The organism is Sphingomonas sp. CFBP8993 (assembly GCF_034044895.1).
In the GTDB taxonomy this organism is placed as follows: Bacteria; Pseudomonadota; Alphaproteobacteria; order Sphingomonadales; family Sphingomonadaceae; genus Sphingomonas.
Window position 1 is genome coordinate 170,962 of record NZ_JAXCWU010000001.1, and the last position, 114,510, is coordinate 285,471.

General features: G+C 66.4%; 99 protein-coding genes, 1 tRNA gene, 1 pseudogene and 1 riboswitch (2 of these 102 cut by a window edge). Of the genes and pseudogenes, 53 read left to right on the top strand and 48 right to left on the bottom strand.

Annotated features, from left to right (window positions below; genetic code table 11):
- The 4 genes from SOM26_RS00750 to SOM26_RS00765 form a co-directional block, all read right to left on the bottom strand.
- Positions 1 to 593: the 5' portion of an efflux RND transporter periplasmic adaptor subunit gene (locus SOM26_RS00750; protein ID WP_320450821.1), read on the bottom strand. 583 nt of this gene lie to the left of the window's left edge; the window shows 593 of its 1,176 coding nt (coding positions 1-593); its start codon is at positions 591 to 593; the stop codon falls past the left edge of the window.
- On the bottom strand, positions 586 to 3,807 hold the full coding sequence (locus SOM26_RS00755) for an efflux RND transporter permease subunit (RefSeq protein ID WP_320450822.1): 3,222 nt from the start codon (positions 3,805 to 3,807) through the stop codon (positions 586 to 588). The genes SOM26_RS00750 and SOM26_RS00755 overlap by 8 nt, the downstream gene beginning before the upstream one ends.
- A gap of 134 nt (positions 3,808 to 3,941) precedes the next feature.
- Complete coding sequence (locus SOM26_RS00760; RefSeq protein WP_320450823.1) at positions 3,942 to 5,276, bottom strand: sensor histidine kinase; 1,335 nt, start codon at positions 5,274 to 5,276, stop codon at positions 3,942 to 3,944.
- A gap of 7 nt (positions 5,277 to 5,283) precedes the next feature.
- Positions 5,284 to 5,955: a response regulator transcription factor gene (locus tag SOM26_RS00765; RefSeq protein ID WP_320450824.1), complete on the bottom strand. Its 672-nt coding sequence runs from the start codon at positions 5,953 to 5,955 to the stop codon at positions 5,284 to 5,286.
- Between the two features lie 133 nt (positions 5,956 to 6,088).
- Between SOM26_RS00765 and SOM26_RS00770 the strand changes: the two genes are divergently transcribed.
- The 8 genes from SOM26_RS00770 (at position 6,089) to SOM26_RS00805 (ending at position 13,523) form a co-directional block, all read left to right on the top strand.
- Positions 6,089 to 6,349: a hypothetical protein gene (locus SOM26_RS00770; protein ID WP_320450825.1), complete on the top strand. Its 261-nt coding sequence runs from the start codon at positions 6,089 to 6,091 to the stop codon at positions 6,347 to 6,349.
- A 174-nt stretch (positions 6,350 to 6,523) separates the two neighbouring features.
- Positions 6,524 to 7,651: a CaiB/BaiF CoA transferase family protein gene (locus SOM26_RS00775; RefSeq protein WP_320450826.1), complete on the top strand. Its 1,128-nt coding sequence runs from the start codon at positions 6,524 to 6,526 to the stop codon at positions 7,649 to 7,651.
- Positions 7,652 to 7,702: 51 nt separating this feature from the next.
- The gene (locus SOM26_RS00780; protein ID WP_320450827.1) at positions 7,703 to 8,650 is read left to right on the top strand and encodes a LysR family transcriptional regulator; all 948 of its coding nucleotides are present in this window, start codon (positions 7,703 to 7,705) and stop codon (positions 8,648 to 8,650) included.
- Positions 8,651 to 8,788: 138 nt separating this feature from the next.
- Positions 8,789 to 10,246 (top strand): aldehyde dehydrogenase family protein, encoded by a 1,458-nt coding sequence (locus SOM26_RS00785; protein WP_320450828.1) that lies wholly within the window; start codon positions 8,789 to 8,791, stop codon positions 10,244 to 10,246.
- 116 nt (positions 10,247 to 10,362) lie between these two features.
- Positions 10,363 to 11,574, top strand: a complete 1,212-nt coding sequence (locus SOM26_RS00790; RefSeq protein ID WP_320450829.1) for an iron-containing alcohol dehydrogenase — start codon at positions 10,363 to 10,365, stop codon at positions 11,572 to 11,574.
- Positions 11,571 to 12,497, top strand: coding sequence for a glutathione S-transferase family protein (locus SOM26_RS00795; RefSeq protein WP_320450830.1), 927 nt, complete (start codon positions 11,571 to 11,573; stop codon positions 12,495 to 12,497). The genes SOM26_RS00790 and SOM26_RS00795 overlap by 4 nt, the downstream gene beginning before the upstream one ends.
- Positions 12,497 to 13,093 (top strand): glutathione S-transferase family protein, encoded by a 597-nt coding sequence (locus SOM26_RS00800; protein WP_320450831.1) that lies wholly within the window; start codon positions 12,497 to 12,499, stop codon positions 13,091 to 13,093. The genes SOM26_RS00795 and SOM26_RS00800 overlap by 1 nt, the downstream gene beginning before the upstream one ends.
- Positions 13,094 to 13,103: 10 nt before the next feature.
- The gene (locus SOM26_RS00805) at positions 13,104 to 13,523 is read left to right on the top strand and encodes an ester cyclase (protein ID WP_320450832.1); all 420 of its coding nucleotides are present in this window, start codon (positions 13,104 to 13,106) and stop codon (positions 13,521 to 13,523) included.
- A gap of 110 nt (positions 13,524 to 13,633) precedes the next feature.
- On the opposite strand, the gene SOM26_RS00810 is transcribed toward SOM26_RS00805, so the two are convergent.
- Positions 13,634 to 13,912, bottom strand: coding sequence for a DUF6894 family protein (locus SOM26_RS00810; protein WP_320450833.1), 279 nt, complete (start codon positions 13,910 to 13,912; stop codon positions 13,634 to 13,636).
- Between the two features lie 101 nt (positions 13,913 to 14,013).
- Entirely contained in the window at positions 14,014 to 14,727 is a 714-nt protein-coding gene (locus tag SOM26_RS00815) for a Crp/Fnr family transcriptional regulator (RefSeq protein WP_320450834.1), read from the bottom strand.
- Positions 14,728 to 14,864: 137 nt separating this feature from the next.
- On the opposite strand from SOM26_RS00815, the gene SOM26_RS00820 reads away from it, so the two are divergent.
- The 3 genes from SOM26_RS00820 (at position 14,865) to SOM26_RS00830 (ending at position 15,719) form a co-directional block, all read left to right on the top strand.
- Positions 14,865 to 15,083: a hypothetical protein gene (locus tag SOM26_RS00820; protein WP_320450835.1), complete on the top strand. Its 219-nt coding sequence runs from the start codon at positions 14,865 to 14,867 to the stop codon at positions 15,081 to 15,083.
- Between the two features lie 146 nt (positions 15,084 to 15,229).
- Positions 15,230 to 15,409, top strand: coding sequence for a hypothetical protein (locus SOM26_RS00825; RefSeq protein WP_320450836.1), 180 nt, complete (start codon positions 15,230 to 15,232; stop codon positions 15,407 to 15,409).
- A gap of 88 nt (positions 15,410 to 15,497) precedes the next feature.
- Positions 15,498 to 15,719: a hypothetical protein gene (locus SOM26_RS00830; protein WP_320450837.1), complete on the top strand. Its 222-nt coding sequence runs from the start codon at positions 15,498 to 15,500 to the stop codon at positions 15,717 to 15,719.
- 1 nt (position 15,720) lies between these two features.
- On the opposite strand, the gene SOM26_RS00835 is transcribed toward SOM26_RS00830, so the two are convergent.
- Both SOM26_RS00835 and SOM26_RS00840 read right to left on the bottom strand, forming a co-directional pair.
- A complete protein-coding gene (locus SOM26_RS00835; protein WP_320450838.1) occupies positions 15,721 to 15,843 on the bottom strand; it encodes a hypothetical protein in 123 nt (40 codons plus the stop codon).
- Between the two features lie 147 nt (positions 15,844 to 15,990).
- Complete coding sequence (locus SOM26_RS00840; RefSeq protein ID WP_320450839.1) at positions 15,991 to 17,076, bottom strand: extracellular catalytic domain type 1 short-chain-length polyhydroxyalkanoate depolymerase; 1,086 nt, start codon at positions 17,074 to 17,076, stop codon at positions 15,991 to 15,993.
- A gap of 271 nt (positions 17,077 to 17,347) precedes the next feature.
- On the opposite strand from SOM26_RS00840, the gene SOM26_RS00845 reads away from it, so the two are divergent.
- Entirely contained in the window at positions 17,348 to 17,497 is a 150-nt protein-coding gene (locus tag SOM26_RS00845; RefSeq protein WP_320450840.1) for a hypothetical protein, read from the top strand.
- A 161-nt stretch (positions 17,498 to 17,658) separates the two neighbouring features.
- On the opposite strand, the gene SOM26_RS00850 is transcribed toward SOM26_RS00845, so the two are convergent.
- From SOM26_RS00850 to SOM26_RS00860, 3 genes are all read right to left on the bottom strand, one after another.
- Entirely contained in the window at positions 17,659 to 17,925 is a 267-nt protein-coding gene (locus SOM26_RS00850; RefSeq protein WP_320450841.1) for a hypothetical protein, read from the bottom strand.
- A gap of 39 nt (positions 17,926 to 17,964) precedes the next feature.
- Positions 17,965 to 18,093 carry a hypothetical protein gene (locus SOM26_RS00855; protein ID WP_320450842.1) on the bottom strand — a complete coding sequence of 43 codons (129 nt, stop codon included), beginning with the start codon at positions 18,091 to 18,093 and terminating at the stop codon, positions 17,965 to 17,967.
- Between the two features lie 469 nt (positions 18,094 to 18,562).
- On the bottom strand, positions 18,563 to 18,850 hold the full coding sequence (locus SOM26_RS00860; RefSeq protein WP_320450843.1) for a hypothetical protein: 288 nt from the start codon (positions 18,848 to 18,850) through the stop codon (positions 18,563 to 18,565).
- A gap of 13 nt (positions 18,851 to 18,863) precedes the next feature.
- On the opposite strand from SOM26_RS00860, the gene SOM26_RS00865 reads away from it, so the two are divergent.
- A complete protein-coding gene (locus tag SOM26_RS00865; protein ID WP_320450844.1) occupies positions 18,864 to 19,298 on the top strand; it encodes a hypothetical protein in 435 nt (144 codons plus the stop codon).
- Between the two features lie 10 nt (positions 19,299 to 19,308).
- Here SOM26_RS00865 and SOM26_RS00870 read toward each other — a convergent pair whose 3' ends face one another.
- Both SOM26_RS00870 and SOM26_RS00875 read right to left on the bottom strand, forming a co-directional pair.
- A complete protein-coding gene (locus SOM26_RS00870; RefSeq protein ID WP_320450845.1) occupies positions 19,309 to 20,190 on the bottom strand; it encodes a retropepsin-like aspartic protease in 882 nt (293 codons plus the stop codon).
- A 38-nt stretch (positions 20,191 to 20,228) separates the two neighbouring features.
- A complete protein-coding gene (locus SOM26_RS00875) occupies positions 20,229 to 22,895 on the bottom strand; it encodes a M16 family metallopeptidase (protein WP_320450846.1) in 2,667 nt (888 codons plus the stop codon).
- 277 nt (positions 22,896 to 23,172) lie between these two features.
- Between SOM26_RS00875 and SOM26_RS00880 the strand changes: the two genes are divergently transcribed.
- The 6 genes from SOM26_RS00880 to SOM26_RS00905 are packed head-to-tail and all read left to right on the top strand — an operon-like array spanning position 23,173 to position 36,462.
- Positions 23,173 to 24,618: a hypothetical protein gene (locus tag SOM26_RS00880; RefSeq protein ID WP_320450847.1), complete on the top strand. Its 1,446-nt coding sequence runs from the start codon at positions 23,173 to 23,175 to the stop codon at positions 24,616 to 24,618.
- Entirely contained in the window at positions 24,618 to 25,526 is a 909-nt protein-coding gene (locus SOM26_RS00885) for a DUF58 domain-containing protein (protein WP_320451256.1), read from the top strand. The genes SOM26_RS00880 and SOM26_RS00885 overlap by 1 nt, the downstream gene beginning before the upstream one ends.
- Positions 25,523 to 27,115, top strand: a complete 1,593-nt coding sequence (locus tag SOM26_RS00890) for an energy transducer TonB (protein WP_320450848.1) — start codon at positions 25,523 to 25,525, stop codon at positions 27,113 to 27,115. Before SOM26_RS00885 ends, SOM26_RS00890 begins: the two co-directional genes overlap by 4 nt.
- Positions 27,116 to 27,128: 13 nt before the next feature.
- Complete coding sequence (locus tag SOM26_RS00895; RefSeq protein ID WP_320450849.1) at positions 27,129 to 29,579, top strand: VWA domain-containing protein; 2,451 nt, start codon at positions 27,129 to 27,131, stop codon at positions 29,577 to 29,579.
- The gene (locus tag SOM26_RS00900; RefSeq protein WP_320450850.1) at positions 29,576 to 35,038 is read left to right on the top strand and encodes a hypothetical protein; all 5,463 of its coding nucleotides are present in this window, start codon (positions 29,576 to 29,578) and stop codon (positions 35,036 to 35,038) included. Before SOM26_RS00895 ends, SOM26_RS00900 begins: the two co-directional genes overlap by 4 nt.
- 23 nt (positions 35,039 to 35,061) lie before the next feature.
- A complete protein-coding gene (locus SOM26_RS00905; RefSeq protein ID WP_320450851.1) occupies positions 35,062 to 36,462 on the top strand; it encodes a sensor histidine kinase in 1,401 nt (466 codons plus the stop codon).
- Here SOM26_RS00905 and SOM26_RS00910 read toward each other — a convergent pair.
- Entirely contained in the window at positions 36,457 to 36,633 is a 177-nt protein-coding gene (locus SOM26_RS00910; protein ID WP_320450852.1) for a hypothetical protein, read from the bottom strand. The genes SOM26_RS00905 and SOM26_RS00910 overlap by 6 nt on opposite strands.
- Before the next feature lie 47 nt (positions 36,634 to 36,680).
- Between SOM26_RS00910 and SOM26_RS00915 the strand changes: the two genes are divergently transcribed.
- The 5 genes from SOM26_RS00915 (at position 36,681) to SOM26_RS00935 (ending at position 42,443) form a co-directional block, all read left to right on the top strand.
- Positions 36,681 to 39,791 (top strand): TonB-dependent receptor plug domain-containing protein, encoded by a 3,111-nt coding sequence (locus SOM26_RS00915; protein WP_320450853.1) that lies wholly within the window; start codon positions 36,681 to 36,683, stop codon positions 39,789 to 39,791.
- 73 nt (positions 39,792 to 39,864) lie between these two features.
- Positions 39,865 to 40,539 (top strand): response regulator transcription factor, encoded by a 675-nt coding sequence (locus SOM26_RS00920; protein WP_320450854.1) that lies wholly within the window; start codon positions 39,865 to 39,867, stop codon positions 40,537 to 40,539.
- A gap of 69 nt (positions 40,540 to 40,608) precedes the next feature.
- On the top strand, positions 40,609 to 41,613 hold the full coding sequence (locus SOM26_RS00925) for an AAA family ATPase (RefSeq protein WP_320450855.1): 1,005 nt from the start codon (positions 40,609 to 40,611) through the stop codon (positions 41,611 to 41,613).
- Between the two features lie 216 nt (positions 41,614 to 41,829).
- A complete protein-coding gene (locus SOM26_RS00930; protein ID WP_320450856.1) occupies positions 41,830 to 42,066 on the top strand; it encodes an acyl carrier protein in 237 nt (78 codons plus the stop codon).
- On the top strand, positions 42,063 to 42,443 hold the full coding sequence (locus tag SOM26_RS00935; RefSeq protein WP_320450857.1) for a beta-ketoacyl synthase N-terminal-like domain-containing protein: 381 nt from the start codon (positions 42,063 to 42,065) through the stop codon (positions 42,441 to 42,443). Before SOM26_RS00930 ends, SOM26_RS00935 begins: the two co-directional genes overlap by 4 nt.
- Positions 42,444 to 42,712: 269 nt before the next feature.
- Here the strand turns inward: SOM26_RS00935 and SOM26_RS00940 are convergent, their stop codons facing one another.
- Positions 42,713 to 43,900 carry a DUF2252 family protein gene (locus SOM26_RS00940; protein WP_320450858.1) on the bottom strand — a complete coding sequence of 396 codons (1,188 nt, stop codon included), beginning with the start codon at positions 43,898 to 43,900 and terminating at the stop codon, positions 42,713 to 42,715.
- A gap of 367 nt (positions 43,901 to 44,267) precedes the next feature.
- Positions 44,268 to 44,377, top strand: a riboswitch (TPP riboswitch).
- Between the two features lie 61 nt (positions 44,378 to 44,438).
- Here SOM26_RS00940 and SOM26_RS00945 point away from each other — a divergent pair.
- The 4 genes from SOM26_RS00945 (at position 44,439) to SOM26_RS00960 (ending at position 48,994) form a co-directional block, all read left to right on the top strand.
- Positions 44,439 to 46,721 (top strand): TonB-dependent receptor, encoded by a 2,283-nt coding sequence (locus SOM26_RS00945; protein ID WP_320450859.1) that lies wholly within the window; start codon positions 44,439 to 44,441, stop codon positions 46,719 to 46,721.
- Between the two features lie 47 nt (positions 46,722 to 46,768).
- Positions 46,769 to 47,878, top strand: coding sequence for a phosphotransferase enzyme family protein (locus SOM26_RS00950; RefSeq protein WP_320450860.1), 1,110 nt, complete (start codon positions 46,769 to 46,771; stop codon positions 47,876 to 47,878).
- Entirely contained in the window at positions 47,878 to 48,447 is a 570-nt protein-coding gene (pnuC, locus tag SOM26_RS00955) for a nicotinamide riboside transporter PnuC (protein WP_320450861.1), read from the top strand. Before SOM26_RS00950 ends, pnuC begins: the two co-directional genes overlap by 1 nt.
- A gap of 61 nt (positions 48,448 to 48,508) precedes the next feature.
- Positions 48,509 to 48,994 (top strand): cupin domain-containing protein, encoded by a 486-nt coding sequence (locus SOM26_RS00960; RefSeq protein WP_320450862.1) that lies wholly within the window; start codon positions 48,509 to 48,511, stop codon positions 48,992 to 48,994.
- Between the two features lie 44 nt (positions 48,995 to 49,038).
- Here SOM26_RS00960 and SOM26_RS00965 read toward each other — a convergent pair whose 3' ends face one another.
- Entirely contained in the window at positions 49,039 to 49,818 is a 780-nt protein-coding gene (locus tag SOM26_RS00965; RefSeq protein WP_320450863.1) for a phosphate/phosphite/phosphonate ABC transporter substrate-binding protein, read from the bottom strand.
- The gene (locus SOM26_RS00970; protein ID WP_320450864.1) at positions 49,815 to 50,696 is read right to left on the bottom strand and encodes a fatty acid desaturase; all 882 of its coding nucleotides are present in this window, start codon (positions 50,694 to 50,696) and stop codon (positions 49,815 to 49,817) included. Before SOM26_RS00970 ends, SOM26_RS00965 begins: the two co-directional genes overlap by 4 nt.
- Before the next feature lie 482 nt (positions 50,697 to 51,178).
- On the opposite strand from SOM26_RS00970, the pseudogene SOM26_RS00975 reads away from it, so the two are divergent.
- A pseudogene (locus tag SOM26_RS00975) lies at positions 51,179 to 52,417 on the top strand (MFS transporter); the annotation flags it as partial.
- Between the two features lie 53 nt (positions 52,418 to 52,470).
- On the opposite strand, the gene SOM26_RS00980 reads toward SOM26_RS00975, so the two are convergent.
- The 3 genes from SOM26_RS00980 to SOM26_RS00990 are packed head-to-tail and all read right to left on the bottom strand — an operon-like array spanning position 52,471 to position 57,169.
- Positions 52,471 to 53,448, bottom strand: coding sequence for a phospholipase C/P1 nuclease family protein (locus SOM26_RS00980; protein WP_320450865.1), 978 nt, complete (start codon positions 53,446 to 53,448; stop codon positions 52,471 to 52,473).
- Between the two features lie 23 nt (positions 53,449 to 53,471).
- Positions 53,472 to 54,620, bottom strand: a complete 1,149-nt coding sequence (locus tag SOM26_RS00985; RefSeq protein ID WP_320450866.1) for a YdcF family protein — start codon at positions 54,618 to 54,620, stop codon at positions 53,472 to 53,474.
- An 8-nt stretch (positions 54,621 to 54,628) separates the two neighbouring features.
- On the bottom strand, positions 54,629 to 57,169 hold the full coding sequence (locus tag SOM26_RS00990) for a TonB-dependent receptor (RefSeq protein ID WP_320450867.1): 2,541 nt from the start codon (positions 57,167 to 57,169) through the stop codon (positions 54,629 to 54,631).
- Between the two features lie 123 nt (positions 57,170 to 57,292).
- Between SOM26_RS00990 and SOM26_RS00995 the strand changes: the two genes are divergently transcribed.
- The 5 genes from SOM26_RS00995 to SOM26_RS01015 all read left to right on the top strand — a co-directional run bounded on the left by SOM26_RS00995 (position 57,293) and on the right by SOM26_RS01015 (position 60,887).
- A complete protein-coding gene (locus tag SOM26_RS00995; protein WP_320450868.1) occupies positions 57,293 to 58,426 on the top strand; it encodes an ROK family transcriptional regulator in 1,134 nt (377 codons plus the stop codon).
- A gap of 142 nt (positions 58,427 to 58,568) precedes the next feature.
- Positions 58,569 to 58,889, top strand: a complete 321-nt coding sequence (locus tag SOM26_RS01000; RefSeq protein ID WP_320450869.1) for a hypothetical protein — start codon at positions 58,569 to 58,571, stop codon at positions 58,887 to 58,889.
- A 61-nt stretch (positions 58,890 to 58,950) separates the two neighbouring features.
- Entirely contained in the window at positions 58,951 to 59,223 is a 273-nt protein-coding gene (locus SOM26_RS01005) for a hypothetical protein (protein WP_320450870.1), read from the top strand.
- Between the two features lie 90 nt (positions 59,224 to 59,313).
- Complete coding sequence (locus SOM26_RS01010; RefSeq protein WP_320450871.1) at positions 59,314 to 60,402, top strand: SPL family radical SAM protein; 1,089 nt, start codon at positions 59,314 to 59,316, stop codon at positions 60,400 to 60,402.
- Positions 60,399 to 60,887 (top strand): metallophosphoesterase family protein, encoded by a 489-nt coding sequence (locus SOM26_RS01015; RefSeq protein ID WP_320450872.1) that lies wholly within the window; start codon positions 60,399 to 60,401, stop codon positions 60,885 to 60,887. Before SOM26_RS01010 ends, SOM26_RS01015 begins: the two co-directional genes overlap by 4 nt.
- A 6-nt stretch (positions 60,888 to 60,893) precedes the next feature.
- Here the strand turns inward: SOM26_RS01015 and SOM26_RS01020 are convergent, their stop codons facing one another.
- The 5 genes from SOM26_RS01020 to SOM26_RS01040 all read right to left on the bottom strand — a co-directional run bounded on the left by SOM26_RS01020 (position 60,894) and on the right by SOM26_RS01040 (position 66,094).
- Entirely contained in the window at positions 60,894 to 61,466 is a 573-nt protein-coding gene (locus tag SOM26_RS01020; protein ID WP_320450873.1) for a 3'-5' exonuclease, read from the bottom strand.
- Positions 61,463 to 61,747: a hypothetical protein gene (locus tag SOM26_RS01025; RefSeq protein ID WP_320450874.1), complete on the bottom strand. Its 285-nt coding sequence runs from the start codon at positions 61,745 to 61,747 to the stop codon at positions 61,463 to 61,465. The genes SOM26_RS01020 and SOM26_RS01025 overlap by 4 nt, the downstream gene beginning before the upstream one ends.
- A 135-nt stretch (positions 61,748 to 61,882) precedes the next feature.
- On the bottom strand, positions 61,883 to 63,343 hold the full coding sequence (locus tag SOM26_RS01030) for a TolC family protein (RefSeq protein ID WP_320450875.1): 1,461 nt from the start codon (positions 63,341 to 63,343) through the stop codon (positions 61,883 to 61,885).
- Positions 63,340 to 64,425, bottom strand: coding sequence for an efflux RND transporter periplasmic adaptor subunit (locus SOM26_RS01035; RefSeq protein ID WP_320450876.1), 1,086 nt, complete (start codon positions 64,423 to 64,425; stop codon positions 63,340 to 63,342). The genes SOM26_RS01030 and SOM26_RS01035 overlap by 4 nt, the downstream gene beginning before the upstream one ends.
- Positions 64,409 to 66,094 carry an ATP-binding cassette domain-containing protein gene (locus SOM26_RS01040; protein ID WP_320450877.1) on the bottom strand — a complete coding sequence of 562 codons (1,686 nt, stop codon included), beginning with the start codon at positions 66,092 to 66,094 and terminating at the stop codon, positions 64,409 to 64,411. Before SOM26_RS01040 ends, SOM26_RS01035 begins: the two co-directional genes overlap by 17 nt.
- 185 nt (positions 66,095 to 66,279) lie before the next feature.
- Between SOM26_RS01040 and SOM26_RS01045 the strand changes: the two genes are divergently transcribed.
- Both SOM26_RS01045 and SOM26_RS01050 read left to right on the top strand, forming a co-directional pair.
- Entirely contained in the window at positions 66,280 to 67,185 is a 906-nt protein-coding gene (locus tag SOM26_RS01045; RefSeq protein ID WP_320450878.1) for a LysR family transcriptional regulator, read from the top strand.
- Between the two features lie 441 nt (positions 67,186 to 67,626).
- Positions 67,627 to 68,793, top strand: a complete 1,167-nt coding sequence (locus tag SOM26_RS01050; protein WP_320450879.1) for a carbohydrate porin — start codon at positions 67,627 to 67,629, stop codon at positions 68,791 to 68,793.
- Between the two features lie 29 nt (positions 68,794 to 68,822).
- Here SOM26_RS01050 and SOM26_RS01055 read toward each other — a convergent pair whose 3' ends face one another.
- Positions 68,823 to 69,632, bottom strand: a complete 810-nt coding sequence (locus tag SOM26_RS01055) for a glycerophosphoryl diester phosphodiesterase membrane domain-containing protein (protein WP_320450880.1) — start codon at positions 69,630 to 69,632, stop codon at positions 68,823 to 68,825.
- 135 nt (positions 69,633 to 69,767) lie between these two features.
- Between SOM26_RS01055 and SOM26_RS01060 the strand changes: the two genes are divergently transcribed.
- Genes SOM26_RS01060 through SOM26_RS01085 form a run of 6 tightly spaced genes read left to right on the top strand, consistent with a single transcriptional unit; the run spans position 69,768 to position 75,842 of the window.
- Entirely contained in the window at positions 69,768 to 70,496 is a 729-nt protein-coding gene (locus SOM26_RS01060; protein WP_320450881.1) for a DUF4129 domain-containing protein, read from the top strand.
- Positions 70,493 to 71,722: a DUF4350 domain-containing protein gene (locus SOM26_RS01065; protein ID WP_320450882.1), complete on the top strand. Its 1,230-nt coding sequence runs from the start codon at positions 70,493 to 70,495 to the stop codon at positions 71,720 to 71,722. Before SOM26_RS01060 ends, SOM26_RS01065 begins: the two co-directional genes overlap by 4 nt.
- Positions 71,719 to 72,675, top strand: coding sequence for an AAA family ATPase (locus SOM26_RS01070; RefSeq protein ID WP_320450883.1), 957 nt, complete (start codon positions 71,719 to 71,721; stop codon positions 72,673 to 72,675). Before SOM26_RS01065 ends, SOM26_RS01070 begins: the two co-directional genes overlap by 4 nt.
- Entirely contained in the window at positions 72,672 to 73,982 is a 1,311-nt protein-coding gene (locus SOM26_RS01075; protein ID WP_320450884.1) for a DUF58 domain-containing protein, read from the top strand. Before SOM26_RS01070 ends, SOM26_RS01075 begins: the two co-directional genes overlap by 4 nt.
- Positions 73,979 to 75,001, top strand: coding sequence for a stage II sporulation protein M (locus SOM26_RS01080; protein WP_320450885.1), 1,023 nt, complete (start codon positions 73,979 to 73,981; stop codon positions 74,999 to 75,001). Before SOM26_RS01075 ends, SOM26_RS01080 begins: the two co-directional genes overlap by 4 nt.
- Entirely contained in the window at positions 74,979 to 75,842 is an 864-nt protein-coding gene (locus SOM26_RS01085; RefSeq protein WP_320450886.1) for an RDD family protein, read from the top strand. Before SOM26_RS01080 ends, SOM26_RS01085 begins: the two co-directional genes overlap by 23 nt.
- A 22-nt stretch (positions 75,843 to 75,864) precedes the next feature.
- On the opposite strand, the gene SOM26_RS01090 is transcribed toward SOM26_RS01085, so the two are convergent.
- Complete coding sequence (locus SOM26_RS01090) at positions 75,865 to 76,035, bottom strand: (2Fe-2S)-binding protein (RefSeq protein ID WP_320451257.1); 171 nt, start codon at positions 76,033 to 76,035, stop codon at positions 75,865 to 75,867.
- A 79-nt stretch (positions 76,036 to 76,114) separates the two neighbouring features.
- Complete coding sequence (locus tag SOM26_RS01095) at positions 76,115 to 77,353, bottom strand: DUF418 domain-containing protein (RefSeq protein WP_320450887.1); 1,239 nt, start codon at positions 77,351 to 77,353, stop codon at positions 76,115 to 76,117.
- 83 nt (positions 77,354 to 77,436) lie between these two features.
- Here SOM26_RS01095 and nhaA point away from each other — a divergent pair, with 83 nt between their 5' ends.
- Positions 77,437 to 78,837, top strand: coding sequence for a Na+/H+ antiporter NhaA (gene nhaA, locus SOM26_RS01100; RefSeq protein WP_320450888.1), 1,401 nt, complete (start codon positions 77,437 to 77,439; stop codon positions 78,835 to 78,837).
- A gap of 4 nt (positions 78,838 to 78,841) precedes the next feature.
- On the opposite strand, the gene purL is transcribed toward nhaA, so the two are convergent.
- Positions 78,842 to 81,067: a phosphoribosylformylglycinamidine synthase subunit PurL gene (purL, locus tag SOM26_RS01105; RefSeq protein WP_320450889.1), complete on the bottom strand. Its 2,226-nt coding sequence runs from the start codon at positions 81,065 to 81,067 to the stop codon at positions 78,842 to 78,844.
- Positions 81,068 to 81,128: 61 nt separating this feature from the next.
- On the opposite strand from purL, the gene SOM26_RS01110 reads away from it, so the two are divergent.
- Positions 81,129 to 82,103 carry a hypothetical protein gene (locus SOM26_RS01110; RefSeq protein ID WP_320450890.1) on the top strand — a complete coding sequence of 325 codons (975 nt, stop codon included), beginning with the start codon at positions 81,129 to 81,131 and terminating at the stop codon, positions 82,101 to 82,103.
- A gap of 73 nt (positions 82,104 to 82,176) precedes the next feature.
- On the opposite strand, the gene SOM26_RS01115 is transcribed toward SOM26_RS01110, so the two are convergent.
- Together SOM26_RS01115 and map are read right to left on the bottom strand one after the other, a co-directional pair.
- On the bottom strand, positions 82,177 to 83,688 hold the full coding sequence (locus tag SOM26_RS01115; protein WP_320451258.1) for an ABC1 kinase family protein: 1,512 nt from the start codon (positions 83,686 to 83,688) through the stop codon (positions 82,177 to 82,179).
- Positions 83,689 to 83,695: 7 nt separating this feature from the next.
- On the bottom strand, positions 83,696 to 84,523 hold the full coding sequence (gene map / locus SOM26_RS01120; protein WP_320450891.1) for a type I methionyl aminopeptidase: 828 nt from the start codon (positions 84,521 to 84,523) through the stop codon (positions 83,696 to 83,698).
- A 50-nt stretch (positions 84,524 to 84,573) separates the two neighbouring features.
- Here map and SOM26_RS01125 point away from each other — a divergent pair, with 50 nt between their 5' ends.
- Both SOM26_RS01125 and SOM26_RS01130 read left to right on the top strand, forming a co-directional pair.
- Positions 84,574 to 85,344 carry a competence/damage-inducible protein A gene (locus tag SOM26_RS01125; protein ID WP_320450892.1) on the top strand — a complete coding sequence of 257 codons (771 nt, stop codon included), beginning with the start codon at positions 84,574 to 84,576 and terminating at the stop codon, positions 85,342 to 85,344.
- Positions 85,345 to 85,451: 107 nt separating this feature from the next.
- Entirely contained in the window at positions 85,452 to 86,432 is a 981-nt protein-coding gene (locus tag SOM26_RS01130) for an SDR family NAD(P)-dependent oxidoreductase (RefSeq protein WP_320451259.1), read from the top strand.
- Between the two features lie 56 nt (positions 86,433 to 86,488).
- Here the strand turns inward: SOM26_RS01130 and SOM26_RS01135 are convergent, their stop codons facing one another.
- Entirely contained in the window at positions 86,489 to 87,619 is a 1,131-nt protein-coding gene (locus SOM26_RS01135) for a transglutaminase-like cysteine peptidase (protein WP_320450893.1), read from the bottom strand.
- 300 nt (positions 87,620 to 87,919) lie between these two features.
- Here SOM26_RS01135 and SOM26_RS01140 point away from each other — a divergent pair.
- A tRNA-Gly gene (locus tag SOM26_RS01140) sits at positions 87,920 to 87,993 on the top strand.
- A 119-nt stretch (positions 87,994 to 88,112) separates the two neighbouring features.
- On the opposite strand, the gene SOM26_RS01145 is transcribed toward SOM26_RS01140, so the two are convergent.
- The 4 genes from SOM26_RS01145 to acs all read right to left on the bottom strand — a co-directional run bounded on the left by SOM26_RS01145 (position 88,113) and on the right by acs (position 94,177).
- Positions 88,113 to 89,087: a DUF6607 family protein gene (locus SOM26_RS01145; RefSeq protein WP_320450894.1), complete on the bottom strand. Its 975-nt coding sequence runs from the start codon at positions 89,085 to 89,087 to the stop codon at positions 88,113 to 88,115.
- A gap of 16 nt (positions 89,088 to 89,103) precedes the next feature.
- Positions 89,104 to 91,233, bottom strand: coding sequence for a TonB-dependent hemoglobin/transferrin/lactoferrin family receptor (locus SOM26_RS01150; RefSeq protein WP_320450895.1), 2,130 nt, complete (start codon positions 91,231 to 91,233; stop codon positions 89,104 to 89,106).
- 368 nt (positions 91,234 to 91,601) lie between these two features.
- The gene (locus SOM26_RS01155; protein WP_320450896.1) at positions 91,602 to 92,234 is read right to left on the bottom strand and encodes a response regulator; all 633 of its coding nucleotides are present in this window, start codon (positions 92,232 to 92,234) and stop codon (positions 91,602 to 91,604) included.
- On the bottom strand, positions 92,231 to 94,177 hold the full coding sequence (gene acs / locus SOM26_RS01160) for an acetate--CoA ligase (protein WP_320450897.1): 1,947 nt from the start codon (positions 94,175 to 94,177) through the stop codon (positions 92,231 to 92,233). Before acs ends, SOM26_RS01155 begins: the two co-directional genes overlap by 4 nt.
- A 165-nt stretch (positions 94,178 to 94,342) precedes the next feature.
- Between acs and SOM26_RS01165 the strand changes: the two genes are divergently transcribed.
- From SOM26_RS01165 to SOM26_RS01175, 3 genes are all read left to right on the top strand, one after another.
- A complete protein-coding gene (locus SOM26_RS01165) occupies positions 94,343 to 95,767 on the top strand; it encodes a DcaP family trimeric outer membrane transporter (protein WP_320450898.1) in 1,425 nt (474 codons plus the stop codon).
- 19 nt (positions 95,768 to 95,786) lie between these two features.
- Positions 95,787 to 97,451 (top strand): MFS transporter, encoded by a 1,665-nt coding sequence (locus tag SOM26_RS01170; RefSeq protein ID WP_320450899.1) that lies wholly within the window; start codon positions 95,787 to 95,789, stop codon positions 97,449 to 97,451.
- Positions 97,452 to 97,540: 89 nt separating this feature from the next.
- Positions 97,541 to 100,855: a hybrid sensor histidine kinase/response regulator gene (locus SOM26_RS01175; RefSeq protein WP_320450900.1), complete on the top strand. Its 3,315-nt coding sequence runs from the start codon at positions 97,541 to 97,543 to the stop codon at positions 100,853 to 100,855.
- A 14-nt stretch (positions 100,856 to 100,869) separates the two neighbouring features.
- Here the strand turns inward: SOM26_RS01175 and SOM26_RS01180 are convergent, their stop codons facing one another.
- Genes SOM26_RS01180 through SOM26_RS01190 form a run of 3 tightly spaced genes read right to left on the bottom strand, consistent with a single transcriptional unit; the run spans position 100,870 to position 102,772 of the window.
- Positions 100,870 to 101,505: a L,D-transpeptidase family protein gene (locus tag SOM26_RS01180; RefSeq protein ID WP_414711995.1), complete on the bottom strand. Its 636-nt coding sequence runs from the start codon at positions 101,503 to 101,505 to the stop codon at positions 100,870 to 100,872.
- 36 nt (positions 101,506 to 101,541) lie between these two features.
- A complete protein-coding gene (gene dmeF / locus SOM26_RS01185) occupies positions 101,542 to 102,462 on the bottom strand; it encodes a CDF family Co(II)/Ni(II) efflux transporter DmeF (protein WP_320450902.1) in 921 nt (306 codons plus the stop codon).
- Between the two features lie 34 nt (positions 102,463 to 102,496).
- A complete protein-coding gene (locus SOM26_RS01190) occupies positions 102,497 to 102,772 on the bottom strand; it encodes a metal/formaldehyde-sensitive transcriptional repressor (protein WP_320450903.1) in 276 nt (91 codons plus the stop codon).
- A gap of 110 nt (positions 102,773 to 102,882) precedes the next feature.
- Between SOM26_RS01190 and SOM26_RS01195 the strand changes: the two genes are divergently transcribed.
- Positions 102,883 to 103,758, top strand: a complete 876-nt coding sequence (locus SOM26_RS01195; protein ID WP_320450904.1) for a PEP-CTERM sorting domain-containing protein — start codon at positions 102,883 to 102,885, stop codon at positions 103,756 to 103,758.
- On the opposite strand, the gene SOM26_RS01200 is transcribed toward SOM26_RS01195, so the two are convergent.
- The 4 genes from SOM26_RS01200 to hppD form a co-directional block, all read right to left on the bottom strand.
- Entirely contained in the window at positions 103,748 to 104,107 is a 360-nt protein-coding gene (locus SOM26_RS01200) for a Rieske (2Fe-2S) protein (protein ID WP_320450905.1), read from the bottom strand. The two genes, SOM26_RS01195 and SOM26_RS01200, sit on opposite strands and share 11 nt — an antisense overlap.
- Positions 104,104 to 104,736, bottom strand: a complete 633-nt coding sequence (gene maiA, locus SOM26_RS01205) for a maleylacetoacetate isomerase (protein WP_320450906.1) — start codon at positions 104,734 to 104,736, stop codon at positions 104,104 to 104,106. Before maiA ends, SOM26_RS01200 begins: the two co-directional genes overlap by 4 nt.
- Positions 104,733 to 106,010, bottom strand: a complete 1,278-nt coding sequence (hmgA, locus tag SOM26_RS01210) for a homogentisate 1,2-dioxygenase (protein ID WP_320450907.1) — start codon at positions 106,008 to 106,010, stop codon at positions 104,733 to 104,735. Before hmgA ends, maiA begins: the two co-directional genes overlap by 4 nt.
- A gap of 118 nt (positions 106,011 to 106,128) precedes the next feature.
- Positions 106,129 to 107,190 carry a 4-hydroxyphenylpyruvate dioxygenase gene (gene hppD, locus SOM26_RS01215; RefSeq protein ID WP_320450908.1) on the bottom strand — a complete coding sequence of 354 codons (1,062 nt, stop codon included), beginning with the start codon at positions 107,188 to 107,190 and terminating at the stop codon, positions 106,129 to 106,131.
- Positions 107,191 to 107,253: 63 nt separating this feature from the next.
- Here hppD and SOM26_RS01220 point away from each other — a divergent pair, with 63 nt between their 5' ends.
- On the top strand, positions 107,254 to 107,724 hold the full coding sequence (locus SOM26_RS01220; RefSeq protein ID WP_320450909.1) for a MarR family winged helix-turn-helix transcriptional regulator: 471 nt from the start codon (positions 107,254 to 107,256) through the stop codon (positions 107,722 to 107,724).
- Here the strand turns inward: SOM26_RS01220 and SOM26_RS01225 are convergent.
- The 4 genes from SOM26_RS01225 to SOM26_RS01240 form a co-directional block, all read right to left on the bottom strand.
- Positions 107,703 to 108,710: a glycosyltransferase family 4 protein gene (locus tag SOM26_RS01225; RefSeq protein WP_320450910.1), complete on the bottom strand. Its 1,008-nt coding sequence runs from the start codon at positions 108,708 to 108,710 to the stop codon at positions 107,703 to 107,705. The genes SOM26_RS01220 and SOM26_RS01225 overlap by 22 nt on opposite strands.
- Positions 108,707 to 110,296, bottom strand: coding sequence for an alpha-amylase family glycosyl hydrolase (locus tag SOM26_RS01230; protein WP_320450911.1), 1,590 nt, complete (start codon positions 110,294 to 110,296; stop codon positions 108,707 to 108,709). Before SOM26_RS01230 ends, SOM26_RS01225 begins: the two co-directional genes overlap by 4 nt.
- On the bottom strand, positions 110,293 to 111,408 hold the full coding sequence (locus SOM26_RS01235) for a glycoside hydrolase family 130 protein (RefSeq protein WP_320450912.1): 1,116 nt from the start codon (positions 111,406 to 111,408) through the stop codon (positions 110,293 to 110,295). Before SOM26_RS01235 ends, SOM26_RS01230 begins: the two co-directional genes overlap by 4 nt.
- Before the next feature lie 64 nt (positions 111,409 to 111,472).
- Positions 111,473 to 112,105, bottom strand: a complete 633-nt coding sequence (locus SOM26_RS01240; protein WP_320450913.1) for a TetR/AcrR family transcriptional regulator — start codon at positions 112,103 to 112,105, stop codon at positions 111,473 to 111,475.
- A gap of 410 nt (positions 112,106 to 112,515) precedes the next feature.
- On the opposite strand from SOM26_RS01240, the gene mtnP reads away from it, so the two are divergent.
- A complete protein-coding gene (mtnP, locus tag SOM26_RS01245) occupies positions 112,516 to 113,394 on the top strand; it encodes an S-methyl-5'-thioadenosine phosphorylase (RefSeq protein WP_320450914.1) in 879 nt (292 codons plus the stop codon).
- 4 nt (positions 113,395 to 113,398) lie between these two features.
- Here mtnP and SOM26_RS01250 read toward each other — a convergent pair whose 3' ends face one another.
- Positions 113,399 to 114,510 carry the 3' portion of an MFS transporter gene (locus SOM26_RS01250; protein ID WP_320450915.1) on the bottom strand. The gene runs 181 nt beyond the window's last position, so only the last 1,112 of its 1,293 coding nucleotides appear in the window; the start codon falls outside the window, past its right edge; its stop codon occupies positions 113,399 to 113,401.

Consider the following 114,510-nt stretch of genomic DNA (forward strand, 5'->3'; position numbering starts at 1 on the left):
CGGACGACCGCATAGCGTTTCATCGCCTCCAGCCGCGACAGGGCGGCGCGCGCCTCGGCGACGCCCGCCGCCTTGACCGCCAGGTCGCCATTCTTCTCGTCGACCTCCTGCCGGGATACCGAGGAGGTGGTCAGCAGGTCGCTCCAGCGGGCGGCCGTACTGCGCGCCAGCTTTTCATGCGCAACGGCACTGGCCAGCGCGGCGCGGGCCTGGCCGATCTGTTCGTCGAGTTCGGGCGTATCGATGACGCCGAGCGCCTGTCCGGCGGCGACATGCGCGCCGATGTCCTGCGACCAACTATGCACATAGCCGCCGACACGCGGGAACAGCCGCGCGGCCTCCCAGGCCTCCAGCGTCGCGGGCAGGTCGAGCGCCTGGCTTGCCGCACCGCCCTTGACGGGGATCAGGTGGACGGTCGGAATGGCGTTGGTCGTGGACCAGCTGGCCGCCGCTGCGACGTCATGGCTTCGGGTCGAGATCCCGACACCGACCGTGCCGATCGCCAGGACGACGGCGGCAAGGCCGGCGATCTTCAGGCCCTTGGGCGTGGGCGTGTCGGCCGACACAGCGGGGGCCGGGGCGGCATCATGCATGTTTGGCTTCTCCGATGGGCATAAGGGGGGTGGGCGTGGTCGCCTTCCGGCGGCGGTGCGCAATGGCGAAGACGACGGGCACGAAGACGAGGGTGGCGAGCGTGGCGCACAGCAGGCCGCCGATGACCGCACGGCCGAGCGGCGCATTCTGCTCGCCGCCTTCGCCCAGGCCCAGCGCCATCGGGGCCATGCCGATCATCATCGACAGCGCGGTCATCAGCACCGGGCGGAAGCGGGTGGCACCCGCCTCCATCGCGGCCTGGATCGCGTCGCCGCACGCCGCCAGCCGCTCGCGGGCGAAGCTGACCACCAGCACGCTGTTCGCGGTCGCCACGCCCATGCACATGATGGCGCCGGTCAGGGCGGGCACGCTGAGCGGCGTATGGGTCGCGAACAGCATCCACACGATCCCGGCCAGTGCGGCGGGCAGGGCGGACACGATCACCAGCGGATCGATCCAGCTCTGGAAGTTCACGACGATCAGAAGGTAGATCAGGATGACCGCACCCGCCAGGCCAAGGATCAGGCCAGTGAAGGCGGTGTTCATGGTTTCCACCTGCCCACGCATCGCCACGGTCGCGCCCTTGGGCAGCTGGCTTTTGGTCTGGGCCAGCACTTTGTTGATGTCGGCGGCGACCGCGCCCAGGTCGCGACCCTGCGGCGTCGCATAGACGTCGAACACCGGCTGCACCGCATAGTGCGAGACGAGCGCGGGGCTGGGTTCGCGGTGCAAAGTGCCCAGCGCCTGCAGCGTCTGAAAGCTGCCGGGCGTGGCACCGGTGATCGGCAGGTTGTCGAGCTGTTCGATGGTGCTAGCGCGATATTGCGGCGATTGCACCACGATCGGATAGGACACGCCGTTCTTGGGATTGAGCCAGAAGGTCGGCGCGACCTGCGCGCTGCCCGCCAGATTGACGGAGAGACTGCGCGTCACGTCGTTCTCGGTGATGCCGAGGCGGCTGGCCTGCGCACGGTCCACGTCGACCGCATATTCGGGATAGTTGGACGCCTGTTGCAGGCGGACGTCGGCGAGGCCGGGGATCTTCGACAGGCGGGCAACGAGCATCCGGGCATAGGCCTCGTTCCCCTTTGTATCGGGGCCTGCGACCTGCACGTCGATGGGGGCGGGCGAGCCGAAGTTCAGGATCTGGCTGACGATGTCGGCGGGCAGGAAGGCGAAGGACGAGCCGGGGAAATCCTGCGGCAACTGTTCGCGCAATGCCTTGACGAAATCGGCGGTCGGGCGGTGGCCTTCCTTCAACGTGACCAGGATGTCGCCGTCCTGCGGGCCCACGCCGCCGGTGTTGGAATAGGCGCGGTTGATGCCGCTGACCGGCAGGCCGATATTGTCGACGATGGTGTCTAGCTGATCGGGGGGAATGACCTGTCGAATGCGGTTCTCGATATGGTCGAACAGCGCGGCCGTCTCTTCAATGCGGGTGCCGACGGGTGCACGGACATGCAGGCTGATCTGGCCCGCATCAACGGCGGGGAAGAAGTTACGGCCGAGCATCGGCACCAGCGCGAAGGACATCAGCACCACCACCATGAAGCCGATGACGAATGGTCGCCGGCGGGCGAGCGCGAAGGCGAGGAGGCCGGTATAATAGCTGCGCACCGCCTCGAACCGACGCTCGAAACCATGCTGGAACCGGCGTAGCGGATTGCGGCTTTCCGGCCGACCGGCCTGCGCGTCATGCGTCGCCATCACCTCGGCGGTGTGGGCGCTGCCATGATCGCGCAGCAGGTAATTGCCCATCGTCGGCACCAGGGTGCGCGACAGGATGAAAGAGGCGATCATGGCGAACACCACCGCCATCGCCATCGGTGCGAACAGGAAGCCGGCGACCCCCGGCAGGAAGAACATCGGCACGAAGGCGATGCAGATGCACAGCAGCGACACAAAGGCGGGGCCGACGATCTGCCGGGCACCGTCCAGGATCGCGTCGCGCACCGACTTGCCCTGTTCCAGGTGCCAGTTGATATTCTCGATGGTGACGGTGGCGTCGTCGACCAGGATGCCGACCGCCAGCGCCAGCCCGCCCAGCGTCATGATGTTCAGCGTCTGCCCGGCGAGCGCCAGCCCGGCGATGGCGGCCAGGATGGCGAGCGGGATCGACGCGGCAATGATGACGGTCGAGCGCCACGAGCCTAGGAACAGCAGGATCATCAGGCTGGTCAGCGCGGCGGCGATCACGCCTTCGCGCATCACGCCGGATACCGCCGCCTTCACGAACATCGACTGGTCGGACAGCAGCTTGACGTTCAGCCCGGGCGGCAATGTCGCCTCCAGCTTGGGCATCAGTGCCTTGACCTGATCGACGATGGCGATGGTCGAGGCCGAGCCGCTCTTCAGCACGGTCATCAGAACCGAGCGAGCGCCGTCGACTCGCACCTCGTTGCGCTGCGGCGGCGATCCGTCGCGGACATGCGCCACGTCGCGCATCAGGACGGTCGTCCCGTCGATGGTCTTGATCGGCAGGTCGTTGAGTTCGTCGATCGCGTCGGGGCTGTTGTTCAGGCGGAGATTATATTCATACTGGCCGATCTTCGCGGTGCCGGCGGGCACGATCTGGTTTTGCTGCGCCAGGGCGCTTGCGACGTCAGTCGCCGACAGCCGGTGGGCCTGAAGCGCGGCGGGGTCCAGGTCGATCTGGATCTGGCGTTCCTTGCCGCCATAGGGCGATGGGATCGCCGCGCCCTGCACCGACGCCAGCGCCGGGCGGATCATGTTCTGGCCCAGGTCGTAGATCTTCTGCTCGGACAGGCCCTTGCCCGACAGGGCGAGCTGAAGGATCGGCACGGTCGAGGCATTGTAGTTCAGGATCAGCGGCGGCGTGATGCCCGGCGGCATCTGCTTCAGAACGGTCTGCGATGCGGACGTCACCTGCGCGGTGGCGGTGCGGATATCGACGCCGGGGCGGAAGAAGATCTTCACGATACCGACGCCCGACAGCGACTGGCTCTCGATATGGTCGATGTCACCGACCGTGGAGGACAGCGAGCGTTCGTAATAATAGATGACGCGCCCCGACATGTCGCGTGGCGGCAACCCGCGATAGGTCCAGACCGCCGCGATCACCGGGATGCGGATGTCGGGAAAGATGTCGGTCGGCGTTTCCACCGCCGCGATACCGCCGACCAGCACGATCAGGATCGCGAGGACGACAAAGGTATAGGGCTTGGCGAGGGCAAGCTTGACGAGCTGAAGCATGGGCGTCCCGGTGACCGTCGGATATGGGCGGTGTCGGCAACGGCGCGGGGATCAAGGGGGGTGGGGAACCCGCTGCGCGTCGCCGACGGGGCCTCCATCGCGCCATTCGGGGGCGCAGGCGACTTAAATGAATTTCACTCCGGACGGGGCAGCGCGATCCGCACGCACAGTCCCGGCCCGGCATCGGACAGGCTGAGGCTGAGGCCATGCAGGTGCAGGATCGCGACGACCAGGCTGAGGCCCAGGCCGCTGCCCGCAATGTCCTGCGCCCCCTGGCCCCGGTGGAACCGGCGTAGCACCGCATCGCGTTCCCCGGCTGCGATGCCGGGTCCGTCGTCACGCACCTCGATCGCGCGCCCGTCCGGGCCTTCGGTCAGTGCGATCGCGACCCGACCGCCGGGCCGCCCGAACTTGATGGCATTGTCGAGCAGGTTGCTCAGCGCCTCGAACAACAGCTTGTCGTCGCCTTCCACCGACCATGACCGGGTAGCCACCGACAGGGCAATACCCCGATCCTCGGCCAGTGGTTCGTAGAGGTCGGCGACCTGTGTGACGAGGGTGCCCAGGTCGAGCTTGCTAAACCCGGCACGGCGGCGTCCCGCTTCCAGTTCGGAGATGCGCAGCAGGGCGGCGAACCGCTCCAGCACCAGGTCGAGGTCGCCGGTCGCCTGCCGGATGCCCGCCGCCACTTCGTCCGCGTCATGGGGGTGGTGGCGCAGTGCGTTCAGGGTCGCGCGGACGCGGGTGAGGGGGGTACGGAGATCATGGGCGATGCCATCGGTCGCGCCCTTCACCTGCGCGACGACGCGGCCGACCTCCTCGACCGTCGCGTTCACCGTCGTCGCGAACTGGTCGAGTTCGTCATGCCGCCCGGCGATCGGCATCCGAACGGAGAAATCGCCCGCCGCGATCTCCCGGCTGGCGCGTTGCAGGGCGCGCACGCGGCGGAGCGGTGCGCGGCTGAACCAGATCGCCGCCGCCGCCACGCAAAGCAGGGTCAGCAGGCCGCTGACGATCAGCGTCTCCAGGATGGTATGGCGCAGGTCGCGCAGCAGGCTGATGTCGCGCCCGACGAGCAGCGTTTCGCCCTCGCGGGTGCGCAGCGCGACCAGGCGGAAGGGGCCGCGCGATCCGTCCTCGACATCGACGGGATGGCCGGGGGGCAGGGGGCGCAACAGGCGGACATTGCCGACGATCGGGGTACCGTCGGCCGCGATCAGTGCCAGATAGTTGAAACCGGCCCGGTCGCGCCGCATCTCGTATCGCACGCGGTCGGGCAACTGGTCCGCCGGGACCTGCAACAGGCGCTGCGCGGCGGCATGGAGGATGCGGTCGCTGCGTGCGGTCAGGTCGCGGGCGGTGGCGGCATAGACCACGCCCAGCATCGCGATCAGCCCGACGACGAACACCGCCCCCAGCATGGCCGAGAGGCGGAAGGTGCTGATCCCGATGATGTCGCGCCAGCGCAATGGCGCGTCAGCTCTCGAAGAGATAGCCCTCTCCCTTCACCGTCTGGATCGGCGACGGTCGGCCCGGCCGGTCGATCTTCTTGCGCAGCCGGGCGATATGGACGCTGATCAGATTGGCGCCGGGATCGAAATAATAGCCCCAGACCCGCTCGAAGATGATCCGCCGGGTCATGACCTCGCCCTGGTTGCGCATCAGGAACTCGAGCAGCCGGAACTCCATGTGGAGCAGCCGGGTCGGCTCGCCGTCCACCTTGACCGTGCGGCGGACGAGGTCGCATTCGATCCCGCCGCCGCGAAGCACCACCGCCTCGGCCTGTTCGCGCCGCCGCAGCAGCACCTCGACCCGCATCGCCATTTCGGCGAAGTCGAAAGGCTTGGTCAGGTAATCGTCGCCGCCCGCGCGAAGCCCTGCGATCCGCTCGTCGACGTCGCTCAAGGCGCTGAGCATCAGGACCGGGATGGTGATATGCCGCTCCCGCAGGCGCGCGACCAGGGTCAGGCCGTCCAGTCCGGGCAGCATCCGGTCCAGGGTGATCGCATCGAACGCTTCGCGGGTGGCAAGGTCCAGCCCGCTATCGCCGTCCGCGGCCCGACTGGCGACATGCCCATGACGCGCCAGTTCGGCCATGATGGCCGCAGCGGTGGCGTCGTCGTCTTCGATGACCAGAATATCTGCCATGACGTGCGGCATAACCGCACACCCGCATGGCGGCCAAGACGCATCGCCGCAGGTTAAATTCATTTAAGTCGGCAGACGCGGCCTTCGGGGCGACAATGGGGGCATCTCACGGTCTCGGTTCAAAGGGTTTCACATGCGCCGCCCCGATTTCTGGACGATCGCTCTTCCGCTCGGCCTGGTCGCCGTCCCTGCGCTGGCCGCCCAGAGCCAGCGCGACATGAGCAACGACTGCTTCGACGTGGCGGCGCCCATGGCGGACGCCACGCCCTGTTTCGAACCTGGCCGTCACGCCCACCACCACCACCATGCCCATCACGATCGCAACGAGACCAAGATCGCCGCAAAAAAGGTCCGTGCGGCCAGCGGCGACACACCGAAGCGCCTGCTCAGATAGGCTGACGGTGCCGACGATCGAACCAGCGGGCACATGTTCGTGTCTTGGCCACAGCCTGCGATACGGTGGCCCACAAAGGGCATAGCGGGATGCGATGACAGTATGACCGCGACGCTATTTGCGCCCCTGATCGGCGAAAGCCACATCCGACGATGCACTCAAATCGAGGATGGGATGATGGGCGAGTTGGCGGGGTTGACGGTGGTGTCGGTCGAACAGGCTGTGGCGGCACCCTATCTCACCAGCCGGCTGGCGGACGGCGGCGCGCGTGTCATCAAGGTCGAACGTCCGGAAGGCGATTTCGCGCGCGGTTATGACCATCTGGTTCATGGCGAGAGCGCCTATTTCGTCTGGCTCAATCGCGGCAAGGAATCGGTGCGCCTCGACCTGAAGCAGGAGGCCGATCGTGCGATCCTGGCGCGGATGATCGATGGCGCCGACATCTTCGTTCAGAACCTGGCCCCCGGCGTCATCGACAAGCTGGGCTTTGCGCCTGCGGCTTTGCGCGCGCGTGATCCCCGGCTGATCACCTGTTCCATTTCCGGTTATGGACTGGAGGGGCCGTATCGCGACCTGAAGGCCTATGACCTGCTGGTTCAGGCCGAAAGCGGGCTGTCCGCGATTACCGGCAACGACCATGGCATGGCGCGGGTGGGCGTGTCGGTCTGTGACATTTCGGCAGGCATGACCGCATATCAGGCGGTGCTGCAGGCGATCATCGGGCGGATGCGCAGCGGCGAGGGGCGGCATATCGACGTGTCGCTGTTCCACGCGCTCGCCGACTGGATGAACGTGCCCTATCTGCAATATGTCTATGGCGGTAAGGAGCCGGCCCGTTCGGGGCTCAACCACCCGACGATCGCGCCCTACGGGGCCTATACCTGCGGTGACGGCTCGGCCGTGCTGTTCTCGATCCAGAACGAACGCGAATGGGCCAATCTGTGCCGCGATGTCCTCCTCCAGCCGGAGGTCGCGACCGATCTGCGTTTCGTCGGCAACAGCGCGCGGGTGGCGCATCGCGACGAGCTGGACGCGATCGTGTCGGCGGCCTTTGCGGCGGCGACACGCGACGAGATGATCGAACGGCTGGAGCGGGCGCGGATCGCCTATGGCCGGGTCAGCTCGATGGCCGATCTGGCCGCGCATCCGCAAAATCGCTACGTCACGGTCGACACGCCATCGGGACCGGTCCGGTATCTGGCCCCCGGCGCACGCATCAACAATCAGGACCCGGCATTCGGGCCCGTACCGGCCCTGGGCGAGCACGACGCAGGCTTGCGCGCGGAGTTCGCCGCCGGGTGACGTGTCGCGGGCGGCGCGCTATGCGCGGCGGCGGAGAGAGAGGACCCGCCCTTGGACGTCAGACAGCTGCGCTACTTCATCGCCATCGTCGAAAGCGGTTCCATCTCGCGCGCGGCGCAACGACTGAACGTCGCGCAGCCCTCGCTCAGCCTGCATGTCCGCAACATGGAAGCGGATCTGGGGGTCGCGCTGCTGTTTCGGACGGCACAGGGCGTCCAGGCGACCGAGGCGGGGGCGACGCTGCTTGCCCATGCCCGCGACATCGTCGCCCGTTTCGAGGAAGCCGAGCGCGCCATTCGCGATACCGATGCCGAACCGGCGGGAGAGGTGGCGATCGGCCTGCCGTCCTCTATCGCGCAGGTGCTGGGCGCGCCGCTGGTCCGCGCCGCCCGTGCCGAGTTGCCGCGCGTCCGCCTGCGGGTGGCCGAGGCGATGAGCGGCTATGTCTTGGACTGGCTGCGGCAGGGGCGGGTCGATCTGGGCCTGCTCTACGCCTTTGTCGAGGATCGTGAGCTGCGTTCAACGGGCATCCTGACCGAGACGCTGGTCCTGTTTGGCGCGCCCGGGGAGCCGGAAATCCATGCCATGTCCCCGCCCGGCCGGTCGGTCGGGATGGCGCAGTTGGCCGGGCTGCCCTTGATCCTGCCCAGCCCCGGCCATGGCCTGCGCGATCTGGTCGACGATCAGGCGGCCCGTGCCAAGGTCTCCCTGACCACGGGGTGGGAGATCGACGCCTATGGCGCGATCAAGTCGCTGGTGGCGGACGGGCTGGGCTTTTCCGTCCTGCCCGATCATTCTGTGGCCGCCGAAGTGGCGGCCGGGGCGCTCCGGTCCTGGGCGTTCGAGCCTGCCTTCCAGCGTACCGTCCATATCGTCGAGCCTGCCGACCGCCCGCTGACCACCGCGATGCGCGCGGTCGAGCGGCTGTGTCGACGGACCTTGCGCGACTTGGTGCGCGCCGGGGCGTGGGGGCAGGCGCGGATGCGGGTCAGTGTCTGATCGGGCATAACGACGCCCTATGGGCGCCAGCGCAAAAGCATCTTGGCGATGCGTTCGGCGAGCCAGCACATCCTGGATCAAGATCGCGGCTTTGACGGTTAACCCTGAAAGCCGCCGCAAGCAGAGGATGTTCAGCGCATGACCAAGGCCGCCATCTTGCCCGCCAAGGGTGTCTTCATCGACAATGAATGGGTGGCATCCGCCTCCGGCGGCACGATCGACGTGATGGCCCCGGCCGAGGGCGTGAAGTTTGCCGAGATCGCGGCGGGCAACAAGGCCGATGTGGACCGGGCGGTGGCGGCAGCGCGCGCTGCGCTGGCGGGTGACTGGGGCAAGTTGTCGGCGACCGAGCGTGGCCGCCTGCTGACCAGATTGGGTCTGCGGATTACCGAGGTCGCCGAGGAATTGGCGCAGTTGGAAAGCCGCGACACCGGCAAGCCGCTGACCCAGGCGCGCAACGACATGGTCGCGACCGCGCGCTATTTCGAATATTATGGCGGCGCGGCGGACAAGGTCCACGGCAACACCATCCCGTTCATGCCCGGCTATTTCGTCACGACCGAGCATGTGCCGCACGGCGTCACCGGTCATATCATCCCCTGGAACTACCCGGCGCAGATGTTCGGCCGCACGGTCGGCCCTGCGCTCGCCATGGGCAATGCCTGTGTCGTCAAGCCCGCGGAGGATGCGTGCCTGACCCCGCTGCGCCTGGCCGAACTGGCGGCCGAGATCGGCTTTCCCAAGGGCGCGATCAACATCGTGCCGGGGCTGGGCGAGGAGGCGGGCGACGCGTTGTCCAATCATCCGGGGATCGACTTCATCTCGTTCACCGGCAGCCCGGAGGTCGGCACGCTGATCCAGACGGCGGCGGCCAGGAACCATATCGGCGTCACGATGGAGCTGGGCGGCAAGAGCCCGCATGTCGTCTTCGAGGATGCCGACATTGCCACCGCCGCCAAGACGATCGCGCTGACCATGGTGCAGAATTCGGGGCAGACGTGTTCGGCGGGCTCGCGTGCGCTGGTCCAGGCGTCCGTCTTTGATGCCGTGACCAAGGCGCTGGCCGAGGAATTTGCGAAGCTGACGGCGGGCACGCCGGAGATGGATCATCAGCTGGGCCCCGTCATCAACGCGACCCAGAAGAAGCGGATCGAGGGTTTCTTCGAACGCGCGCAAAGTGCGGGCGTCCCGGTATTGGCGGAAGGCAAGGTCGCCGAAGGGGTGCCGGAGGGCGGCTATTTCGTCGCGCCGCGCATCTATGGCCCGGTCCCGCGAGAGCATGAACTGGCGACGCAGGAAGTGTTCGGCCCGGTTCTTGCCGTCCTGTCCTTCGAGGACGAAGAGGATGCCGTGCGCCTCGCCAACGACACCGATTACGGCCTGATGGCGGCGGTGTGGACGCTCGACGGCAATCGTGCGCTGCGGGTCTCGCGGCAGATCCGGGCGGGACAGGTCTATATCAACGCCTTCGGCGCGGGCGGCGGCATCGAACTGCCCTTCGGGGGCATGAAGAAGTCCGGCCATGGCCGCGAAAAGGGCTTTGCGGCATTGCACGACGCCTCGACGATCCGCACGACCATCTTCAAGCACGGCTGAGCCATAACGACAGGCGATGGCGGCGCGACAAAAGCCCTATTGGCGCCGCATGACCCCTAGACCGCAACATCGACGAACAAGGCGATCCGGCAGAGTATCGGATCGCTCGAGGAGAGATGGTCTTGGTCACCAATTTCTACATGCCGACCCGCGTGATCGCCGGATCGGGATCGCTGGCGACGATCGGCACGGTCGCGCGCGATCTGAAGATGAGCCGCGTGCTGGTCGTTTCCGATCCCGTCATCTCGGCGCAGGGTTTTCATGCCGCCGCCCTCGATGCGCTGGCCGAGGCGGGGATCGCGACCGAGCGTTTCGACGAGGTCGGCATCGACGCACGCTGCTCGCATATCGACCAGCAGGGCGGGCGGGTTCGCCGCGCCGCGATCGACGGCGTCATCTGCATCGGCGGCGGATCGGTGATGTGCACCGGCAAGGGGATCGCGATCGTCGCGACCAATGACAAGCCGATGGCGGAATGCACCGGCGTCGGCAGTTTCGACAAGCGCGCCCTGCCGATGATCATGGTCCCGACCACGGCGGGCTCGGGGTCCGAGGTGTCGCAATGGACCATCGTCAAGGACGAGGAACGCCACCTCAAGCTGCTGGGCGGCGGGCCACTCAGCTTTCCCGATGCGGCGATCCTCGATCCCGTCACGCTCGCCTCACTGCCGATGCGGGTAGCGGCGCTTCCAGCCGTCGACGCGCTGACACACGCGGTCGAGGCTTATGTCAGCGCCATCGGATCACCGATCACCGACGCGCTGGCGATCGCGGCGGTGCGGTTGCAGCACGGTTCGCTGCGCGCCTCGATCAATTCGGATGACGAGGGCGCGCGGGCCGACAATCTGATCGCGTCGTGCATGGCCAATATTGCCTGCGGCAACGCACGACTGGGCCATGGCCATGCGCTGTCGCTGCCGATGGAGGGGCATCTCGACCTTCCGCACCCATATGGCGTCGGCATCCTGCTGCCCGAGGTGCTGGCTTTCGATCTGGCGGTGCTGCCGCACAAGGTCCGCCCGCTGGCCGAGGCGCTGGAGGTCGACACGACCGGCCTGTCCCGCGCGGAATGCATCGCGGCGGCTTCGGACGCCGTGCGTGATCTCTACCGCGACATCGCCTTTCCGCTGAAATTCACCAGCCAGCAACTGCCGCGCGACCGGGTGGCGGAAATGGCGCGGCGCGCGGTGCCCGGCCTGTATGCGGGCATCGCCGCTCGCGATTACGACCCGGCGACGGCGCGGCCCGATACGATCATCGCCTGCCCCTCGGCCCGCAAGATGACAGTCGCCCAGGCCGAGGCGATGCTGTCGGAGCTTTGCGCATGACCACGCCCATCCTGCACCATTACGACCTGTCGCCCTTTGCCGAGAAGGTGCGCACCGCACTGGGGCACAAGGGTGTGGTCTGGGCGTCGGTCGAGACACCCGTCTGGCCGCCGCGCCCGCATACCGTGCCGCTCACCGCGGGCTATCGCCGGATTCCGGTTCTGCAATTCGGCGCGGATATCTATTGCGACACCGCGCTGATCCTCGACGAGCTGGATCGCCGCTATCCGGATAAGCCGCTCTACCCGACGGAGCAGCGCGGTGCGATCATGGCCTTTGCCCGCTGGGCGGATATGGCCGGGTTCATGCCTGCGGCGACGCTGACCACGTCGATCATCGGCGACGGCGTACCGGCCGAGTTCATCGCAGACCGTATCGCGTTCATGCACCACGACTTCTCCCGCACGGCGAGCATGAAGACCGCGCCGCTCGACCGCCAGCGGGTGGCAAGCCTCATCGACCTGCTTGCGCAGATGCTGTCGGATGGCCGTCCTTTCCTGTTCGGCGAGAGGCTGACTGCCGCCGATCTCGCGGCATGGCACCCATTGTGGTTCGCGCGCAGCAATGGCGGTGCGGCGATCGAGGCGCTTCTGCCGTTCGACAACCTGTCGGACTGGATGGGGCGTATCGCCGCCATCGGGCATGGCCAGCATAGCGCGATGGCCCCGACCGATGCCCTTTCGGTCGCGCGGGACGCGCAGCCCATTGCGACGACCGGCGTCCGCGATACCGACCCCAGCGGTCTGGCCGAGGGCGATCCCGTCCTCGTCATCGCGGACGAGGCCAACGACCCGATCCGTGGCACGCTGGTCGCGGCGGACACGCGCGAGCTGGTCATCGCGCACGTCACCGGGGCGGCGGGCACGGTTCATGTCCATCTCCCGCGCCTGGGGTTCAGCGCGGTTCGCGACGAGGACGCCTGATGCGTATCCTGACCAACACCACTTCGCCCTATGCCCGCATCGCGCGGATCGCCTTGGGTGAAAAAGGCTTCGACCTGTCGGCCACCGAAATCGTCAATCCCTGGAACGATGATGCGGCTCTGCTGAAGCTCAACACTGCCGCGCGCGTGCCCACGCTGGAGATAGAGGGCGGCCTGCCGCTGACCGAAAGCCTGTTGATCCTGTTGTGGCTCGAGCGAACCCGGCCCGAGCCGTCGCTGCTGGCGGGCGATGTCGACCGGATCGTCAGCCTGGCGGGTCGTGCCATGGGGGTGATCGATGCCCAGGCGAATATCGTCACCAACCGGATGCAGATCGATCCCGACTTTGCCGAGCACCGGGTGGGGCAGCGGCGCATTCGGACAATCGTTAACGGTCTGGCCGCGCTGGAGGCCGATCCACCCGCCTATCACGGTGACACGCCCGACATCGCGGTCATCACCGCGGTGGTAGCGCGGGACTATCTGGACCTGCGCTTTGCGGGTGAGCCGTGGGTGGCAGCGATGCCCCGGCTCGACGCGCTGGTCACCGCCACCGCCGATCGCCCCGCCTTCCGCGACACCAAGCCCTATCTTTGAAAGGACGCTCATGACCGACATGTCTGCGAACGCGCAACTGGCCCGCGATTACTTTACCGCCTTCGCCGCGCGCGACGAGGCGTGGTGGAAAGAGCATATCGCCGACGACTTCGTCCGCCACGATCCGGGCCTGCCGTTCGTCGTGCGCGGGCATGACGGGATGCGTCAGCTTGGCGAATTCCTGCACGGCAATTTCAGCCGGATCGAACTGCCCATCCTCGATTCCGTCGCTGAGGGGGACAAGGTGTTGATCCATCTGCGGATGAAGGCGATCCATTCGGGCGACGGGCTGGGTGTGCCCGCCACGCACAAGCCGGTCGATTTCGTCGTGATGGACCTGTTCCGCTTCGAGGGCGGCAAGCTGAAGGAACATTGGGCGCTGATGGACAATCTGGGCATGCTCAAGCAGATCGGCGCGGTGGACGCCTGATGCCGTCTGCCCACGTTCGTCTTCGCCTGCCCGAACTAATCTCTGCCCGGCTATAGGATCGGGTCGTCAGCGACCCTCTACTGTGACCTGCAAGCCTTGCCCTTCTTCGATCAAGGAAGAAGGGAGGAGACCGACATGCACACGATGGCACGACGCAGCGGCGTGCCATCGGCCCGTTCGACCCGCACCTCGATCGCCGCATTTGTCTGGCCTTTGTGGATTTCATCGACGGCAAGCGCCGCCGCACTATGGATCGCGGAGGTGAGGGCGCTTTCGCTGGTATCGAATTCCGTCCCGTCGTCGCGGGTTTTGAGCCTGGAATCGATGGCGTGGATAAAGAATTTGGGCATGGCGCTGGCCTCATCAGAGGCGCAGGCCTTTTCGCCCACAGCCGTCAGCGCCTCGGAGCATCAGCCGACGATCTATGGTTCATGCCCCATATATCTACCGGCGACAATATAGGCAGTTAAGGTAAGCCGTGTGCTGGTGCCTATTTCATTCTCTTGTAAAGGTAATTGGCATCGAAACCGGATATGTGGGTCAAGGCCGCCGGGTCGATGATCCGCAGGACGCCCCGGCTCAGCTCGATCGCCCCCGACCGACGCAGCTCTTGCAGGATGCGATTGATATGAACCGGGGTCATGCCCAATGCGTCGGCTAGCACCACCTGCGGCAGCGGTAATTCCATGCGCGTCCCGTCGCTCAGCCCGATGCGGACCGCGCGCAGGAACAATTCCAGGATCAGATGGGCAACGCGCTCGACGCTGGAGCGGCGGCCCAGGCTGACGATCCAGGCGCGAAGGGTCCCTTCGTCGACCAACTGCGCGATATACATGGCCGTTGCGATGCGAGGATAGGACCCCATCAGTTCGTTCATGTCCGAACGGCTGATGGTCGCCACCGAAGCAGCGGTTACGGTCTGGATGCTGTGATCCATCTCGGCCAGCATTTCGGTGTGCAGGTCGCAGGCATCACCCGGCATCAGAAACGCCGTGATCTGGCGGGTGCCGCTCGGCAGCACTTTATAGCGGTATGCCCAGCCTTCCAGCATGACGAACACCGGGCCGGGGGGGTCTCCTTCGCGGATCAGATCCTTTCGGGCTGTGATGGCCTTGGGACGGGCTGTGAGGCGCTCCAGCGCGCTTATCTCTGGCTCGCCGAGATCGGCAAGCCCGCGCAGCTTGGTGATGAACCGATTACCCATGCAACCGGCTTAGCTATGAATTATCAAACTTTATATTGCCGTTCTATATTGTCTACAATTAACAAGATTATGCTCGTCGTGGGACTATCGACGGTTCACATTAGGCACCTGTTTTTGTCGGCAATAGGTGGCTACGCATGACCCGCGACTCGTCGATGGAAACGCTTTGGGAAGTTGTGCAGGCATTGGATGGTCATCTGGCGCGACTGGATCAGGCACAGCTGGGTCAACTCGCGGCGTGCTATCTGAAACAGGCCAGCGACATCCTTAAAGACGAAGCATTGGGTTTTTCCCATGGCTGTAAGGACGGTTCGCAGCCACCCATGCCGAATTCTTCCCGATCCTCGATATCGTAACGGTAACATGCGATAACATAGCGGTTTATCACGCGCATCGTCAAATACCGCTAGTGCATGACGCGACGTTTGCATGGTGTCATGTCGTAACATTGGCTCGTCATCGAGCGAAGTTCTGCATGTGCACCAAATAGGGGTGCGCGGTCATGAGCAGGGAAGACGACGCAAGCTATTATGAGCGACGCGCCGAGCAACAACTCGAGATTGCCCGCGCCGCCGTTGATCCGGCGGTAAAGACGATCCATCTGGATCTGGCGTCACGTTACGCGACGTTGCGCGAAATCTGCGCTCATGCGCAAACGCCGGCGATACCCGAAAAGATGTAAGCGGCATCGTTCGCCTTTCGATACTCGGATCGGGGTGGGTCCTTAGGTCAGGCCGATCGTTCCAGACGTTAGCCCCAAGGAGAATAGCATGACGAATGGTCAGAAAGGCCCGGCGGATGGCCCAGCCACGGATGCGGGCGGCAAGGCGGGTCGTGAGGGGGCATCGCCTCGTTCCGATCAAGGCAAGAATGCCGAGATGCTCGAAAGCGATGACGAGAATGGCGGCGGCGAGGACGACGCCAGCACCGAGAAGAATGGTGACGACAGCCACCTCCATGACGATCAGAAATCGCGGACCTTGAAGAACTGATTCATCGTTCTCGCGGCGACCGCCACAGGACGGCCGCGTCCTGATCGATGCGGCGGACCGTGACATCGACCGTCATGCCGGCGGCATCTTCGGCGGTGCCGATATAGCCGCCGGTCACGGGCATGATCTGTGCGTTGGAACGGCCGGTCGCGACAGGACACGGAGTTCATACGTATCGCGCGGTGCCCGCATCAGCCAATGCGGCTAAAGACGTACCGCCCGGCTGTACAAATAACGGGTCTGGTGCCGGATATGGAGCTGCACGGCCGGACTAGCGGATCAGTCCGGCGGTACGCAGCGCGTCCTCGATCACTTGTCCGACCGCGCCGCCCGGTGAAGGCCAACGCTCCGCGCCTGTGGGCACACCCGGTCTGTTCGGCGCCTTCGGGGCAGCCGGCGGGCTGGCGGCGATATGGTGGATGTCGGCCTCTTCGCCTGCTGGGATCAGCCCCCAGAAGCGGCAGATATGCCGCGTGGACGAGATATGGGCCTCGAGCATGAAGGCCGTCGCCGTGCCGCAGCCATCGGCACCCCGGGTATCGAGCGGCGTGCCATGCCCCATGCCGGTAATGCTGAATTCCTCGATGACGTCGCGTCCATCGGCATTGCGCCAGATCCGCCGGGGATAGCCATCCACCGCTTCGACCCGGTCCGGTTCGGCCCCGACACCGTGCAGCGAGCGCCACTGCGCGATGATCGCCCCGGCATTGCTGGGGTTCACCGTCGTGTCGCCGCTACCCTGCCAGATCGAAAGGGTGGGCCATGGCCCGTCATGGCCGGATGCGTTGCGAACCAGCGCGGCCAGTTCCCCGTGGGTCGGAAGGCCGCGTCCGCGCATCCGGTCGAACGCTTCGGGAATGGTCGCCGCGCAACCAAAGGGCAATCCGGCGATGATTGCACCCCCGGCGAATATCTCAGGGTAGGTGGCCAGCATGATCGACGCCATCGCGCCGCCCGCCGACAGCCCGGTCACGAAGATGCGGGCAGGGTCTATCGGATCTGCGGCGGCAACCGCCGCGACCATCTCACGGATCGAAAGCGCCTCGCCCGATCCCCGGCGGCTGTCGTCGGGATTGAACCAGTTGAAGCATAGATTGGGATTGTTCGCCCGCTGCTGCTCGGGAAAGAGCAGGGCAAAGCCGTGCCGATCTGCCATCTGCGACCAGCCCGAGCCCGTGTCATAGCCGCTGGCGGTCTGGGTACAGCCATGAAGGACGACGACCAGTGCCGCATCGGCGGCAAACGATGCCGGGCGATAGACATGGCCAACCAGATTGCCGGGGTTGGTCCCGAACTGCTGGAGCGTGGTCCACTGGCCATTTCCCGCAAATCGATCCGCTTGGTCGACATGGCGCATAGTGACTGGGGGGATCATGAGATGGGGCAGCTTCGGCATCGGCAGCATCCTTGACGGGGGTCTGCACAGACATGGTCTCCACCATTTTGCTGCACTGCACAATATATGATGGTGATGCGCCGGATTGCAAGACACGCCGATGCCGGCAAGTCACTCGATCGGGTGGATATTCCGCGTGGACGCGGACAAAGTGACCGATGCAGGTTAGCCTATCCGGCCGGACGGAGCCGATCCTGCGGCTGTGCCGTTGATCCTTCATAGGAGAGACGCGATGCCCGATACGCCAGACAAGAGCCCGAACCCGAACGGACAACCCCCAGAAGGCGCGGACGCCGATGACGTCGCGAAGAATGATCCGCACAAGACCGAGAAGCTGACCAAGGCGGGACGGAGCATGGACCCCGACGAGGGCTCGGACTGACGCTCGACCGGGGCGATCCGGTGCGGCACCTAGGATGAAAGGCAGGCTCGCTCGATCATCCCCGATCCATGTGCCTGCGCAGCCCGATCGATGCGACCCACGCACGTTTCCGGTCGGGGTTGGTCACATATCTGACCGACTGGCCCGACCGGCTGGCGGCCTCATCCGGCGTCGGCATGGGCCCGGTCGGCATCCTCGGCAAGATCGCCCCACCCGGCGGAGGTCGGTTCGTCGCCTCGCGGCTGTCCTTCCGCAAATTGGCGCGTGCGCAATTTGCGGTCTTCGCGCATTCCGGCGGCTACCCCCTCCTTGGCCCAGGCGGCGGCGGCCGCGTTGGCGACGACCCGGATATTGTCGAGCGTGGCGGCTCGCGAGATGGCCAGATGATGTTCTTCGCGTGCGCGACACAGGATCAGCGATGGCTGCATGAGACCGGCCTTTCTAAGGTAGAGAAATAGGGCAGGGCGTCAGCCCTTCTTTGGCGGCGGAGTCTGGGGCGTGCCCTTCAGCGAAGGATTGGACGCGTTCTGCTTGGGCGGTTCCTCCTTCTTCGCCTTGCGTGCTTCGCGATTGCCGCGCTGTTGTCCCTTGGCCATGTCATGATCCTTGTAAAATGGGGGGCAATTCGGCCCCCGGGGCGGCGGTCAGCGCCGGATCGACGCGGAATGAGGGTGAGAGGTAAGATCGGCGGTAGAGCCGTCCGTCGGAAGCGGCGGGTCGCCGCGCCTGAGGGCTGCCGCTGTCATCGTAGAGTCGCACATCCGAGCCGCTTCATCATGGCCGCGACATCGTCGACGCTTCGGTCCACGGCGGTCGCGATCGCGTCAGGGGCTTGGCCGTCTGCCAGGCGACTGCGAAGGTCCGTGATGCACGTCTGTTTCCAACGTCGATGCGCGTTCATCCCGGTCTCCATGAGTCGATGGGCTGCCCGATCCGAACGAGGCGGAGGCGGCAGCGGAACAGGCGTCATATCTCGCGGCCAGTTCTCCATGCGCGAAGGCGCTGGCCGGATCGGGCGCGGCGGCCTGCGCGGCGCGACAGTCGGCGGCGCGAGAGGCGTAATATTCAGCCTTTGAGGGGAAGGGCATTTGCTGGCGCTCCTTCGCTTGCGGCGCGGTCATATGCCGTCGATGTGGCTTGCCCCCCATCGTCCTCCCACCTGTTGATGTCGTCCAACGGCGCGGGCCTGAACTGGAGGGCAATGGGGATGCGGTGGGGAAAGGAGCTGTCGATCAACAGTTGACCATAAGCGGTCGCCAACCCCTGGTGCGCAATCCGGGCTGGCGCGGACGCCGCCACCGAAGCCCTGTGAAGGGAAACCTGCTCACGGCTGAGAATATAGTTGATGTCCATATGCGCTATCCCGATGAGCGGGAGCGACAGGGCTCTCAGTCGCGCGGCGCTCAGGCAGTTGCGCGATAATCTCTATGTGGGGACGCGACGGCGGATTTACCACCTGTCTATTGATGGCGCGATCCTTTCGATGGAATGGATGGAGGCCGTATGGGACGGGTACGTCACGGGAGCGCAGCGTCCAAGCGAGCCGTCGGAGCAGCAATACGGCGTCAAACGCTTCCGTTACGAAGGCCGCGACGAGATGCGAACGCACCTCGCCAACTTCATGACGCCTTATGATTATGCCTACGCGGCCAAGGCGCTGAGCGGTTTCATGCCCTACGGATGCATCGCAAAAATCCGGATGTCAGAGCCGGATCGGTTCATCGTCGACGCGATCCATCAAATGCCGCGACTGTACACAAGCCAACATGCACGGCGAAAGTGCATATCCGAAACTGAATAATTGTCGGGTCTTACCTTTTGGCAGGTAGCTTGATCTGCAGCTGTGCGAGCGGAAAATCGACGGCGTATCCGGGGAAAAGATTCAACAGATCATTGCCCAGGATTATCGAAGGCTTGGTGTCATCGTCGTTCGAAATGGCGATCGGCACGTTCGAAAGCCCGATTCCGCCTATCGACAATTTGCCGATCCGCGCGATCCGAATCTTCTGCCCCTCGGCCGAGGTGCCGCGGATTTCCCCGCCGTCGCTCAGACGCGGATCGCTATCGCTCCAGCCGAGCAGGCGGAACGCGGCGGTGTTGATGATCGTGACCGCCGCTCCGGTGTCGATCAGCGCGGGGATGCGGACACCATCCAGCGTCAAGGGGATTTGGACGAAGCCCTCGCCGGTCCTGACGCCCGCGATCGTCGCAAAGCCGGGTCCGGCCGGAGCAGAAGGTTCGGCGGCGATACGGTTCGTGCTGCGATCGATCAGTAGCTTGCGTTGGGTGAAGAACTCCATGCCGATGATGCCGCGTGCATCGGTCACGCCGCCATTGGTCAGTTCGACCATCGCGACATAGCGCGCATCGAGCAGCGGGTTGGTCATGCGGTCGACGGGATAGAGCCGGGCCTGTTCGCTGCCTGTCGCACCGTTCACGCCGATGCCGCCGTTCAACGGCTTGAGCGCCAGTTCCGTCGCCAGGGTCCGGCTCAGCAGGCTGGTCTGCGCCGCCGTGTCGACCACCATGGGGAAGGGGCCTTTGCCATTGATCTGTACCGTCATGACCGGCCGCCCGCGCGTATCATGCAATAGCGGTGCCTGGGCCGGGGCGATCGCGGTGACGGGAGGCTGAGGCGAGGCTGGGGCGGTGGGATTGGCCTGGGCCAGGGCGATGGCGGCGAGAAGAAACATGGGCGGGTCCTGACGAACGATAAGGGGGAAGGAGCGGATCAGCGCAGCTTGCGGCCACGAACATCCCACACCTCGACCGGAGCAAGGCCCAGTGCGCGGATTTGGGGTTCGATGGTCCGCAGGTCGCCGATCACGACCCAGGTCAGCGCATCAGGGCGCACAAGGCGGCGCGCGCTGTCCTGCACCTCGCCGAGCGTCACCGCGTTCAAACGCTGGGCCAGCGTGTTCGGGCGATCATAGGGCAATTTGTAGCTGCCCGATGTTTCCAGCGAGTCCAGAAACGCCTCGTTGCGCGAGTAGCGCAGCGTGGCGGCGCGGATCATCATATTGCGCTGGGCATCCAACTCCGCCTGGGTCGGCGGGCGGGTCGCGGCGAAATCGGAAAACTCGCGGCGCAGTTCGGCCAGGCTGTCGGCGGTGCGGTCCGCCTGCACGGTGCCGCGCGCGACGAACAGGCGGTCGCCGCTCGGGGCATCCTGTATCTCGCCGCCGAAGCCATAACTCCAGCCCTTGTCCTGTCGCAGATTGGCGTTGAGCCGTCCCGAGCCGATATTCGCAAGCGTGGCGGCGGTGATGGTCTCGATCGCCGAGCGATCCTTGTCGAAGGGCGGGATGAGGGTGCCGACGGCGATGCTGCTCTGTGGCGCGCCGGGGGCGTCGACCAGGATCAGATGGGGGCCTTTGGCGTCGGTCGGTGCTACCGGGACAGGGAGGGAGTCATGCGTCGCCGGGCCGGTCCAAGTGCCGAAATATCGCTCGGCCAGGGCCTTGGCCCGGTCGGGCGTGACATCGCCGACGACGTAGAGCGTCGCATCGCCGGGCACGATGTGATGGGCCTGGTAATCGACCAGGTGCTGGCGCGAAATCGTATCGGCATCCTGCGTCGTCGGGACGTGGCCGCGTGGATCGTGATCACCCCAGATCGCCCGGTTGAGCAGCGGCATTGCGGCCGCGAACGGATTGCGGCCCTCCGCACCTCGTGCGCTCAGCGTCGTGGCGCGCGCCTCCTCGACGGCTGTCGCGGGATAGGCCGGATGCCGGACCAGATCGGCGACGAGCGCAAAGGAGTCGTCCAGCCGGTTGTTCGCGACGCTCCAACGAACCCCGCTGTTCCACGGGCCTGCCTGGGCCCCCAGTTGAATGCCGAGTTGCGACAGACGCTGTTCGACTGGCTCGCCCGCCCGCGTCTTGGCGCCTGCGCCCAGCAGGTGAAAGGCATTGGTGACGACATCCGCCGCGATGCCCGGATCACTTTGCGTGCCGGTGGCGAATTGCAGGCCGAGGTCGACCGTCGCGGTTCCGGGCCGCCTGGCGACGACCAGCTTCAGGCCATTGGCCAGCGTCATGGTGGTGACCGGGGGGAAGGCAATCTCGCTTTTGAACGGACCGGGGGCGGGCATATGGCTGCGGTCGACATCCGCGCTGCCCGCCTGCCGGTCCGGAACCGGCATCGTGATCATCTCATAATAGGGACGGGTCAGCCATTTCGCGGCGACCGCGCGAACCTCGTCGGGCCGGGCGTCGTTGATCCACGTGCGCTGCTTGAGGAAATACGCCGGATCGCCATGCGCGACTTCGCCTTCGCCCAGCCGATTTCCGACCGCGGCGTTATCGTCGAGCGAGCGGAGCAGCGAGGCGTCGGTGGCGGCAATGATGCTCTGCAATCGCGATGGCGGCGGCCCCTTGGTCGCGTAATCCGCCAGGGCGGCGTCGAGCGCGCGGCTCGCCACCTCGGGCGAGACGCCGGGGCGTACGCCGATCGAGAGGTTCAGGACGCTGCCCAATGCGCTTTCGTTGACGGTCGCAGTCACCCCCGTCGCGACCTTCGCATCCGTGACCAGGGCGCGGACCAGCGGTGCATCCTTCGGCCCGGCCATGGCGCGCGCGGCCAGCAACAGCAATGTCGTGTCGCGCGGCGAGGTGTTCGGGATGGGCCAGCTCCGTGAGATGCTGGTCTGTGCGAAGTCGCCGTAAAGGCGGTCACGCCGCGTCTCGGTCAGGGACGGAGTCCATTGCAACGGGCGGCTGATCGGCGTGCCGGGGCGGATCGCGCCGAAATAGCGGGTGATCTTTTCGCGTGCCGTGGCGGCGTCGATATCGCCCGACAGCACCAGCACGGCATTGCCCGCGCCGTAATGGCCCTGGAACCAGTGCTTCACATCGTCCAGCGTCGCGCCCTCGATATCCTCGGTCGAACCGATCGTGGGGTGGGCATAGGGGTGACCGGCGGGATAGAAGGCGGTCAGGAAGTGGCGCCAGGCCATCTCCTCCGGGCGCAATTCCCCCTGCCGCTTCTCGTTCAGCACGACACGCCGCTGCTCGTCGAGCAGGGCCTGGGTTATACCTCCGTCCAGATAACCCATGCGATCGGACTCCAGCCACAGGACGGAGTCGAGCGCGTTGGTCGGCACCGTCTCGAAATAGACGGTGTCGTCGGTGCGGGTCATGCCGTTGGCGCGCACCGCTCCAATGGCATTCAGCGCGGCCATATATTCCTGTGGTCGATGCGCCGTGCTCTGGAACATCAGATGCTCGAACAGATGCGCAAAGCCGGTCTTGCCCGGCGGCTCGTCGCGCGATCCGGTCTTGTACCACAGGCCGACAAAGACCGATGGGCTGCTATGATCGGTATGGACCAGCGCGGTCAGGCCATTGGGCAGGGTGAAGCGCTCGAACGCCACATCGGCGACTTGCGGCGCGGGCATGGGCTGCTTCGTCCGGGACCAGGCGGGAACGGACAGGCAGGCTGCCGTACCGGCCAGGCAGAGAGGCCATAAAGCGCGTTTGGCGGATTTCACGTCGACGTTCCCATCATGCCCATGGCGATCGCCGACAGGAACCATGACTTGCTTGCATCAGCCTTGCAGATGAAACGCGCATCGGTATCCCGCGATCGAGGGGAAAGGCTAAGGGTGGCAAGGTTGGTGCAAGCCAGCCGCCATAAATCCTTGCAGATGCCCTGAATTGAGGGCGGGGGCGCAGATGGACGATCGATCGGACGAGCTGCTCCATCAGCGGCTCGACAGGCTGGAGGAGAAGGGGCGCGCGACGCTGGCTGGCGCTGCGTGCACGGCGGCCTGGCGTGCCGGGATCGATCTGGCCATGCGGACGGCGATCGTGGTGCCGGTGCTGACGCTCGTCATGGCGATGATGCGGCCGGTCGCCGTGTTGCCCGCGATCATCTTCTCGATTGTCGTGCCGATGATTGTTCTGCTGGTGGCCGTCGCCGTGCGTATGGCGCGTTTCCAGGTGGAGCGTCGCGCGGCGCTGGCCTTGGTCGATCAGTCGCTGGCGTTGAAGGACCGGGCGGTCATCGCTGCGGAATTCCTGGCGGACGATCGGCGGGATGGCTTCCGCCGCGCCGCCCTGCAAGAGGCGATGCCCTGGCTGGACCGGGCAGCGTCGACGCCGATCCATGCGGAGGCCCGCGCTGTCGAGCAGGGCTGGCGGCGTTGGGTCATACCGGTGCTCGCCCTCGTCATTCTCGCTGTGGCGTTGAGCATCCGGCCGTCTTCGCCCGTGCCGTCCGGCGTGGCGGAGCCCTCCGTCTTGCAGAGGATTGGCGCGGCCATGGGTCTTCGCGCCGCTGGCCCGGAAGTCCAGAGCGATCGAAACGAGCAGGATGCGGAAGGCCACGGCCGGGATGCGTCATCCGCAATGGCCGCCGGGGGCGTCGCGGGGGGATCGCAGATGGGGGCGGCCGGGGCGGCGGGCATGACCAAGGCGGGTGCCAGCCCCGGCGGATCGGCCACGCCCCTCGGGCAGTCGCAAGGCGGTGGAAACGGGGCATCCGCATCGTCGGGCAATGGCGGGGCCGATAGCCCCGGCGCCGCGGGGCGCTCGGCCGATGCGGATAACGTAGGGCAGCCGGGCAAGACGGCCGAGGGTCAGCGCAGCGGTGAACCGAAGATGGCCGGTGATGCCCAGGCCACGGCACCCGAAAGCCGTGCGACGCCACCGCAAGGCAATCAAAGCGGCGCTGGCGCCAGCGTGTCCACACCCAGTGGCGCGCCGCCGGCTCCCCGCAATCCAGGGGGGAGCCAGGACCAGCAGCGTTCGGGTTCGCGCAACCGCCAGCAATCGGGCCAGCAGTCGCAAGGCTCGGGCAGTTCCGGGCGCGCCAACAATAATGGGCAACAGGGTTCCAATCGCGGTGACGGCCAGGAGGGGGCCAAGCGAGCTCGCGGCTCGCCGTCGCTGATGCTGGCGGTGCCGATGGAGGATCGGGTGATCGGAACGGTCAACGCCGGTGCGGTGAGCAGCACGACCCGCAACGCCCCTCCGCGCGCCATGGCATCGGGCACTGTCGCCGCCCAGTCGCGTGGAGCCGGGCAGGGGCCGGGTGCTGCACTGCCCGAGCGGACGCGCAGCGTGCAGGAGGACCGACTCCTCGAACGCTATTTCGCCCGGACGGGAGTCGATCGGTGATGCTGTCCAGCGCCCCCGGCTTCGACGAGCTGTTCGATCCCGTCTTTCTGGAACGGGTCAATGCGCTGACCCTGCGGATCGCGGCGGCGCAAAAGGGCGGCCGCCTGGCCGATCAGCGGACGTCCGCGCGCGGGCAGGGATCGGACTTCGCCGACTTCAAGCCCTATGTGCCGGGCGACGATCTGCGTGCGATCGACTGGAACATCTATCGGCGGCTGGGCAAGGCGTTCGTCCGGGTGTTCGAGGAACGGCAGGACCTGCCGGTCTATATCCTGCTCGACGTATCGCGCAGCATGTTCGTCGAAAGCCCGCCCCGTATCGGCCCGGCGATGCGCGCCGTCCTGGCGCTGGCCGCCGTTGCGTTGGGGCAGCAGGACGCGGTCAGCCTGATGACGGTCAGCGACGACATGGGCACGGCGATGCGGAATGTGTCCGGCAAGGGCGGCATTGCCCGCGTCGCACAGACGCTTGCCGCCCAGCTGGCCGTGGGGCGCAGCGCGCTGGCCGGTGCGATCGCCAAGCTGGCCGCTATGCGATTGCGTCGCGGACTGGTGATCCTGGTGTCCGACTTCTTCGATGATGACGGTCTGGACGGCGTTCTGACCGCACTGGAAACGCTGCCCCATCGACTGCTCCTGGTGCAGATGACCCGCGCCTCGGATGCGGACCCGATGCTGCTGCCCGATCTGGACGGTGATGTGGTGATCGAGGACGGCGAGCATGAGGGTGCCGGGTTGACCGTGACGCCCGAACTGATCGCGCGCTATCGTGCGGCGTATCGGGATTTTGCGGACGGCCTTGACGGCTTCGCGCGGCGGCGGGGCGCGACACTGGTCCGCCTGGATGCGGATCGCGATGTCCTCGACCAGTTGATGCCGGTCCTGACGGCAGGGAGCATCCTGCCATGAGCTTTACCCAGTTCGGCTGGCCGGTGACGCTGGGCGGGATGGTCGCGCTGGCGGGCATCGTTTTCCTGCTGCAACGGCTGCGTGCCCGGCGTCGGGTGCTCCGCCTGCCGACCGCCGGTCTTTGGGCGCAGGCAGTGCGCGACACACCGGTTCGGATGCTGGGAGGGCGGTTCCGTTATTGGCTGGCCTATCTGCTGATCCTGGCGATCGCGCTGTTGCTATGGATCGCGACGGCGCACCCGCAAGCGGCGTCGGTGGCGAGCGGTGGCGGGTTGCAGCGCTTCTATCTCGACAATTCGGCGCTGATGACTGGCAGCGGCGACTTGGCAGCGGCGAAGCGCGCGTTGCTGGCCGATGTGCGCGCGACACCGGCGGATCGGCGCGAGGTGGTCCTGGGCGATGTGATCGGCACCCGGCTGCTGGCACCGGGGGAGAGCGCGTCCTTGCTGTCGCGAAGGCTGGACATGGTGTCGGCCGAGACGCGGCCATCGCACTTCGCGGCATGGATGGCACAGGCCGGTGCAGGAACGGTGCGCTATTATGGCGCATGGGGCGCGGCGCGACCTGCCGGGCGGTTGGCGGGGCTTCGCTACGGCTATCTGGCCGATCCCGTGCCGGGCAATCGCGGCATCGTGGCGCTGGGCGTCACCCCGGCGGCGTCGGGACAGGTCGGCAAGGCGGATCTGCTGGTCACGGTCGCCGCCGCGCATAAGCCATCGCCCGACGCAGCCGATCTGCGCTGGGCGACGGGTGGGCGCGGCTTCACGCCTTCGCGGGTCGAGCCCCTGGGCGGCGGGCGCTTCCTGGCCCGCGACATCGACGCGACCGGCAAAGTCGTCGGCGTGGCGCTGGCACAGGGCGACGGCTTTGCGGCGGATGACAAGGCTGCGATCGAGGTGGTCGATCGCCGTCCGATCAAGCTCGCCTTGCTGGGGGGCACGCCGCCCGCCATTCGCGAAGCGGTGGCGGCGGATCCGTCGCTGCTGCTGGTCACGGCGGCGCAAGCGCAGGTCGTGGTGGGGGATGCGCGGGCGGTTCAGGCCGCCGGGCGGCCCGCCCTCGTCCTGTCCGATGCGGCGGCGCAGGCGTTCACCTTCGCGGGGTCGGGCGAGGCCGAACGCGGCGCGGTCGCGTTGCGTCTGGACGATCTTGGCCTGGCTGGGCTCGACGCCGGGGCGCTGGCCGATGCGCTCCACCGCCCGGTTGGAGTGGACATCCACGATGCCCGTCGGCGCCAGGTCACGGCATGGCGCGCGATCTTCGCGCCAAGTTCGCCCTTCGTCCAAAGCCCCGCCATGCCGATTTTCGTCAGTCGCAGCCTCCATTGGCTTGCACAGCGGCAGGATTGGCAGTCCGTAGCCCAGGACGACGTAGATCCGCTGGCGGCACCTGCGGCCAAGCGCGATCAGCCGGTGTCGCTGACCGATCGTGCCACCACGCTGGCCGCCGCCGACACCAGTCCGCGCCCGGCGGTGGAGCATGGCGGCGGAGCGTGGCCGTCGGACCTGCCCTTTCTGCTGTTGCTGCTCGCGGCTGGCACCCTGCTGGGCGTAGAGTGGTGGCTGGTGCAGCGGCGCGTGATTCCCTGAGGGCCGGACAGACGTGAGCATCACCTTCCTCTTTCCCGTCGCGGCCTGGCTGTTCCTGCTCGTCCCGCCCTTGCTCTGGTGGCCTATGCGGGCGCGGCCGCGCTGGGGGCACGCGGCGGTGCGGGCGGCGGTCTATGCCTGCCTGATCATCGCGATGATGCAGCCCAGTCTGGTGCGACGCGACGGAGCGGGCGCGCAAATCTATATCCTCGACCAGCGGTCCGTATTGGGCGCGGCGGGGCAGGCGGCGGCGCGGCGTGCGCTCGACCGGGTCATGGCGACGGCCCCCGCCGATGCCCGGACGTCGGTGATCCAGCTGGGCGGCTCGGCCAGCGGGCGCATCGTGTTGCACGACGGATCGCTATCGCAGGCTTTGCGGAACGCGGCAGGTTCCATCCCCTTGGGTTCGCGTGGCGCGGTGACGTTGATCGGCAGCGACCTGTCGACGGACGATCATTGGCGCGACAGCATCGCCGCACTGGTCGCGCGTGGTATTCCGGTCAACACGATCTCGGTGCCGACCGCCCTGCGGCCTGCCTTTGTCGCGGACGTGCGGATGGCGGCCGCTCGGGCCGGTGAGACGTTGCGCGCGGATGTCGTTGTTCAGGGGGATGGTGGCACGCATCGCCTGGCGGTGTTCAGCGGTGACCAGCGGCTGGCGACCAGCACGTCGTTCCGCGCGGATGGCGAAACGCATGTCGCGCTCGACATTCCGACCCAGCGCGCCGGGTTCCTGCCGCTGCGCGTGGAACTCGACGGAGGCGGCAATTTCCAGACGTTGGCGGCGATTCAGGAACCGCGCCGCCTGCTCTATCTGGGCGAGCGGCAGCGGGGCGCGGCGGGCCAGCTCCAGCAGTTGCTGGGGCCAAGCTTCGTCGTCGACCAACGGGCGCCGAGCGCGCTTTCGGAAGGTATCGATCCAGCGCGCTGGCCGCTGGTCATGGTCGACGATCTGCCCGCCTCGCGCCTGCCGGTGGCGGCGCAGCAGAGCCTCAACCGTGCCGTGGCGCGCGGGGGAACCGGGTTGTTCGTCTCGGGCGGAATGGCGGCGTTCGGGGCGGGGGGCTATGCCGACACGGCGCTTGGCGCGGCGCTGCCGGTCACCGCACGCGCGCAGGACAAGCAGGTCCGGCCCAGCGTCGCGCTGGCCATCGTCATCGACAGTTCGGGTTCGATGCAGGGCGATCGGCTGGAGCTCGCCAAGCAGGTGGCGCGTCAGACGGTGCGCAAACTGAACGCCAATGACTGGGTCGGCGTGGTCGAATTCTATGGCGCGCGGCAATGGTCGGTGCCGATGCACCACGCGACCGACGTGCCCGATATCGAACGCGCGATCGGCCGGATGCAAGCGCAGGGCGCCAGCGTCCTTTTCCCGGCGCTTCAGGAGGCGTTCTATGGGCTGAAGGATCTGGATGCACGCTACAAGCATATCCTGGTCATCTCGGACGGCGGGGTGGCGGAGGATCGCTATCAGCAGTTGCTCCGCCACATTGCGGAGAACCGGATCAACATCTCCACCGTGGCGGTCGGCGGGCAGGTCGATGACGAGAAGAGCATGGCCGACTGGGCACGGGTGGGGCGCGGGCGCTTCTACTCGGTGCCCGACGAGTTCAACCTGGTCGAACTGGATTTCAAACAGCCGCAGACACGGCCCGATCCCGGCTATCGCAGCGGTTCGGTAGCGGTTCGGGGCGAGCCGAGGCCCGGTTGGTGGGACGGCGCGAAACTGAGCGCCCCGCCGCCCCTGTCCGGTTATGTCCAGACGCGTACCCGGCCCGAAACGGAGACTTTGCTTCGCACCGATGGCGGTGATCCGATCCTGTCGAGCTGGCCGGTGGGTAGCGGGCGCGTCACCGCGATGATGACCGAGCCGCTGGGAGCGGGAACCGCGAGCTGGCGTGGCTGGCCCGATTATGGCCGTTGGCTGGCGCGCGTCCTGGCGATGACGGCACGGGCGCGGCCGGAGCTGACGGTGGACACCGCGCGGCGTTTCGACAGGCTGACGATCACGGTGCGGCGTAACGGTTCCGGCACGGTGGACGCGACGATGCCGACGATTACGCTGGTCGACGCGGACGGCCGTCCGCAACGCCGGATCGACGGTGTCGAGGAGCGTGCGCCGGGTCTTTTCATGGCGGACATCGCCTGGCCGGGCAAGGATTCCGCCCGGATCGAGGTGCGCGACGGCGGTCATCTTGCCCTTGCCGCCGACTCGGCCTTCTCCGATGTGCGGCCGGTCCAGGCGATGCCGGACTTCATGGCCCTGCCATTCGACACGCTGTCGTCGCGGACCGGAGGATGGCACCGCGACGATCCCGCCGCCCAGCCTGGGTCCGTACAGCGGATCGGCGGCTTGCGCGCGATCGATCTCTGGCCGTGGATGACGCTACTGGCGCTGGGATTGTACCTCTTCGATATTGGCTATCGGCGCTGGCCTTCGCGCCGCATCGCAGGAATTCGATGATCCGCTTTTCTTCCCGTCGATCGGCCTTTCGGCCGCTGCTTCTCGCGCTGTCGCTGTCGACCAGCCTGACCTGTCCGTCATGGGCATGGGCGCAGGCGGGGGACGATTTGTCGGCGCTGGCGTCGGCGAGGCGGACCGATTTCGACGCGGCGAACCGCCTGTACCGCGCGAGCGTGAAGCGTGGCGATCTGGCGACCGTGCTGGCGAAGGTGGAGGCCCTGTCGCAGAGCGGATCTCCGTCGGCGCGTGCGTCGGCAGGGCGGTTGCGCGCCGAACTCCTGTGGCAGGATGGCGACCGCGAGGGTGCTCTGGCGGCGGCCGATGCGGCGCTGGCCAATGAGACGGGCGCGGACGGCTATCGCCTCAAGGCCGAACTGCTCGATGCGCTGGGCCGGATCGCCGAGGCGGTGCCGCTCTATCGCCAGGCGGAGGAGCAGGAGCATGACCAGGCGGTCAAGCGGCGGATCGCCCTGCGGCTGGCAATGATCGACGCGGTTCGCCGTCCCGATACGCTGCTGCGCTATGCCAAGGATGCGCCGCCGGCCCAGGCACCGCGGCTGGCCGATATCCTGGCGCTGCTGGGACGACCCAAGGCGGCATTGGCCCTGGGCGGATCGGGCGGCGACGTGGGCGATAGGCTGACGGCGGCGCAATGGGCATTGGCGGCGGGTGAGGCGGGCCCGGCGCGCGACACGGCCAAGGCCGCCCTGTCGATCGCAAAAACGCCCGACGATCGGCGTTATGCGCTGGCGCTCGTCGTCGAGGCTTATCGCAATGCGGGGGATCTTACCGGTGCGCTGACCTTCCTCGACACCCTGCCTCCCAACGAACTGGTCGCGAACGCCAAGGTCGATGTGCTGCTCGAGCTGGGTCGTACCAAGGCCGCCATCGCCGCGATCGAGGCGGCCAAAACCCCCGAGCTGCGTGGCCGCTTGACCGGGGTGCTCGATCTGTCCGGCGACCGGGCGGCGGCCGAGGTCGAGTATGCCCGCCTGATCGCGGCTGACCCGCATCAGGTGGACCTCTATGCCCGGCTGGCTGCGCTTCATCTGACGCAAGGGGACGAGGCGCAGGCCCTGGCCGTCTGGCGGCGGATGTTCGCGGCCAATCGCGGGCGGGCCGACGTGCTGACGGCGGGCGCGCGGGCGATGATCGGCATGGGCCTTCAGGATCAGGCGGTCGCGATGCTGGCGGGCAGCGCGGGCGACCCGGCGGTGGCGACGGCGACGCATCTGTTCCTGTTCGAGACGTATCTGGATCGCGGCGACATGGCCAAGGCGCTGGCCGAGTTGCAGGCGGTCGAGCGCGGCGACACCGCCGGGCTGCTGCTGCCCGATATCGCCGATGGTTATGAACGGCTGGGTCGGCCCGATCAGGCGCTGGCCCTGTTGAAGCGGTTGGAGGCGAAAGGCGCGCCCGCTTACGACGTTCGTACGCGTATCGCGCAGCTCGCGGCGGAGGCGGGACATGATGACGAGGCGCTGACCCGCTGGCGTGCGCTCTGGGTGGATACGACACTGCCTGCCCGGCGCAGCATCATCGAGCGGCAGATCGTCGCGATCGCCACGCGAATGAACCGGCTGGAGCCGATGGCGCAGGAGATTGGCGCGCGGCTGGATGCGGGCACGATCCGGCCCGGCGAAATCGACCTGCTTGTCGCGCTCCGTCTGGCGCAGAACAAGCCCGAGGCCGCCGCCGAGGCGGTACGGCGTTTCGCCGCGCGCCGTGGCCAAGGCGAGGTCGCGCTGCTCAACCAGTTGGCGCAGCTTTACGCACGGGTACGCGATTACGACCGGCTGGATGCGACGCTGGCTCGGCTGATCGCGCTCGACCCCGGCAATCGCGACGCCCATGTCCGGCAGCTGATCCTGACCCGGTTGCGCCATGACGACGGCCCCGTATCGGCCGAACAGCGGCAGCGGGAACTTGACGGGCTGATGGCCCAGTTGACCGACAAGGGCGATGTCGATGCCCATGCGTTCAAGGCGACCGTCTATGCACAGTCCGACCTGCCCACCCAGGCGATCGCCCAGTTGCGAGAGGGGCTGGCGGCGCGACCCGACGACGCGGATGCGCTGTCGAGACTGGCCAGCGAGCTGAAGCGCCAGCACCGACGGGGTGAGGCGATCGGTCTGTTGCAATATGCCGCCGATCATGGCGATGCGGCCCAGTTCCTGCCCGCGATCGATGCGCTGATCGACATGGTCGCCGATGCGGGCGATGGTGATGCCGACACCAGCGGCGTGCTCGACTGGGCCGAACGGCGCGTGCTGGAGCGGATCGCCGACGGGGGCGCGATGCCCCGGCTGCTCGGCCTGTTGTCCGACATTGCGGCTGCGGATGCCGATCTCGACCTGCAGATCCGGGCGACCGAGGCGACGGTGCCGGGCGCGGGCGAGCAGCGCGCCTTCGTGCTGCGCGAACTGGCGACGTTGAGTGGCGGCGGCGCGAATGATGGAGGCGCGGTGGCGATCATCGGCGATCCGCGCCGCAAGCTGATCTATGCCCGCCGCCTGCTGGCGCTCGGCAAGTCGTTCCCGCCCGACCTCTATGCCGATCTGGCGCGCACCCTGTTGATGCAAGGGGACGAGGCGGGGACCGAGCGTGCCTTTGCGATGATGAACGGCCTGGGCGGGCTGGTGAATGTCGACGAGGCGAAGGGCGATGCCTATGCTGCCGCCGGACGCCCGGCGCAGGCGCTGACCAACTATGCCCGTGCCTTGTTGCAGGATCAGTCGAATTTCGATCTGCTGGTCAAGACCGCGATCCTCCAGGAACGGGCGGGAGAGGATGCGCTGGCCCGACGCTGGTACTGGCGCGGCCTGCGCACGCTTCTGGCGCGCCAGCCCTCGACGCCGATGGGCCCGCGTGACGAACGGGGGCTGGACGTCCGCCGCTATTATCCGACGATGGTCGAGGGGCTGCTGCTGACCTGGCCGGACGCGGGTGCCACCGCCGATCCGATCCTTACCGAGCTGGCGCAGCGTTTTACCACGGAGATGGGCCAGGTCGATGCTGTCCGGCCGGGCGCGCTGGCGGATCATCCGCGCCTCGCGCTGTTGGTCGATCTGGGGCATCGCATCGCCGATGCGGGGCATGGCGATGCCGGTTTGTCGGCCTGGGATAGCGCGCTCGACAGCCGTTTCTCGGGCGATCCCGCGTATCGCCGTGCGGCGTTGCTGCGTGCTCATCTGACCGGGCGCGGCGGGAAGCCCATCACGGCCGCATCCGACTGGCCTTTTGCGGCGCTGCGCCTGCAGGCGGGCGACGCCGACAATGACGAGCTGGCGCTGGTGCTGGCCCTGTCGCGCGGGGATAAGGCGGCCAGCCAGGGCCTGCTCGCCAGCGCGCTGGCGGAGGAGGAAAAGGCACGCGCTGCACCGGAACCAGGCTTCCGCCGTCCGCTCTACCTGCTGCTCCTGAGCGACGCATTCGACCTGCTGCCCCCCGAACAATTTCGGGATTGGGTCCTGCCGCCGCTCCAGGCGTCCCCCGCACGGGACGGCATCCTGTTCGACCTGTTCCGCGCGTCGCCGGAGCGTTATGCGAAGCTGGAAAAGGCGGCGGGCACGACCCTGTTGTCACCCGATGCACTGGTCCGTTTGACGATCACGCAAGGCAACCGACCGCTCGGCATCAGCCTGACCGTCTCGCGACGGCATGGCGGCGGGGGCATGGACTGGCTGGACCAGTTTTCGATCGATCAGTTGCTGACCCTCTATGACGGCCTCGTCACGCAACTGGAGCGTGGGCAGGGGGATTCGGGCCTGAGCGACCTGACGCTCGACAGCCTCTTCCGTCATCCGCTGGATGCGGCGCAAAAGGCCCGGCTGTCGGCCATGTTGAACCGGGACATAGCCGTCGTGCGCGATCCCAAGGCACGAAGCGGTGCCCCGCTCGCGGCTCGGCTGCTTCAGTTCGATGCGTTGCCCGCCAATCGGGACGTGGTGCTGAACGCGGCCAGGGCCGTCGCGTCCCGCTACGCCGACGCCGCCGCGCTGCCGACCATGCTGGAGCGCTGGTATGCCGGGGACAAGCGACAGGCCTTCATCCAACTGACGACGATGGGCGAGGCGATGCGCGCCAATGGCCAGCAGGTATCCTGGCTGGATCGCGCCATCGCCCGGCACTTCCCCGACGTACGCCGCGAACAGATCGAGGCGTTCCTTGCCGATCCCAAGCCGGACCCCAAGGTCGCGGCGCAGGTCTATCAACGCTTCGCGGTTCAGGATGCGCAGACCTCGTCCGAGCAGCGGCTGGCGCTGACGCGGCGGATGATCGCGCTCGACCCCACCAATGCGGCGTATCGCGAACATTTGCTGGCGCTGTATGTCGAAAAGGCGGACTGGAGCGACCTTGCGCCCGCACTGCAGGACTATGTCGCCAGCCATCCCGACGACCGATCCGCCGCGACGATGCTGGTGCTGGTCTATCGCCTGATCGGCAAGCCGGAACAGGCGGCGGCGGCCGCCCAGACCGCGCAGGTCGATGCGGACGATCCCGACTGGCTGGTGGCCCTGCTCAATCGCGCGCGGGCGATGCGCGGGCGTGGTGGCGGGGGTGGAACCGCCGGGTTTTTCGCCAGTGTCTATGACGCCTATCTCCGTCACGATCCGACCCGTCCCGCGCTGGTGGTGGTCGAGGCGCGGCAGGGACGCGGCACCGCTCCGGTGATGCGCGGTGGCGATGCCACCCTCGCGCCGCTGCTCGATCCGGGCAAGGGCGATCCGACGCCGCCGTCGCGGATCATGCGCGCGCTGTGGCGCCACTCCAATGCCATCGCGACGGAAGGCGATACGGGGCGAGGCCGTCGTGCGCTGGTCTACACGCTGTCGGCGGCGACCAAGGGGCAGGGGGCCGCCGCCGCCCTGCTGGCCCGGCCCGACATGTCGGCCGAGTTGCAACGCTATCCCGGCGCGATGGCGCCGGAGGACCAGGCGCGCCAACAGGCGCTGTACGACGTCATCGCCTTTGGCCCTGCCCGGCGCGGCGAGGGGGCGCAGAAATTGGCGGCGATGCTGGCTGATCTTCACGCCGGAAAGGCCGATGCCGATGAAGTGGCGCGCCTGCTCGCGCTGGCCGACCGCCTCGCGGCCCCGCTGACGGCCGAGGACGCGGCCATGCTCGATACGCGGCTGCGCGCCATGCCGGTGATGGCGGCGGAGGGACGGATCGTGGCGGCGCGGGTCTATGCGCGAAGCGGCCTGCTGCCCCAGGCGGAGGCGCTGCTCGACGCGGCCTTCACCCAGATGCTCTATCCCGCCGGACCGCTCGACAATGTCGACGACCTGGCGGACGCCATGGCGCAACTGGTCGCGACAGTCCGGTTGTGGCCGGACGCGACCGATCGGCGGCGGGTTTACGCCACGCTTGCGCAAATCCTCGAAAAGCGGAAGCTGGGGCCGAACGGCGGCGACTTGCCACCGATGCCGCCCCTCGACGGAGGCGCGGCGCACTGAGGCGGGGGCAGACAGGAGTGGGATTGCTGGGGCGCATCTGGAACTGGCGCAAGTCGATGTTCGCCCAGATGCTGGTGCTGACGTCGATCTTCCTGGGCTGGGGGCTTTACGCCTTCGTGATCCGGCCGCTGGCCGACATGCCGGTGCAGGTCGATGTCCCGCCGCCCCTGCAGGCGACCGAGTCCGAGCTTCGCAGTACGCTCGCCGGGTTCATGTTGTCCGTCCGGGATGACCCGTCCGATGCCTCCGACATTGCCGAGGATGGTTTCCTGCGCGAGGTCGCAGCGCGCAATCCCGAGTTCCGCTTCTACGTCCGGGTCGGGAACCGGGCCTTCGGAAATGGTCCGCCGGTCTTTTTCCGCCAATTCGGCTTCGCGGCCTTGGAGCAGGTGCACCGGGCCGTGGCCGATCCGACCATCTGCACGCAGGGCGAGAAGATCATGGATGGCAAGGATGGCGATGGTTACGCCTCCTTCCGCATGTGCGACAAGCTGACCTATTTCGAATATCACGATCTGCGCCACCCCGTCGTCATCGAACACTCTTCGCCCTTGGGGGTGCGGCGCAAATGGATATCGGCGTTCAGCGGAAACTTCCTGCTGGCAGCAGGCGGTGTCTTCCTGATCTTTGCCATCATCTTTTCGCTGCATATGTGGTCGATCCGGCGCGTCGCGCGGCTGGCCCGGTCGATCGATCCACAGCGATTGGATGCGCTGCTGCCCGAAAAGGGCGTCGCCAGCGAGATCCTGCCGCTGGTCCGGGCGGTCAATCACCTGATCGCGCAGGTCGATGCGGCCCAGCGGCGGGCGACCTTCTTCCTGTCGGCGGCGGCGCATGAGATGCGGACCCCGCTGACCGTGCTGCGCACCCGCCTGGAATTGATGGAGGACGGGCCGCAAAAGGACAAGCTGATCGGCGACGTGCGGCGGCTGACCCGGCTGGTCAACCAGTTGCTGACGCTGATGAGCATCGGCAATCGTCGCGACGTGACCGGCTTCACCGATCTCACCGCCTCGGCCGCCAAGGTTATCCGGGGAAGGATGCCGCTGGCCGAACAGGCCGATGTCACCCTGATGCTCGACAGTGCGAGGGACGAGGTCGAGATACCCGGTGACGCGACCCTGATCGAGTCGGCCATCGCCAACCTGGTCGACAACGCCATCTCCTTCGCACCGCCCGGAACCACGGTGCGCGTGGCGATCGATGCCGATGGCCGGATCACGGTGCGCGACCATGGCCCCGGCTTCGGCGATATCGATCCCGTCGCCTTGTTCGAGCCCTTTGCGCGGCCGGTATCGGCCCGCCGCGGCTATGGGCTGGGACTGGCCATCGTGGCGGCCATCGTCCGCTTGCACGGCGGGGATATGTGCGCCCGCAATGCCGAGGATGGCGGTGCCGAATTCACCCTGACATTCGCGTCATAAGCCTGTTTCTATGCCCATTGCTCCGTCGTAGGACATAGAATTTCGCAGTTGCAGCACATCGCGACATTCCAAATCCTTTGTTGCAAGGTTGGTGCAAGCCTCGTCGCGCAGCATGTCTTCGTCATAGAGCAGCGTCTTGGGCTTGAATGACCGGGTAAAAAGCCACGGCATCGGCCTCACGAACGCTGACGATCATAGTATCTATGGGGGGTACGATCATGAAGAAGTCAGCCTTTCTGGGCGCGTGTTCGCTCGTCGCCTATCTCGCAACGACCGGCGCGGCGTTCGCCCAACAGACGCAAGCCGCGCAGCCGGCATCCAACCAGGCCGAGAGCCTGAAGGGCGTGGTGCCCGTCCCGGGAAATAGCGATGCCGCCGACGAAGAGCAGGCGCGCAAGAATGCCGAGCGCGAAAACGCGCCCGCCGCCCGGGCCGGTGATAAGAAGGCCAAGGCGGATGAGGCCGAACTGCGCCGTTTCCAGAACCCGGTCATCAAGAAGACCAAGGGCAGCGACGACGTTCTCGTCACCGGCAGCCGGTTGAGGGACGGTGACAAGACCAGCCGCCTAACCGTGATCGACGCCAAGGAAATCCGTGACCGTGGCGTCACCAGTGTGGAGGAACTGATCCGCACTCTGCCGCAGAATGTCGCGACGATCGGGGCGATCACCAACAATCGTGGCAAGGGGCCGCTGGCCACCAATACCGGCGCAAACGGCGGCCAGGTCGTCTCGGCCGTCGGCGCATTGGGGGTGTCGGCCGCCAATCTTGGTGGCGTCGGTGCGGGCAACACGCTCATCCTGATCAATGGTCGCCGCATCGCGGGAGCCGCCGGATTCGAGGGCGGGTTCGCCAATCTGAACGGTATCCCGCTCAGCGCGATCGAGCGTGTGGAAATCAGCACCGGGGGACAGGCGGCCATTTACGGCGCCGACGCGATGGGCGGTGTCATCAACTTCATCCTGAAGAAGAACTACGTCGGCACCACCATTTCGGCGACGCGCAAGCAGACGAGTTCCGGGGCCGACGACACCCGGATCAGCCTGTACAGCGGTCGCGCCTGGGGAAGCGGCAGCCTGGCCGCCAGTGTGGAGTTCGGCCGGGTCAATCCCATCATCAATGCCCGGACCGGCTATGTCACCAACAATTACGCGCCCTTTTTCGGCGGCAATACCGCCTATGACAAGCGGACGTTCAATGCCGGGACTCAGCCTGGGACGGTGTCATTGCCGGGGGTGTATGATCCCAAGACGGGAACGTTCATCCAAAATGGCCTGACGGTTCCGCCGGGTTTCACCGGTGCCCCGAAACAGTCGGATTTGATCACGACCGGTCTCAGCGCCAGCCGCGACTATGTGCCCGAATTCGCGGGTCCGCGCACGCGCACGGTCAGCGGTACGCTGAACTTCGATCAGAAAATCACCGATCGCCTGCGCGTGTTCGCGACCGGCCTCTACACCTGGTCACAGAATACGCAGCAGAATGCGGCCTTTGGCGGCATCGGCGTACCCCTGGCGCCGGGGCAGTATTATAGTCCTTTCCCGGCATTCACCTTCGGGAATTTCGCGTACGCCACCACGGTCTACTATTTCCCGCAGAGTGAGATCAGCGACGGTACGCTGTCGCCCGGCACCGTCCGCAACACGGTGCGGAACTGGAACGTCAACGGCGGCGTCAGCTATGATTTCGGCAAGGCGGCCAAGCTGCAACTGATCTACACCAAGTCGAAGAGTTCGGCAGAGGGTTCGGGCACGCAACTGGGCAATCTGGTCAGTTTCCAGAAGGACGCGACGTCGCCGACGGGCTATTCCTGCTACAACTTCCTGTTGGCCAACAACCGCATCCCCGTGAATCAGCGGGCGGGCTACAAGGCCGCGTTTGATCAGCAATGTCAGGCGTTGACCAGCAGCGATCCTAACATTGCGTTCAACCCCTGGAAGAGCACGACCAATGGTGGCGGGGCGAGCATCAGCCGGTTCCTCTTTCCCAACATCGTCGACGACCTCGGCAGTTCGCTCGACAATCTCGAAGCGCGGGTGAACGGCGAACTGTTCAAGCTGCCGGCCGGGGCGGTCAGCTATGCCGCCGGTGCCGAATATTCTCGCACCGGTGTAAACAGCACCTACATCGCGCAGACCGCGGGCAACAATCCGACGAGCGAGCGCCGTGCGTTCTTCGGTGAGATCAACTTGCCGATCCTGGGGCGTGGCTATGACCTGCCGCTCGTCAAGCAATTGCTTTTCAACATCGCGCTGCGCCGGGACATAACCAGCAGCACGGGGCCGATCGGGACGGTCGGGGGGAAGCCCGTCGATCAGGGCGGTCAGATCATCTACGGCAAGAACGAATTCGGGCGCACCACCCCGGCCTGGGGCATGTTGTGGTCGCCGACCCCAACGATCAGCATCCGGGCAAGGTTCACCCGAGGTTTCAAGGCACCACCCGCGACGCAGCTTTACGCACTGACCGGTACGCAAATCTCTACGACTACGATCTCCGACGATCCGCTGTACAAGTGCACGACCGACTGCGCCCCTCGCACCACGACCAAATATTATGTTCCGGTTTATCTCGGGCCAAACCCCAATTTGCGGCCGGAAACGTCGCGCCAACAAATCTATAGCGCGACATGGCAACCCAACGGGTTCCTGTCGGGCCTGAACCTGGCGGTGACCTATAACCGAAACCTTATCCGAAATCAGTTCGCGACGCTCACGGACCTGGGATATTTTCTGCCCTATGCGCAGATCCTGCAGCTGCCGATGTTCTATCCGCGCGCCGCGAACGGCAAGATCACGCAGTACAATGCTATGCGGTACAACATCATCGGTTCGAATTACGAATCGATGACCTATGAGGCCAGCTACCTGTTCTCGACCGCGATCGGGACGTTCCAGCCCAAGATCGTCTATGTCGACAATATGGTGGCGGAGACGACGGGGCTGACCGACGCACAGCGCATCGATCAGCGCGGCCGGATCCTGGGTGTCGATCGGTACAAGATCGTCGGGTCGCTGCAGTGGAATTCGGGCCCGGTCAGCACCAACCTGTTCGTCTATCACACGCCAAGCTATCTCAACGACTATGCGGGTTATTATGCGGCGGGGACCCAACAGGCGCCCAAGCTCGTCACTCCCGTGGCGCCGCTCACCACCGTCGATGCGTCGGTGTCATGGGTCGTGAACAAGCGGTTGAATCTGCAACTGGTGGGGCGCAACATCTTCAAGGCGGCGGCGCCGTTCACGGTCGTCGACAGCCTGCCCTACGATACGGCGCGTTATAACATCGAAGGGCGTTCCGTCGTGCTGACCGCACGGATGTCCTTCTGATGCTAGGGAGGTCGGTGGCCGTGAAATGCCGCCGACCTCGCCTGACGCGGCGATGTCGTGTAGGTTGTCCGCGATGAGATTGCTGCTTGTTGAAGATGACGGCGACGTTGCCGAAACCCTGACCGCTTACCTGGAGCGGCAGGGTTTCGTCGTCGATCGTGCCGATACGCTGGCCGTGGCGCAGGACGCGCTGCTGGACAACGACTTCGACCTGGTCCTGCTCGACCGCTTGTTGCCTGACGGAGACGGCGTTTCGCTGATCGGCTATGCCGAGGCGAAGAAGCGGCCGCAGCGTTTCCTGCTTCTGTCCGCGCTTGCCGGGATCGACGACAAGGTGACGGGGCTGGAACTGGGCGCGCATGACTATATCGCCAAGCCGTTCGAGCCGCGCGAACTCGTGGCGCGCATCCGCGTCGCGCTTCGTCATGATTTGCACAAGACACGCGAGATGCGCCGTTTCGGGCCGATCCTGCACGATGTCGAGGGCGGTGGCTTTTTCGTCAACGATGCGCCCATGTCGCTCCGGCGGTCGGAGGCGCTGGTGCTGGCCGCATTGATGATGCGCGACGGCGTGCTTGTCCGGCGAGAGACGCTGGAGACGCGCGTCTATGGCTATGACAAGTTCGTCAACGGCAATTCGCTGGAATCGATCATCTCGCGTCTTCGCAAGGCGCTGGCGACCAAAACCGGCGCGGTGAAGATCTTGTCGGTGCGCGGCGTCGGTTATCAACTGGTCGAAGGCGACTGACATGCAAGGCTGGTGCAAGCCGGGTGTGTCACCCCTTGGGCCTGTCTCTCTCATTTGAGCACCTTATCCATGCAGATGATCGATCAGGTCCAGGTCGCGCGCGAACAGGCGGACGAGTTTCGAACGGTGTTTCGTGCCATCCGCGATCAGGTCGGTCGGATGATGGTGGGACAGCGGGACGTGATCGATGGCGTCCTGACCGCCCTGATGGCGGGGGGGCATGTCCTGCTCGAAGGGGTGCCTGGGCTGGGCAAGACGATGCTGATCAACTCGATCAGCCGCGCGGTCGACCTGCCATTCTCCCGCATCCAGTTCACCCCCGACATGATGCCTGCCGACATCATCGGCACCACCATGCTGACCGAGGCGGAAGGCGGCGGTCACGAGTTGACCTTCCAGCAGGGGCCGATCGTCGCCAATCTGGTGCTGGCCGATGAGATCAATCGCGCGACGCCGAAGACCCAGTCGGCGCTGCTGGAGGTGATGCAGGAACGGCAGGTGACCGTTGGCCGCCGTACGCTGAAGATGCCCGAGCCGTTTTGCGTGATGGCGACCCAGAATCCGGTCGATCAGGAAGGCACCTACCCGCTGCCCGAGGCACAGCTCGATCGTTTCCTGTTCAAGCTGCTCGTCGGATATCCGACCGAGGCGGAGTATCACGCCATCATCGACCGCACGACGGGCGGTGAGGGCGTGGCGATTGCTCCCGTGACGGACGCCGGGACGCTATGTCGGCTGCGCGACGTCGTGCGACAGGTGCCGGTGCCCGAAGTCGCCAAAAGCTATGCCATCCGCCTCGTCATGGCGACCCAGCCGGGCAGTGCCTACGCACCGGAGTCGGTCCAACGCGGCGTCGCGCTGGGCGCGTCCCCCCGTGGCATCCAGAGCCTGATCCTCGCGGCCAAGGTCCAATGCTTGCTGGACGATCGCTTCGCGGTCAGCTGCGATGATATCGCGGCCATCGCGCGTCCTGTTCTGAGGCACCGGGTCATCGTCAATTATCAGGCCATGGCGCGCGGCGACGGGATCGAGACTCTGATCGATGATGTCATGAGGGTCGTGCCGCGGTCGTGAAGACCGGCAAGTGGTGCCGGTGCCAGACGGAAAATCACGGTTATAGCCAGCGTCATCGCCGGGAAGGGTAGTATGACGCCGTCCCGTGCAGGGGCCGGGCGCTCGTGCGACAGCCGTCACGAGCCGTTATTTCTTCGCGGCCATCGTCTGTAGGTCGTCGACCTACAGTGCTCTGCGTCGCGCATGCTACCCCGCCTAAAATGTGTATTAAAGATTATGTCGTTTGGCCGGCAGGATATCTTAGAGATCGTGGTGGAAGAATCCGGTCTCGATAAGGAAAAATTGCGCGAAGAGGCGAAGCTTTCCGAGTTGGACATAAGCTCGATCGACTTGGCAAGCGCCATTTTTTCGATCGAGGAAAAGCTCGACGTCGTAATCGAACCCGACGATATTCCACGCGAAGCGACGCTTGGTGAATTGATCGACATCGTTCTGACCCCGCCGGCTTCATGACGCGACGTGTTGTCGTCACGGGCATGGGGGCGATCTCGGGTCTGGGCAACGGCTTCGAGACGAACTGGCGACGCGCCCTGAACGGCGAGAATGCCATTCGCGAGATCGACAGCGACATCGGAAATATAGCGGACGGCACGGGCATGACCGGGGTGGCGGCCTGGATCGAGAAGGCGGTCGTGGAGGTCGCCATGCCGGAGCGAAACCTGCGTCGCCTCGGACGGCTGGACCCGTTTTCGCGCTTCGCCGTGATTGCGGCGGACGAGGCGGTGCGGCATGCCGGGCTGGAGGACGGATCCTGGCGTTCCGACCGGACGGCCGTCATCATCGGGTGTGGCAGCAACGGCAATACCACGCTGGATCTGGCCCTTGAGTAATCCACGGTGATCGCAACCAAGTTGGCGCATGGCCATCTTATCGGCGCGACACTCGCCGCTCGCATGGGGATCGCCGTTCGCCATGTCCCCGATCGGGAACAGGGAACAGGGAACATGCTTTCTGCTGTCGATCCCGGACACGAGCCAGACGTGATGATATGTCGGAACGTTCCTTCGCATTGGGTATTGCAGCCGCGTCTGCACGCTGAGCTCTGACGGGAAAAGTCGGCTGGCTGATGGTGCCGGAAATCGCGACACGGATGCGCCCCCTAAGCGGCCAGCGCATATCTCCGGCAATGGTCGAGATAACCCGCCTCATGGCTGCCGGACAGGGACACGATGCTCTCCCACAGCCATGACGGCGTATCGAGCGTGCCGCGCCGGTCGGCCTCCAATATGGCCAACCACTCGGTACGGGTGGCGGGATCCATCTGGCGTGCATGGGCGGTGCCGACGACGAAGGCCAGATGGCGGGCGGCCCTAACCGCTTCACCGTGGCTGAACTGGTCGACTTCGAGCTTCAGGTCCTGAGGGGTAAGCTCGCGGATGAAGAGCGATCGGTCGAGCATCCGCACCGGCATCATGCGCGAGCCGAGATAGGGTGACAGGTGACGGGCCGCGGCGACGACGCGCTCGGCATCGTCGTCGGGCATGTCCGCGCCGGGGGCGGCGGGCGCGATGGGCGTGGTCGCTTCCTTCAGGTCGACCAGCGCATAGCTCCATCGGCCCTTGCGCGTCTTGAGCGCCACGATCGCGGCATAGCGCAGCAGGCCGAGCGAACTGCACCCCTTCATCCAATAGGCAGCATCGACCAGCCGTACCTCGCGATCCTTCGGCTTGCCTTGGAGCGACAGGATCATCGCGCCGACATGCTTTTCGGCGAATAGGGTGGTCAGTGCCTCGCGTTCTTCCGCTGACAGCTCCCAGAATTTCTTGCCGAGCGGGATGCGGGGTTCGACGGCATCGAGCCGTTCCTTCGCCAAATGACGCCACCGCCGCCCCAGCGCCGCTCGCTCGACACTGCGAACGATGTCCGACTCCACGCCGGGGACGCCGCTGGTCGGGTCGTGGATGGCGGCGGCATAGCCGTCGATCATCTCTTCCATCATGCGCATCGTCACGACGCCGGGCAGGTCGGAGCCGCGTGCCGCCGTGGCCAGGGACAGGCCCAGCCGGATCAGGTCATGCGCAGGATTGCCGATCACCGCCTGATCGAGATCGCGAATCTGGATTTCCACCGAGCCCTGGCCATTGGCGATGGGCCCCAGATTGCCGAGATGGCAATCACCGCAAATCCAGATCGCCGGGCCCGTCGGCACCCGACGCGACACCGGCGACGCCGCCAGCCATTCATAGAATTTCGCCGTATTGCCGCGCACATAGGCATGGGGAGATTGCGCCATCTTCAACGTACGTCGGGCTTCCAGCATGGCATTACGATCGGCGGGGTTGGGCATGAACGGTTCCGACCTTCGGGGTGGACAATGTCGCTTCAACGTCGATCGCACCGGAAAGTAACAAAACATTGCTGGTGAGGGGCGGAGCGAGTTGCGTGAGGTGCAGTGGTTTAAACATTTCCGCCACTTCGTACCCGCTACGACTGACGCACAGCCCAATTCACCGGCTTCGTCACCTCGCCTCCTCAGAAGTTGTCGCTGCAAAAGTCGGGACGTTGCTCAAAAACATCGCCCACCGGGGTGGGAGGGATCAGTTTCGCAAGGGTATGCCAGGGGAGGTGGAAGGAAGAAAAATCGATCCGCCCCAATGTGGGGTGGTGGCCCTGTCACGATAACCATTTGCACCCCGGCCAGAAGCGCCTAGACGGCCCCATCCCCGGGGGGCCGCTGATGCGCGGTTGAGAGGTGGGCAGCAGCCCATGACCCGCTGAACCTGATCCGGTTTGTACCGGCGTAGGGAGGGTTGGTGGCTCGTCCGTCGTCCCTCCGTGTGAAGTGGACGTAAGAGACGATGCCGGTTGTGAATTCGCGCGATCCCATGACGATCCGCAATGGACTTTTGATGCTGTCGGCCGCGTGGGTGGTCCTGCCCAGCGCCGCCTCTGCCCAGCAGGCTCCGCAAAGCCCCGCCGATATCCGCGTGATCGGCCACCGCGATCCCGAAGGCCTGCTGCCCGACCAGACCGAGCCCCGGGCGGTGAGCGAGGTGGGCCCGGACTTCATCGTCAAGCAGGCGCCGACGCTGAACGCCTTCCAGCTCGTGAACCTGCTGCCGGGGGCGAACCTCGCCTCCAGCGACCCCTATGGCCTGTCGACCAGTTCGAGCCTGACTCTGCGGGGTCTGGGCCAGGATCAGATCGCCGTGGTGATGGAGGGCGCGCCGCAGAACGATATCGGCTATTATTATGCCTATCCGTCGCAATTCGCCGATACCGAAAATCTGCGCCGGATCGCGCTCGCACCAGGGTCGGTGGATATCGATGCGCCGACGGTGGTGGGGGCGGGCGGTCTTCTGTCCCTGTCGCTCGACGATCCCAAGGCGACGCGGGGTGTGCTCGCCGATCTCTCGCTCGGGTCCTCCGCCATGCGGCGCGTCTTTGCGCGGGTCGATACGGGGACGATCGGGAATAGCGGGCTGAAGGCGTTTCTGTCCTATTCGAACACCCGTGCCGACAACTGGCGCGGGGCCGGGTTCGATACGCGCCAGCATGTCGACGCCAAGCTGCTGCGCGAATGGGGGAATGGCAACCGCGCCAGCCTGGCGCTGTCGTACAACGACGCCAACTCCTCCAGCTACCCCAGCCCGACCCTGGCCGACTGGCAGGCGCAGGGGCGCAAGTTCAACTATGACGCGGCCTATACGCCGGGAAATACCCGGTACTGGGAATTGTACCGCGCGCCGTTCCGCAACCTCTATGCCTCGGCACCGATCCATCTGGTCCTGACCGACCGGCTGACGCTCGACACCACGACCTATCTCCAGTTCGGCTACGGCAATTCGCCCTATGGCACCCAGCTGGCGACCACCGGCAATTTCCTGGGCAACCAGCAACTCGCCGATCCGATCGCATTGCCGGGGGCCGTGAATGGCGTGGCCACCGTGCTGGGCAACTATACCGGCGATCAGATGCGTGCGGGCCAGGTCGCCAAGCTGACCTTGCAGGCGGGCGTCCACCGGCTGACCGCCGGGCTGTGGTTCGACTATGGCACCGACCGCGTGACGCAGACTTACGGCGCGGTCGGGTCCGATGGCCGTCCGGCCGACCCCTGGGGCTATCCCAGCCGGGCGATCCGCACCGCCGATGGCCGCCTGCTCGCCTATGAGAACCAGCGGACCGTCACGGTGACGAAAAGCGTCTTTGTCGCGGACAGCATCGCGCTGACCCCGCTTCTGACCGTCGATATCGGGTTCAAGGGCGTCAACCTGCTGCGCAACGGTCGCAACTTCCTGCCGGGCCCGCAGGACCGGGTGCGCCGCAACAGCTTCGTCCCCTTGCCGCAGGCCGCCGTCCGTTATGCGATCGACGACCGGCAGCAACTGTTCGCCAACATCGCCACCCATTTCCGCACGCCCAACGAGTTCACGCTCTATAACAGCTATTATGAGGGGGCGATCTCGACGCAGGGGACCGATCGGCTGAAGAACGAGTATTCGGTCTCGCAGGAGGTCGGCTATCGCTATATCGGCCCCAATCTCTCCGCCTCGGTGACGGGTTTCCACTACAAGTTCCGCAACCGCCAACTGGCGACGGTGGTCGACAATGGCGGCGCGCTGGTCAACTCGACGCTGAACGCCGGGGGGCAGACCTCCTACGGTGTCGATGGCGAAATCGACTATCGCCCGGCCAAGGGTGTCAGCCTCTATGTCTCGGGCGAGTATCTGCGGGCGCGGATCGACGACGATCTGCCGGTCGGCGCGGACTTCCTGCCGACGCGGGGCAAGCGCGCGGTGTCCAGCCCGACGCTCCAGCTTGGCGGCGGCGGCACCTATGACGACGGGCACCTGTTCGGCAGCATCGCGGGCAAATATGTCGGTCGCCAATATGCGACCTTTACGAACGACGAGAGCATAAAGGGTTATGCGACGCTGGACCTGTCGATCGGTGTCCATCTGGCTGACTGGCTGGACGGCAAGCGCACCGATCTGCGGCTGAACGGGATCAACGTCACCGATCCGCATATCCTGGCGGGCGTGCAGGCGGTCACGACCAATGCGCGCGATACGGTCGGACGCGGTAGCACGGTCATCACGGGCAATGCGCCGTCCTATTTTATCGGCGGCGGCGCGGCCGTCGTCGCCACCCTGTCCCGCGCCTTCTGATCATGGGCGGGTCGGGCTATCCTGCCGGCACGCACCGTGTCCACGGCATGGGATTGGCGATGGAGGAGCCGGTCTGGCCTGCCATCACGCCTGACGAAGCGGCGGCGGCGCTCGACTGTTTCCCGGGGGCGGGGACGATCGAAGCGTTGCGCTGGCACTCGCCGCGGCCCTTTTCCGCGGCCACCCTGATCCAGTCGAGCGGCGGCGCATTCCTGCTGAAACGGCATGACCGCCGGGTGCGCGGCGTTGCCGGGTTGGCGGAGGAGCATGGCTTCAACGCCCATCTCGCGGCGGCCGGGATGCCCGTGCCCGAGCTTTGGCGAACGCAAGAGGGCGCGAGCGCGGTCACGCTGGGCGCGTGGACCTATGAGTTGCACGGCCGGGCGGCCGGGGCGGATTTGTATCGGGATTGCCAGTCCTGGACGCCGTTCCGATCCCATGACCATGCGCGGGCGGCGGGGCGAGCGCTCGCGCAACTGCACCGCGCATCGTCCGGCTATGCAGCGCCGACGCGAAAAGTGCAGCCCCTGGTCGCCAGCTTCACCATCCTGCCCGCGACCGATCCGATGGCGGCGGCCGAAGCCTATGTCCGCGCGCGCCCCGCATTGTCGGGGTTTCTGGCCGATCGGCCATGGCGTCGGCAACTGGCCGCGCTGTTCGCCGCATCGGGCGACGGGCTTGCGCAGGTCCTGGCCGGTCAGAAGCCGTTATGGACGCATAATGACTGGCATCCCTCCAATCTGCTCTGGGCAAAGGACGGCACGGTCGAGACCGTGTTCGATTTCGGCCTGGCCGACCGGACCTCCGCGGTGCACGATCTGGCGACCGCGATCGAGCGGACCGCCTTTGCCTGGCTGGCCTTGGGGGAAGGGCGGGACGATGGCATTGCCGACCCAGGTGCCGCGCTGGCGCTGATCGCGGGCTATCAAATGGTCGGCCCCATGGACGCGGCCATGATGGAGGCGGTCGTCCGGCTCCTGCCGCTGGTGCACATCGAATTTGCCTTGTCCGAGATCGACTATTTCGCCGGGATAGCCGGCGATCCGGACGCGGCGCAGTTGGCCTGGGAGGGGTATCTGCTGGGCCATGCCGACTGGTTCCAGTCGGTGGCAGGACAAGACTTCCTTGCGCGGTTGCGCGCCGGGCGGGGGTTGTAATGTCGGGACTCGAAATCGCAGCCGTCGCGATCAGCTTCCTCGCGATCTGGCTGACGGCCCGGCGCAACATGTTCTGCTGGCCGCTGAACCTCGTCGCCTGTGCGCTCTACTTCAAGCTGTTCCTCGACGTGCGGCTCTATGCCGACATGGCGTTGCAGGCGGTGTTCGGCCTCGGCATCCTCTATGGCTGGATCGTCTGGAGCCGCGGCAGGGCGGACAGCGGCACCGTCGTCGTGATGCCGCTGTCCCGCCGAAAGGCACTGGCCGGGCTGGGCCTCGGCGCGCTGGGGGCATTGGCGATCGGGTGGTTCACCAGCCGCCATACCGATGCGGCGCTGCCCTGGCTGGACGCCACGCTCAGCAGCTTCAGCTTGGTCGCGCAATATTGGACGGCGCGGCGGCACCGCGAGAACTGGCTGCTCTGGATCGCGGTCGATATCGTCTATGTCGGGATGTTCGTGTTCAAGGGGCTGATGCCGACCGCCGGGCTCTATGCGGTGATGATCGGGCTGGCGATCATGGGCTATCGAGATTGGCGGCGGACGGAGCGCGCGCCCTCAAGCGGCTGACCGGGTTGCCGGTCGGGCCAGCGGGTGCAACAACGATCCCCACACAGGAAGGGGATCCAAGATGATGATTTCGATCGGGAAAATGGCAATCGTCCGGGCGTCGGCGCTCATCGCCGGAGCCATCTTGCCAATCGGGGCGATAGCGCAAACCGATCTGGCGAGCGCGGCGGAGATTCGCGGGCAGGTGGCGGCGATGCTGGCCGATATGAAGCCGGGCCAGGGCTTTGCATGGCGTCCACTGCTCCGCGACGGACAGCGCGTCGTCGCGATCGAAATCTGGAAAAAACCGGGTCGGCCCGCCGTCCATCCGGCGGAGGCGGAATATGCCGTCGTGCTGGAAGGCGCGGGAATGCTGGTTTCGGGCGGCACCCTGGTCGGGCCGGTAAAACGCGGCGAAGAACTGGTGGAGGGTGACCGCATCGAAGGCGGCACGACGCGCCCGCTGCATGCCGGTGACGTGCTGCTCCTGCCCGCCGGCGTGCCCCATGAGTTCGGGATTACCGGCGATCGCCTCGTGCTTGTCGGTACCAAGCTGTCGGTCAAATAAACGGAACCGCGCCTGGGTCGCCATCCGGTCTGGGCGGTGCCGACCTACCGGGCTAATCGGCGCAGCGCGACGTATCGATGGACGCTTGCGGGCTCTACGGCGGTCAGGAACAGCGCGGCGCGCGCCTGTGCCAAGGCAGGGTCGCGCATGACGGCATCAAGTGCACGGCGCAGGGCCGTGACGACCGATGGAGGCGTCGCCCATGCCGTGACGAAGGGCAGGTTCGGCGCAAGCGGCGTCATCGCCAGCTCACGCAGTCCGGCCAGCGCGCCCGGCTCGTCCCGTGCGATCACGGCATGGGTCACTGCATCGATCGCTGCGATATCGGCCCGCCCGCTCGCCACCGCGTCGATGCTCGCGCGGTGCGACCCGGTCGTGATGGTCGCCCCGAAAAAGTCTTCGGGCGGTGCCACCTGCGCCACGGCAGCCCGGAGCAGATTGGCCCCGGTGTTGGACAGGGGCGCGTTGATCGCCACCGTCCGACCGGCAAATGCCGCCAGCGTGGCCGCCGGATCGTCGGCGCGGACAAGGACGCGGCTGAGATGACGCCCCGGCGGGCAGTTTGGCACCGCATAATGCGGGACCGCGACCACGCGCAGCGCCAGTTCGGCATCGGCAACCAGCGGATAGCCGCAGCATTGCGCAAACAGCAGCGCAGGGTCGCGCCAGATCGCTTCGACCGATCGACCGCGATCGACGGCTGGGGGAGCAGCGATGCCCTGCCGCCGCAAATGCTCGGCGATCGCCGCCCAGAGCGCATCATTGGCGGCACGCTGGCCCGGATGGTCGTACATGCCGAGCGAGGCGACGAAAGGGGCCGTCATTGCCCGCCGCGATCGGGATGAACCAGCGTGTCGTGCGGCGTAAGCGCAAACCGGCGGACGATCTCGGCATAGCTGCGATGGGCCCGCCCCGCCTGCTGGGAAAGCCGGGCATGATGATGCCGCTGGTGCGCCGGCAGGCGATACCAGGCCAGATCGGGGCGGTCGTGATGCGCCGTGTGCAGATGATTGTTCAGATACAGCAGCCCGAGCGGCCCGGCATGTTCGACCGTCGCGGCGCGGCTAGGCCCCGGCAAGTCGGCGCGGTGCTCGGCAAAGGAACGCAGCAACGTCAGCGAGAGGCCAGGATATACCACCAGCAGAACATAGCGCAGCACCCCGAACCCCGTCCATTCGAGCCACGCGACAAGCGGCACGACCAGCGCCAGGTGTGGAAGCCAGTCACGCAGGACCCGTCCCGGCGAGCGATGCAGCCGCCGCCACTCATCGACGGCCAGCAGGGCGACCGCAATTGGCGGGCCGATCAGCAATCGCCCGAGCAAGGTCGACTGGGCTTTCACCGCGATATGGCGTGGCCCACGCCCCGTCGCGACATAGCGCGACTCCGGGTCTTCGAGCGGATCGGTGATGTGGGGGCTCCGGTGATGGGCCATATGGCTGTCGCGATAGAGGCCATAGGGTAGCCAGAGCGACAGAGGTACCGCGCCGATCGCCATGTTGACGGCATGCCAGCGCGTCGGATGGCCATGGATCGTCTCGTGCTGGAGCGAGCCGTGCCAGGCGATCAGCCAGCCGCCCGCCATGACGATCAGCGGGATCGGCAGTGCCGCATGCCAGAAGGTGAGTGCCAGCCATCCGGCATAGATCAGCGCGGCGACCAGCATGGTCGGCCATTCGATCGTCTCGCTTGCCCGGCTCATAGGGCTTGCCCACGTGCGAGCAGGTGGAGCAGCGCTGCGCTGTCGCGGTCCGGACCGTGGCATGATCCGAGGCGGTCTATCGACGTGATCTGGTGGAAGTCGGCAACAGGGGCGCCCGGCCAGATTGTCATCGCGAATCTCCTTCGATGGAGATCATCTATCAATTCGATAGGAATTAGACCCTAGCAAAAGTCTGGTGGGCTATAGCTTCGCTTGCCGATCATGGCGGATGCCCCCTAAGCCATAGCTAGAGTGGGCAGTCGTCGCAGCGCGCTCGGCAGCGGGGTGCGGTCTTGGAGCCCGCTGGCGGGCGGCTTCCTGTCTGGCAAATATCACGCGAGGACGGCAAAGCCGCTGTCGCCAAGATGACATGAACGCCGGGTAGCGGCGGTGGCTCAAGCGGCAACAGCGAGCAAGTTTCCAGCTTTTTCATGACTCTCACGCCGCCTAGCCCGAACCCGACGATCGCCGCCGAGGGGCGGATGATCGCCTATTCGTCCGGTAATTTCGGCAAGGCGCTGGTGTTCGGCGGGGCGGACCTGACCATCCTCTACCTCCTGACCGATGTGTTGGGGCTGAGCGCGGCGAAGGCGGCGGCCATGCTGCTGTTCGCGGCACTGGGGGATCTGGTCTTCGACCTGCTGGCGGCGCGCCTCGTCCTGTATTGGCGCGCGGCGGGTCGGGGCTATCGCTGGACGGTGGCCGTCGCGGCGCTGCCATGCGGGATCGCCTTTGCGCTGATCTATGCGATGCCCGCCCTGGGCGTGCAGCGAATAGGGGTGCTGGCGATCGCCATCCTCGTCTTTCGCAGCGCCTATGCGGTGGTCGACGTGCCGCATAATGCGTTGATGGCGCAGGTCAGTCGCGACAGCCGTGCGCGCGGGCGGGTGTCGGGATACCGCCTGTTTTTCAGCACCGCGAGCGCGCTGGTCGTCGCGACCGTCTTGACGCCGATGGTGCAGCATGCGGGGCGGACGCGGCATTTCGATGCCTTGGCGGGCACGGGGATCGCGGTCGGCTCTGCGTTCGCACTGACCATGGTGCTGTGCGCCTGGGCGTCGGGCGGGCGGGACGGCCATGCCGGACGCAGCGCGTTGCGGGGAGACGGCATCGGTGTTCCGCTGCGCGACCCGATGGTCCTCGGCATGGCCGCGCTGGCGCTGCTCACCGGCTTTGCCATGCCATGCTTCGGCCGGATGCTGATCTATTTGGGAAGCTATGTCGCTGCCGGGCCTGCTGCGGTTACGCTGTTGCTGACTGCCTTGACCGTGGGGCAGTTCGGCGGCGTGCTGACCTGGACGGCCCTTGGCCAACGCGTCGGCAAGGCACGGCTGCTGCGGGCCGGACATGCGGTCAGCGCGCTGGGGTTGGTGCTGTTCGCGACCTGCCTCGACTGGCCGGTGGGCCAGATCGCCTGCGCCGCCCTTATCGGCTTCGGCTTCACCAGCGTCTTCATGCTGCCCTGGGGGCTGCTGGCGGATGTCGTGGACGTCGTCGAGTGGCGGCACGGGCGGCGCTTCGAAACCGGCCTGTTCGCCTTCTACCTCGTGCTGGTGAAGGCCAGCGGGGCGGCGTCGACCGCCATGATCGGCGGGGTGCTGAACCTGCTCGGTTATGTGCCCGGCGTTCCCCAGGCCCAGGGGGTGCGCATCGGCATGGTGACGCTGGGGCTGGGCGTGCCCCTCGCCGGGGCATTGCTGGCGATGCTGCTCCTGCGCCGCTTCACGCTCGACCATGGCCGCCATGCCAGCCTGCTGCGCGCCCTGACGCGGCGTCAGGGCGTGGCCGAGCCGGTCTCCGGATTGAAGCGCGGATTGGTGAAATCCAGGGGCGACGGCGTTACCTTGGCGGGTAGCGAAGCGCTTTCCGACCAGGCGCGGCAGAGCATGTCGCGCAGCATCGCCGCACCCGCCGCCGTCCGCTCATAGATCAGCGCACGCACGTCCGCGTCGGCGGGGTTGCGAAAGCCATCGCGCTTCTCGAGCCGGTACACCGTCTCCACGCGATCGCCCGACTGGTCCAAGAAACGCAGCACGGCGTCGAACATGTCGCCGTCCCGGTGCGCAAGGGGGCCGATCCGTGGCATGATATCCGCCGGGGTAAGGCCGATGGCGTCGACGAAGCCGCTCTCGAACCGGCCATGGATGCTGCGGTCACGGGTATAGCCATTCGGATTGGGACCGCGCCAGCCATCGGAGTTGACCGAATCGTGCAGCGGTTGCGACCCGTCGCCGATATAATGGCCCAGCCGGATCGTCTGGAATGCGCAATGCTGCTCGGGCACCGAGCCATCGACGCCCCGCGCCTGCGCTGACCGGACCGCGCGCATACACACGATCAGCCGGTCATACGCCTCCATCGCGGCATAGGGCAGGGTGCCGGTCCAGCGCACATTGGTCCTCACGGCAGTCGCGGGATCGCTATCCTTGATGACCTCATACCGTTTGTAGAGGGCGAGGATGAATTCGTATCGCGAACGGGGGATGGGCTTCAGGAACGCGAACTGCTCGCGGAACCAGCCGTGATTGGGGTCCTCCTCGATCTTGGAAAAACCCTCCGCATCGCCGCGCCAGGTGTCGGGGAGCGCGGCGGAGGCGGCGATGTAATCGGCATGACGGCGCAGGAAGACCGGGCCGTCGGCGGGGATGGCCGCGATCGCCGCCCGGTCGATCACGGCATGGGCCGTCCCGCCCCAGGCCTGGGCGGCGGCGGGGCACAGGATGATGGCGGCGGCCAGGATGAAACGACGCATGCCGGGTCCTTTCGTAAGCGGGCTCAAGGGTCGAGGGGATCGCGCGGATCGACCCGCTCGGACGAGCGTGACGGGCGGAAGACCAGCTCGGTCGGCGAGACGCGGCGGACGACCCGGCCGGGCTGATAGCCCAGCTCCGCCATGTTGCGTTCGGCGAAGCTGGCGCTTTCAATATAGCTGCTCTGCACCGGGTTGCAGACGATCAGCGTCTCGGCCTCGCCGGGCATGCCGAACCGCGCGAGCAATCGACTGGTGTTGCGCAGGTTGGTGGTAGTGTGGCGGGCATAGGGCTCGCTGATGATCGCCTCGGCGGGAATGCCGTACCGTTCGATCAGGGCCTTGCGCATCTCGTCGGCTTCGGTGAACGGCGTCGCGCGCGGATGGGCGCGGCCACCGCTGACCAGGATGAAGGCGATGTCCCCTTGCGCAAAGCGGCGGGCGGCGAGGCGGAGATGGTATTTGCCGAACGGGCTCAGCGGCTCGCCCTCGATCTCGGGGCCGACGCCGGTGACGATCATCGCGCCGTAGCGATAGCGCCGCCAGTCCAGCCCGCTGGCCCGCGCGGCTGCCGCCGCATTCACCCCGTCAGTCGGCGGTTCATGGTCGATCGCATCGGTCCGGTCGCTGACGTCGAGCAGGGCCAGGGCATAGTCGATGCTGGGATCGAAACCCTGTACCGACCCGGCTCGCGGTGTCGCGGCAAGCCAGTCGGCGGCCTGGAGGCGCGACTGCCGATCCTGCGGTGATAGCGTGCCGGGCCCGTCGATCGCGGTGGTGGGCACGCCGTCCAGTGCATAGGTGCGCACGATCATGTTGATGCCCGCAATCTCACGGTCGGCCTGTGCCGCGGGACCGTCATCGGCGACGGGGAGCGTCCTTTCACCCGCGACGGCCCGGCGAAACACCTCGGCCTCCTGCGGGCTCCAGAGCATCGCCTGGGCCCGGCAGGTGAGGTCGGTGCCGCAACTCGCCCGGCGGTTTTTCCGGGCGGTCAGGACATGCTTCATTTCTGGGTTCCCGGACATCCGCGCGATGACCGCCGGATCATGTCCGGCGGCGTCGAGCATCGGGAACAGGCGGGCGGACAGGGCGGCCATCACCCGGTCCGGCACGTCCTGCGCCAGCGCCGGGGCGGCGAGCACCGTCAGCGCCAGCATGGCGGCGGATGCCATGGTCCGCATCACCAGCTGCGGCTGGCGATAAGGCGGAAGTTGCGTCCGAACAGCGGGCGGCCATAGATCGCCTCGGACGTGCCCTGACCAGCGAACTGGTCGGTGCGGGTATTGCCCTCGGTCAGGCCATGCGCGTTGAACAGATTGTCGCCGACGACCTGCAAGCGCCACGCGCCCCAGTCGAGCGCCGCGCCCGCGCCCACCGTCTGATATCCCGGCATCGCGGTGCGGTTGAACAGGTCGACATAGCGGCGGCCGACCCATTCGAACCGACCGAACACCGACAGCCGCTGCTCACCCAGGTCGAAGTCGACGCTGGGCCGCAGATTGCCGAAGAACTTCGCCTCGCGGATGATCTGGTTGCCGTTCACCGCGCGCGGGTCGGCGCCCGATGTGTTCTGAAGATTGGCATATTCGGGGTCCTGCCAGGTGATCGACCCGTCGAGCGAGAACCAGCGGACCGGTGCGACGCGACCGTCGACCTCGATACCCTTGACCGACGCCTCGCCGATGAACGGCAGCGTCTGGTCGTTGCGGCCGGTCACCGGGTTGAATGCCGCGAACGAAGCGTTGAACGGATTGAACTTCGTATAGAAGCCCGTCGCATAGAGATAATGCGGGCCGAAGCTGGCCTTCAGGCCGACCTCATACTGGCGCGCCTTGGTCTTGACGATCGCCGGGTTGATGCTGGTCACCACGCCGAGCTGGGGCGGTACTTCGAGGTTAGAGATGCGGCCATAGGCACCGAAATGGCTGGTCAGGTCATAGTTGACCCCCACCGTCCAGTTGGTCGCATCGGGCTTCAACCGCTGGTCGAGGACCTGCCCGGTAAAGGCGCGGGTGCTGTCATCGGCCAGCGTCGTCGCGTCACCCAGGTTCGCCTGCGTCGTCGGCGAGGCAAAACCCTTGTAGCTGTACCGCTCGGTGCGGATGCCCGCGTCGACGCGCAGGCCGCGCGTGATGTCCCAGGTGTCGTTGGCGTAGAAGGCGATCATCTGTGCATCGCCCGCACCCTTGTTGAGCGTGGTGGTATAGCGCAGCACGCCGTTCTGGGTGACCGAGCCCAGCACCTGCCCGGTCGCCGAATAGGCGACGAGGTCGAGCGTGCGCGGCTGGCTGCGCACCTCGATCAGCATGTCCTGATAGGCCTGGAGCAGCGTATTGCCATAGAACGCGCTGTAGACGCCGACGCGCACGTCATGATCGCCAAGGCCGGTCGTGAACTGGCGGGTGACGCTGACGTCGCCCTGTACCGAATAGAAATCCGATTCCGATGCGCGATACTGGCCCGACATGACCAGGCCCGACGCGGTCGAGGGATCATAGACCGATGCGCCGTTGGTGCCCGCAAAGGCATAGCCGAGGCGTGCGACATTGGCGCCGAAGGCATTGCGCGCGGCGGTGAGGTAACTGGCGGCGAAGCTGTTGGCGTCCGCCGGGTTCGTGGTCGAATAAAAGGCGTCGAAGCTCGACTTGCCCTTGGTCCCGCCGAACTTGGCGGACACCTTCCAGCCGTCGAAATCCGCTTCGTAATCCACCGCTGCGTTGAACAGGCGCATGTGGCGGCCATTGGACAGGTCGCGCTGCATGCCCTGCAACACGCCCGCGCCATCACGATATTTGATGTTGACGTTGCGCAGCGACGGCGAATTCAGCGTGCCGGTGAAGTAATCGATATAGGGATTGAGCGACACGGTGGGATTGCGCGGATCCGCGATCGGGATCGGCAGGTAGAAGACATTGTGGTCGTTCACATATTCGGCCGACACCTTGACGAAGCCGTTGTCCAGATCGTGCTTCAGGTTGGCGCGGATCTGCCCGCCCTTATCGCTGGGGAAGCCGCCATAGCGATAGCCGTCATGCTGGCGTAGGAAGCCGCCGACCGCGAAATAGGTGTTGTCGCCGATCGGCCCGGACTGCATCGCGTCGAGCCGGTAGAGGCCGGTATCGCCGAGCGTCAGCTGCGCCTTGCCGCGCGCGACCGGGCCGCCCGACACGGTGATGTTGTTGGCGATTGCCGCCGCGCTGCTGGCATAGATCGGTGCCGGGCCACCGCGTACGATCTCGACCCGCTCGGTCATCAGGTCGTACCGGTTCATGCCTTCGCCGGAGTTGAAGAACACGCCGTCGATCTCGTGATAGAGCGGCAGGCCGTCCTGCTGGAAGATCAGATAGCCGCGGTCGGTGGGAATGCCGCGCACACGGGTGATGTTCTGCACCTCGCCGCCGGTCGCCTCGACCTGGATACCCGGCACGGTGCCGAGCAGATCGGCAAAGCTCTTCGGCGCGATCTTCTGCACATCGGCCTGTGACAGCGAGTTAACGGCATAGGACACGTCGAAGCGGCGCTGTGCCCGGGCCGAGCCGGTGACGATGATGTCGGTTCCGCCATTGTCGGCGGTCTGTGCGGGGTCCGTTGCTGGCGTGGCGGGGGCGCTGGGGTCGGCTGTGCCGGTCGTGGTCGGCCTGGCGGTCTGGGCGTGGACGGGAGCCGCCAGGATGGAAAGCGCGGCCAGTGCCGTACCGGCGGCGAGGTAATGCCGTGTCATGAAGTCTGTCCCCCTGAATGTCGTTCGATCGACGGGGCGGATGGGCGGCCGATGTGAAGGATTTAATTATTTCTGTGAAAATTAATCGCGTTCCGGGTCGTCAGAGGTTACCGGTCGGGCCGCATGAAGTACCCCGCGCTCAGCCTGTTGGACGAAGAGAAGCGCCTGCTCTGGCAGTTGCGGACGCATGGCGCGCAGCCGCGCTCGACCCTGGCGGCGGCGCTGCAGATCAGCAACAGCGCCGCAACCCGGCTGACCAAGTCGCTGATCGGGCAGGGCCTGATCGAGGAGATGACGTCGGAGGCTCCGCCGGGGCGCGGCCGCCCGACAGTGCCGCTGCGGATCTCGGCGGCGGGGGGCTATACCTTTGGCCTGGCGCTTTATGCCGGGATATTGGAGATCGCGGTCGTCGATTATGCCGGTGGCGTCATCGCACTCACCTCCGAGACGATCGAGCTGACCGATCCGGCGGGCTTTGCGCGCCATGTCGACCGGCGCATCCATGACCTGACGCTCGAACATCGCCTGCTGGGGCGACGCCTCTACGGCGTGGGTTTCAGCGCACCCGGACCGGCCCTGTCGCGCGACGGCAATCGCTGGAGCATCGTCCGCAACCTGCCGGGATGGAAGAACGCGCCGTTGCGCGAAATCTTCGAGCAGACGCTGCAACTGCCGATCTGGATCGAGAATGATGCGACCGCAGCGGCGCTGGCGGAGTATTATCTGGGCGGGCTGATCGGGCGCTGTACCACGGCGATCGTGATCCTGCTCGGCCACGGCATCGGCGCTGGCATCATCCACGAAGGACGGCTGATGCGTGGCGAGGCGGGCGGCGCGGGAGAGATCGGCATGTTCTATCCCGGCGACCGGCCCCGCCCGACGACGCTGGACCTTATCGCAACGCTGCGCGCGGCCGGATGCGGCGTGGAGTCCCTCGCCAATTTCGCCGGGACCATTGCCGGATATCAAGCGGTCATCGACCGCTGGCTGGACCGCGCCGCCGATCAGCTGGTGGCGACGATCAACTCGGCGATCGCCTGGCTCGAACCGGGTGCGATCCGGCTGATGAGCCCCTTGCCCGCGGCGATCATGCAGGGCCTGGCCGAGCGGCTGAACCGCCGCGACATCATCTGGGGAGAGCATGGCATCGAGAGCGATGTCGGGCACCGTGCCGTCACGATCTCGCGGCTAGGCGGCGCGGGCGCGGCCCTGGGGGCGGCATTGTTGCCGATCCACGCGGCGATCACGCGGAGTTGATGCCGAACACGTTCCAGCCGTCCGCTACGGGCTGGGGGACGACGAGGATTGTCGGTGCTTGGGCTAGTCCGCCGCGTCTCCGTCCGGAAGCCTATCGTCATCAATCTGGGTCTCTCGCGACTGGCGTGCTAGGGGCGGTGCCATGTCGAAATCCAACAGCACGACCGGCAGCGTCGATGTCGATGGCGTCACCTATGACTGGCGCCTCCAGCGGGAACCCCATTTGTCCGATGACGAAGGGTGGCGGGGCATGGCGATCGCGGTGTCCCAGCGCGACGCCAAGCGTGAGGCGTGGGTGGAGTTTCCAGCGCCCAAGCGCCTGTTGAAGGGGTTGCCGCGCGGGCGGCTCCAGCTCGACGATGCGACGATATCGCGCTGCATCCGCTCGGCATTGTCGGCCGGTTGGGAGCCTTTGTCGCGGGGCAAGCCCGTTGCCTTCATGGTCGATGCCGAGGGCAACTGACGCGCCGCCAGGTGGGAGGCGCCTTGCCAAGGCCGGTGTTCGAAGCCAGTCTGCTCCCACGATGGAACGCGCCAACACCTCCGACGACTATGCGCGCGGCCGCCGCGACGGCCTGCGGCTCGCTTTGTCGATCCTGGAAGCGGAAGAGGCCAAGTGGGAGGTGCTGCTGGGCGGAAGCACGTCCTGGCGGACCAATGCGACCCGCCTGATCCGTCACAAGGCGTATCAGGTGGCGCGCAAGCGGGTGCAGACGGCGCTGAACCGGCTGCTGCCCAAGGGCGAAGAGGCGATGCCGGTCGAGATCGCCACGATGATCGAACGCGCCGGGCTGTAGGGACGGGGCGGGACGCGGCCGCCCGAGCCCTGGTATGCGCAATGCCAAGGGAGGCATGGACCGTTCGCGCGGACCAGCCGTTTCGCCCTGATGGCCACTGCGCAGGATATTTCCACTCCCGACCGTGCCGACTGGCTGCCCAGGCGATTGCTGGTCACGCGGTCGGCCTTCGGTTTCGCGCATGGCCGGGCGATCGTCGAGCGTGCCGCCGCGCGCGGCGTCGAGGTGGTGGCGTTGCCCGGTGATCGCCTGGCGCTCGACCTGCCCGACGATCCCCGCCGGGCCTATGTCGCCGCCAAGTCGACGCTGGCGGTCGTCGTCGCGCCGCCGTCGAAACGACGGCTTCAACCGATCGCGCCCAGTGCGGATTGGCGGGTCGACCTGGCCGAGGGATGCCCGGCGCATTGCAGTTACTGCTATCTGGCGGGGTCGCTGAAGGGGCCACCGATCACACGGGTCTATGCCAATCTCGATGAGATACTGGCGGGCCTGCCATCCTATCTCGGGACGGGCGCGGTGACGTCGCGCAACCGGGCGCGCCGCCAAGAGGGAACGACGTTCGAGGCGTCATGCTACACCGATCCCCTAGCGCTCGAGCCTCTGACCGGTTCGCTGTCGGCGATGGTCGCGTGGTTCGGACAATGGGAAGCGCCGGTGCAGTTGCGGTTCACCACCAAGTTCGCACTGGTTGCGCCGCTGCTGGACATCGCGCATCACGGGCGGACCCGGATGCGCGCCTCGATCAACCCATCCCGGTTCGCGCGCTTCGAGGGCGGGACGGCACCGGTCGCCGCACGGCTGGCGGCGTTGCGGCGGATGGCGATGGCCGGGTATCCCGTCGGCCTGACCATCGCGCCGATCATCGCGGCGACGGGATGGCGTTCGGCCTATGCCACGCTGCTGGACGAGGCGGCGGCGGCGCTGGGCGGGGTGCCGGGGCTCGACCTGACGATCGAGCTCATCACGCATCGCTTCACGCCGGGGTCGAAGGCGGTGCTGGACAGCTGGTATCCGGGATCGTCGCTCGACATGGGAATGGAGAGGCGCACGACCAAACGGACCAAGTTCGGCTCGGAAAAACAGGTCTATGACGCAGCGACGATGCGGGACCTGCGCGGTTTCTTCGAGGAGCGGATCGCGACGGTCCTGCCGTCCGCGCAGATACTGTACTGGACATGACGATATTCTTCACCGCCGACACCCATTTCGGCGATCACCGGACCATCAACATTCAGAAGCGTCCGTTCGCCAGCGTGGTGGAGATGGACGCGGTGTTGATCGAACGCTGGAACGCGACGGTCGCGCCGGATGACGAGGTATGGCATCTTGGCGATGTCGCGCGGCGGGCAGGCGACGTTCCAGCCTTGCTCCAACAGCTCAATGGCATCAAGCATCTCCTGCGTGGCAACAACGATCCGGACGCCACGGTCGCTGCCACGGGCTGGGCGACGGTGCAGGACTACGCCGAGATCACGCTGGAGGATCGCCGTCTGATCCTGTGCCATTATCCGTTCCGCAGCTGGAACGGCCAGCACAAGGGAGCGATCAATCTTCATGGGCACAGCCATGGTCGCCTGAAACCCATGCCGCGCCAGTTCGACGTTGGCGTCGATGTTCATGGCTTCGCGCCGGTTCGGCTGGGCGAGCTGGTCGCCTCCGCCTGAAGCGGGTCAGGGGGCGGCTGGCGTCGCCTCTTCGCTTGCCTCCGCCAGGGCGGTTGCCGCATCGCGCAGCCTCTGCCAGACGCTGCGCTCCTCGCGGGCATCGGCCAGCGCGCGGTGGGCCGGGGCATTGTCCTTGGTCGCATTGGCGCGGGCCATCAGGTCATTTACGATGGCCTCCAGCCGATCTTGCGGAACGACGCCGCGCAGGATCCCCTCGGCCGTTTCACGCAGCGCGATATCGGTGTCCTTCAAGCGTAGCGTATGGCGCGGAAGACCCGCCGCGCGGAGCAAGGCGCTAAGCCACTTGCCGTCCCAGGAGGGTGCGCTGGCGAATAGCGAATGGCCGGTCAGTTGCTCGACCATCCGTGCCGCGACGACATCATGCGCAACGCCCTCACGGACCAGTATTTCGCGCGCGATGCCATGGATTCGCTCCGCATCCGGGTTCCAGTCGGTCCAGTCGGGGGCGGGCGCGATCAGATGGCTTTCCGAACGCTCATCCTCGAACACCCACGCCACCTCGATTGGATAGCTCCTGTCGTCCAGCGACGAGGCCTCGAAATCGAGAAAGACGTTCACGGCCGATCCTCCTGATGCACGTACCAATCGGCATAGTCGGTGTTGCGCGCCATATGCCGGTTGAGATCGGGCGCGCCATCCGTCCACCAGACCGGCCCCCGTTCGCCCAGCGCCGTCTTGGCGGCGTTCACGCCGTCCCGGGCCCGGCGAAGACCTGCTGCGTCATCGGTCTTCAAAGCAGCATGGACGGCGCGGCGCGCCTGCATCAGTTCGTCGACCAGCCTTTGCCGTACATCGGGGTCGAGCGCCGGATTGCTCCTGCGCCACAGGCGGCCGCGCACGACAATGTATCGGCCATCGGGGGTCGTCAGCGGTCCGCGCAACCTTGCCGTATCTCGAGGAACCACGCCTTGCACCTCCTGCCGAACACAGGACGCTTTGCCATCGTGGTCGTTCCTTTCGACCGGAGCCCTGGCTCAGGGCTCCAGGCCCAGCGCCTCGCGGTCGGCGGTGGCTGCCGCCAGTTCGGCACGCGCCCCGGCGATCCGGGCCTGCGCATCGATCAGGCGCACCCGCGCGTCGTTCGCGGTTTCCTCGCGCTGATTGACCAGAAAGAAGTCGCTCGAACCCAGTTCGAACCGCCGCCGTTCGGCCACGGCCAGCCGCTCGGCAAGCTGGCGCTCCTGCTCGGCGATCATGGCCAGCTTTTCGGCAGCGCCGACGCCGATCGTGATGCCTTCGACCTCGACGGTGATCTGGTCGCGCAGGAACCGGCTGCGTGCCGCCAGCGCATCCATCTCGGCGCGTGCTTCAGCGACGCGGCCCTTGGCGGCCCGGTTCTGCAACGGCAGCGAGAAACGGAAACCCACCGCCGCTTCCAGTGGCGTACGCGTCGGGCCGCCCAGGCCCACCGGGCCGACATCCTTGCCCATCTCGCCCCGCAAATCCAGGCGAGGTCTCAGGTCGTTCTGCGCCAGCGCCAGCCGTGCCGAGCCCTGGTCGATCCGTGCCAACAGCATCTGGAGATCGGGCCGTCGCCGCTCGAAATCACCGCGCGCGGAGGCCGCCACTCCCACCAGCGCGCCAGCATCGACGGGCAGGCGCTCGGGCGTCACCAGCACCGGCTCGCCAGCGGCATCGCGATAATAGAGCGACAGGGCATTGGCCGCCGCCTGAAAATCTCCCTCGGCCCGGACGACCAGCGCGCGGCGACGGACCAGGTTCTGGTCGTTTTCCGCCAGCAGGATATCGGGCCGGGCGCCCAGTTGAACCTGCCGCGCCAGTCCGCTTCGCCGACTTTCCGACAGTTGCAGCAGGTCGCGATAGGCGCGCAGGCGCAGACCCGCCGCGACCCAGTTCTGATAGGCATCGATCGCGCGCCGCTGCACGCCGATCGCGACCGCCTGGCGTTCGAACTGGGCAATGTCGATGTCACCGGCCGCCAGTGTACGGCGGGTGCGGCGTTCGTCGATCAACCGGTCGCGGAGCAGCGAATAGAGCGCGCCGACCTTCACCTCGCCCAGGCGGTTGGTGTAATTCTCGTCCTCATACACCGGAAAGCCGCCGCGGCTGACGCGGTAGCCGCCATAGAGATAACCGCCATTGTCGGTCAGCGGCCGGGTGGCGCGGGCGGAGGCGACGGTCCCGTCATAATAGCCCAGTGTGCGCGACCGGCCATCGGCCTCGAACACGGTATCGAATGCGCCGCTGGCCGTGACGGCACGCCCCTCGGCCGCGCGGACCTTGGCCAGCGCCTCGACGATCTGCGGGGCGGCGCGTGCCGAGGATTGCAGCACCTCGTCCAGCGTCAGTGGCGCCGAACTCGGGACGGCGACGGGTGCGGGCGCGGGATTGGCGCGAATATGCTGACCCAGGGCCGGGGCGGCAAGCATCGGTGCCAGGGCCAGCACGGAGGCGGTGAGGGCGATACGGATCATTTCGGCTTGCCTGCCTTGGCCGCGATCTTCTTGTCGTCGTCCTTCGCGCCAGCGTCCTTGCCATCCTTGCCGGTCTTGGTCTGGCCGAATTCCAGCGGGAAGTCGTTCAGCTGCCGCCAGAGCTCGTAGCCAACGGTCACGGTTTCACCCTGGACCCAGCCCTGTACCTTGCCGCCCAGCCGGACGAAGCGGCGTTCGGGCCAGGCAGGCTTGCCGGGCATGGGTTCGACCAGGATGCGGAACAGCCCCTGCGCATTGGCATTGGGGTCGATCGTGCGGACGCGACCATCGAAGAAGCCATAGGCGATCGAGGGCCAGCCGCTGAACTGGATCGCGGGCCATCCCTCGAACTCCAGCCGGACGCGGCGGCCGGGCCGCAACAAGGGCACGTCGCGGCCGTCGATCATCAGCTCGACTGCGCGCTGGACCTGTTCGGGCGCGATGACCGCCAGCACCGTTCCGGCAGAAACCAGCGCACCCCCGGCGGTCGCCGTCAGGTTCTGGATCCGCCCGGCGCGCGGCGCCTGCACCAGCTGCGCCGACTGGCGGTTGAGCTGCACCTCGATCCGGTTCAGCTTGGCCCGCGATTCCGCCAGCTTGGCGCCGGAGTCCGCGACCTTGATCTGCGCCTGTTCGAAATCGCGGCGCGAGGCCAGTCCTTCGGAGAAAAGCTGGCGGGTGCGGTTGACGTCGATCTGCGCCACCGCCCGCGATTGCTGGACGGAGGCGATTTCGGCCATCACCTGCGCGCGTTCGGCGGCCAGGCGCGACAGAAGATTGGGGTCCAGGTCGACGATGCGCGCGATGGGATCGCCGCGGTTCACGTGCTGGCCGTCATGCACATACCAGCGCTCGACCCGACCGGGCACCAGCGCGGTCACCTCCTGCGCGCGGTCCTCGGGATCGAGCGACACGACCTGTCCACGGCCCTGCGCGGTCTGCAACCAGGGCACGAAGAACAGGATGAAGATGGCCGCGGCGATCCCGACCAGCAGGATCCAGGCGATGGCGACCGTGGTGCGCGGCGGGCGAAGCGCGGCAAGGGTGCGGAAATGCGCGAGATGTTCAGGCGGATGCGACATCGGCGTCCTTCCGGTTGCAGGCATTCTGAAGCGCCTCGAGCGTGTCGCAGCGGTGCTGTTCGGTCAGGCCCAGATAGAGATAGCCGTCCAGGGTCACGTCTTCCGGCCGTCCGGTGCACAGCAGGACGGTGGTGCCGTGCTCCTTCAGAATATGAAGCGCGGCCAGCAGCCGCTCCGGCGGTAGCAGGTCGAACAACTGGCCCAGCAGCAACAGCTTGGGCCGGACGAGCAGCGCATTGGCGAGTTTGAGCGCCATCGTCTCGCCCACGCTCAGCGGATAGCCGGTCGATCCGAGCGGCGTATCCAGCCCCTGGGGCAGGCTGGCCAGGCGGCGCTCCAGCCCGACCGTCGTCAGCGCCTCCATCGCCACATCGTCCAGGTCGGTGGAGGCCAGGCGCAGATATTCGCGGATCGTGACCTCGACGATCGTCGACCGGTCGAGCACCGTGACTTCCGAGCGAAGGCGGTACATGTCGAACGAACCCAGATCGCCGCCGCCGATGCGGATCAAGCCACGATCGGGCAAGGCATGCCGCTTCAACAGCATGGCCAGGCGGCGCTCTGCCCCCGGTTCGGCAACGGCGACCAGATGCTCTCCGGCGGCCAGGCTCATCGTGTAGCGGGCGTCGCCGAAGACGATGTCGGTCATCTTGACCGAGCCGTCGCGCGGGCCGTTGTCGCCGCGTACCTGCGTCTCCTGCGGAATGGCGAACAGCAGCGACAATTCCTCGGAACTGGCGACCAGATCGTAGAAGGTGTCGAGATACCAGCCGAATTGCGAAATGCCGTAGAATACGCCCGACAGGATCAGCTCTGCCGCGACCAGCTGGCCCAGCGACAGCTGGCCGCGCAGGATCAGCATCCCGCCCAGCAGCAGCAATCCGGCGCTGGCAAAGGCATAGATCAGGAGGAAGGCGATGGTCTGCGCGAACTGATAGCGGAAATAGCGGCGGTGCGTGGCAACATAGTTGGCGGTCATCGCCTCCGATCGGTCCATCGCGAAGTCCAGGTGACGCGCCGACTTGTAGAAGCCGTTCGAGCCACCGACGCTCTCCAGCCATCCGGCGGCCTTGTGCTTGGCATGGCTCAGCGCGACCGCGCCACTGATCGCACCGCGCCGCCACAAGAGCCAGACCAGCAAGAGCGCCGCGACCAGCACCACGTTGAAGGCGAGGAAGACGGGATGATAGAAGCTGGTGATGGTCAGGCCGATCACCGCCTGCAGCACGATCGTGAAGGCGCCGATCACCAGGCTGGGCACCGACTTCTGAACGACCACCAGGTCGAAATAGCGGTTGAACAGGTCACCGCGATTGCCATCGGCAAAGAACGGGTCCTGGGCATGGACGGCGCGCAAGGTGACCTCGGCGACCACTCGCGCGAACAGCCGCCGCTCGAACGCCGCCATGATCCAGACGCGTAGCGCACTCAGCCCGGCAACCAGCAGCAGAAGTAGCAGCAGGATGCCGGACAGCGCCCATAACGGGGCGGGCATGGCGGTATTCGCCACGCTGTTGATCAACAACTGCACCGAGACGGGCGTCGCTAGCGCGAGCAGACTGATCGCGGTGGTATAGACGATACCAAGGCGAACATAGGCCGCGTCGGGCCCTATGATCTGGCCCAGCCACCGTACCGCATCTCGAAACCCCAAGCGCTCCGCTGCCAAAACAAGCCCCTTTTTCTGTATCTTGGTTCGACAGGAACCGACGTTTTTACGCCTTTGCCGAACCGTTCACCTCGCAAAAGGTACGGATCGGCTTGATCCTTATCACGCCTAAGTAACGAAATATCATGGCGGGTGCCAATCGGAAAAGTGGTGCCGATGGTATAGGCAATGGCTATAGACGGTGCATGCCTACGCTGCGTCAGCTCGAATATCTGGTCACCATCGCCGACACCGGATCGTTCGCCGTGGCCGCGCGGGTCGCGCACGTCTCGCAGCCGACTTTGAGCCAGCAGGTTCGCACGCTGGAGGAGCGGCTGGGCGTCAAGCTGCTCGAGCGGAGCACGGCCGGGGCGATCCTGACCCCGGTGGGGCGCAGCATCGTGGCGACGGCGCGACGGATGCTGAGCGATGCGAGCGATATTGTCGCGCTGGCGGCCGGATCGGCCAACATGCTGACCGGTACGTTGCGCCTGGGTACGACGCCGACCCTAGGACCCTATCTGCTGTCGCCGATCATCGCCGAGCTGCACCGTATGGCCCCGCAGCTACGCCTGCACGTTCGCGAAGGTATTCCCGACGAACAACTGCTCGAACTGTCACGCGGGAATATCGACGTCCTCCTGGGTCCGCTGCCGATGGCGGGCGACGACCTGACCATCGAGCCGTTGTTCCGCGAACCGCTGCACTTGGTGGCGGCGCTCGACCATCCCATCGAGGCGTCCGACAGCCCGACCCGGGAGACGCTGACGGGCAGCGCGCTCCTGACCCTGGACCCCCGCCATCACCTGGCTCGCCAAGCCGCGGAGGTCGCCGAGCAATATGGCATGCACATCGCGCCCGATTATTACGGGACCAGCCTGGAAAGCCTGCACCAGATGGTGGCGAGCGGGCTGGGTCTGGCCTTGTTGCCCAGCCTCTATCTTCACTCCGAGATCGGCGGCGCGTCGGGGCTGAAGGTCCTGACGGGCAAGGGATGGCGCGTGCATCGCTCGATCGCGATCGCCTGGCGCCGCCAGTCGCCGATGAGCGCGGCGTTCAAGCTGATCGCCGACCATGTGAAGGCGCGCGCGGTACGCCTGCTCTCCGAATAGTCGACGGCGCTCCTGTCTGGTCTGGGCCGATGGGACGAACAAATTGTTCGACAGTAGTTTCCATGGTGACGGAGGATGGGGAGCGGCGACCCGGCCGCCTGCGACATCTCGTCCGTCGAAGATGCCCCTGACGTCAAGGAATTGGCCGGTGCCCTGCTTGGCCGACAGCTTATGTCTGCCACCTCGGTCAGCGGATTACTGCAAAGGTAATGAAGGCGCGCGAGATACGGTATCTTAAGTGTCTGTCGTCATCTTGACGTTATCGGCTTGCACGCAGGCACTCGATTTTTCCGGGGGGTAAATCATGATCGACCTGCGATGCTCCTGCGATAACGCGCAAGGAAACCGGTCGATCAGGTGCTCGACGTGATATTGCACCAGTCGGACGGAGCATCGGCATAGTCCTTCCATCCGATCATCATCGCAACAGGGAACAGGGCGATGACGTTTCGCCATTGCATCATCACGGCCGCCGCATTGGCATTCGCGTCATGTGCCGAGCTTGTCGGGGCGCAGGGAGTCACAAACCGTCCGCTGACCATCGACCTCATCCACAAGGCGGACGTGGTCGCCGTGGCGGGGGGGAAGGGTACGCGCGGCGTCCGGTATCTCGACAATACCGATGTCATCGCCACGCTGGACCTAGATCGCGCGGTTCGTTGGCATGGGGCCACCACCTATCTCGGCATACTGAGCAATACGGGCGCGCGGGCCAATGACATTGCGGGCACCCTGCAGGGCGTCGACAATATCGAGGTCGCGAGCCCCGACCTGGTCCTGTACCAGGCCTGGGTCCAGCAACGCTTCTGGAACGACCGGGCATCGGTGCTGGTTGGCAAGTACGACCTCAACAGCGAATTCTATTACAATGCCGCCGCCTTCCCGTTGATCGCACCGGCCTTCGGCATCGGTTCCGAGCTGGCCTCGACCGGGCCCAATGGCCCGTCGATCTTTCCGCAGACCGACCTGGCGGTGCGGGTGCGCACGGATGGCCGACGTCATTATGCCCAAGCCGCGATCGTGCGGGCCCCGCGCGGCGTGGCCGACGATGGCGGACGCCGGTCCGCCATGATGATCGCCGAGATCGGGCTGAAGGGGCGGACGGCGATCAGTGTCGGTGGCTGGACGTACAGCCATCGTCAGCCACGCATCACGCCACCGGGCATCACCACCACCACCGATACGGCCGCGTCGCACGGCCTCTATGTGCTGATCGAGCGTGAACTGGTGGGGCGTGGCGACGCACCGGATCACTGGACCGGCTTTCTTCGCGCGGGCCTGTCCGATGGCCTGACCACGCCCTTTGCCGATGGCGTGCAGTTCGGCGTCACGGGGATCGGCTTCGTCCGCGGCCGACCGCAGTCCAGCCTGTCGATCGGTTTCGCGACGGCCGGGATCAGCAGCGCCTATCGCCAGGCCAACCCACCGGCCGCACCACGGCTCGCCCGGTCGGAGTCGACGATCGAACTGACCTATAGCGACCGGGTCGCATCGTTCCTGACGCTGCAACCCGATCTCCAATATGTCCACCGCCCGTCCGGCCGCGCCCGTGCGCCCGGCGTCGTCGTCATCGGCCTTCGCGGCATCGTGAACTGGAAGATCCGCTAACCGCGCGCCGGGCCATCGCTTTGCGGAGGTCAGGCGAAGATCTCGGTCAGTCGGTCGTCATCGGGGCCGTCCTTCCAGTGGCGCAGCTCGATGAACAGCGCGGCGGCAACCAGCATGACCCAGGTCGTCACCGCAGTCGTGGCGATCGCCTGGACGAGTTGCAGCAGGAATGACGGGTTCTGGACCACCGGCGTCGACACGCTGCCCGTAAGCAGGCCCAGCGTTCCCGTGGCCGCCAGGCTGGCGACGCCGACCACGGCCGCGACCAGGAAATAGATGACGAACGTCAGCAGACCGATGCCCAGGATCCGCCAGCGCGCGCCCTTGGTCAGCGCACGGCTGCGGCCGAACGCGCCGGAGATCCCGGTGCGCTCGGCGACGACGGCGGGAAGGCAGACCGACCACATCACGGACAATATGACGCCCGGTATCACCAGAAGGACGAAACCGATCCAGATGCCGATCACCAGCAGCAATGTCACCGCGAAGAGCGGCAGGGCGCGTCTGGCGCCCAGCAGGACGATCTCGCGGATGTCGGCCGGTCGGCCCTCGTCATGCGCGATGGCGACATGGACGAGGGCACCGCTCGCGATCAGCCATAGCAGGCCGACGGCGATGCCAAAGACGCTGCTCAGGACATAGGCTCCCGTATCGGCGCCCCGCTGCAAGGACAGGGGATCGACGAGCTGTTCCGCCACCAGTTGCGGCACCGACATCAGGGCGAAGGTCAGACCCAAGGTGGCCATCGGGTTGGCCTTCATGATGTCGAAGCTGCGCGCGAAGACTTTGCCGACCGACAGGCCATGCCGTGGCACGGCGGCGATCGCGTGACTGGCCATATTCTTCCCCCCTCAAGGTTTCGGGGCCGATCGTGGCAAGGCTCCTTCCCGCTGTCCAGCCCGATCCGAAGGCGCGGCGGCGGGCGATTAGCCGATTGCGCGAGCGATCGTTCCGGCTACAGTCCGGCGCGGGGCATGGGCTTGCGTTGCGGGGAGGGGATCATCGCGGCAGTGGAGGACAAGGCGGCAGCGGTCGATCGTCTCGCCACGGCGCACGCCGCGTTGCGCGCCGATCCGTCGATCCAGTTCGCCCTCACCCGGCAGCCCAAGCCGCCCGAGCCGCCGGAATGGCTGAAGACGCTGGGGCGCTGGCTGGGCGATCTGCTGCGTCCCGTGGGCCGTTTCCTGCGCTGGCTGACCGGCCTGATGCCGGACGCGCCCTATGCGCGCATCCTGCTGTGGACGCTGATCGTCGCGATCGCCGTGGCGTTGATCTGGATGGTCGTCGAACGCTTGCGGTCCGGCGAATGGCGCTTGCCCGCGCGTCGACGCCGGATGGCGGGCGAGGTGGATATGGGGGATGACGATGTCTGGATGCCCGATGCCGCCCCGGCACGGGCATGGCTGAGCGCGGCGGACGCGCTGGCCGCCGAGGGACGCTTTGCCGAGGCGATCCATTACCTGCTGTTCCATTCGATCGAGGACATTGCCCGTCATCGGCCCGCGCTGCGCCGTCCCTCGCTGACCAGTCGGGAACTGGCGTCCGCCACGCTGCTGCCGGCATCGGTCCGGCCGCTGTTCGCCAGTATCGCGGGACTGGTCGAGCGCAGCCTGTTCGGCGGGCGGCCGGTCGCCACGGCGGATTGGCAGGCCGCTCGGGCCGCCTATACCGACCTCGCCCTGCCGCAGCGGTGGCGGGCATGAGCGAAATCGCGATGCGAGCCACCGACAAGGGCCGGACCGGGCCGGTCGAACGCCTGTTCTCGCCGCTGACCGTGGCGTTGTTGCTCGTCATCGGCATTCTTGGCTTTGCGGGCTCGATGCTCTTGGGGGCCTATGCGCCCGATATGCGATCGGGCCATGATGGCGGCACCCACGCCCTGTCGAACGCCGCCACCGGCTTTTCCGGCATCGTCGCGCTGGCGGGGGCTACGGGGCGCAACCCCCGCATCATCCGTGCCGAGACGGATTGGGCCACCGACGATCTGGTCGTCGTGACGCCGGATCACGGCTGGACCGACCTGAGCAAGCTGATGGCCACCCGCAAAGGGCGCGCGACCTTGCTCGTCATGCCCAAATGGCTGACCCTGCCGGACAAGGGCCGGCCGGGCTGGGTCAAGGTGGCGGGCCTGTTGCCTGCCATCGACCCTGCGCGGATACTGGCTCCGGCCACGGAGATCGCGGTATCCCGGCACGCAAGCGGCGGGCGGCCGCTTCAAGCGGTCCGCTGGGCGCCGGATGCGCTCAACGTCGCGGCCCCGCGCCCGCTCCAGGTGATGACGTCGAAGGCGCTGCAGCCGATCGTCACCGACGATGCCGGTGGCATCGTCCTGGGCCAGGTGGGCGACAGCAGCATCTTCATCCTGGCCGATCCCGACCTGCTGAACAATCACGGTATCCGTCGCCTGGACCGCGCCCGCGCCGGGCTGGCGATCTTCGATTTCGTTCGGGACAACGGGTCGCGGGGCATTGCCTTTGATGTGTCGCTGAACGGGCTGGGAGTGGGGCGCAGCCCCTTGAAGCTGGCGTTCGAGCCGCCCTTCCTGGCGATGACGCTGGCAATCGTCGTCGCGCTCGCGCTTGTCGGGTGGCAGGCGCTGATCCGCTTCGGGGCACCACGTCCGCCAGAGCGCGCCATCGCCTTCGGCAAGGCCGCACTGGTCGACAACAGCGCGATGATCGTGCGCAAGGCGGGGCGTGAGGGCGGGCTGGGCCCGCGCTACGCCGCGCTGGTCCGCGAACGGGCACGGGCGATCTTCGGTGTGCCCGTCCGCCTGACCGACGCGGAGGCGGACGCCTATCTCGATCGCATGCGGGGACGGGGCACCTTTACTGCACTGGTCGATATGGCGGCTGGGGCCCGGCATCCGGCCGATATGCTCGCCAGCGCGCAGGCGCTGCACCAATGGCAACAGGAGAAGACACGGTGACGGTTCAAGAGGTCCAGGCGCTGGGGCAGGCGATCCGCGCCGAGATCGGTAAGGCGGTGGTCGGCCACGATGCCACGGTCGACCTGTTGCTGGTCGCGCTGTTCGCGGGCGGGCATGTCCTGCTCGAAGGGCCACCGGGAACCGCCAAGACATTGCTGGCGCACAGCTTCGCGCATACGCTGGGCCTGGAGTTCGGCCGGATCCAGTTCACGCCCGACCTGATGCCCGGCGACATCATCGGCGCGAACCTTTTCAACTTCCAGACCTCGACCTTCAGTCTGACGCGAGGGCCGATCTTTACCGAGCTGCTGCTGGCCGACGAGATCAACCGCACCTCGCCCAAGACCCAGGCCGCGCTGCTGGAGGCGATGCAGGAGCGGACGGTCACGATCGATGGCGACAGCCTGGCCTTGAGCAGCCGGTTCACCGTGGTGGCGACCCAGAACCCGATCGAACAGCAGGGCGTCTATCCCTTGCCCGAAGCGCAGCTCGACCGTTTCCTGTTCAAGCAGATCGTGCCCTATCCGACCGCCGACGAGGAACGCCGGATCGTCGCGGGGCACGGCGCGCGGCCGACCGCCATGTCCCCGGCCGACTGGGGCGTCGAGGTGCGCGCCGATGCCGCGACGATCGCGGCGGCGGTGGCGATCGTCGCGGGCGTCCGGCTGGTCGACGAAGTCATCAACTATATCGTCGCACTAATCCGGGGAACGCGCGGCGTGGCCGATCTGGAAAGCGGGGCCTCGCCGCGCGCCGGGGCGATGCTGGCGGGCGCGGCACGGGCGCGGGCGGCGCTGGACGGGCGCGACTTCGTCATTCCCGACGATGTTAAGACCCTGGCCCCGGCGCTGCTGCGGCACCGCCTGATCCTGTCGCCCGCCGCCGAGATCGGCGGCCGCGCGATCGAGGACGTGGTCGCCCAGATCATCGAGACGATCGAGGCGCCGCGTTGATCTATCCGACCCGCATGGCGGTGGTGGCGGCGGCGATCGGAGCTCCGGTCGCGCTGCTGGCCGCCATGCTGTTCCCGGCCAACTGGTATGCCGGGCTCGGCTGGTCGCTGGCGGTCGGGATGCTGATGATCGCCGATGCGCTGCTGGGGCGTGGTCAGGGGCAGGTCACGCTCGACCTGCCTGCCACGGCGGCGGTGGGAGAGCCGCGGGAGATCCCCGTTTTGGTCCGCGTCGACGGTGCGCGCGTCCCTGGGTCGGTGCAGGTGGCGGTCGCGGGCGATCCGTTGCTCACGCTTGGCGATGAAGGGCGGATCGACCTGACGCTGGAGGGGGGCAGGGGTGTGGCGCGCCTGTTGCTGACGCCGCATCGTCGCGGCACGGCGCACCTTGGCACCGTCTGGCTGCGCTGGACCGGGCCGCTGGGGCTGATATGGCATCAGGCGCGGATCGAGGCCGATCATACGCTGCCGATCCTGCCCGATGTCGAGGCGGTGCGGCGGCAGGGCGCGCAGGTGTTTCGGCGTCACGCGGTCCAGGGACTGCTGGCCCAGAGCGACCGGGGCGATGGCAGCGATTTCGACGCGCTGGTCGAATTCCGCTCCGGCATGGATCGGCGGGCGATCGACTGGAAACAGTCGGCCCGGCACCGCAAGCTGTTCGCCAAGGAATATCGGACCGAGCGCAACAGCCAGATCGTCTTTGCGATCGATGCGGGGCGACAAATGTCGGACCCGGTCGCTGGCGTGCCGCGGTTGGACCGGGCGGTGTCGGCTGCGCTGCTGACCGGATGGCTGGCCCTGAAGCTGGGCGACCGGGTGGCGCTGCACGCTTTCGACTCGCGGCCCCGTGTCGCCAGCGGTTTCATCGGCGGCCCGACCGCCTTCCCCGAGCTACAGCATCTCGCCGCCGCGATCGACTATAGCGGCGACGAGACCAACTATACCTTTGCCCTGACCACCCTGGCGGCGCGGCTGAACCGTCGCTCGATGATCGTGCTTTTCACCGAATTCACCGACCCGACTTCCGCCGACTTTCTCGTCCGTGCGGTCGCGCGGCTGTTGAAGACGCATCTCGTACTGGTCGTGGTGCTGCGCGACGAGGAACTGGAAGCTTTCGTCGATGCCACGCCGGTCGTCCCGGCCGATGTCACGCGCGCCGTGACGGCGGGCGCGCTGCTGCGCGATCGGCGGCTTGTCCTGCTGCGCCTGAGGCATCTGGGCGTGCACGTCATAGAAAGCCCGCACGACCAGGTCGCCGAGCAACTGGTCGAAGGTTATGTGGACCTCAAGCGTCGGAGCCTGTTGTGAGCGCGTTCGTCGATGCCGTCCCGCCGCTGGTCAATGCCAGCCGCTTCCGCGCCGCGCATGAGGCGCAATGGGCGCGGCTGGACACGCTGCTCCAACGGATCGAGAAGCGTTCGGTGCGCGCTCTGTCCGACGACGACCTGCTGGCGCTGCCCGTGCTGTACCGCGCGACCCTGTCCTCGCTGTCGGTCGCGCGCGAAACCTCGCTCGACCGCGCGCTGATCGCCTATCTCGAGCAGCTTTGTGCACGCGCCTATTTTCAGCTCTACGGCGTGTCGGACCCGGTGTGGCGCGACTTGCTGGGCTTTTTCACGAATGGCTGGCCCCGTGCGGTGGCATCGCTGTGGCGTGAGACTTTGGTCATGCTTGGGCTGACCGTGGCGGGGGCGGTCGCGGCGTTCCTGCTGGTCCGGTCCGACCCCAGCTGGTTCTACAGCGTCGTGCCCGAGGGGCTGTCGGGCGGGCGCAATCCCGGTGCGTCGGCGGAGGCGTTGCGCCAGACGCTCTACGCCAGTCAGGAAAAGGGGCTGGGCGTCTTTGCCAGCTTCCTGTTCGGGCATAATGCGCAGATCGCGATCTTTTCCTTCGCGCTGGGCTTCGCCTTCGTCGTGCCCACCGCGCTGCTGATCCTCTACAACGGGCTGACGCTGGGCGCGATGATCGCGGTGTTTTCCGCCAAGGGGCTGGGGCCGAACTTCCTGGCGTGGCTGGCGATCCATGGCACGACCGAGATGTTCGCGATCATGATATCCGGGGCGGCCGGGATGCGGATCGGCACCGCGATCGCCTTTCCGGGGCGACGGACGCGCATGGCGGCATTGGTCGACGCTGGCCGAAGCGCGGCCATCGCGGTGGTCGGCGTCGTGCTGATGCTGGGCGTCGCCGCCATCCTTGAGGGCATCGGGAGGCAGGTGGTGACGAGCGATGGGATGCGCGTCGCCATCGGAGCCATCGCGCTGGTGGCTTGGGTGGTCTATTATTACGGGGTCGGGAGGCGGCATGCGCTTCGTTCGCCGGAATAGGAACGCGCCCGACACGCTGCGGCGCAGCTTCGTCACGCCGGAGGGCGTCGACCTGCAACTCGAACTGGGGGGCGGGGGGACGCGCGCGGTTGCGTTCCTGATCGACCTGGTCCTGATGATCACCGTTCTGGTCGTCGCGACGCTGGCGCTGCTCGCCTTCGACCAGGCGACCCGCGCCGACATTGCGGGCATATTGTGGCTGATCGGTGCCTTCTGCCTGCGCAACGGCTATTTCGTGCTGTTCGAGATGGGCGGGCGCGGCGCGACGCCGGGCAAGCGGCTGATGGGCGTGCGGGTGATCGCGCGCGACGGCGCCCGGCTGACGGCGGGCGCGGTGGTGGCGCGCAATGCGATGCGCGAGATCGAGATTTTCCTGCCGCTCTCGTTCCTCGGCGAACAGGCGGCAGCGGGGACGGCGGATGCGTTCCTGACGCTGTTCGCTTTGTCCTGGACCGGTATCTTCCTCTTCTTCCCCCTGTTCAACCGCGACCGGCTGCGGATCGGCGATCTGGTGGCGGGGACCTGGGTCGTCCAGACCGTCGTGCAGGGGCTCGCCCCCGATCTGGTCGACAGCGACCGTCCGCGCCGGGTCTTTTCGGACGCGGCACTGGCGCTTTACGGTGTCTATGAGTTGCAGGCGCTGGAGGACGTCATCCGAAGCGGCGATGCGGGGGCCCGAAGCACGGTCGCCAAGGCCATCCGGCGCAAGGCGGGGCTGGCATCGGACGGCGACGATGATGGCTTCCTCGCCGATTATTACGCGGCGCTGTGCGCGCGGCTGGAAAGCGGGCTGCTGGTCGGCCGACGCCGGGCCGACAAGTTCAGTGGGGCCGGGCGATAGGTCGCTCGCCCCACGGGTGAATTCAGGCGGCGGCGCGTTCGTCTTCGATGATCGCCCGTGCGACCACGGCGCATTGGCCGCATTTGGGCTGGCGACCCAGCGCCTGATACATCTGGCACGGAGTCATGGAACCGGCACGGGCCGCATCGCGGACCTGGGATTCCCGGATGGCATTGCATACGCAGACGACCAAGGTGCTCTCCATCAAAGGCACCGATCGTTTAGCGCTAATGAGAGTGGGTCGCAAGGCTTTTGCGATGCGTTTGCAAATATTATCGCTGAATCCCGTTGGCGGCGAGCCGCCAAATCCGCTCGAGCGGACCCTGTCCGAACCGGTCGAGCCAGGGCTTGGACCATAGGAACATCAACCCCCATATCGGTATCACCAGCACATACAGGCTGGCGCGGGGCCAGCGGGCGAACTGTCCCAGACCGTGACCGTAGAAGACCAATGTCATCAGGATGCTGGTCCCCAGATAGTTGGTGAAGGCCATGCGCCCGGCCGCCGCGATCCGCTGCGTCCACCATGTGCCGGGACGCAAGGCCAGGAGGATCAGCGCGGCATAGCCGATCGTGCCGATCAGTCGGAACGGCACGTTCAGGCACAGTTCCACCAGCGCGACCATCCGAACGTCGAAGCCGCTGCTCCAGCTCGCCGCCGCCATGGTTGCATAGGCGAGTATCGATACGGACAGCCCGCCCACGGCCCAGCGTCGATAGATGTGGCGGGGCCATTGCCCGGTCAGGAAACCCGATTTCAGCGCCGCCATGCCGAGCAGCATGGCGCTCAGCGTATCGGGGCCGATCTGGATAACGTCGATCAGGGGATTGCCGTTGTTGGCGATACGAAAGGCGGTCGAGGTCGCCCATGATCCGCGCATGGCCTGCACCTCCGGCATCAGGCGCGCCGCCCCCGGCGTTCCGAACGCGTCCTGATAGAGGTCCCACAGGGCCAGCTTCTGCGGCGTATTTCGCGCGGCCGCCTCGAACAGCCCGATACATTCCAGCGCGCCCATGGCCATCGACAGCCCGGCCATCGCGATCGCCGTCCAGACCAGCGGCCGGACGCCCAATCCGACAAAGGCCAGCGCGATGACGCCGACCAGCGCATAATGCGCCAGGATGTCGCCGGTCCAGATGAAGGTCAGGTGCGCCATGCCGAACACGAACAGCACGGCCATGCGGCGCAGGTGAAGCGACGCGCCGTTCCGCCCGGCCTCGTCGGCGCGGGTCAGGATCAACAGCGTCGATGCGCCGAACAGCAGCGAGAACAGCCCACGCATCCGGCCATTGACAAGGATTTCGGTCAAGGCCCAGGCGATCAGGTCGCTCGTGCGCCCGCTGCCCCAGGCCAGGGGATTGGAATAAGCCGGATCCGGCAAGCCGAAGCCGGGCAGGTTGGCGAGCAGGATCGCCATCACCGCCACGCCGCGCAGCGCGTCGAGCGTCAGCAGCCGGTTAGCGGGCGGGGTGCCGCCGGACAGCGGGGAGGGGGCGGGACCGTCGGCCAAGGCAAAGCTCCGTTCAGGCCGGTGGGGACTTACCGATTGCCGCCCGCGATGCAACTGGCGCGGGGGCCAAGCATTGCCCTGTCATGGGATTGTCACCTCGCCTCACGGGCCGTGCTTCGGCGCGTGCGCATCATTCACCCGCCGCGTCGGCGTTTCTTCGTCGGTTCGAGCCATTCTTTGCGGGCAACGAGGTGACGGGTGGCCCCTTGCTGCTCGCCACCATCCTGGCGCTGGTCATGACGAACAGCCCCTGGGCACATGGGTATGAGCGGTTCTGGGATACACCGGTCACGATCGGTTTCGGCGCGCGCAACATATCGCACGCGCTGGCCGAGTGGATCGACCATGCCCTGTTGCCGATCTTCTTCGTGATCGTCGGCGCCGATGTGAAGCGCGAGATGGTGGCCGGGCCACTGTCGCAATGGCGGACGGCGGCGTTTCCGCTGGCGGGTGCGTTGGGCGGGATGGTCGTGCCGGTCGCGCTGTTCTGGGCTGTCGCGGGCGGCACGCCGGGTGCGGCGGGTTGGGGCAGCGTCATCACGACGGACACCGCCTTCGGCCTGGCGCTGATCGCGCTGTTCGGCACCAGCCTGCCCGCCGGGTTGCGCGCGTTGATGCTCGCCTTTGCTGCGGTCGACGATGTCGGCGGCCTGCTGATCATCGCCTTCGCCTATAGCGGTGCCATCGCCCCGGTGGGAATCCTGGTCGCGGGGGTCGCGCTGGCGGGCATTATCGGTTTGCGGCGGATCGGCTGGGTTTCGACCGTGCCCTATGTCCTGTTCGGCGTGATCATCTGGGGCGGTGTCCTGGCATCGGGCATCCACGCCACGATCGCGGGCGTCCTGATCGGCCTCACCGTGCCGGTGAAACCCCGGCTGGGCCAGCAGGACTTTGCCGAGCGCGTCCAGCACCGGGTCGATCAGTTCCGCCATGCATATGATGCCGCCGAGCAGGCGCAGGATGACGCACAGGAAGAAAAACTGCGCCACCGTACCGAGGAACGCCTGGGCTATCTGCACGAAATGGCATCCGCCACCCGCGAGGCGAGTGGGCGATTGATCGAGTTGCTGACCCCATGGGTCAACTATGTCGTGTTGCCGCTGTTCGCGATGTCCAATGTGCGCATCCATTTTTCGCCGGAGCTGCTGGCGATGATCGGCAGCCCGCTCGTCCTGGGCGTGGTCGCAGGGCTGGCGCTGGGCAAGCCATTGGGGTTTCTGGGCTTTACATGGGCGGCGAGCGCGATGGGGCTGGCGCAGCGGCCCGTTGGGGTCACCTGGCCGATGGTCATCGGCATCGGCGCGCTGGCGGGGATCGGGTTCACCATCTCGCTGTTCATCGCGGGGCTGGCGTTCGGGGATGGGGAGATGCGCGAAGCGGCGTCGCTGGGCGTGCTGATCGCCTCGATCCTGGCCGCCGGGATCGGCTATGCAGTGTTACGCCATTGCGCGGAGCCCCGGCACGCGGCCGAGGCTCCGGCATAAGGGATCAGGCCAGCGCGGCGTCCGCACCCATCAGCGTGGGGAAGAAGCCCTCATGCGCGCGGCGCAGTTCGTCGAGCGGCACGACGAAATCGCCGTCCTCGCGCTCGAAGATCAGGCGCGCACCCGCGGTGCGACCGATCCGCTCGACTTCGACGCCCGCCTGATGCGCGTTCGCCAGGAAGTCCATGAGCGCGGTGTCCTCGACCGTGGCGATGTACAGACCCTGGTCCTCGGCGAAGAGCTGGCGGCAAGCCTCGCCCGTTTCCGGGAACTGGACCAGTGCCCCGATATTACCGGCCAGCGCCATCTCGGCGAGGGTCACCGCGATGCCGCCGTCGGACACGTCGTGCACGGCCGTCAGGTGTCCGGCGGTGATCGCGTCGCGCACCAGGTCGCCGGTGCGACGCTCGGCATCCAGGTCGATCGAGGGGGGCGGACCGGCGTCGCGGCCTTCGATCCCATGGACTTCGCGGAGCCACAGCGACTGGCCAATCTCGCCCTTGGGGCTACCGATCAGGACGATGACGTCGCCGGTGCCCTTGAAGGCGATGGTCGCCGACTTGGACCAGTCGGCCATCAGGCCGACGCCGCCGATCGCCGGGGTCGGCAGGATCGCCGAGCCGCCGCCGGTCGCCTTGGATTCGTTGTACAGCGAGACGTTGCCCGACACGATCGGATAGTCGAGTGCGCGGCACGCCAGGCTCATGCCCTCCAGGCAACCGACGATCTGGCCCATGATCTCTGGGCGCTGCGGATTGGCGAAGTTCAGGCAGTTGGTGATGGCCAGCGGCTTGGCACCGACCGCCGTGATGTTGCGCCACGTCTCGACCACCGCCTGCATCCCGCCGGTGACCGGATCGGCATAGCAATAGCGCGGCGTGCAATCGGTGCTCATCGCGAGCCCCTTTTGCGTGCCGTGGACACGGACGACGGCGGCGTCGCCACCGGGGCGCTGCACCGTGTCGCCACCGACCATGTGGTCATATTGTTCCCAGATCCACCGGCGCGAGGCGATGTCGGGGGAACCCATGAGCTTCAGCAGGTCCACCGCCGGGTCCTGGCAACCGGGGGAAGCGATCGCGGCCGGAACCTCGGTCGGGACATGCGGGCGGTCGTAGAGTGGGGCATCGTCGGCCAGGGGGCCGAGTGGAATGTCGCACACGATCTCGCCCTTGTGGCGCAGGACCATGCGGCCGGTCTCGGTGACGTGACCGATCACCGCGAAGTCCAGCTCCCACTTGCGGAAGATCGCCTCGGCGAAGTCCTCGCGGCCGGGCTTCAGGACCATGAGCATACGCTCCTGGCTCTCCGACAGCATCATCTCGTAAGGCGTCATGCCCTCTTCGCGCTGGGGCACATCGTCCATGATCAGTTCGATGCCGACGCCGCCCTTGGACGCCATCTCGACCGACGAAGAGGTCAGGCCCGCCGCGCCCATGTCCTGGATCGCGACGATCGCGTCCGACGCCATGAGTTCGAGGCACGCCTCGATCAGCAGCTTTTCGGTGAAGGGGTCGCCGACCTGCACGGTCGGGCGCTTGGCGTCGGCATCCTCGCCGAAATCGGCCGAGGCCATGGTCGCGCCGTGGATGCCGTCGCGGCCGGTCTTCGAGCCGACATAGACGATCGGATTGCCGACGCCGCTGGCGGCCGAATAGAAGATCTTGTCCTGATCGGCGACGCCGACGGTCATCGCATTGACCAGGATGTTGCCGTCATAGGCCGGGTGGAAATTCACCTCGCCGCCCACGGTCGGCACGCCGACGCAGTTGCCGTAACCGCCGATGCCGTGGACCACGCCGGAGATCAGGTGGCGCATCTTGGGATGGTCGGGACGGCCGAAGCGTAGCGCGTTCAGGTTCGCGACCGGCCGCGCACCCATGGTGAACACGTCGCGCAGGATGCCGCCGACGCCCGTCGCCGCACCCTGATAGGGTTCGATATAGGACGGGTGGTTATGGCTCTCCATCTTGAAGATCGCCGCCTGGCCGTCACCGATATCGATGACGCCCGCATTCTCGCCGGGACCGCAGATGACCTGCGGCCCTTCGGTGGGCAGCTTCTTCAGGTGGATGCGGCTCGATTTATAGCTGCAATGCTCGGACCACATGACCGAGAAGATGCCGAGTTCCACCATGTTGGGCTCACGGCCCAGCGCGGTCAGGACGCGCTGATACTCTTCTTCGGACAGGCCGTGGTCGGCGACGATCTGGGGCGTGATCTCGGTCATGGCCCGCGCCTTTAACGTGGTGTCGCGGCTTCGTCACTATCGGTGTTGGGATTGATGCGCCATGATCGGCACGGGACGACAGGCGGGGGACGACGCGATGATCCTGACGATGATGATGGGCGCGGCTCTGGCGGGTGCTTCGCTGCCGCCCAAACCCGAACGGGCGATGCTGCGTGAGGTCCGGACGCTCTATCGCGGCGCAGGCAATCGGATGTGGCCGGGGTTCGCGCAGGTTTCCCTGGACCTGCTGCTGATCGGGCCGAAGCGCGAGACGTTGTTCTGCCACGGCATGGTCAAGGGCTTCATCCCCGCCGGGCGCGATCCTCTGACCGGATGCGCCTTGCAGAGCCGCGCGCGGCAAATGGCGGTGGATCTGGCGGCATCGGCGGATTTCTTTCCCGGCGGGCAGACGATCGCGATCGGCTATCCCAAGGCGCTGGAAATGACCCCGGCCTATTGGAAGGCCACGGTTCTCCACGAGGCCTTCCACCTCTATCAGTCGCATCTGCCGGGTTATGCGCAGGCCGTGGCCGCGCTTGGTCTGGCGCAAGGAAGCGATGGCAGCTGGATGCTCAACCATCCCTTTCCCTATGCCGATCCGAATGTCGGGGCAGCGTTTCGGACGATGGGGGAGGCGGGGTTGGCGTTCCTTCATGCCAAGTCGCCCGCCGACCGGCGCTTGGCGACCAAGGCCTATGTCGTCGCACGCGACGCGGCGCTGGCCAGGGTGAGCGAGGCCGACCGGCGCTATTACGAGTTTCAGGTGGGGCAGGAGGGCGTCGCGCGCTGGACCGAACTGACGCTCGCCCGCCAAGGTGATGCGGCGATGCGCGCCCATGGCCGCGACTATTGGACCGGCCTTTCGACAAGCCTCAAGGCTATCCGCGATCAGGGGCTGAAAATGTGGAAACGCAATGCGTTCTACGTCTATGGTGCCATGGAAGCGGAGATGCTGGAGCAGGCCAGCGTCGATTGGCGGTCCGAATATCGCCGCCGACCCTTCGGCATGGGGGAGCAGTTGAAGAGGCTGGACTAGGGGCAGTCGACATTCATTTGACTTCCCCTGTCAGGGGAGGAATTTAGCGGGAGCGCCTGAATGTCGATCGGCTCTAACCCAGCCGCATCGCGACCGCGATCGCCACACCCGACAGCGCCAATGCGCCCGCGATCCAGCCCGCGCCCGTGCGGATCGCGGCCTCGATGCCGGTGGTGGACACCGCGGGGCTTTCGCTCTCCAGCTTGCGGGTCGTCGCGCGGATCAGACGGGGCAGGTCGTCGCCCAGCCGATCAAGCTCCAACGCCAGCGCGGTCGCGCGCTTCGTCCAGCGATCAGGTGACAGCCGTGCCTCGACGATCCGTACGCTTGCCCGACGGAGCGCGGCGGACAGGTCGAAATCGGGCTGTATACCGCTCAGCACGCCGTCGATGGTGATCAGCGCCTTGAACAGCAGCAGCATGTCGGGCTGCAGGACGATGCGCTCCTCGCCCAGGATGGGAAAGATATCGCCCAGGATCGCGGCCAGTTGCAACGTGCCGCCACCATGTCGGGCGACCAGCCGCTCGGCGACGACCTGAAAACGTTCGGATGCAATATCATCGGTTTGCGACCAGCTCTTCAACGTATCCGCCAAAAGCACGGGGTCGCTATTGGCGATCGATTGGGTGAACGCGATCACCTCCTCGCGCCGTCGTGGAGAAACGTGACCGATCAGCCCGAGGTCGAGCATCGCGATGCGATTGCCCGGCAGGCACAACAGATTGCCGGGGTGCGGATCACCATGGAATCGCCCGTTGATCAGCGTCATGTCGAGCACGATGTCTGCACCCGCCGCCGCGATCGCGGCCGGGTCGATTCCGGCCGCGCGCAGATCATCTGCGTTGCGCGGCGGTACGCCCGCGATGAAGTCCATGACCAGCAGCGTTTCGGACGACTGTGGCCAGTGAATGGCCGGGACGATGACGCGCGGATCGCCGGCGAAATCCTCGCGCAGGCGGTCGGCGTTCCGCCCCTCGTTGGTGAAGTCCAATTCTTCGAGGATGTCGCGGCCCAGCTCGCGCACCATACGTGCGACGCCGTATCGGCGAGCCTCGGCATTCGTCGCCTCGACCATGGCCGCCAACTGGGTAAGCAGCCGTAAATCGGCCTGCATGATCGCACGGACGCCCGGGCGGCGGATCTTCAGGACGACCTCGGTCCCGTCGGCGAGCGCGGCACGGTGGACCTGCGCGATCGAGGCGGCGGCCAGCGGCTCGGTATCGAACTGGGCGAAGGCGGTTTCGGGTGATTCGCCGAGCGCCTCCTCCACCTGTTCTCGCAACGCGTCGAAGGGCAGGCGGGGGGCCTCGCTGTGCAGCCGCTCCAGCTCGGCGATCCAGTCGGGCGGCAACAGGTCCGCGCGGGTCGCCAGGATCTGGCCCAGCTTTACCCAGACTGGCCCCAGCGCCTCCATGGCCTGGCGCGCGCGCGCAGGCAGGTCGAAGGGCAGCGCGTCGGCGTCATGCCGTGCCGGGTTCAGTCCCCACCGTGCGAGCAGCACGTCGAGGCCGAAGCGCGACGCGGTCGCGATGACCTCGGCCAGGCGGCTGCGGTCGCGTGCCGCCACCCGGATCGCGCCCAGCACCATGGCCTCAGGCGTAGGGCGGTTGGGTAAAGCCCGCCAGGCTGAGCGTGAAGATCTCGCAACCCTCTTCGGTGATGCCGATCGAATGTTCGAACTGTGCCGACAGCGAACGGTCGCGCGTCACCGCCGTCCAGCCATCGTCGAGCAGCTTCACGTCCGGACGGCCGATGTTGATCATCGGTTCGATGGTGAAGATCATGCCGGGCTTCAACTCCGGGCCGGTGCCGGGGCGGCCGACATGGACGACCTCGGGCGCGTCGTGGAACAGCAGGCCCAGGCCGTGGCCGCAGAAATCGCGGACCACACCGTAACGATGCTTTTCGGCGTGACGCTGAATCGCGTTGGCGACGTCGCCCATATGGTTGCCGGGCCGCGCCTGCTCGATGCCCAGCATCAGGCATTCATAGGTCACTTCGACCAGCTTGCGCGCCTTTAGCGGAACGTCGCCGATCAGGTACATGCGGCTGGTGTCGCCGTGCCAGCCATCGACGATCGGGGTCACGTCGACATTGACGATATCGCCCGACTTCAAAGCCTTGTCGGACGGAATGCCGTGGCAGACGACATGATTGATCGAAATGCAGGTCGAATGCGCGTAACCGCGATAACCCAGCGTCGCCGGGACCCCGCCACGCTCGGCGATGAATTCATGGACCAGCCGGTTGATCTCGGCGGTCGACACGCCTGGCACCATGTGCGGCACCAGCATGTCGAGCGTCTCGGCGGCCAGACGGCCCGCCTTGTGCATGCCGTCAAAGGCTTCGCGGCCCCAGAGCTTGATCGCGCCGGTCCGCCCCTGGGGCGCGTCGGCGGAAACGGTCACATAATCGGTCATGGCGGCGATATAGCGTGGCGTGTCCGATTATGCGAGGCTATGTCCACGCCATGACATCCGCTGCCACCCCCGAGCGTATCTGGACCGCCGCACTGGTCGTGATCGGCGACGAAATCCTGTCGGGCCGTACCCAGGACAAGAATGTCGCGCAGGTCGCGACCTGGCTCAACGTCCAGGGTATCCGCCTGGCCGAAGTGCGTGTGGTGGCGGACCGGACGGAGGCGATCGTCGAGGCGGTGAATACGCTCAGGGCACGCAACGACTATCTCTTCACGACCGGCGGTATCGGACCGACGCATGACGACATCACCGTCGATGCGATTGCCGAGGCGCTGGATGTGCCCGTGATCGAGCACGCCGAGGCGCGGGCGATCCTGGACCATTATTATGTTGATCGCGGGGGTGTGACCCCGGCGCGGGCGCGGATGGCGCGCACGCCGGAGGGGGCGTCGTTGATCGCCAATCGCGTGTCGGGCGCGCCGGGCATCCACATCGCGAACATCTTCATCATGGCGGGGGTGCCGCACATCACGGCGGGGATGCTCGACGCGCTGACCGGTACGCTGGAGGGGGGGCGTCCGGTCGTATCCGGCACCATCGGTTGCTGGGTCGGCGAAAGCGAGGTCGCTGAATTGCTGCGCTCGGCCGAAAAGTCGCATGAGGGCGTCGCGATCGGCAGCTATCCCTTTTTCCGCGAAGGTCGCACCGGCGCCAATTTCGTGGTGCGCAGTCCCGATGCGGTCATGGTCGAGGCGTGCCTGCACGACCTGACCGTCGCGCTCGAGGCGCTGGGGCATCACGTCGCGCAGGGCGGCATCTGACGGGCGGGAAGCCTTCCTTAGCATTTGCGCGATAGGACGACGGGCTGCCCCCCTTTGAAGCCGTACCGCGAAGGAAAGTGCGTTTTGATGACGAAAGTCCGCTGACCATGGCCGGGACGCCTGTTCTCGTCACCGGTGCCGCTGGTTTCATCGGTCACGCCACGGCGCATCGTCTGCTTCAGCGTGGCGAGACGGTGATCGGCGTCGACATCGTCAACGACTATTACGACCCGGCGTTGAAGGAAGCGCGGCTTGCGACCTTGGCCGGGCAGGATCGGTTCTCGTTCCACCGCATGGACATCGCCGATGCAGGCGCGGTCCGCGCACTGGTCGCCGATCACGGCATCACGCGCGTCGTCCACCTCGCGGCACAGGCCGGGGTGCGGCACAGCATCGACAATCCCTTTGCCTATGAACGCTCCAACACCGCCGGGCATCTCGCGGTCCTGGAGGCATGCCGCCACCAGCCGGGGTTCGAGCATCTGGTCTATGCCTCGTCCAGCTCGGTCTATGGCGACAAGCCGATGGGCGGGGCGGGCTTTCGCGAGGACGAACCGTCGGTGTCTCCCGTCTCGCTCTACGCCGCGACCAAGCGCGCCTGCGAGTTGATGAGCCAGTCCTATGCCGCGCTGTTCGGCTTTCCGCAGACGGGGCTGCGTTTCTTCACCGTCTATGGCCCCTGGGGTCGGCCGGACATGGCCTATTTCTCGTTCACCCGAAAAATCCTGGGCGGCGAGCCGATCGAGGTCTTCGGCGGTGGCCGGATGGCGCGCGACTTCACCTATATCGACGATATCGTCGACGGGATCGTCGGTGCGCTCGATCGGCCGCCGTCGCGCGGCGATCACCGGCTGTTCAACATCGGCGGCAGCCATCCGGTCGGCCTGATGGAGATGATCGCGACGCTGGAAAAGGCGATCGGGCGCGAAGCGTTGAAGATCATGAAGCCGATGCAGCCCGGTGACGTGACCGCCACCTATGCCGATGTGTCCAGGCTGAACGCGCTGACGGGCTATGACCCGCAGGTGCGGCTGGACGAGGGGCTGGGACGCTTTGCCCGTTGGTACAGGGATCATTACCGCATCTGATGGCACCGGTCCGGGGGCGGCGGTACGTCCGTCCGCCGTCCGGACCTTCTCCACGCTCAGGCGGTTTGCGCGCGATCGGGCGCATACCAGAGCATCGGATCGTGCATCGACTGGACGCTGAGCCAGCTATACGGTGCCTTGGTCCACCCCACGACATAGGGTGAGCGGCCATCGAGGACGACATCCTCGACATCGGTCCGTGCGACCAGCACCGTGTGCAAGCCCGACGCGCGCGAATAGACGACCGCGAAGGCCAGCCGATCAGGCGGGAAACCTCCGTCGATCAATTCCGCGCGCTTCTCGATCGCCAGGTCCTCGCAATCGCCGACCGCGCCCTTGCCGTCGCCGCTGCGCCGCCACAACTCGCCCACGCCGTAGATTTCGGCGTCGGTGCGCTGCCGCACGCGGCTGTTCACATGATGGTTCACCTGCTTCAACAGGGCCTTCAACGCGGATTCGGGGAGCGCGGTCGGCTTCGCTTCGGCCGTTGGCGGCTGGACGACAGGCGGGGGAGCGTCGGGCAGGGAGAAGGAGCAGAGCTGCGTCGTCATCGACAGCAGCATGCTCGCCACGGCACTCGGCGTACATGGGCCATCTTGCACCCAAAGGGCCGCGTTCACGGTTCTGGGCGCAATCATGTCCCGGGACCCGGTCGTCAGGGACGGCCCATCCTTGCGCCACGCGACCGCCGCGACGAGGGCGGGCGGCGTGAAGCGCTGCCACGACGCGCCGGTCTCGGCGAAGACGCGAGCGGAGCATTCGACGTTCGGGGCGAGGGGGGGCGTGAGCGGGGCAGTCAGGCCGCGGGAGACTTCCAACCGCGGGTCGGTCGGGGTGTCGAGGCAATCGGGTCGCGGACGCAGGACGGGAAGCGCCACGGGAGTCACGATCGACAGCACGGGCACGACCATACCGACCGGACCAGCCGCATCGCGCGTCGCGCGATCGCTCAAGCCCGCCGTGATCAGCGCGGCCCCGGCCACGATGGGTCGGGTCGGGGAGCAGAAGCCGGGCTCCACCCCACTCTCGCACATCTCGACAAAGCCCCTGGGCGCGGCGGTCGCCTGACCCGGCTGGATGAAGCCACCGGGCAAATCCTTTGCCTGCGCGCCCGTGGCGCACGACGTCGCCACCGCCAACGCTAGCAGCGCGGACTGGGTCGTCGTTCGAACAGATAAAGAAACCATGCCGATCTCCTCGAAATCGAGAGAGACGGTGGCGGCTCAGCCATTGCGCGGCGGTTCAGGGGAAAGGTTTAAGCGCTGTTTACCAGTTTTCGGAGGGCGGCCGACCAAGGCCCGGACCACAGGGGAGAGTTCGCAGCTTGGTTTGCCGCTTATGTAACGGATACGCTTTACGAGCCGTTAAGCGGTTTCCGTTGATTGGCGACTTCGACAAGAATGGCAGCGGGGGGGGGCATGCAGATCGCTTGACAGTCCCCGCCCGGTCCGCTTAGAGCCAGCAAACCACGGTTCGCCGTAGGCTCTGCGGGTGTAGCTCAATGGTAGAGCAGGAGCTTCCCAAGCTCACGACGAGGGTTCGATTCCCTTCACCCGCTCCATTTAAAACTTGACCCATCGAAACCGACCGCATCCCCTGCGGGAGCGAGCGGTGCGCGCCCGACGCGTCTTGCCCCCGCCTGCCGCATGACAGACGGGGAATGCGCGCTAAAGGAATTGCTCAGCCGATCGGGCCTGTTCGCTGGTCGATCAGCGCGGTCGCCTCGGCGGTTCCGGCGGCGGTGGAGGTCTTGCCCGCCTGGATGTCGTCGGCGATCGCCAGCAGGCGGCCGCTGATCACGGTGCCGGTTTCGGCCTGTTCGGGGATCGCGATGCCGCCCTTGGCGTCGGCGACGCGCGCCCAGGCGGCGCGTATGGCGGCCCAGTAATCCTTCGTCTTCGCCCAATAGTCGTCGGCGGCCTTCACGTCATAGCCGTCGAACCGCTGATACGTGTTGAGCACCATTTCCTGCACGATCGGCACAAGCTTGCCGTCCTTCAGGCCCATCTTGGTATTGTCCTGCCAGTGAATCCAGCCGGTCGGCGTCGGCTGGTGGCGGTTGATCGCGTAGTAGCGGTCATAGACCGGATGGCGTACGGCATCGCGACGCGCCAACGGGCGCCAGGTCCAGTTGGAGCGCCACCGACGAACACCGGCCTGCGCCTCGAACTGACCCCAGCCGGCATAGCGCGGGCTGTCATCGACCTGATAGACTGTCTGCGACCAGCGTCCGGCGCGCATCCGCTCGGGCACCGGTTCCCACACCCATTTGCCCTGGCCCGCATAGACCAGCACGCGGGACAGCTGGTAATCCCAGTCCTGACGCCAATGCTTGATGACATGGGTCTTGCCGTCATGCTCGACGACCAGCAGGTGCTGGAGCGCGATATGGTCGGGCGTATCCTCGATCACGCGGACCACCTCGTTCCCACCGGAAATCTTGCGGTCGAGGGGTGTGTAGCCCGCCGCCCAGGGGGTCGTCTCCTGCATGTCGAAACGCACCTTGTAATTCCCCGCCATCGCCAGGATCTCGGCACGGTCGGCAGCCTTGGCGGCCTGGGCCTCGGCAGCGGTCTGCTTCACCGGACCATCGGCCAGCGCAGGCACGGGCAGCAACGCGAGCGCCGCGACGATCAGCATCGAACGGTTCTTCATGATGTCTGGCCTTTCTTCAGAAGCGGAGGGTCAGCGAGGCGCTGGCGTTGCGGCCCGGCTGGGTGAAGGCGACCGGGGGCACATCGGCGGCACCGGTGGGGAGGGGGCGCGGCACGGGCAGGCCGCGCACGTCCGACCACCAGGCATAGGTGGCGTCGGTCAGGTTGAAGATCCCGGCGCGAAAGGTCAGCGCCTCGGTCAGCCGGGCAAAGACGGTCGCGTCCAGGATCGTGAAGGCGGCGGGACGGAAGCATTCGGTGGAACACACGCCCGTCGTGTCGCCGAGCGACTTGCGCGCGCTGTGCGTCATGATGATCTGTCCGCCGAACCGGCCTTGCCCCGGCTCACGCCAGCCCACGCCCATCACCAGCTTCAGCGGATCGACGGTCGATAGCGGCCGGGTCGTGCGGTTCGGGGTGATCTGGTCGCCCTCGGCATAGGAGATGGCGAGTTGCCCCGTCACGCCGTTGCCCGCGCGCGCCTCCAGTCTCGCCTCTGCACCCTTCACCTTGGCGCGGTCGAGATTAATGAACTGGAAGACGGCCGGGTTGGCCGGGGTGAAGCCGCCGCTCACCACCTCCTGGCTGATGAAGTCGCGGTAATCGGCGCGGAAGACGCTGGCCGACATGTCGACCGCCTCGCTGTTCAGGCGCAGGCCCGCCTCGATCGCCTCGCTGGTTTCGGGCCGCAAATTGGGGTTGGGGGCCGAGGTATAGCCGAAGGCGAGGTTGGAGAAGAACTGGTTGATCTGCCCCGGCTCGGGCGCGCGGAAGCCGCGGGCATAGCTGGCGAACAGCCGCACCGTCGGGGCCAGTTTCAGGACCGCGCCGATACGCGGGCTGACCCGGTCGGCCGACTGGCCCGCGCCGGTGAATTGCGGGAGCAGTGGATCACGGTCGGGCGACAGGCGATACCAGTCATAGCGCACCGCCGGGTGCAGCGTCAGCGGACCGAGACCGATCTCGTCGCCGATGAACGCGCCTGCCAGCGTGAAGTCGGTGCTGGGGAAAGCGCGGGTCGGAAAGGTTTCGCCCGCCGGGGGCACGGTGCCGTCGCGCAGGCCCCGCTGCCGCAGCACGCTGATATCGGCCCCCGTCACCAGTCGGTGGGTGATCCCGCCGGTGACAAAACCCAGCCGCACCTCGCCCGAGCCGCCGTAGACGCGGTTTTCCAGCGTATTGAGCCGGGTGCGGTCGGCCAGCGTCCGGCGGTCCTCGGCGGTAAACTGCCGGTTTTCGGCATCCTGGACATAAACGGCCGCGCGAGCGAACTGGACCAGGCCAGCCCCGTCATAGGTCCAGTCAAGCGCACCGCGCCAGCGTTTGCCGGTTTCCTGCGCCTGCAACCCCGCCACCGTGGTGTTGATGCCGGTCAGCACGTCGGTCGCGACCCGGTTGTCGAGATACTCGCCGGTTGCGCGCAGGCGCTGGCCGGGGGCGACATCCCAGACCAGCTTGCCCATCAGCGCGTTAGACTGACCTTCCTGCGGGTTGGGGGCGGTGCGGGTGACGCCGGTCCCTTCCACCGTGCCCCGGTTCTTCAGTTCGGCAAAATCGCGACGGGTATAGGCCAGCATCGCCGACACCGCGCCCGATCGTCCCGCGACCACGCCCGACTGGGTATATTCCTCGTCCGCCGAATTATAGTGAGTGCGCAGCGATCCGCCGAAGGACTTGGTGCCGAGGATGTCGACCGGATCGCTGGTCGTGAAGCTGACCGCGCCTGCCAGCCCGTCGCTGCCATACAGGGCCGAGGCAGGGCCGCGCAGGAACTCGACCGACTTGATCAAGCCCAGGTCGACATAGTCGCCGCGCCCGACATCCTGCGCGCCGAAGGTGAAGCCATAGGGCACACGGACGCCATCGACCTGGATCAGGACGCGGTTGCCACCAATGCCGCGTACGACGAACCCTTCGTTCCCCGCACGGCCGGTCGTGCCTTGCGCCGCGCCGAAGCGGGTGGGGCCCCGACGCACGCTGATGCCGGGTTCGAAGCGGACCAGATCCTTGATATCCGTCGCCAGTTCGTCGGCGATCTCGTCGGCCGTCTTGACCGAAACGGTTACCGGGGCGTCCTGCGCCTGGATGGGCGCGCGCGTCGCAGTCACGACGACTTCGCGTTGGCCGCTCGTATCTTCGTCGCGCACAGCTCCGCCTAGCGCCGCCAATGTGGCCAGCGTCAAAAGCATGGTCAACCCCTTTATCTATTGCCTATCATTCGCATTAAGCGGCATCGGCTAATGGCGCAATCAATTTATGCGAATGAATCGCATTATTGGCCAGCGTGTCGTTGAGGTCGGGGATGACGATGGGGGAAATGCCGTCAGTATTGGCTACTGAGCAGACGATGCTCAGGCCATCTCTTTCATCCGTTGCCCCTCGCAGAGAGAGGAAGGTTCAAACTGATCTGGCCTAGCCCGTTTCCGGCCCAAGCCCGTGCAACCACCGGCCTTCACGACCATCGTAAAGGCCATCACCCGTTCACCGACCGTCTCGTCGACGATGGGCGGATCGGTCAGGCTATGGGATCGAGGCCGGCCCCGAATGCGCGCATGGCGGCGGTCGCTTGGGTGCGGTTGGCGACACCCAGTTTGCGCATCACGACGGTCATATGGGCCTTCACCGTCGCTTCGTTGATGCCGAGATCATGCGCGATCTGCTTGTTCAGTTTGCCGTCGATCACGCCGAGCAGGACGCGCAACTGCATCGGGGCAAGCGAGGCGATGCGCTCGGCCATGTCCTGGCGGGGGTTCGTGGAATCGGTGAAGGTCGCGACATGGCCCGCGACCGCGTCTGCGATCGCCTGCTCCATCACGTGCAGCGGCTGGTCCTTGCCCAGATAGCCGACCGCGCCGAAGTCCAGCGCGGCGCGGAATGCGCCGTCCGGGTCGGCGCTGGAGACGACCAGGATCGGCGTCGCGGGACGACACGCATGGAGCAGCGCCACGCCCGAACAGCCGATCGCGCCGGGCATCCTGAGATCGAGCAGGATCAGCGACAGCCCATCCGTCGCCAAGGCGGCGCGTTCGGCGTCCTCCAGCGTCCCGGCCTCGACGATCCGCGCGTCGGCCATCACGCCCTCCACCGCGAGGCGCAACGCCTGGCGGAAGAGGGGATGGTCGTCGGCGATCAGGACAGTCCGGCTCATGCCGCCAAGTCTGGCCTGTTTCCTATCAGTTCGTCCACCACGGACGGATCGGCAAGTGTGGAAATATCGCCCAGATTGCTCGTGTCGCCCTCGGCGATCTTGCGCAGGATACGGCGCATGATCTTGCCCGAGCGGGTCTTGGGCAGGCCGGGTGCGAATTGCACGACGTCGGGGCTGGCGATCGGGCCGATCTCGCGCCGCACGAAGGCGACGAGGTCATGGCGTAGTGCCTCGTCGCCAGTCTCGCCGACCTTCAGCGTGACATAGGCATAGATGCCCTGTCCCTTGATCGCGTGCGGCATCCCGACCACCGCCGCCTCAGCCACCTTCGGGTGGGCGACCAGCGCGCTCTCGACTTCGGCGGTGCCCATGCGATGACCCGATACGTTGATGACGTCGTCGACGCGTCCGGTGATCCAGTAATAGCCGTCGGCGTCGCGGCGACAGCCATCGCCGGTGAAATATTTGCCCGGATAGGTCGAGAAATAGGTCTGGAAGAAGCGATCATGGTCGCCCCAGACGGTGCGCATCTGCCCAGGCCAGCTATCGGCGATGACGAGATTGCCCTCGGTCGCACCGTCCAGCACCTGCCCCTCGGCATCGACGAGTTCGGGCCTGACGCCGGGTAGCGGCAGCGTCGCCGATCCCGGCTTCAGCGGCGTCGCGCCGGGCAGGGGCGCGATCATGTGGCCGCCAGTCTCGGTCTGCCACCAAGTGTCCATGATCGGGCAACGTCCGTCGCCGACGACGCGGTGATACCAGTCCCAGGCCTCCGGATTGATCGGCTCGCCCACGCTGCCCAACAGGCGCAGCGAGGCGCGGCTCGACCGCGTGACGAAGCCATCCCCTTCACGCATCAGCGCACGGATCGCGGTGGGCGCGGTGTACAATGTCGTCACGCGGTGGGTGTCGACGATCTGCCACAGGCGGCTCGCGTCGGGCCAGGTCGGGACGCCCTCGAACATCACGCTGGTGATGCCATTGGCGAGCGGGCCATAGACGACATAGCTATGCCCGGTCACCCAGCCGACATCGGCCGCGCACCAGTATGTATCGTCGTCGCGGGCGTCGAACACCATCGCGTGCGTCATGGCCGCCCAGAGCAGATAGCCGCCGGTGGTATGGAGCACGCCCTTGGGCGTGCCGGTCGATCCGCTGGTATAGAGGATGAACAGCGGATCTTCCGCGCCCATCGGTTCGGGAGGGCAGACCGGATCGGCGTCCGCCATCGCCTCATGATACCAGATGTCGCGGCCATCGCGCATGGTGGCACCACCGCCCGTCCGCCGCACGACGATCACCCGTTCCACGCCCGGACAGGCCTCCAGCGCGCGGTCGACATTGCCCTTCAGCGGAACGCGCTTGCCACCGCGCGGGCCCTCATCGGCGGTGATCACAAGCCGGCTGTCACAGTCGTTGATCCGCCCCGCAAGGCTGTCGGGCGAGAAGCCGCCGAAGACCACGGAATGGACCGCGCCGATCCGCGCGCAGGCCAGCATCGCCACCGCCGCCTCGGGGATCATCGGCATGTACAGCGTCACCCGGTCGCCGCGCGCCACGCCCTGATCCTTCAGGACATTGGCGAAACGGCATACTTCGGCGTGAAGCTGCGCATAGCTCAGCGTGCGGGACGGCTCGGCGGGATCGTCGGCTTCCCATATGATGGCCGGCTTGTCGCCGCGCGTCGCGAGATGACGATCGAGGCAGTTGGCCGCGACGTTCAACTGCCCGTCGGCGAACCAGCGGATGCGGAAGTCCGCCGCGTCGAACGAGACATCCTTCACCTCGGTAAAGGGCGTCATCCATTCCAGACGACGAGACTGCTCGCGCCAGAAATTGTCGGGCTCCGCGATCGAGCGGGCGTAGAGCGCGTCCCGGGCAGGCGCGTCGAGCGCGTCGCGGGCGGCCCAGTCGGCGGGAACGGGATACAGCTCTTTCGGCATGACGGACCTCTCCTCGTGCGGCGCTCGATATCGCGTCGCCGATCGGCTGGGGACTAGGACCATGGTCGATGTTGAGGGGGAATGCGCCATCCGCCAATCTGCACCGCGAACGCACGTCGAAGATACAAGGACGGCGGCGAGCAGGAGAGGACATCGGATATGGGAATGACGCGAAGTCTCGCGGTCGGCGCGGCGGCCGCTTTCCTGATACCGGCGACCGCGCAGGCGCAGACCGCTCGCGAGGCGGATCTGGAGGCAAGGCTCCGGCAGCTTGAGGGCGCGGTGGCCTCGCTTCGTGCCGAACTCGCGGCGTCGCGCGCAGGCCCGGCCGTCGCGGCACCACCTCCCGTTACCGCGCCCATGGTCCTGGGCGATTACGCACCGGGTAACAGTCCCAATACCAACGTCGCGACCCCCAGGGCCGTCGCCGCGCGGGAAAGCAGCGTCGGCGCGCTGGCCGCCGCCCCGACCACGGACGGCTTCCGGATCGGCGACACGACCGTCAAGCTGGGCGGCTTCGTACGGCTCAACGTCATTTCCAGCCGCTATAACGACGGCGAAGTGCCGGTCGGCGGGCTGGGCAAGGAGTTCTACCTGCCGCAGCAGATCCCGGTCGGCGGCGGTTTCGCCAGCAGGGACCTGCTCTTCTCCGGCCGACAGACCCGCCTGGTGGTCAGCACCGCGACGCCGGTCGCAGGAAAGGTCGCCAAGACGCTGATCGAGTTCGACTTTGCCCTGGCGACCGCCCCGGTCGGGGCGCAGCGCGCGACCAATCCCTATGTCCCGACCTTCCGCCGGGGCTTCATCGAATATGGCCGCTGGCTGGTCGGCCAGGAATGGTCGACGTTCCAGAACCTCGCCGTGCTGCCCGAGACGACCGATTTCGTGGGTCCGCTGGACGGCACGGTGTTCAACCGCCAGTCGCTGATCCGGTACACCGCGCCACTCGGCCAGGGGCTGACGCTACAGGTCGCGGCCGAAAATCCGCAGACCGAAACCGCGCTGCCGAACAATCCCGCGCTGGTCGATACCGACAAGGACCGGTTGCCCGACATGGTCGCTCGCGTGAACTGGAAGGCCAGGTTTGGCGATTTCGCGCTGGCGGGCATCGCGCGCGAGCTGCGGACGAGCACCAACGGTCTGGAGGACACGACGTTCGGCTGGGGCGTCTCCGGCTCGGGCAAGATCCCGTTCGGCATGCGAAGCGACCTGCGCTTCATGGCGACCTATGGCCAGGGGATCGGTCGGTATCTCGGCCTCGGCTATGTTCCCGACGCGATCTATACGCCGACGAACAACCGCCTGGCCCGGATCGACAATTTCGCGGCCTTCGCGGCGCTCAAGCATGGCTGGACCGATACGCTGCGCTCGACATTCTCGGCCAGCTACCAGTCGGCGGACTATCCCGCCGGCCTGCCGGTCACCGGGCTTGCCAATGCCAAGGCCTATAGCGGCGCGGTGAACCTGTTCTGGTCGCCGATCAAGGGCATGGATGCCGGCGTCGAATACCGGCGCGCGGTCCGCGAACTGCTGTCGGGTGACGACGGCGTCATGGATCGCATCGAATTCGCAATCAAATACGGCTTCTAGATCCCAGGGGGAGATAGTCATGGCGTCAACCTACCAACCTGCCGGTGGCAGCCACCAAAAGGCGACCCAGAACGAGATGATGGTGATCGGCGCGTCGTCGCTCGGCACCGTGTTCGAATGGTATGATTTCTATCTCTACGGCCTGCTCGCGACCTATATCTCGAAGCAGTTCTTTTCCGGCGTCAACGAAACGACGGCGTTCATCTTCGCGCTGGGTGCATTCGCTGCCGGGTTTGCGGTACGGCCGTTCGGGGCGATCGTGTTCGGACGGATCGGCGATCTGGTCGGACGCAAGAACACCTTCCTCGTCACGATGGGAATCATGGGCCTGTCGACCTTCGGCGTCGGCCTGCTGCCGTCCTATGCCACGATCGGCGTCGCGGCGCCGATGATCCTCGTGCTGCTGCGCATCCTGCAGGGTCTGGCGCTCGGCGGCGAATATGGGGGCGCCGCGACCTATGTCGCCGAGCACGCACCGCATCACCGGCGCGGTCTTTACACCAGCTTCATCCAGACGACCGCCACGCTTGGCCTGTTTGCCGCGCTGCTGGTCGTGATCGGCATCCGTACCCTGGTCGGCGAGACGGCGTTCGGCAGCTTTGGCTGGCGCATCCCGTTCCTGGTCTCGATCGTCCTGCTGGGCGTGTCGATGTGGATCCGCCTTCAGCTTGCCGAGAGCCCCGCGTTCCTGAAGATGAAGGAAGAGGGCAAGACGTCCAAGGCGCCGCTGACCGAGGCATTCGGTCGCTGGGGCAATTTGAAGGTCGTGCTGATCGCGCTGTTCGGCGCGGCGATGGGCCAGGCGGTGGTGTGGTATACCGGCCAATTCTATGCGCTGTTCTTCCTCGAAAAGATGCTGAAGGTGGACGGTGCGACGACCAACGTCCTGATGGCGGTGGCGCTGGCGCTGGGAACGCCCTTCTTCGTCTTCTTCGGCTGGCTGTCCGACCGGATCGGTCGCAAGCCGATCATCATGACCGGCTGCGCGATCGCCTGCCTCACCTACTTCCCGCTGTTCGGCGCGCTGACCGATGCCGCCAACCCGGCGCTGGCCCGCGCCCAGGCCGCCGCTCCGGTGACGGTGGTCAGCAACAAGGACGACTGCTCGTTCCAGTTCGACCCGGTCGGTCGCAACAAGTTCGACAGCCGAAGCTGCGATATCGCCAAATCCTATCTGGCGAAGAACGGGATCAGCTACGCCAATGTCGATGCCCCCGCCGGGACCATCGCGCAGGTCAGCATCGGCCGGCAGGTCCTGGTCGCACCCGATCCGGCCCGGGTGACGGGCGAGGCGCGCAAGGCCGCCATCGCCGCCTATCAGGACCAGTTGAAGGGGGCGCTCACCGCCGCCGGTTATCCCGGCAAGGCCGAGGGGATGAACACGGTCAAGGTGGTCGCGATCCTGTGGTTCATGGTGCTGCTGGTCACGATGGTCTATGGCCCGATCGCGGCGCTTTTGGTGGAGTTGTTCCCCACGCGGATCCGCTACACCTCGATGTCGCTTCCCTATCATATCGGCAATGGCTGGTTCGGCGGTTTCCTGCCGACCACCGCCTTCGCCATGGTCGCGGCGACGGGCGATATCTATTACGGGCTCTGGTATCCGGTCGTGCTGGCGGCGATCACGCTGGTCCTCGGGCTGCTGTTCCTGCCGGAGACATTCCGTCGCAACATCGACGGGTGATCATCGGCGTTACAGGGCGGAACGGGGGAGGGGTGGCCGTGATGGTCGCCCCTCTTCATGCGTGCGATGATCGGCGCTAGCCTGTGCTCATGACCCCGATCCTCAGCCCGGTGATCCTGATTGCCGTCGCGCTCGGTTTCGCCGCGCTGCTCTTCGCGGTCGCCGCGCGGGTCGAGCACTGGCCGGAGCAGCGTATCGCGCGCTGGCGCCCCGCCGCCTTTGCGCTGGCGCTGGGCGTCTATTGCACCAGCTGGACCTTCTACGGCGCGGTCGGCAGCGCGCGGCGCGATGGCTGGGACTATCTGCCCATCTATCTCGGCCCCATTCTGGTCTTCGCGCTCGCCCCGCGCTTCCTGCGCGCGCTCGTCACGGCGGTGCAGGCGGAGGGGGCGACCAGCATCTCCGATTTCATCGGCGCGCGGTTCGGCAAGAGCCGCGGGGTTGCCGCCCTGGTCACTGTCACGGCGATGCTGGGCCTCATTCCCTATGTCGCGCTTCAGCTACGCTCGGTGGGGTTGGCCTTCGCGCAGTTGACCGGCGGCCCGGTCGCGCTGGCGATGGCGGGGACGGCCATCGTGCTGGCGGTGTTCGCGATGCTGTTCGGCACGCGCCGCTACGAAGCGGCGGGCCGCAACGAGGGGCTGGTGTTCGCCACGGCGTTCGAATCGCTGGTGAAGCTGACGGCCTTGCTGGCCCTGGCCGGGGCGGCGCTGTGGTGGCTTGCGACCGCGCCCGCCGCGGATAGCAGGATGGCCTGGCGGGGCCTGGGCGACGCCTTTGCCCTGTCCGGCGTCGATTCCGAACTGGCGGTCATCATCCTGCTCTCGACAGCGGCGGTGATCTGCCTGCCCCGGCAATTCTATATCGGCGTGATCGAGGCGCGTTCGCCCGACGACCTGATCGGCGCGCGCGGACCTTTCATCCTGTACCTTGCGATGTTCGCGCTCCTGATCCTGCCGATCACCTTTGCCGGGGCGGCCCTGCTGCCCGCAGGGGTGGATGCGGACCGGTATGTCCTGCAACTTCCCGTCGCGGCAGGCGCACGGGGGATGGCGCTGGTCGCCTTCCTGGGCGGCTTTTCGGCTGCGACCGCGATGGTGGTGGTGGAGAGTATCGCGCTGGCGACGATGATCTCCAACGATCTGATCGCGCCGTTGCTATTCCACGCACGCGGGTTGCCGCGCACGGCCAATCTCGGGCGTATCATGCTGATGATCCGCCGCGCCGCGATCGTGCTGGTCATCGGGGCGGCGTTCGGCTGGGCGCGCGCGGTGCCGAGCGACGCACGCCTCGCGCAAATCGGCTATATCGCCTTTGCCGCGATGGCGCAGATCGCGCCGCTGCTGATCCTCGCGGTCGGCGGGCGGGTGCGCGATCCGGTCGCGGCCAAGGCCGGGCTGACCGCCGGGCTGCTGGTCTGGCTATGGACGCTGGCGCTGCCGCCGGTGCTGCCGCCCGGCTGGCTCGGCGCGATGGCGGGAACGCTGGTCGATCCCGTCGGCCTGTTCGGCTGGCGCTTTGCTACGCCGCTGGCGCACGGCGTCGCCTGGAGCCTGGGCCTCAACCTCCTGCTGGTGGCGACCATCGCCCGAGCACGGACCCGGCGCGTGAAACGCGGTACGACGCATCCGCCCGTAGCGCCGCTGGCAAATCATGCCGAGCTGGTGACGTTCGTCGCGCGCTTCGTCGGGGAACAGACTGCGATCGAGGTGCTTGGCGCGCCACGTGATCGCCCGATCGGCCGGGCCAGCGCACGCCATGCCGAACGCGCCATCGCCCGCGTCGTTGGCGCGCCATCGGCCCGTGCGCTGATGGCATCGGCCCTGGCGGGCGAACAACTCAGCCATGAGGATGTCGCCCGCCTCCTCGACGAGGGCGGGCAGAGCCTGCAATTCTCCAAAAGGCTGCTGGCCGCCACATTGGAGCATATCGAACCGGGCGTCAGTGTGGTGGACGCGGATCAGCGGCTGGCCGCGTGGAACAGCCGTTATCTCGACCTCTTCGACTATCCCGACGGCATGGTCGCCGTGGGTGCGCCGGTTGCCGACCTCATCCGTTTCAACGCCCTGCGCGGCGAATGCGGGCTGGGCGAGGTGGAGGAGCATGTCCGCCGTCGTCTCGACCATCTGCGCCGTGGCACCGTCCATAGTTTCGAGCGGATTCGCCCCGATGGCCGCGTGCTGCGCACCGCTGGCGGACCGATGCCGGATGGCGGCTATGTCATGTGTTTCACCGACATCACCGCCGAGGCGGAGGCCCGGCGCGCGCTGGAGGCGGCGCGCGCCGGGCTGGAGGAACGCGTGGCGGATCGCACAGCGGCGCTGACGCGGCTGAACGGCGAGCTGGCCCGGGCAACCCGCGACAAGACGCGTTTCCTGGCGGCAGCGAGCCACGACCTCGTCCAGCCGCTGCATGCCGCGCGACTGTTCACCGCGGCGGTAGGACGCGACACCGGCCACCGCCATGTCGCCAGCATCGACCAGGCCATCGCAAGCGCCGAGGAACTGATCCGCGCGCTGCTCGACATCTCGCGCCTCGATGCCGGGGGGATCGTGCCTCGGCACGAGGCTTTTGCCCTGGGTCCGATGATCGCCGAGATTTGCGAGGGGATGCGGCCTGCCGCCGCGCAAAAAGGCCTGGCCTTGCGCATCGGGCCATCGCCCGGCGCGGTCGAAAGCGACCCGGTCCTGCTCCGATCGATCCTGCAGAATCTGGTCAGCAACGCGATACGCTATACCGAGAATGGGGGCGTCCTGGTCGGCGTCCGGCGACGTGGTGCCGATTGGCGGATCGACGTGATCGACACCGGCATCGGCATCGGTGCGGATCAGGTCGAGATGATCTTCCAGGAATTCCATCAGGTGCGGCGGGGCGGCTCGGGTCTGGGCCTCGGCCTTGCCATCGTCGAGCGTAGCGCGCGGCTGATCCAGGCGGGGGTGACGGTCGCCTCGCGTCCCGGTGTCGGCAGTCGCTTTTCGATCGACCTGCGGGCGATGACCGGCATGGCCGTCGCGCCTGCCGCCACCATCGTCCCTGCCGTGATCACGAAAGGCCTGTCGGTGCTGGTCGTCGACGACAATGCCGGGGTCCGCGATGCGATGACCGCGCTTCTTCAGGCGTCGGGGCACCATGTGCTGGCAACGGATGATCCGGACGAGGCGGTGAAGCTCGGAATGACCTGTGACGCCGCTCTGGTCGATTATCATCTGGATGATGATCGTTGTGACGGCTTGGTTGTCATCGCGCGTCTGCGCTCGGCGGCTCCAGGGCTTCGGTGTGCGCTGGTGACCGCGAACATGGCCGAGGCCGTCCTGCGCCGGGCGGCGGCCATGGACGTCGCGCTGTTGCCAAAGCCTTTGTCGCCCCATATCCTCGCGCAATGGCTCGCGGGCGACCGGGGGTAAGCACCCCCGTCCCCTCAACCAACGATGCTTTCTCCCATCGACAGCTGCTTGCCGTTGGTCACGATCACCCGGTCGCCTAGATGCGTCGCGGCGAACAGCTTGCGGGCGAAGGCGATGGGCACGCCGATACAGCCATGGGTCGCATTACCGTATCGGACGTCGCTGCCATGGATGGCGACGCCGTCGTTGGTCAGGCGCAGCATGTACGGCATCGGCGCGTCGTAGAGGTTGGACACGTGATCCGCGTCCTTCTGCAGGACGGGAAAGACGCCCAGCGGCGTCGGCATATTGTCCGCGCCATAGATGATCGCGGCCGTCCCGATCTCGTAACCGTCACGAAAGATCGACACGACCTGCGCGGCGAGGTCGACCGTGATCACGATCGGACCATCGGGCGCGGTGCTGTCGTCCCAGACATAGTCGCCATGGCTGAGCGGCTTTTTCAGGTCGAGGATGCGGCGGACGATGAAGGGCGCCGGGGTCGGCGTCGGCGTCGGCGCCGGCGTCGGGCTGGGCATCGGGTTCGCCACTGCCCGAACCGGCCTCGGATCAGCGACAGGCCGATCGCGCGGCGTCTGGCCCGATAGCCAGACGCCGCCGCCCAGGGCGGCCATCAGGATCGCTCCGGCCAGGAACTGCAAGGCTCGCATCCGTACGGCTTCTAGCAGAAGCGATTGAACGATGCGTTAGCGGACTTCGACCGTGACATGGCCCAGCGCCGCCATCCCCGCCAGGCGTTGATGCATCGCCGCGCTCGTCGGGGTCGCTCCGATGCCCTCGACCGACAGGACCACGGCGTGTGCCGTCGGACCGATCCGCCAGATATGGAAGTCGTGGATATGCGTGTCGCCCGGCCCCTCGATCCGTTCGCGGACTTCGGCGGCCAGCTTGGGGTCGGCGGCGTCGAGCAGTACCGTGGACGCCTGCTTCATCAGCCCCACCGACCAGTTGGCGATGACCACCGCGCCCAGCAGTCCGACGGCCGGGTCGAGCCACACCCAGCCCAGATAGCGCCCCGCCACCAACGCCAGGATCGCCATGACCGATGTCAGCGCGTCGGCCAGGACATGGATATAGGCCGCCCGCATGTTGGTGTCACCGCCATGGGGGTCATGTTTGTGGTCATGGCCATGGTGATGATGGTGGTCATGTCCGTGATGGTCGTGCCCGTGACCATGCCCCAGCATCCAGGCGCTGACGATGTTGATCAGCAGGCCCAGCACGGCGACCAGGATGGCGTCGCGAAAGGCGACCGGGTGCGGATCGCCGAGCCGCACGATCGACTCATAGGCGATTCCGATCGAAACCAGGCCCAGCACCATGGCCGAGCCAAAGCCCGCCAGCTCGCCGACCTTTCCGGTGCCCCAGCTATAGCGTGGGTTGGCGACATGCTTCTTGGCATAGGAATAGGCGATGGCGGCGATCCCCAGCGCACCGACATGCGTCGCCATATGGAACCCGTCGGCCAGCAGCGCCATCGAGCCGGTGAAATAGCCCGCGACGATCTCGGCGACCATCATGCCCGCCGACAGCCAGACCACCGCCCGTGTCCGGCGGGCATTCTCGTCATGGGCATGGCCCAGATAATCATGACTGTGGATCGTCATGGATGTCGTCCTTCGTGGTCGTGCAGGTCAGGGGTCAGCGAAAATGGCGGCGGAGCAGCGTGGCGACCTCGGCGGCGGCGACGGTGCGCTCCGCATCGCTCAGGCCGGGGGCGGCGACATGCGCATGGAGGTGATCTTCGACCAGTTCATCCATCAGGCCGGCCACGGCCCCGCGCACCGCCGCCACCAGGTGCAGCGTCTCGGCACAGTCGGCATCGGCCGTGACCGAACGCTCGATGGCAGCAACCTGCCCGGCGATCCGCCGGACACGCGCGATGATCTTTTCCTTGCTGGTCGTAACATGTGCCATAACGGATAGGGGTATAGGGTATATCGACATGGCGATCAAGACGGTGCTTGCCCCGGCCACCACGTTTCGGCCATCACGCCCCCGGATCGGGCAATAGGGGGATCGAGCGTATGCGGCGTTGGCGGATCGGAGCGTTGACGGCGGCGCTCGCGACGATGGCGATGACGGCGGCCGTGCCCGTGTCGGCAAGGACGATCCTGTTCGTCGGCAACAGCTTCACCTTCGGGGCGAACTCGCCGGTGATGCGCTATCGCCCCGATCTGGTTCGCGACCTCAATCGCGAAGGCATTGGCGGCGTGCCCGCGCTGTTCAAGACCTTTGCCGAACAGGCCCGGCAGGACTGGACCGTCAGCCTGGAAACCGCTGGCGGCCGCGACCTGGCCTATCATTACGAGCAGAAGCGGCGAGAGATTGACGGGCGCTGGGACGTCGTGATCCTGCAGGGCTATAGCACGCTCGATCCGCAGCGGCCGGGCGACCCGATCCGTCATGCCGAGGCGGCGGGCGCGATCGCCGCAATGCTTCGCCAGGCCAATTCGCGCGTTCGGGTGGAATTGGTGTCGACCTGGACCCGTGCCGACCTGACCTATCGCACGCCCAGCCCTTGGCGGGGTAAGGCCGTCACGGCGATGGCCGACGATCTGGCGGCGGCCAACAGCTATGCCATGCGTCGCTACCCGGTGATTTCGGGCACGATTCCGGTCGGGCAGGCCTGGAACCGGGCCTGGGTCGATCGGATCGCCGATCCCAATCCCTATGACGGCATCGCCTTCGGCCAGCTCGATCTGTGGACCTGGGACCAGTATCACGCGAGCGCGGCGGGCTATTATCTCGAAGCCTTGGTGATCTTCGAAAAGGTTACCGGCTTCGACGTCCGGCGGCTGGGCGAGCAAGAGCGGGCGGGGCGCGACCTGGGATTGGAGCCCCGGTCGATGGCCCGGCTTCAGGCCATCGCCCATGCCGAGGTGACGAGCGTCAGGCCGTAACGATCATGCCGTCGCGCAGCGTAACCGGCCAGGGCGTCAGCCGTTGCCCCTTGCACGGGCCGCCCAGACAATCGCCATCGTCGATGTCGAAAATGGCACCGTGCCAGGAACAGGCGATACGCCCGCCATCTGGCGTCAGATACGCATCAAGCATCTGCGCCAGCGGCAGGCCCATATGCGGGCAGCGATCGACATAGCCATGCACCGCGTCGCCGCGCCGGACGACGAAACCGTGGAATCGGCCCGCACGCATCTGCAGCACGAAGTTGCGCGCCGCCCCGTCCGCGACGGTCTCGACCGGACCCAGCGAGATTCCTGCCGGTGTGGCGGTCAGCCTTTCGTCGCTCATCCGGCGTCGGCCTGCATTTCGGGCGCAGCCTGGGGAACGCGCTTGCGCAGTGTCTGCGCGGCGGCCACCAGGCGCGGGAAGGGCGTCAGGTCCACCGCAAACCGCTCGGCATTATAGACCTGGGGCAGCAGGTGGCAGTCCGCCAGGGTCGGCGTATCGCCATAGGCATAGCCGGACCCATGCTGCAAAATCAGGGTTTCCAAGGCAGCAAAGCCATCGCTGACCCAGCGACCAATCCAGCGTTTGATCGTATCCTCATCGGTGTGAAGATCATTGCGCAAATGTTTGAGAATGCGTAGATTGTTGATCGGGTGGATGTCGCAGGCGACGATCGCCACCATGGCGCGCACCACGGCCCGCCCCGCACTGTCCGAAGGCAAGAGGGGCGGATCGGGATAGCATTCCTCCAGCCATTCCAGGATCGCCGGGCTCTGGATCAGCGTCCCGTCCGTCGTCTCCAGCGCCGGGACGAGCCCTTGCGGCTGGAGCATAAGATATGCCGGATCGCACTGAGCACCGGTGCGCAGGTCATGGGTGACGCTGTCATAGGCCAGCCCCTTCAGTCCCAGCGCCAGGCGAACCCGATACGCCGCGCTCGATCGCCAATAGCCGTGCAGCGTCAGGCTCATGGCAGGCGGGCCTTGGGAAAGTCCTTCCACACCGCATCGTAATCGAGCTGCGAATGGGCCAGCGCGTGATCGGTCGGGCGATAGGGCCAGCAGCTTTCGACCATGAACGCCATCGTGCCCTCGATCCGGTGCGGCTTCAGGTCGGCGTTGCTTGCCCCCTGCCAGCTGGCAAGGTCGGGGCCGTGGCCCGCCATCAGATTGTGGAGCGACAACCCGCCGGGACGGAAACCCTCCGCCTTGGCGTCATAGGCCCCGGTGATGAGGCCCATCGCCTCCGACATGACGTTGCGGTGGAACCAGGGCGGGCGGAACGTATCCTCGGCCACCATCCAGCGCGGCGGGAAGAGGACCAGATCGGCATTGGCGCGGCCCGGCACGTCGCTGGGGGAGGTCAGCAGGGTGAAGATCGATGGATCGGGATGATCGAAACTGACGGTGTTGATCGTGTTGAAGTGCGACAGGTCGTAACGCCACGGGGTCAGATTACCGTGCCACGCCACCACATCGAGCGGGCTGTGGTCGAGCGTCATCGTCCAAAGCGAACCAAGGAATTTCTGCACGACCTGGGTCGACTCGTCGCGGTCCTCGAACCAGGCGACCGGCGTCTCGAAATCGCGGGGATTGCCCAGGCCGTTCGCGCCGATGGGGCCCAGATCGGGCAGGCGGAACAGGCTGCCATGATTTTCGGCGACATAACCCGTCGCCTCGCCGTCCGGCAGTTCGACACGGAAGCGCACGCCGCGCGGGACGAGCGCGATCTGGCCCGGTGCGATGTCGATGCGGCCCAGCTCGGTCAGGATGGTCAGGCGGCCAGCCTGCGGCATGAACACCAGTTCGCCATCCGCATCGACGAACACCCGCTCCATGCTGCGATTGCAGGCATAGACGTGCACCGCCACGCCTTCCAGATCGGCCGGATCGCGATTGACGAGCATCGTCGTCATCCCGTCGATCCAGTCGGTGCCAGGCGGCGTCATCGGCGCGGGATCCCAGCGCAGGCGGTTGGGGGGCAGGGGGGCATCGCCGGTGCCGGGCGCGAAGCGGGCCGCGCCCCGATAGGGCTCATAGGGCGGATGCTCGGCGGTCGGCCGCAGGCGATAGAGCCAGGAACGCCGGTTTTCGTGGCGCGGTGCGGTAAAGGCGGTGCCGGAAAGCTGCTCGGCATAGAGGCCATAAGCCGGACGCTGTGGCGAATTGCGGCCGATGGGGAGGGCGCCGGGGACGGCCTCGGTTGCGACATGGTTGCCGAAGCCGGGGATGTAGGACGTTGTCATCTCTTTCCTCTCCACAACACGCCAGCGCGTCAGACGCGGCCAAGCCGCGCCTTATGCGCTGGCTTGACCGTGCTGGCCGGGCTTGCGCGCGCACTATCGTGCGCGCATCGCTGGATGCTTACGCATCCACCGTGATGACGCCGCGCCGGATCTGATCGAGCTCGATGCTCTCGAACAGCGCCTGGAAATTGCCGTTGCCGAAACCCTCATTGCCCTTGCGCTGGATGATCTCGAAGAAGATCGGCCCGACCATATTCTCGGTGAAGATCTGGAGCAGGATACCCTCTTCGCCGACATTGCCGTCGATCAGGATGCGGTTCTTGCGCAGCCGCTCCAGGTCTTCGCCGTGGTTTGGCACGCGCTTGTCGACCAACTCGTAATAGGTCTCGATCGTGTCCTGCAACCCGACACCGCGCGCGCGCAGCTTCTCGACCGTCTCGTAGATATTGTCGGTGGTCAGCGCGAGATGCTGGATACCTTCGCCATTATATTCGCGGATGAATTCCTCGATCTGGCTTTTCTCGTCCTGGCTCTCGTTCAGCGGGATGCGGATTGCCTTGTCGGGAGCGATCATCGCCTGGCTGAACAGGCCGGTCGCCTTGCCCTTGATGTCGAAATACTTCTGTTCTTCAAAGCCGAACAGCTTGGAGTAGAAGCCCGACCAGGTCCGCATCTCGCCGCGACGGACATTGTGGGTCAGGTGGTCGAGCAGGTCGAGCCCGACATTGTTCTCGGCTTCGGCCTGCTGCCAGCCCTCGACCTCGGTCCAGTCGGCGAACAGGTCGCTGCCCGCCTCGACGAGATAGAGATAGCTGCCGCCGATGCCCTCGATGGCCTTGGTGTCGGGGGTCAGGCAGCCGCGCGTCGCGTCGACCGCCGTGGCGCCGCCCCGGATCGCGTGATCGAACGTCTCGGCTGGATCGGCGACATAGAAGCCCATGCCGCTGGCCGAGGGGCCGTGATCCTTGCGGAAATCGGCCGCCTGACCGTCTGCGTCGGCATTCAGGAGAAGGGTGATCCGACCCTGCTTGTAACGGGTGATCGCCTTTTCGGGGTGACGATGGGTAGGCACGAAGCCCATCATGTCGAACTGCCGCGCCAGCGTTTCCGGCTCGGGCGTGGTGAATTCGCAGAACGCAAAGCCGTCCAGGCCCAGCGGATTGTTCGGGGTGGTTGCCATGACGTCCAACTCCTGATCCAGTATCTTGCGTGACTAGATCGCAGAATGGGGAATTGGTGTCAAATGTTACGATCTCGCGAATTGCGGCTGGACGGCTTTCTTCCCTATCGCCTGTCGATCACCTCGAACCTGGTCAGCGATCATATCGCCAACGCCTATCAGCAGCTGTTCGGCCTCACGATTCCCGAGTGGCGGCTGATCGCGATCGTCGCGGAGGAGGGCGCGGTGGCGCAGTCGGCGGTGTGCGAGCGCAGCCGGATGGACAAGGTCACCGTGTCGCGGGCGGCCATCGCCATGGTGGGGCGCGGACTGCTCGCCCGCACCGCGCATGACGGTGATCGCCGCTCTCACCTGCTGGTCCTGACCGAGGCCGGGCGGACGCTCTATGCCGATGTCGCGCCCAAGGCCCTGGAGCTGGAGGCCCAGCTCTTCGCAGGCTTCAGTCCCGAGGAACTGGAGGCATTCGTCACCATGCTCCACCGCATCGACGCCGCCGCCCTGACGCAGCGGGATCAGTCCAGTATCGAGCGGTAGAGCGCCAGATAGCGGTCGGCCATGCGATCGATCGAGAACCGGTCCGCCGCAGCCTGACGACAGGCGGCACGGTCAATCTCCTCAATGCGATCGACCGCGGCGACCGCCTGCTCGACCGTATCGACCAGGAAACCGGTCACGCCGTCCTCGATCAGCTCGGGCATCGATCCGCGCCGGATGGCGATGACCGGCGTCCCGCAAGCCATCGCTTCGACCACCGACAGGCCGAACGGCTCGTCGAAATTGATGAGGTGGAGCAGCGCCTTGGCCCCGCCCAGCGTGGCGGTGCGGTCCTCACCCCCGACCGGTCCGCGATAGACGATGCGATCCTCGTCGACATGGGGGCGGACCTCTCTTTCCCAATAACCCTGATCCTGAATGATCCCGGCCATGATCAGACGGCGATCGGTCGCCTGGGCAACGGCGATAGCCTCGGCGGCCCCCTTGTCGGGGTGGATGCGACCGAAGAACAGGAGGTCTTCGCTACCCTCTGGATTGAAGGGGAAATCCTTTATCGGGATGCCATGATGAATGGTGTCGGCATAGCGCAGGCGCGGATGGCGATCGGCGTCCGAGATGGCGACATAGTGGATGCGATGCTGATAAGGCTCGTACATCGGCATGATGCGCTCGGACGAAAAGCCGTGGATCGTGGTGACCATCGGCGTATCGACGAGCCCCGAAAAGGCGTGCGCCGGAAAATCCGCCTGGTTGTGGATCAGGTCGAACTCACCTGCTCGCTCAAAGATAGCGGCCAAATGCCGCATTTCCCAGACCTTTGCATCCACCGATGGATCTTCCGAATAGGCGGCGGGGACCGGCCCGGCCAGTGTCGCGGTGGTGATGCTGTCCTGCGTGGCGAACAGGGTTACGTCGACGCCGCGCGCAGCCAGCGCCTCGGTCAGCAGGCTGGTAACCAACTCCCACGGGCCATAGGCGCGTGGCGGGGTACGCCATGCGATTGGGGCGATCATCGCGATTTTCATGCGGGCGTGTCGACTTTCAGGATCAGGCCCTCATCAGGGCGCAAAAGGGAAGGGGCGCGGGTCGGCAGGTCGCCGAGCGTAGAGAGCACGGGCTGCCCCGTCAGGACAATCGGCGCGGGCGTGTCGGCCAGGTTCAGGGCGACGAGATAGCATTCGTTCCCTTCGCGCCGCTCATAGGCGAGGACGGAACCCTCGGCCTCCACCAGCCGGATCTCGCCGGTAGCCAGTGCGGGGCTGCTGCGACGCAAGGCAAGCAGCGCCTTGTGGAGGTGGAGCATCGAGCCGGGGTCGTTCCATTCGGTGGCCACGTTGCGATCCCGCCAGCCGGCACCCAGCGGTAACCACGGCTCACCGGCGGTGAAGCCCCCATGGGGGCTGTCGTCCCATACCATCGGCGTGCGTACCGGATCGCGACCCAGCCCCAGTCCCGGCTCGCGCAGTTCGCGGGGGTCACGAACGCGGTCGGCGGGAATGTCGCCATTTTCCATCCCCAGTTCGTCGCCGTAATAGAGTGTCGGCGTTCCGCGTAGCGTGAGCAGCAGCATCGCCGCCACGCGCGCCTGTGCCGCTCCCCGCTTGGTCGCGCTGCGCGGGCGGTCATGATTGCCCAGCACCCAGTTGGGCCAACCGCCGGGGGGCAGGGCGGCTTCATACTCGGCGATCATCCGGGCCAGATGCCGTGCGTCCCAGGGGGCGTCGATCAATTGGAAGTTGAAGGGCAGATGGACGCCTTCGCCGTGCAATCCGTAATAGCGCATCAGGCGTTCGACCGGCAGGTAGATCTCGCCGATCAGCACCCGCTCGTCGCCCTCGCGGCCGAAGGCGTCGGCGATGGCGCGCATGTCAGCGGCGATGTCGTGCACTTCGGGCTGGTCGGTCGAGTGCAACTGGAACACCCGGTTCATCTCGCCGGTCGCGGGGTCCCAGTCCGGGTTGAGCGGATTGTCGGGAAAGCTCGCATGTTTGACGATGTGCCAGAGCACGTCGATCCGGAAACCATCGACGCCGCGCGCGAACCAGAAGCGCAGAACGTCCAGCATGGCGGCCCGAACCTTCGGGTTGCGCCAGTTGAGGTCGGGCTGTTCCTTCAAAAAGGCATGATAATAATATTGCCCGGTCACCGCGTCCCAGCTCCAGGCCGGACCGCCGAAATCGCTGATCCAGTTGTTGGGCGGGCCTCCATCGGGAGCGGGGTCGCGCCAGATATACCAATCGCGCTTGGGATTGTCGCGGCTCGACCGGCTTTCCTGGAACCAGGGATGCTGGTCCGAACTGTGATTGGGCACGAAGTCGAGGAGCAGCTTCAAGCCGCAGGCATGGGCCGAGGCCAGCAGCGAGTCGAAGTCGGCAAGCGATCCGAAACGGGGGTCGACCCCGCAATAATCCGCGACGTCATAGCCGAAGTCAGCCATAGGCGACGGAAATATCGGCGAAAGCCAGATTGCATCGACACCCAGTTCTACCAGATAATCGAGACGGTTTTCCACTCCGCGCAGGTCGCCGATACCGTCACCATCGCTATCCTGAAACGACCAGGGATAGATTTGATAGAGGACAGCGGACTGCCACCAGGGCCGCCCCGTCATGCGAAGGCCGCCTTGGGCAGGCGGGTCAGGCGACAGGCCAGATCGGCCTCGCCACTCGCCACCAGATAATGGTCGCTCAGGTCGACGATGCCGGTCGAAAAGACGACCGGGGTCGGCAGATACATCTGATGCGCGATCGAGACGGTCAGCGCGGGCGCGGCCTCCAGGATCGGGCGGTCATCGGCCAGGTGCAGGATATGGGTCGGGTCGGCCTTGTCGAACAGCGCCCAGAAGCTGCGATAAATGCCCACCGACTCGCGCCGCTCGACCCCGTGATACAGGGTCAGCCAACCGCGATCGGTCAGGATCGGTGGCGTGCCCCCTCCGACCTTCATCGCCGATGTCGAGTCCTTGCGCGCGCGAATGCCGGGGGCCTCGATCGGCTTCCAGTGAAGCGCATCGGGGGATGTCGCGAAATTGATCGATGGGCCGCCGACATAGGGACTGTCGTCGGGATAGGCGAAATAGACCTCTCCCAGTGGCCGGGTCAGCGCCATGAAGCGACCGTCCACCAGCCCCTCGAAGAACAGCATGTCCTTGTTCTGATGGTCGAGGATGATCCCCGCCAGCGTATAGTCGAGGCCGTTGTCAGAGATGTGCAGCGTCGTCGAATGCCGCTCGGCCGATACCGAACAGGTCGTCATATACCAGCGGTCGCCCACCCGGCTGATCCGTGCATCCTCGACGCCGTAGTCCTGCCACGTCGCGGCGGGTTCAATCGCCTTGTCGTAATGGACCGCGACGATCCCCGAGCCGTCCGCGGTCAGCTCGACCGGCAGCAGCCAGGACAGCGACGTCAGCGCGAGGATGCGGTGGGCGCTGCCGCGGATGGCGAACTGACGCGGGTCGGTCATGTCGACCTTGGCCAGCGGAAAGCGGTCGAGGACATAACCGGCGGAGGTCCAGCGGATCGCGCGGACATCCCCGCCATCGACGGGCTCCCGCAGCGCCTCCGCCACCCGGACCATCAGCAGCAGATTGCCATTGGCCAGCCGCGTCATCCCCGGATTGAAGGCGCCCAGCACATAGGTCGGTTCGGTAATGCCGCGCCGCAGCGGGGAGCGGGAGAGGTCGACACCGTCGGGGCGGAAGATCAGCAGGTCGTCGGACATGGCCCGCCAACGTTCGCTACCAGCCCGCGTTCCCGATCGATCGCGGCCCGTCACCCCCGCCCGATCATGCCGAGGTCGCGACTTTCAGGAAAACCGACCAGCGATGCTCGAAAAACTGGTCGGGGGTCAGGCCGGCAAAGGGATCGGGCAGGTCGAACTGCATCCGGCGACCCGGGCCGTCGAGAATGTCCGCCAGCAGGCTGAACAGCGCGAGCGGCGTTTCGTCGGCGCGCAACAGCCCGGCTTCCTGCGAAGCGCCGACGCACGCGATGATGGGGCCGGACAGAACCCGGTCCCAGGTGGCGAAACGCTGGCGCAGTTCCTCGGAAAAAATCGCCTCCGACGTAAGGAAGGCCATGAAGCGGACCGAATCCGGCTCGACACAGAAGAAGAAGAACCGGCGTGCGGAATTCTTCAACCGCTCGAGCGGGTTGTTGCCCGTCGCATCGTCGAGCATCGCCTGGTTCAACCGGTCTAGATCACGGGTGACGACCGCGTCCAGCAGCGCCATCTTGCCCGCATAGCGGCGATAGATGGTATGTTTGCTGACGCCGACCGACAGCGCGATTTCTTCCATCGACGTACCCTCGATGCCCTGCGAGCAGAATGCCTCGCGAGCCCCGGACAGAATGATGTCGTCGATATGCTGCGCCTGTTCGCGGGTCGGGCGTCCAGCGGTCCGTTTGGTAATGGCCATGATCCCCTTACTGCGGCCTCCGAATACCCACGTCAAACTTAAATGCACTTGCCAGTGTCTTTTGTGCGAGTGCGAAAAACAGGGGATTTCAGTAATTCAAACGTCATGTGCATCAGGGAGTTTCACGACGTGTCGAAATTTTTCACGTATGCTTCATCCTTCGCCATGACTTCGGCACTCATGGCTGGCGGGCAGGGGTGGTAACCACAGCCTCCAGGGCCTCCGCCGCCAGCGACGACCGCCAACTGCGGCGCGAGGGGCCGCACCGAATATCATCGAGCCGCCCGGCCGGACCAAGGCGATCCGCACCGCCAAGGTTCGCGATCTGGTCGAGGCGCAGACCCGTGCGCCCTTTTGCTTTGCGAGCGCCCATCGCCTAGTCGGCTTTGGATATGCAACGGGAGAGCGCGATGACGGACTGGACGATCGGGATCATCGGTGGCTCCGGGCTCTATGCCATCGACGCGTTGGACGATGTGGAGACGTTGCGCATCGACACGCCTTGGGGGGAACCCTCCGACATGCTGGTGCGGGGGCGGATCGGAGCGGTTCGTTTTGTCTTCTTGCCTCGCCACGGTCGGGGCCATCGCCTAGCGCCGACGGAAGTGAACGCCCGTGCCAATATCCACGCATTGAAGCTGGCAGGCTGCACCGACGTGCTGGCCATCTCCGCCATCGGGTCGCTGCGCGAGGAACTGCCGCCCGGTCATTTCGTCGCGGTCGATCAGTTTATCGACCGGACGGTCCACCGCGAGAGCAGCTTTTTCGGGGGCGGCCTGGTCGCGCATGTCTCGATGGCCGATCCGGTCTGTCCGCGCCTGTCGACCCTGGCGGCGCAGGCGGGCGAACGGGCGGGGGCGCGGATGGTCCATGGCGGAACCTATCTTGCCATGGAGGGGCCGCAATTCTCGACCCGTGCCGAAAGCCATCTCTACCGCCAATGGGGTGCCGATGTGATCGGCATGACCGCCATGCCCGAGGCCAAGCTCGCACGCGAGGCAGAGCTGCCTTACGCGCTGATCGGCATGGTCACCGACTATGACTGCTGGCGCGAGGACGAAGCGCATGTCGAGGTTGATGCGGTGCTGGCGCAACTGGGTGCCAATGCCGCCACCGCGCGGGCGCTGGTCATGGAACTGGCCGCGTTGCTGCCTGCGGAGCGGACGGCCTCACCGATCGATACGGTGCTCGATCATGCCCTCATCACGCATTCCTCGCATATCAATCGGGCCAGGGCGGAGAGCCTTGGCCCGATCGTGGCGCGGGTGCTGACCGCGCGCGGCGGCTGAGGGATCAGTCCTCGACGATCTGGCTGTGCGAGCGGGTGTCGCGCATCCGCAGGTACACGATCAGCGAAATGCCGATCATCGCGGTGACATACCAGTAGAAGCCCTGCTCGAAGCCCCATTTCTTGAACAGCAAGGCAACCGATTCCGCCGTTCCGCCGAAGATGGTGTTGGCCAGCGCATAGGGCAGGGCGACGCCCAGTGCGCGGATATGGGCGGGGAACAGCTCGGCCTTCACCACCGCGTTGATCGAGGTGTAACCCGTCACGATGATGAGCGCGCCCATCACCAGGGCGCCCGCGACGATCGGATCACGCGTCGTCTCCAGCGTGGAGAAGATCGGATAGGTCAGCAGTACGCCCGCAATACCGAACGCGATCATCAGCGGCTTGCGCCCGATCCGGTCGGACAGGCCGCCCGCCACCGGCTGCAACAGCATGAAGACGAACAACGTGATGGCGTTGATCTGGCTGGCGACTTCCCGGCTGAAGCCGCTGGTGTTGACCAGAAACTTCTGCATGTAGATCGAATAGGCGTAGAAGGCGAGCGTACCCCCGGCGGTCAGCAGCATGACCGTCATCGTCTCCTTGGGGTGCTTGGAGAAGAGCTGGATCAGGCCCGATTGCGGCGCGCCGTCCTTCTTCGCGTTCTCGAAGCTCTTGGTCTCGGCCAGGCCGCGTCGGATATAGAAGACGACGACCGCCAGCACCGCGCCCAGTGCGAAGGGGATGCGCCAGCCCCACTCGTCCAATGCGGCCTCGGTCATGGTCGATTGCAGGATCAGGAGGACGCAGATCGCGAGCAGCTGGCCGGAGATCAGCGTGACATATTGGAACGACGAGAAGAAGCCGCGCCGGTCCTTGCCCGCCATTTCGGAAAGATAGGTCGCGCTGGCGCCATATTCGCCGCCGACCGACAGCCCCTGCAACAGGCGCGCGAGCACCAGCAGTGCGGGGGCGGCCAGCCCGATCGTCGCATAGCCGGGCGTCACGGCGATGATCAGCGAGCCCAGGCACATCAGCGTGACCGACAGGGTCAGGCCCGACTTGCGGCCCTTGCGATCGGCATAGATGCCCATCACCCAGGCACCGATCGGCCGCATGACGAAGCCGACGGCGA

What these genes read in the sequence shown, in the direction of transcription:
- SOM26_RS00755 (WP_320450822.1), bottom strand. Translation starts at nt 3,807, where the DNA reads ATGCTTCAGCTCGTCAAGCTTGCCCTCGCCAAGCCCTATACCTTTGTC.
- SOM26_RS00765 (WP_320450824.1), bottom strand. Translation starts at nt 5,955, where the DNA reads ATGGCAGATATTCTGGTCATCGAAGACGACGACGCCACCGCTGCGGCC.
- SOM26_RS00770 (WP_320450825.1), top strand. Translation starts at nt 6,089, where the DNA reads ATGCGCCGCCCCGATTTCTGGACGATCGCTCTTCCGCTCGGCCTGGTC.
- SOM26_RS00775 (WP_320450826.1), top strand. Translation starts at nt 6,524, where the DNA reads ATGATGGGCGAGTTGGCGGGGTTGACGGTGGTGTCGGTCGAACAGGCT.
- SOM26_RS00785 (WP_320450828.1), top strand. Translation starts at nt 8,789, where the DNA reads ATGACCAAGGCCGCCATCTTGCCCGCCAAGGGTGTCTTCATCGACAAT.
- SOM26_RS00790 (WP_320450829.1), top strand. Translation starts at nt 10,363, where the DNA reads ATGGTCTTGGTCACCAATTTCTACATGCCGACCCGCGTGATCGCCGGA.
- SOM26_RS00795 (WP_320450830.1), top strand. Translation starts at nt 11,571, where the DNA reads ATGACCACGCCCATCCTGCACCATTACGACCTGTCGCCCTTTGCCGAG.
- SOM26_RS00800 (WP_320450831.1), top strand. Translation starts at nt 12,497, where the DNA reads ATGCGTATCCTGACCAACACCACTTCGCCCTATGCCCGCATCGCGCGG.
- SOM26_RS00805 (WP_320450832.1), top strand. Translation starts at nt 13,104, where the DNA reads ATGACCGACATGTCTGCGAACGCGCAACTGGCCCGCGATTACTTTACC.
- SOM26_RS00815 (WP_320450834.1), bottom strand. Translation starts at nt 14,727, where the DNA reads ATGGGTAATCGGTTCATCACCAAGCTGCGCGGGCTTGCCGATCTCGGC.
- SOM26_RS00820 (WP_320450835.1), top strand. Translation starts at nt 14,865, where the DNA reads ATGACCCGCGACTCGTCGATGGAAACGCTTTGGGAAGTTGTGCAGGCA.
- SOM26_RS00825 (WP_320450836.1), top strand. Translation starts at nt 15,230, where the DNA reads ATGAGCAGGGAAGACGACGCAAGCTATTATGAGCGACGCGCCGAGCAA.
- SOM26_RS00830 (WP_320450837.1), top strand. Translation starts at nt 15,498, where the DNA reads ATGACGAATGGTCAGAAAGGCCCGGCGGATGGCCCAGCCACGGATGCG.
- SOM26_RS00835 (WP_320450838.1), bottom strand. Translation starts at nt 15,843, where the DNA reads ATGCCCGTGACCGGCGGCTATATCGGCACCGCCGAAGATGCCGCCGGC.
- SOM26_RS00840 (WP_320450839.1), bottom strand. Translation starts at nt 17,076, where the DNA reads ATGCGCCATGTCGACCAAGCGGATCGATTTGCGGGAAATGGCCAGTGG.
- SOM26_RS00845 (WP_320450840.1), top strand. Translation starts at nt 17,348, where the DNA reads ATGCCCGATACGCCAGACAAGAGCCCGAACCCGAACGGACAACCCCCA.
- SOM26_RS00850 (WP_320450841.1), bottom strand. Translation starts at nt 17,925, where the DNA reads ATGCAGCCATCGCTGATCCTGTGTCGCGCACGCGAAGAACATCATCTG.
- SOM26_RS00855 (WP_320450842.1), bottom strand. Translation starts at nt 18,093, where the DNA reads ATGGCCAAGGGACAACAGCGCGGCAATCGCGAAGCACGCAAGGCGAAG.
- SOM26_RS00860 (WP_320450843.1), bottom strand. Translation starts at nt 18,850, where the DNA reads ATGGACATCAACTATATTCTCAGCCGTGAGCAGGTTTCCCTTCACAGG.
- SOM26_RS00865 (WP_320450844.1), top strand. Translation starts at nt 18,864, where the DNA reads ATGAGCGGGAGCGACAGGGCTCTCAGTCGCGCGGCGCTCAGGCAGTTG.
- SOM26_RS00870 (WP_320450845.1), bottom strand. Translation starts at nt 20,190, where the DNA reads ATGTTTCTTCTCGCCGCCATCGCCCTGGCCCAGGCCAATCCCACCGCC.
- SOM26_RS00875 (WP_320450846.1), bottom strand. Translation starts at nt 22,895, where the DNA reads ATGCCCGCGCCGCAAGTCGCCGATGTGGCGTTCGAGCGCTTCACCCTG.
- SOM26_RS00880 (WP_320450847.1), top strand. Translation starts at nt 23,173, where the DNA reads ATGGACGATCGATCGGACGAGCTGCTCCATCAGCGGCTCGACAGGCTG.
- SOM26_RS00885 (WP_320451256.1), top strand. Translation starts at nt 24,618, where the DNA reads ATGCTGTCCAGCGCCCCCGGCTTCGACGAGCTGTTCGATCCCGTCTTT.
- SOM26_RS00890 (WP_320450848.1), top strand. Translation starts at nt 25,523, where the DNA reads ATGAGCTTTACCCAGTTCGGCTGGCCGGTGACGCTGGGCGGGATGGTC.
- SOM26_RS00900 (WP_320450850.1), top strand. Translation starts at nt 29,576, where the DNA reads ATGATCCGCTTTTCTTCCCGTCGATCGGCCTTTCGGCCGCTGCTTCTC.
- SOM26_RS00910 (WP_320450852.1), bottom strand. Translation starts at nt 36,633, where the DNA reads ATGCCGTGGCTTTTTACCCGGTCATTCAAGCCCAAGACGCTGCTCTAT.
- SOM26_RS00915 (WP_320450853.1), top strand. Translation starts at nt 36,681, where the DNA reads ATGAAGAAGTCAGCCTTTCTGGGCGCGTGTTCGCTCGTCGCCTATCTC.
- SOM26_RS00920 (WP_320450854.1), top strand. Translation starts at nt 39,865, where the DNA reads ATGAGATTGCTGCTTGTTGAAGATGACGGCGACGTTGCCGAAACCCTG.
- SOM26_RS00925 (WP_320450855.1), top strand. Translation starts at nt 40,609, where the DNA reads ATGCAGATGATCGATCAGGTCCAGGTCGCGCGCGAACAGGCGGACGAG.
- SOM26_RS00930 (WP_320450856.1), top strand. Translation starts at nt 41,830, where the DNA reads ATGTCGTTTGGCCGGCAGGATATCTTAGAGATCGTGGTGGAAGAATCC.
- SOM26_RS00935 (WP_320450857.1), top strand. Translation starts at nt 42,063, where the DNA reads ATGACGCGACGTGTTGTCGTCACGGGCATGGGGGCGATCTCGGGTCTG.
- SOM26_RS00940 (WP_320450858.1), bottom strand. Translation starts at nt 43,900, where the DNA reads ATGCCCAACCCCGCCGATCGTAATGCCATGCTGGAAGCCCGACGTACG.
- SOM26_RS00945 (WP_320450859.1), top strand. Translation starts at nt 44,439, where the DNA reads ATGACGATCCGCAATGGACTTTTGATGCTGTCGGCCGCGTGGGTGGTC.
- SOM26_RS00950 (WP_320450860.1), top strand. Translation starts at nt 46,769, where the DNA reads ATGGGATTGGCGATGGAGGAGCCGGTCTGGCCTGCCATCACGCCTGAC.
- pnuC (WP_320450861.1), top strand. Translation starts at nt 47,878, where the DNA reads ATGTCGGGACTCGAAATCGCAGCCGTCGCGATCAGCTTCCTCGCGATC.
- SOM26_RS00960 (WP_320450862.1), top strand. Translation starts at nt 48,509, where the DNA reads ATGATGATTTCGATCGGGAAAATGGCAATCGTCCGGGCGTCGGCGCTC.
- SOM26_RS00965 (WP_320450863.1), bottom strand. Translation starts at nt 49,818, where the DNA reads ATGACGGCCCCTTTCGTCGCCTCGCTCGGCATGTACGACCATCCGGGC.
- SOM26_RS00970 (WP_320450864.1), bottom strand. Translation starts at nt 50,696, where the DNA reads ATGAGCCGGGCAAGCGAGACGATCGAATGGCCGACCATGCTGGTCGCC.
- SOM26_RS00980 (WP_320450865.1), bottom strand. Translation starts at nt 53,448, where the DNA reads ATGCGTCGTTTCATCCTGGCCGCCGCCATCATCCTGTGCCCCGCCGCC.
- SOM26_RS00985 (WP_320450866.1), bottom strand. Translation starts at nt 54,620, where the DNA reads ATGGCATCCGCCGCCATGCTGGCGCTGACGGTGCTCGCCGCCCCGGCG.
- SOM26_RS00990 (WP_320450867.1), bottom strand. Translation starts at nt 57,169, where the DNA reads ATGACACGGCATTACCTCGCCGCCGGTACGGCACTGGCCGCGCTTTCC.
- SOM26_RS00995 (WP_320450868.1), top strand. Translation starts at nt 57,293, where the DNA reads ATGAAGTACCCCGCGCTCAGCCTGTTGGACGAAGAGAAGCGCCTGCTC.
- SOM26_RS01000 (WP_320450869.1), top strand. Translation starts at nt 58,569, where the DNA reads ATGTCGAAATCCAACAGCACGACCGGCAGCGTCGATGTCGATGGCGTC.
- SOM26_RS01005 (WP_320450870.1), top strand. Translation starts at nt 58,951, where the DNA reads ATGGAACGCGCCAACACCTCCGACGACTATGCGCGCGGCCGCCGCGAC.
- SOM26_RS01010 (WP_320450871.1), top strand. Translation starts at nt 59,314, where the DNA reads ATGGCCACTGCGCAGGATATTTCCACTCCCGACCGTGCCGACTGGCTG.
- SOM26_RS01015 (WP_320450872.1), top strand. Translation starts at nt 60,399, where the DNA reads ATGACGATATTCTTCACCGCCGACACCCATTTCGGCGATCACCGGACC.
- SOM26_RS01030 (WP_320450875.1), bottom strand. Translation starts at nt 63,343, where the DNA reads ATGATCCGTATCGCCCTCACCGCCTCCGTGCTGGCCCTGGCACCGATG.
- SOM26_RS01035 (WP_320450876.1), bottom strand. Translation starts at nt 64,425, where the DNA reads ATGTCGCATCCGCCTGAACATCTCGCGCATTTCCGCACCCTTGCCGCG.
- SOM26_RS01045 (WP_320450878.1), top strand. Translation starts at nt 66,280, where the DNA reads ATGCCTACGCTGCGTCAGCTCGAATATCTGGTCACCATCGCCGACACC.
- SOM26_RS01050 (WP_320450879.1), top strand. Translation starts at nt 67,627, where the DNA reads ATGACGTTTCGCCATTGCATCATCACGGCCGCCGCATTGGCATTCGCG.
- SOM26_RS01055 (WP_320450880.1), bottom strand. Translation starts at nt 69,632, where the DNA reads ATGGCCAGTCACGCGATCGCCGCCGTGCCACGGCATGGCCTGTCGGTC.
- SOM26_RS01060 (WP_320450881.1), top strand. Translation starts at nt 69,768, where the DNA reads ATGGGCTTGCGTTGCGGGGAGGGGATCATCGCGGCAGTGGAGGACAAG.
- SOM26_RS01065 (WP_320450882.1), top strand. Translation starts at nt 70,493, where the DNA reads ATGAGCGAAATCGCGATGCGAGCCACCGACAAGGGCCGGACCGGGCCG.
- SOM26_RS01085 (WP_320450886.1), top strand. Translation starts at nt 74,979, where the DNA reads ATGCGCTTCGTTCGCCGGAATAGGAACGCGCCCGACACGCTGCGGCGC.
- nhaA (WP_320450888.1), top strand. Translation starts at nt 77,437, where the DNA reads ATGGGATTGTCACCTCGCCTCACGGGCCGTGCTTCGGCGCGTGCGCAT.
- purL (WP_320450889.1), bottom strand. Translation starts at nt 81,067, where the DNA reads ATGACCGAGATCACGCCCCAGATCGTCGCCGACCACGGCCTGTCCGAA.
- SOM26_RS01110 (WP_320450890.1), top strand. Translation starts at nt 81,129, where the DNA reads ATGATCGGCACGGGACGACAGGCGGGGGACGACGCGATGATCCTGACG.
- map (WP_320450891.1), bottom strand. Translation starts at nt 84,523, where the DNA reads ATGACCGATTATGTGACCGTTTCCGCCGACGCGCCCCAGGGGCGGACC.
- SOM26_RS01125 (WP_320450892.1), top strand. Translation starts at nt 84,574, where the DNA reads ATGACATCCGCTGCCACCCCCGAGCGTATCTGGACCGCCGCACTGGTC.
- SOM26_RS01130 (WP_320451259.1), top strand. Translation starts at nt 85,452, where the DNA reads ATGGCCGGGACGCCTGTTCTCGTCACCGGTGCCGCTGGTTTCATCGGT.
- SOM26_RS01135 (WP_320450893.1), bottom strand. Translation starts at nt 87,619, where the DNA reads ATGGTTTCTTTATCTGTTCGAACGACGACCCAGTCCGCGCTGCTAGCG.
- SOM26_RS01145 (WP_320450894.1), bottom strand. Translation starts at nt 89,087, where the DNA reads ATGAAGAACCGTTCGATGCTGATCGTCGCGGCGCTCGCGTTGCTGCCC.
- SOM26_RS01155 (WP_320450896.1), bottom strand. Translation starts at nt 92,234, where the DNA reads ATGAGCCGGACTGTCCTGATCGCCGACGACCATCCCCTCTTCCGCCAG.
- acs (WP_320450897.1), bottom strand. Translation starts at nt 94,177, where the DNA reads ATGCCGAAAGAGCTGTATCCCGTTCCCGCCGACTGGGCCGCCCGCGAC.
- SOM26_RS01165 (WP_320450898.1), top strand. Translation starts at nt 94,343, where the DNA reads ATGACGCGAAGTCTCGCGGTCGGCGCGGCGGCCGCTTTCCTGATACCG.
- SOM26_RS01170 (WP_320450899.1), top strand. Translation starts at nt 95,787, where the DNA reads ATGGCGTCAACCTACCAACCTGCCGGTGGCAGCCACCAAAAGGCGACC.
- SOM26_RS01175 (WP_320450900.1), top strand. Translation starts at nt 97,541, where the DNA reads ATGACCCCGATCCTCAGCCCGGTGATCCTGATTGCCGTCGCGCTCGGT.
- SOM26_RS01180 (WP_414711995.1), bottom strand. Translation starts at nt 101,505, where the DNA reads ATGCGAGCCTTGCAGTTCCTGGCCGGAGCGATCCTGATGGCCGCCCTG.
- dmeF (WP_320450902.1), bottom strand. Translation starts at nt 102,462, where the DNA reads ATGACGATCCACAGTCATGATTATCTGGGCCATGCCCATGACGAGAAT.
- SOM26_RS01190 (WP_320450903.1), bottom strand. Translation starts at nt 102,772, where the DNA reads ATGGCACATGTTACGACCAGCAAGGAAAAGATCATCGCGCGTGTCCGG.
- SOM26_RS01195 (WP_320450904.1), top strand. Translation starts at nt 102,883, where the DNA reads ATGCGGCGTTGGCGGATCGGAGCGTTGACGGCGGCGCTCGCGACGATG.
- SOM26_RS01200 (WP_320450905.1), bottom strand. Translation starts at nt 104,107, where the DNA reads ATGAGCGACGAAAGGCTGACCGCCACACCGGCAGGAATCTCGCTGGGT.
- maiA (WP_320450906.1), bottom strand. Translation starts at nt 104,736, where the DNA reads ATGAGCCTGACGCTGCACGGCTATTGGCGATCGAGCGCGGCGTATCGG.
- hmgA (WP_320450907.1), bottom strand. Translation starts at nt 106,010, where the DNA reads ATGACAACGTCCTACATCCCCGGCTTCGGCAACCATGTCGCAACCGAG.
- hppD (WP_320450908.1), bottom strand. Translation starts at nt 107,190, where the DNA reads ATGGCAACCACCCCGAACAATCCGCTGGGCCTGGACGGCTTTGCGTTC.
- SOM26_RS01220 (WP_320450909.1), top strand. Translation starts at nt 107,254, where the DNA reads ATGTTACGATCTCGCGAATTGCGGCTGGACGGCTTTCTTCCCTATCGC.
- SOM26_RS01225 (WP_320450910.1), bottom strand. Translation starts at nt 108,710, where the DNA reads ATGAAAATCGCGATGATCGCCCCAATCGCATGGCGTACCCCGCCACGC.
- SOM26_RS01230 (WP_320450911.1), bottom strand. Translation starts at nt 110,296, where the DNA reads ATGACGGGGCGGCCCTGGTGGCAGTCCGCTGTCCTCTATCAAATCTAT.
- SOM26_RS01235 (WP_320450912.1), bottom strand. Translation starts at nt 111,408, where the DNA reads ATGTCCGACGACCTGCTGATCTTCCGCCCCGACGGTGTCGACCTCTCC.
- SOM26_RS01240 (WP_320450913.1), bottom strand. Translation starts at nt 112,105, where the DNA reads ATGGCCATTACCAAACGGACCGCTGGACGCCCGACCCGCGAACAGGCG.
- mtnP (WP_320450914.1), top strand. Translation starts at nt 112,516, where the DNA reads ATGACGGACTGGACGATCGGGATCATCGGTGGCTCCGGGCTCTATGCC.